Genomic DNA, 112,731 nt, shown 5'->3' with positions numbered 1-112,731 from the left:
CTTCCAGCAACTGGGCTTCATCGAGCGCCGCGCGTGGGCTACCGTCATGGTTGTGGCCGCCGGTAATAAACAACACCGGGTCGCCCGCCAAAGCGGCCCCCAGACCGGCGCGGTCGAGCATCTTCTCGTCTTGCCCGATCATGACCAGCGCCACCGGGAACCCGTGATTCTCAACGATGGCATTGGTGGCCAGGGTGGTCGAAAGCGCCACGAACCCGATGGCGCGATGCGTTCCGGGCTCCAGCTGAGCAAGAGCGGCATCGCTCGCCTCGGTTACGGAACGGGAGAGATTGTCCTTACGCGTGAGCGCCTTGGCGCTGGCAATCACCCGCTCGCGTTCATCGTCGAAGACGACGGCATCGGTGTAGGTTCCGCCCGTATCAATTCCCAGCAGCAGCGCCATGAAGCACGTCTCCCCTGGAGCGGTCCGTTCCGAGGCCGCCCTTAAATCCGGACAGAAGGTGTGCACCCAGGAATCGCCCCAGGCAAGGTCTTTGTTGCCGCAGAGTAAAGCCAATCCGCAGATCGGCAAAATGAGGGCTTCCAGTCCAGTGGGTTTCGGGATTATAGGAGCGCTTTAACCTCTGTGATTCCTCATTCTCGAAACGGTGACCCAACATGCAGTCCTTCACTTTGATCGGGATTCTAGCCGGGAGTTGCACCACCCTCGCCTTCTTACCCCAGGCGGTCAAAGCCTGGCGATCACGCTCCACCCGCGATCTTTCGCTATCCATGTTCCTAATATTCGTGACCGGCGTGCTTTTATGGCTGACGTACGGGCTCATGATCGGGGACTTGCCGATAATCCTTGCTAACAGCATGACCCTGCTGCTCGCCGGATCGATCCTGCTGTGCAAACTAATTTACCGTTGAAGTCCCGCGTTCAACTGATAGCCCTCAGCCATGACCCGCAACAGATCATAGTCCGCTTCAGCCCGGTAGATAGAGCCCTCGCCGCTCAGGAACGATTGGTACAGCGTGAAACGCTCGACCTGGAAAGGCGCGCTGCGGAACAGGGCGTTGCGGGTTATGAAATCCTGTATCTCCGGCATTGCCGAACCGCCGCCGCGAAAGCGCGCCAACGTGATGTGCGGTCGGAATTTGCGCGGTTCGGGGTGCAACCCCGCCCGGACCGACGCCGATTCAATCTTGTCGCGTAGGTGATTGAGGGCGCCGTTGGGTTCCACCCCCGCCCAAAGAGACCTGGTTTTGCTGCGGTCGCCGAAGGCACCGACACCACGTAGCGAAAGCTCAAAGCCTGGCGCAAAGATGCGGGTCAGCAGGCTGTGCAGGTCATCGGCCTGCCCGCCGTCGATCTCACCCAGAAAACGCAGGGTTATGTGGAAGTTCTCCGGGCGGACCCAACGCGCGCCGGGAATTCCGTTGCAGAGAATGGCAAGATCGTCACGCAGGTCTTCAGGTATATCCAGGGCGACGAAGAGGCGCATGACGAATCCCTCCTTGATGCTCCGATAAGCATGACATCTGGTGCCAGCGAATCAAGCATCTCGACGTCGCCCGGAAAAATACCCTCAGGGGCAGGGATAGGTATGATCTTTGTGGGCTTCTTCCAGCTCAGCCAGCAATTCCTTGGAAAGCTTGAGTGTTGCGGCCTTCAGGTCGTGCTCAAGCTGTTCAACGGAGGTTGCCCCGATGATGGAACTGGTGACGAAGGGGCGGCTGATTACCCAGGCGTGGGCCATATGAACGGGGTCTAAACCATGCCGTGCGGCGATTTCGCAATAGGTACGAACCGCCGAGTCGGCGCGCGCGCCCCTATAGCGCGTGTTGCCTGGGAACAGGGTGAAGCGAGCGCCCGCGGGCAGCTTCCCGTCGAGATACTTACCTGACAGCGCCCCCGCGGCCAGCGGCGCATAAGCCAACAACCCGCAGTCCTCGCGAATCGCCACCTCGGCCAACCCGACTTCGAAACTGCGGTTCAAAAGGCTGTAGGGGTTCTGGATAGAAGCCATACGCGGCCCCAAGCCCTGATCGGACAGCGCCAGATAGCGCATCAAGCCCCAAGCCGTTTCGTTTGAAACGCCAATGTGCCGTATTTTTCCGGCTTTTACCTGCTCGTCGAGAGCTTCCAGGGTTTCAGCCAACGGGGTCATAGTTTCATCGGGTTTGTGGACGAATCCCAGGCGGCCAAAGGCATTGGTCGCGCGGTCGGGCCAGTGAAGCTGGTAGAGGTCGATATAGTCCGTCTGCAAACGCTTCAGGCTCGCATCCACAGCGGCGCTGATATTCTTGCGATCAAGCCGTTGGTTGCCGTCGCGGATATAGGGAAAGCGAGGGCCGGGGCCCACGACCTTCGTCGCCAGGATCACCTTGTCCCGCTGCTTGCGAGCGGCAAACCAAGTGCCGATGATCTCCTCGGTACGCCCGTAAGTCGCGGCTCGAGGATCAACCGGGTACATCTCCGCAACGTCGAAAAAATTAATGCCGCGTTCGAGCGCCAGATCCATTTGCGCATGCCCTTCGGCCTCGCTGTTCTGTTCTCCCCAGGTCATGGTCCCCAGGCAAACCGCACTGACCTCAAGGCCGCTACGGCCGAGCTTTCTCATCTCCATTTGATAGCTACTCCCCGATCAGGAAATCCAACGGCCGCAAGCTTGTCAGAGCAAGAGCGTGAGCACGCCGGTATAGGCATAAAGTCGGTCATTAGAAATCTCCCCCCCGGCATAGAAACCAACCAGCGGGAAATCTCCCAAAACCTCTCGAACAAGTTTCAACTCTTCGGAATTAACGCCAAAAAGATGCGGACCCCGAGCCGAGCAGGAAACATAGATTCCGGCTTTTGGCACACCTTCGATACGGCTTTCAATTCCCTCCAGCATGCGGCACAGGTCGCGCACGGCCGATTGCGGGTCGCGGCGAGCGAAAAAGACCCGTTGCCCGACCGTCACTTCCTCGCCAACCGCCACGAGCCCCGAATTCGGGTCGAGCCCAACGAGATTGCGAACGAGGTAATCACCGGTGTCGCTGCCGGAAATCGGAAAGCCCACCGTTATGTATCCCGCAAGCCGCCGAGGGTCGCGCATCAAGAGTTCGCCAACCGTCTCGCGCAGCACCTCGTAGGCAGGCCGGCCATCCAACGTTTCGATGACATTCTGGTCTGCTGCTGTAATGACATGGCTATCGCCCAACGCCGTGCATCCCTGGCTCAACGCCGTCGCCGCCAAAACCCGCGAGCCAAAGAATACGCCGCTCAAACCACCTGTCACCGCCCCACCTGCGGCCTGCGGTTGGCTTGGGCTTCGGCTCGCAGTCAATCCGCCAACCAAAAAGCAGCCGCTGACCTGACTGAGCGCCGGAATCATGTCGGCAATGTGCGGATTTGTCGGATCGGCATGCACCAGCGCCAGTGTCGGGTGTTTATCCCCAAGCCACGCGCCATGCTTGGTTTCAAGTTCAGAAAGGCTGTCGACCAACGGCCCGAAAACGCGAAAATCCTCTTCCGGCAGGCGTCCGATCAGCAACACAAGAGCGGGCTGATCGTGAGCCTCCCATCCGCTTGCCGCCACCCCGACACCAACCGTGCCAAGCCAGTTGTCAACCGATGTTCTAGACCGCAAGGCAACCAGGATATCGTCCCAGTCCTTCGCCAGTTCGTCAGTCGCATAGATGAACCCGATGTTCGCTTGGTCAGGCAAGCGCCCGATCTCCGCCAGTGCAGCGCTTAGACAAGCGCTCCAGTCGGCACCTTGCCCCCGCCCTGCCACGAACACCGATTCGATTCCCGTTGGCCCATCCGTCATCAAGGCGCCTCTCGGAGTTGATCGAGCAAACCCGTCACACTGGGCAGGATTGCTTCGACAATCCGCGCCACGCCATCGGCGTTGGGATGCAAACCGTCGGATTGATTCAGCGGCGGCACCGCCGCCACGCCTTCAAGGAAAAAGGGATAGAGCGGCACTTGGTAGGTTTCGGCCAGCGCCGGGTAGAGCGCGTTGAACGCGTCGACGTAATCAGCTCCAAGCCCCGGCTGCGCGCGCATACCGGCGAGCAGTATCTCTATGTCGCGGGCCTGCAATGCCTCGATAATGGCGGAAAGATTGGCCTTTGCCTCGGCAGGATCGATGCCGCGAAGCATATCGTTGGCGCCCAACAGCAAAAGCACCGCATCTGGACTCTCCGCCAGACTCCAGTCCAGCCGTGCACGACCGCCCGCCGTCGTCTCGCCGGAATTGCCGGCGTTGATGACGGTCACGTCGTATCCGGCTTCATCCAGGGCATCCTGAAGCTGATCCGGAAAGGTTTCACCGGGACCCAAGCCATAGCCATGGATCAAGGAATCGCCGTACGCCATCAACCGCAACGGCTTCGCAGCAGCCTGGGGCAATGCCATTGCCAGGACCGTCAGTGCCAACAGCAATGCCGCAAACAGTCGGTCGGGAAAAAACTTGTGCGTACTAAAATTCATATTTCAGATCATTTGCTGGGCTATGGGCGCCCACAGATATCGGCGTTGAAGCCGCCAGGGTCAAGTCACTGCAAATCTTCGCGCGGCAGGGTGCCGTAGAAATCGCTCCGCATCAGCCAGCCGTCATAACCCGCAACCTCGGCCCTGCACCAGCCACCGTCACAGCCCTTGAGCTCACCGATGACGCCGCCTTCCAGCCAAGCCACCAGGGCCGCACTCTCCGAAGGCTCCCGTCGCAAGGCGACCTGGTCGCCCTGGACGCGAAGGGTGCGGCGGCCGCTCAGCATGGATTGGTGAACCCAGCCCAGCGTGCCCTCCCAATCGCGGACCCGCCGCCAGGTTTCAAATTCATCGACGATTTCAACGGGCAGCCCTTGCCGCCGGTAAACCCACTCGATCGGATAGCGCACACCGGGGCCGGTGCGCAGGTTGACTTCATCTGATCGAAAGGAGGCAAACCGGGGCAGTGGAAGACCGGTCCGGCCCGGCCGCTCGATTTCGCGGGTCTCGCTGCCCGCCTGCTGGGCCAGGCCCTCGGCGTAGGTGGAAAACAACAGACCGAAGCAGAAAAGCGCGTTTAAAACGACTTGCCTTCCTCTTCTGCCCGTCATACGTCAAACCCTCTCCACCCCGTCGGCAGGGATCGCTACTCAAGCCCGCACCGCGACTCGGACGACCTTCACGGCCAGCCGATCTTCTGCTGTCGCAGGGTTTGGTGCTCGCGTCAACACTATCGGCCACTTTGAAGAGACTGCTAGCCCCCTCATCATTCTGGACTTACACGAAGGCTGCTTGTGTTAATCTGGACAAAGGCCATAGGGTCTTGCTAAGGGACCGCCAGCGCCACGCAAGTTCGCTTTGTCGCCGTCCTATCCGTCGGCCGTCCTGAAGGGAGAAAAGAATGGCTCCATCGAAGAAGCCTCTGGTCATTGTCACTCGCCGTCTTCCAGACGTCATCGAGACGCGGATGATGGAGCTGTTCGACACGAAACTGAACCTGGACGACAAACCTTTGAGCCAGGCGCAACTCGTGGAGGCGGTGAAGACTGCCGAAATCCTGGTGCCGACCGTGACCGACCGCATTGACGCCGCCGTCCTGTCGCAGGCCGGGCCAAAGCTTCGGCTGATCGCCTCCTTCGGCACCGGCGTCGACCATATCGACATCAAAACGGCGCGCCAGCGTGGCATCACCGTGACCAATACCCCCGGTGTCCTGACGGAGGACACCGCAGATATGACCATGGCGCTGATCCTTGCCGTGCCGCGCCGCCTGACCGAAGGCGAGCGTCTGCTGCGCGACGGTGAATGGAGCGGCTGGGGACCCACCCACATGCTGGGCAACCGCATCTGGGGCAAACGTCTGGGGATCATCGGCATGGGCCGCATCGGCACCGCCGTGGCGCGCCGGGCCAAGGGCTTCGGGCTATCGATCCACTATCATAACCGCCGCCGGGTCCACCCGGACCTCGAGGCCGAGTTGGAGGCGACCTATTGGGACAGCCTGGACCAGATGCTGGCCCGCATGGACATTATCTCGATCAACTGCCCGCATACCCCCGCGACCTACCATCTGCTGTCGGCACGGCGCCTGAAGCTGCTGCAGCCGCAGGCCTACATCGTCAACACCAGCCGTGGCGAGGTCATGGACGAGAACGCCCTGACCCGCATGTTGGACCGGGGCGAACTGGCGGGCGCCGGGCTCGATGTCTTCGAGCACGAACCGGCGGTCAATCCCAAGCTCTTGAAGATGGACAATGTGATCCTGCTGCCGCACATGGGCTCGGCCACCATCGAGGGGCGTATCGCCATGGGCGAAAAGGTGATCATCAACATCAAGACCTTTGCCGACGGCCACACGCCGCCCGACCGGGTCCTGGAGACAATGTTCTAGGGAAAGAACTGTAGCTCGACCTTCGTGCCTGTCAGCTCTCGCAGACGGCGTCTTCGGGGCGGTAGCGGGCCGGGTCCAGGCTGGTGATGCGCGCCTGCGGGCCGCAGAGCAGGCAGGCCGGGTCGGGCTTGGCGCGGATCACCCGGAAGCTGGTCGAAAGGGCGTCGTAGAGCAGCAAGCGACCCGAAAGAGTGTCGCCCGCGCCGGTAATCTCCTTGATGACCTCGGTGGCTTGCAGGCTGCCCATCACGCCCGGCAGACTGGCCAGCACCCCGACATCGGCGCAGGACTGCTTGGGATCACGCTCCGGCTGCTCGCCAAAGAGACAGCGGTAGCAAGGATGCGCCTCCTCCCCTTCGTGACGCTGATGCGCTTTGAAGGTCGAAAGCTGTCCATCGAAGCGCATGATTGCAGCCGATACCAGAGTCTTCCCGGCCAGATAGCAGGCATCGTTAACCAGGAAGCGGGTGGCGAAGTTGTCCGATCCGTCGGCCACCAGATCATAGCCAGCGACAATCTCGCCCGCGTTCTCCGCCGTCAGGCGCGTCTTGTGCAGCGTCACCTCGATCTCCGGATTGATCGCGGCCAGGCGCTCACGGGCACTGTCGCCCTTGTGGCTGCCCACGGCGGGTGTGTCGTGCAGAACCTGGCGCTGCAGGTTCGACAGATCGACGCTATCGTCCTCGACGACGCCCAAACGGCCAACACCGGCGGCAGCCAGATAGAGCAGCAGCGGCGAGCCAAGACCACCCGCGCCGACGATCAGCACGCTGGCACTCAGCAAACGCGCCTGCCCCTCGTCACCGATCTCCGGCAACACCAGGTGGCGGGCATAGCGTTCGATCTGTGGGTCGGTAAAATCTTCGATCATGGTGCTAGATGTAGGATGCTTTTCCCGGTCGTGCAAAGTTTCTTCGCTGCTGGGTTTCCTCAGCGCTGGCTGGTCTGCCAATTCGGGTTGATCCAGGGTTCCTGATTGGCAGACGGCAAGGGCTCGCGGTCCAGAATATGATCGCTCGCCTTCTCGCCGACCATGATTGAGGGGCCATTCAGGTTGCCGTTCGTGATCCTTGGAAAGATCGAGGAATCGGCAACGTAGAGTCCTTCGACGCCTATGACCCTGCATTCCGGGTCAACCACGGCGTTCACATCGTCTGCAGCGCCCATGCGGCAGGTGCCACAGGGGTGATAGGCGCTCTCCACGGCCTCGCGGATGAAATCGTCCAGCGCGGCATCCTCCTGAACGGCAACGCCCGGTGTGATCTCGCGGCCCACATAAGGCGCGAAAGCGGGTTGTGAGAATATCTCCCGCGTCATGCGGATGGAGGTTCGGAAATCCTCCCAATCCTGCGGCGAGGACATGTAGTTGAACTGAATTCTCGGCGCATCGCGGTGATCGCCGGAGCGCAGACGCACCCAGCCGCGCGAGGGCGAACGCATGGGACCAACATGGGCCTGGAAGCCGTGCGCCTTGGCGGGCGCCTTGCCGTCGTAGCGAATGGCGACCGGCAGGAAATGATACTGAATATCAGGGTACTTGACCCCTGCCTTGGAGCGGACGAAGGCTGCCGACTCAAAATGGTTGGTCGCTCCCAGGCCGTTTTTGAACAGCAGCCAACGCAGACCGATCATACCCTTGGAAATCAGGTTCAGGTGCTTATACAGCGTGATGGGCTGCAGGCATTCCATCTGCAGGTAAAGTTCCAGGTGATCCTGCAGGTTTTCTCCAACGCCCGGGCGGTCGGCGATAACCTCGACCCCCTGTTCGCGGAGTTGCGCGGCCGGACCTATGCCCGACAGCATGAGAATCTTCGGCGAGTTGATCGAGGACGCCGCCAGTATGACGGCGCGCCGGGCGTGATAACGCTCGATGCGGCCACCCCGGTCGACCTCAACGCCAACGGCGCGTTTGCCATCGAAGAGAATGCGGCGAACCATCGTACGCGTACGCATTTCCAGATTGGCGCGCGCACGCACCGGTTTCAGGTAGGCGTTGGCCGCGGACCAGCGGCGCCCCTTCCAGATTGTCATCTCCATGGCGCCGAAGCCTTCCTGCTGGGCGCCGTTGTAATCTTCCGTGACAGGATACCCCGCCTGCCGGCCCGCCTCTATAAAGGCACTGTAAAGCGGATTTTTCTGCTTCCCGCGGCTGACATGCAAGGGGCCGTCGCTGCCGCGCCACCCCTCCTGGCCGCCGTGAGAATTCTCCAGACGTTTGAAATAGGGCAGCACATCTCGGTAACCCCATCCCTTGGCGCCCATCTCCTCCCAAGCATCGTAATCGCAGGCGTGACCGCGTACGTACACCATTCCGTTTATGGAGGAAGACCCACCAATCACCTTGCCGCGCGGGCAAGCCAAACTGCGCCCACCCAGATGAGGCTCCGGCTCCGACCAGTAACCCCAGTCGTAGGTGCGCATATTCATGGGATAGGAGAGCGCTGCCGGCATCTGGATGAAAGGACCGAAGTCGCTGCCGCCGTATTCCAGCACCAAGACGCTGTTGGCTCCATCTTCCGACAGGCGGTTGGCCATGGCCGAACCGGCGGACCCGGCGCCGACGATGATGAAGTCGCTCTCGTCGGTGTAGGATCTAGGCAATCTCATGTCTCCCGATCAGGCGAAAAATCAAACCTTCGGCCCAGGCAATGGCGTCCGCTGGATCGGGTATCCGTCCAGCGAGTGCGTAGCGCAGCCAGAGGCCGTCGATAATGGCTGCCGCCCCGATCGCGCAAGCGCGCGCTTCTTCGGGCGGCAGATAGGCACGAAAAGCATAGGCGAAGTTACGCGCCAAGCGTATCTGATAAATCTGCAACAGCCGGCGGGCATTAGGGCCGGTCTGGGCTTGCAGATAGAAGGCCAACCAAGCCGATATCAAGGTTTTTGTGAACTGGGTGTCGCCGAAATTGGCGGCAATGATGGCTCGGATTCGCTCATCGGGTGTGGTCGCCTTAGCCAGACGCTGGCGTAGCTCCAGCCCCAGCGAATCCAACAACTGGCGCATAGTGGCAGCCAGCAATTGCTCTTTGCTGCCGAAGTAGTGATGCGCCAGTCCGTAGGACAGCCCCGCACGCTTCGCGATCTCGCCAATGGTGACGCCGCAAAAGCCGCGATCGTGTATTGCCTCGATGGTTGCGGCGATCAGTTGCCGCCGACGGATCGGCTCCATTCCCACCTTTGGCATGATCGCACGGCCCCGCGGAAAGTTGAACAATTGATCAACAAAAATACCCGGCCCACCACAAAATGCAAGCCGCCCGCCGTGCTATACCTCAGGAATCAACGTCAGCCCGGACCCGTATTCCCACTGTCAGCGAACGATGACGTTCTTGAAGCGCCAGGGCTCGTCCCGGTCCACATCCTCCGGGAACAATGCTTCGCGGCCCTTGAGCGGCGTCCAGTCGCTGTACTGTCCGATCACCGGACCGAGGTAAGGCATTTGAATCTCCAAGACCCGGTCAAAGTCCATCTCGTCGGGCTCGACGACACCACGGCGCGGGTTCTCCAAAGCCCAGACCATGCCTGCAAGGACGGCCGAGGTCACTTGCAGCCCGGTTGCGTTTTGGTAGGGCGCCAGTTCACGCGCGTCCTCGATGGAAAGCTGCGAACCGTACCAGTAGGCATTCTTCGCATGGCCGTAGAGCAGCACGCCTAGCTCGTCCATACCCTGAATGATCTCGTCATTGAGCAAGCGGAAGCGGCTCTGAGGCTCCAGGCCATTGCCCTGCATCTCGTGCAGCGACAGGATTGCGTCGTCGCAGGGGTGATAGGCGTAGTGGCAAGTCGGGCGATAGCGCAGCGAGCCGTCGGCGTTCTTGATCGTGAAGTAATCGGCAATCGAGATCGCTTCCGAGTGGGTGATCAGATAGCCGATGATAGAGCCCGCGGCCGGCGTCCAGGTTCTGACGCGGGTGGTGCAGCCGGGACGATTCAGATAGATGGCGGCCTTCTCGCCGAACGCATGCTCTCCACCGTCGAAGGGAAGGTCGCCCTCGAAGCTACCCCAACCAAGCTCGGTCGGCTGCAAACCCTCGGAGATGAAACCGTCAATGGACCAGGTGTTATGGAACACGTCCTTTGGCTTGGGTTGCCCCGTGACCTGGGTATCGCGCTCCGCGATGTGTATGCCCTTCACGCCCAGGCGTTCCGCCAACGCGCCCCAGCCAGCGCGGGTTCTGGGGACGTCGGTGGCCACGTCGAGATCCTTGGCCAAATTGAGCAAGGCCTGCTTGACCAAATGGCTGACCATGCCCGGATTCGCGCCGTGGGTCAGAACGGCTGTCGGGCTGTCCGTCCCCAGTTCGGCGCGGAGCGCCAAGGCCGTCTCACGCAAGGCGTAGTTGGAACGCTCGGATGGTGATAGCGAGGGATCCGTATAGCCGCCCGGCCATGGTTCGATGCAGGTATCGATGTAAAGCGCGTCTTTCGTTGCGGCATAGCGGATCAAGTCGAGCGATGACACCTCGACCGAGAGATTGACGAGGAAACCACCGGGCTTGGTGAACAACGGATCGAGCGTTGCGGCCAAATTGTCCGGCGTGATGGCAGTCTTGACGAAAGTAACGCCAAGCGCCTCGGCCTCCGGGCGTCCGCTATCGTCCGGCGAAATCACGGTAACGCGTTTCGGGTCCACGGCGATATGACGTAGGATCAGCGGCAGGCTTCCCTTACCGATCGAGCCAAAACCGATCATCACCATGTCGCCATCGAAGCTGGCATGAATGGGCCAGTTAGCCATAGCAAAACTCCCTCTCGTCTCGATCAAGTCTCAAAATTCGATAAAACACGGAACCGGGCCGACAACCCGGCCCGGTTCACTCTAGCACTAAATTGATTGCGGATCAGGCGACCGCGCGCTGCTCGAAAAAGAGGGGCGCTGCGGGGCGCACCATCCCGGAAAGACCACGCAACCAGCCGGGCCGCAACTCCAGGCCCAAGAAGCGATTGCGCTCGACCGGCCCCGGCAGGGTCAACGAGCGTGTGGGCAGCGTGGAGAAGCCAAAGCGTCCGTAATAAGACGCGCAGCCGACCAGAAGGATCGCCCCGTGACCCTTGGCGCGCGCACGCCGCAAAGCCACCTCCATCAAGCCGATTCCAAAACCCTCACCCCGCCGCTCGGACCGAACGGCCAGCGGCCCCAGCAACAAGGCTGAGCGGTGCGGTTCACCGACCGCTATGTCCCACAAGGTGACGCTGCCAATCAAAGCGTCGTTCTCCCAGGCGGCCAATGCCAGGCCGTCAGCCGGGAGGCGACCGCTGCGCAGCCGATGAACGGTCTTGCGCGTATGACTGCCGTTGAACACGTCCTGCAGAAGTGCGGCGACAGCAATAGCGTCCTGGGGACGCTGTTCAATGATTCTCATCATAACAGGATCCTCCTTCCGGGAGTTAGATACAGACAGTTCTAAGCGGCTGAAAACCGTTAAAGGCCACGGATGAATAGGTTGAGGTATAAGCGCCCGTAGCACCGATCAGCAGCAGATCTCCGATCTCCAGGCTGACGGGCAGCGCATAGGGTCGCTTCTCATAGAGCACATCCGCCGAATCGCAGGTAGGACCGGCAAGAATGGCGCCCTCCGTTTCGGCACCGTCGCAGGGTGTCTCAATCGGATAGCGAATCGCCTCGTCCATCGTTTCGGCAAGCCCGCCGAACTTTCCGATGTCGAGATATATCCAACGCTGCGTCTCAGCATCGCTTTTACGGCTGATCAGGAGAATTTCGCTACGGATCATGCCAGCGTTTCCGACCATGCCACGGCCTGGCTCGATAATGGTCTCGGGCAACCGGTTGCCGAAATGACGGCTGAGCGCATCACGAATCGCAAAGCCGTAGCGTTCGGCATTCGGCACGTCCCTGGTGTAGCGGGTTGGGAAACCGCCGCCCAGGTTTACCATGCGCAGATTGACGCCCAGGCGCTCCAGGCGGCGGAAAATCTGACCGACCGTTGCCAAGGCGGCGTCCCAGGCCATGGTATTGGCCTGCTGGGAGCCGACATGAAAGGAAACGCCGTAAGGATCGAGGCCCAGTTCGGCGGCGCGGAGCATCAAACGCTCGGCCATCCGGGGCTCGCAACCGAACTTACGCGACAGCGGCCACTCGGCGCCCTCGCCGTCACAAAGAATGCGACAGAAGACCTTGGCGCCTGGTGCTTGACGCGCAAGCTTCTCCAGTTCGGCATCGCTGTCGAAGGCAAAAAGCCGAACACCCAACTGGTAGGCGCGGGCGATATCGCTTTCCCGCTTGATCGTATTGCCAAACGAGATGCGCTCGGCTGAAGCACCGGCGGCCTGAGCCATGCGGATCTCTTGCAGCGAAGCTGTATCGAAACAGCTTCCCAGGCTGGCCAGCAGAGACAGGATCTCGGGCGCTGGGTTGGCCTTCACGGCATAGAAAATCCGGCTATCCGGCAATGCACGCGCAAACCCGAGGTAGTTCTGGCGAACCACGTCGAGATCAATAACCAGGGTCGGCTCCTCATGCGGGAGAGCCTTGAAATAGTCACGGATACGATCCGTCATGACCCACACTCCTCCTTCAAGCGAACGAAAGGGAATGTTTGCGTCACGTGGCCGATATCCAGGTTCATAAGCATCCGCAAGCCGCTCAGGCAGGCAGATTATCATGACCCTTCATCGGTCTTACGGAATGTCTTTGAAAAGTGTCATTCCGCACGGCTATGGCAAACAGTAAGCGCCTCTTCAGTGACCCCGGCGGTTGGACTCGCCGGCAGAGACCAAAAAAGCCGTCTTACGTCGTTGCTTTAAGCTGGGGGGAACCGATGATCCGATCCCGCGACTAGGCCCAACCACAGGCACGTGCGATTGACGACAACGAATGCGGATATAAGACCAATGAATCCACGGTGCAAGAAAAATTTTGCACAAACTTCAAATCGCATGATCGACAGCGTTAACAGCAGGTTCGCCGGCGTCTTGCACAAGCCCGCAGGCCGGGGCGATTTGGTCGCGGTCCATGGGCGCATCCACGAGGTTCGGGGGCCACCCCGTCTCTAGACGCTGCGGTCAGGTCGCCAACGGACTCAAGGCCGCCGTTTCCCGGAGATGCAGAGGGGTTGTAGCTTTGCTATGCACTTGCATTGTCGAGTTGGGGCGCTAGGCTCACGCCCGATCCGCAAGCGGCGCGTGGGCAGGGTTGGCCCCGGCCGGACGCGAGAAAACAGGGGAACGACCGAAATGAAAAAAGCTATCGTTGCAGGCCTGATTGCTGGTTCGCTTTGGGGCATGGGGCAGCCGACGGACACGAGTGCTGCGGAGACAACGCTGCGCTACGCGCACTTCATGCCAGCCGGATCCTGGCAGAATCAAATTATCTTCGAGGACTGGGCACGAAGCGTGGAACAGGCGTCCGGCGGCGAACTGGAGGTGAAGGTTTTCCCGGCACAGACCCTGGGCAAAGCGCCCGCGGGCTACGACAACGCCAAGAACGGCATTGCCGAGATCGCCTGGACGGTACAGGGCTATACTGCGAATCGTTTTCCGCTGAGCCAAATCGTCGAGCTTCCTGGGCTGTTCAAGACAGCGGAGGAAGGCTCCTGCGCGTTCCAGAAGCTCTACGACAGCGGTGTGCTGGATTCGGAGTACGAGGACACCAAGGTGCTCTATGTGCATGTGCATGGCCCCGGCCATCTGCACACGCGCGATAAAGCGGTCACCAGCCTGGACGACCTGAAGGGCCTGAAGATTCGCCGCCCGACGACGGTGATCGGTAAACTGTTGGAGGAGCTGGGTGCGGAACCCGTAGGAATGCCCGCCCCCGGAATCTACGAGGCGACTCAACGCGGAACCATCGATGGCTTCATGCTGCCTTGGGAAGCAGTAAAGGGTTTTCGTGTAGACGAGGTTGCGCCCAATCACACGGAGATCGGCCTCTACTCCCTGGCTTTCGTTGCGACCATGAACAAGGCGGCCTACGACCGGCTTGGTGCCGCGGGCAAAGCGGCGATCGATGCCAATTCCGGGATGAAATGGGCGGTGATCGCCGGACGGGGTTATGATCAGGGCGATATTGTCGGGCGTGAGGCAGCTGCGGCAAGCGGCACGATTTACCAGCTCTCCGACACGCAAACCACCGCCTGGGAAGAGGCGGGTCAACGGGTTACGGAATCCTATCTGACCGAATTGGAGGCCCAAGGGCTTCCGGCACGCCAGACCTACGCGGATTTCAAAGGCTATGTCGCCGACTGCCGTGCCATGATCGCCAATTGAATACGGGACCGCGCCGGTGGCGCGGTAAAGGAAGGCCATGCCGCGCCTCGTTGCGATCAGTGTTGCTCTGTCCTCGGCAGCCCTTGGTTTCCTGCTGCTAGTGGTCGCTGCCAGCATTCTGGCGCGTATCCTTTACGATAGCAGTGGCGGCGCCATAGACCTGCTGATTCCTGGCGCGATCGAGGCCGCCAGCTATGCGCTTCTCGTTCTGATTTTCGCAGCACTGCCACTTGCTGCCGGTGAAGGCTTGATCAGGGTGGAGTTCCTGACGGCGCGTTTGCCCCTGGCGCTACGCCAGTTTATGGACCGGCTATGGCTGATCCTGGCCGGTTGTGTGGGTGGTCTGATGGCCTGGAATTTCGCCTGGGAGACCTTGACCGCGCTACAGCGGGGCGATGCGACTCAAGATATGCAGATACCGCTCTTCCTCTTCTATGGCTTCATAACCATCACCTCCGCCGCTTTTGCACTCGCTGCCGTGCTTCGCGCCGTGACACGCCACCATCAAGCGGAGTCGAGTTGATGAGCCCCGAGGCTATCGGATTCCTGGCAATCGGCATTTTACTTTTGCTGATCGTGCTGCGTTGTCCGGTGGCGCTGGCAATGATCCTGACCGGTGCGGGCGGGTTTGCCGCGATCGTCGGCTGGCAGCCAGCGGTCTCGCTCTTCATGACAGGTCCCTTCGAAGTGGCGAGCAACTACTCGTTCACCATGATTCCCTTGTTTCTCCTGATGGGGAATCTGGCCGCCCAGACTGGACTCTCCAAGGACCTTTTCGCAGCAGCCCGGCGCTTGATGGGCGGCTGGCGGGGCAGCCTCGCCTTGGCTTCGGTGACCGCCAGTGCGGGCTTTGCCGCGGTCTCCGGCTCATCCCTTGCCACCGCCGCCACGATGGGTCGGGTGGCGCTACCGGAGATGAAGCGCCAGGGCTACAGCAACCGCTTGGCAAGCGGCAGTCTGGCCGCCGGCGGCACACTGGGCATCATGATCCCACCCAGCATAGCGCTGTTGCTCTATGCCCTGATCACCGAGCAGTCGGTCGGCGCCTTGTTCCTGGCGGGCGTTCTGCCCGGACTACTCGCCTTCGCGCTCTACCTGCTGGTCATCGTCCTGCATTTAAAACTGCACCCTGAAGATGCGGGACGCCCGGAGGCGCTACAGGACGAACCTCTGTGGCCCTTGCTATGGCGCGCCTCCCCAGTGGCCTTACTCTTCGCAACCGTCATGGGCGGTCTTTACGGCGGCATTTTCACGCCGACCGAGGCCGCTGGCGCCGGCGCCATGCTGACCCTGTTGGTCGCTTTGGCGCGGGGGCTGAAACGGCAAGCTTTCGCGCAAGCTCTGCGCGATACCGTCGTCACCTCAGCCGCTCTTTTCCTGATCATCATCGGCGCGGAGATTTTCGGATTCCTGCTGTCGGTCTCCCAGTTGTCCTTCGGCATGGTCGAGCTGATCCGCGAATGGGGCCTGGCTCCCTGGCAGGTACTGATCGTCATTCTGGTCTTCTACGTGATATTCGGCTGCTTCATGGACAGCTTGGCCATGATCCTGCTGACCGTGCCGATCTTTTATCCCTTGATCCTGGAAAGCGGTTTCGATCCGGTCTGGTTCGGCATTGTCGCCGTGGTGACGGTTGAATTGGGGCTCATCACGCCGCCGGTGGGCATGAATCTCTTCGTCATCCGAAGCGTTGCGCCGGATATCGCCATGCAAGACATCATGCGCGGCGTCCTGCCCTTCGTCGGTATTGACCTCTTGCGGTTGGCGATCCTGGCCGCATTCCCGGCCATCTCGCTCTGGCTACCAAAGCTCCTGGGCGCTTACTAGTGCTCCTTGAGGTAATCCAGGAGTAAGGTCACTGCTTGTTCAGGCGAGAGGTCCGCGGTTTCCAGACGCATTTCCGGTTGTTCCGGCGGCTCGTAGCCGCTGTCTATGCCGGTGAAGTTCTTGATCTCGCCGCGTCTGGCCTTGGCGTAGAGGCCTTTGGGATCGCGCGCCTCGCAAAGCGCCAGCGGCGTATCCACGAAGACTTCCAGGAACTCGCCCTCATCAAAGAGCGAACGTGCCAAATCACGTTCCGACCGGTAGGGCGAGATAAAGGAAACCAGCACAATCAATCCCGCATCGACCATCAATCGAGATACTTCGGCAACCCGGCGTATGTTCTCAACACGGTCCGTCTCCGTGAAGCCTAGGTCTCGGTTGAGACCATGGCGCACATTGTCGCCGTCCAGCAGGTAGGTGTGTTTGCCCAGGGACTGCAATCGCTTTTCCAGAAGGTTTGCGATGGTCGACTTGCCCGACCCTGAAAGGCCCGTGAACCATAAGCAACGCGCCGTTTGATTCTTTAATGTAGCGCGGGATTCCTTCGATACGTCGAGCGCCTGCCAATGAATATTGGATGCACGGCGCAAGGCGAAGTCGATCATGCCCGCACCGACCGTGTCATTGGTCATACGATCGATCATGATGAACGCACCGAGCGTCCGGTTCTGCTGATACGGTTCGAAGACCACCGGGCGATCGAAGGAAATATTGACCACCGCGATCTCGTTCAACTCGACCGCCTTGCCCGCCAGGTGCGCGCCGGAATTGACGTCGATCAGATGCTTGATATCGGTCACCGTGCCGGTCACCTGTTTCGTGCCGATCTTCACCGTGTAGGCCCGCCCCGGCATCAAGTGATGCTCGGCCATCCATAGTAGTTTTACCTCGAACTGATCGGCGGCCTGCGGCGGTTGCGCGGCGGCCGCGATCACGTCGCCGCGGCTGACATCGACTTCGTCGGTCAAGGTCAGGGTCACGGATTGATCGGCGCCCGCCTCGTCCAGTTCACCGTCGAAGGTCACGATTGAGCGCACCCTGCTCTCCACCCCGGAAGGAAGCACGCGAATCGAGTCGCCGCAGCGAACGGTCCCTCCGGCGATACGCCCGGAAAACCCGCGAAAATCGAGGTTTGGTCGGTTGACCCACTGCACCGGCATGCAGAATTTCTGCGCTAGGGCCGCATCCGCGACCGGGACCGTTTCCAGGTAGCTGAGCAAGGTCGGCCCGTTGTACCAGGGCATCTTCTGGCTGGGCTGCACGACGTTTTCGCCGTCCAGCGCCGAGACCGGCACACAAAGGATATCCGCAAAGCCAAGATCTGCGACAGCAGTCCGGTACTCCTGCTCGATCTTCTCGAAGACCGAGACGTCGTAGCCGACCAAATCCATCTTGTTGATGGCCACGACCACATGGCGGATGCCGACCAACGAGACAATACGGCTGTGCCTGCGGGTTTGGGTCAGAACGCCCTTGCGAGCATCGATCAGAATGACGGCGACGGACGCCGTGGAAGCCCCGGTCGCCATGTTACGGGTGTACTGCTCGTGCCCCGGTGTGTCGGCGACGATGAACTTACGGGCATCGGTGGAAAAAAACCGGTAAGCCACGTCAATGGTTATACCCTGCTCGCGCTCGGCCTGCAGGCCATCGACCAGTAAGGCCAGATCGAGTTTTTCGCCCTGGGTGCCGACTTTCTTGGAATCCGCCTCCAGCGTGGCAAGCTGATCCTCGAAAATCAGCTTTGACTCATAGAGCAGACGCCCAATCAAGGTGGACTTCCCGTCGTCGACGCTGCCGCAGGTGATAAACCGCAGCAAATCCTTGTCGTCCTGAGCCTTCAGGTATTCTTCCACTGTTTCCGCGGTCAGCACCTCGGGGCTTGGGCTATCCGGCGCCGTCATCAGAAGTAGCCCTCCTGCTTTTTGCGTTCCATGGAGCCGGCGCCGTCATGATCGATCACCCGTCCGCTGCGCTCGGAGGTCTTGGCCGCCAGCGTTTCCGCCACGATCTCCGCCAAGGAGCGCGCGGGGCTTTCAATGGCACCGGTCAAGGGGTAGCACCCGAGCGTTCGGAAACGCACAAGCCGCATCTGCGGCGTTTCGCCTTCGGCCAAGGGCAGCCGCTCGTCATCAACCATGATGAGTGCGCCGTCGCGCTCGACCACCGGTCGTTCATCGGCGAAGTAAAGCGGCACGATGGGAATTTCTTCCCGGTAGATGTACTGCCAGATATCCAGTTCGGTCCAGTTCGACAGGGGAAAAACACGAATGCTCTCGCCCTTTTTGATGCGCGTGTTGTAGAGGTTCCAGAGCTCCGGCCGTTGACGCTTGGGGTCCCAACGGTGGCCGGGCGCACGGAAGGAGAAAATACGTTCCTTGGCACGCGACTTTTCCTCGTCGCGCCGTGCGCCGCCGAACGCGGCATCAAAGCCGTGCAGGTCAAGCGCCTGTTTCAGCGCTTCGGTTTTCATAATGTCCGTATAGACCGCCGAGCCGTGGGTGAAAGGTGTAACGCCCTGCTTGCGGCCCTCTTCGTTCGTGTAGGTGATCAACTTCATGCCTACCTCAGCCACCGTCCTGTCGCGAAAGGCGATCATTTCGCGGAACTTCCAAGTGGTATCGATGTGCATGAGCGGGAAGGGCGGCACCGACGGATGGAACGCCTTGCGGGCCAGATGAAGCATGACCGAGGAATCTTTCCCGATCGAATAGAGCATCACGGGATTGCGGCACTCCGCCACAACCTCACGCATGATTTCGATGCTTTCCGCCTCAAGGCGATCAAGATGGGTCAATCTAGGCATCGTCCTGCAGCCCCCGCAGCGTCGCGGCCCCCACTGGTTATTGTCTGTTCTGTCCGAATCCAGCCGAATTCGATCATTCGGTCTCGCGGGCTTACCTGCGGCTTCATATAAGAGATTGCCGCAGAGTTCAAACCTTAGCTGCGTTGAGGGTCAACAGGTGTTGATCGCAATAGCGGGGAGGATTCCCGGGACCGCTACGTAGAGTGTTACAATTGCGATCCTCTTCCAATGTGAATCCTGCGGGCCTATTTTGCAGTAGATGGAGATTCAGAAACGAATGAACATAACGAAGCTGCAGCGGTTCTTTTTTGCTCCAATCGCCGTCACCCTATCCCTATTGGTGACGCCGGTTATCGCTGCCGAACCCACGGGTTTCCGCCTGTCATACGATATCTACGTGGCAGGCATATACAGCATGAAAGCCGACCTTCTGGTCGCTATGGACCGCGAATCCTATAGCGTCGAATTGCATATGGAAAAGGATGGGTTGCCGGCCTTTTTCTCACCTATGTTCACTGTTGACGCCACCGCCCGCGGTTCGCGCGATGAAGAGCGCTTCAAACCACATTATTTCCGCACCGAGTACCGCAAAGAGAAGAAGTTCCGTTGGTCGGAGGTATCTCACGGCGAAGACGCGTCTGCGTTGATGGCTTCGCCGGACCCGGTCCAGGATGATGAGCGCGAGGCCATAGCGGAGGACTTGCGGCGCCAAAGTTTCGACCCGTTGAGTAGCTTTGCCTGGATGCTGGAACGCGCCGAAAACCGCAACGACTGCACCGCCAGAGAGCTGGTGTTCGACGGGCGCAGACTTTACGACATGACCATTGAACATTTGCCCGAGAAAGGTTCCGACGGCAGTTTCTTCTGTGAAATGCGGCTCGATTGGATGGCCGGGTTCACCGACAAGGAACGGCGCCAAGCCCCCTATCCGGACGGCTTGAAGTTCACATTGGTCCGTGCTTATGACGGCGGGCCCATCATTCCACGCCTGATCGAAGCGAAGATCGGTATGGGTGATGTGCGCGTCGAACTGGATAAGGTTTCCAGGCTTTCCCCCGAGCAGGTCGCCGAGCGCCTGCCAAGTCAGTAACTCCGCGTCTCAATAACCGTCCCGGGCATTTGCGAATGAACCGGTCCTGCGGCATGATGGCCGCCAGCAAACCGAACTCGCCCGATACCAAGGATACTCGCTTTTTATGCGCCACCTCCTGAAGGTTTTCTTCAAGTCTCCGGACGCCAATCCCTGGACGGTCTTGATCGCGCTGGTTCTGGCGTCCTTTGCCGAGGGACTCGGCATGGCGAGCTTCCTGCCCTTGCTGTCGGTGGCGATGAACCAGAGCGCCGAGGGATCGCTTGCCTATGATCTGATTTCGGGTCTACTTGGTTCCATCGGATTGAGCGTCAACCTGATGAACCTGTTGTCGCTCATTGTCGTGGCGGTCATCCTCAAGGCGACTCTGACAATTGTCGCCATGAATCATGTGGCGCATGCGGTGGCCCGTGTTTCGACCGGTCTGCGGGCGCGCTTGTTGAAGAACGTCATGGCCGCGCGTTGGTCCTATTTCACGTCACAGCCGGTTGGCCGGATGGCGAACGCCGTCAGCGTCGACGCAACGCAGGCGGGGCAGAGTTATTTCATGGCCGCGCGGGTCATGGCGGAGTCGATACGCGCGCTGGTGCTGATTATCGTCGCCCTTACGATTTCGTGGGAGGCCGCTCTTTACGCCATCATCGTCGGTGTCAGCATCGCTGGGTCCTTGAACTTCCTGGTACGCCTTTCAAAAAAGGCGGGTTACCGGCAGCAAAAGCGTACGGCCGAGCTTGTGATCCACCTCAGCGATGCGCTCAACAATATGAAACCCCTCAAAGCCATGGCCAAACACGAAGGCCTTGAGAGGTTGTTCACCGATCGCATCGCTCAGCTGCAAAAAGCCCTCCATCGACAAGTCATTTCCAACGTCGCCCGCACCTCTGCCGAGGAGGTCTTGATCGTCCTGGTCATGACGATCAGTTTCTTCATCGCCACGGACGTCATGGGTTCGCCGGTAACGCCCTTGTTGGTCGTCGGCGTCATCTTGATCCAGACCCTGGGCGCGGTCGGTAAAGTGCAGCAGTATTTCCAGAAGTCAGTTGTGTTCGAAGCGGCGCACGTTGCCGTGCAGAGCCTCATAAAAGAAGCGCGCAAAGAACAGGAAAGCAACCAAGGGCGCGGCGTCCCGTCGCTCAATCAGAGCATAGAGCTGGACAAGGTATCCTTCGGCCACAAGGACCTGCCGATCCTCAAGGATTTCTCGGCGCGCATCGTAGCCAACCGAATCTATGTGCTGACCGGCCCCTCAGGCGCCGGCAAGACCTCGATCATCGACCTGATCCTGGGGTTGCACCGGCCGCAAAGCGGTCAGGTTCTTCTCGATGGCCGGTCATTGGAAGATCTGGATCTGCACCAGTGGCGCGGCATGGTCGGGTACGTACCCCAGGAACTAGCTCTGTTCCATGACACCGTGCGCGCCAACGTCACGCTGGGCGACCCGCGCATCAGCGAGGTCGATGTGGAGGAGAGCCTGAAAGTCGCGGGGGCCTGGGACTACGTAACCAAGCTTCCGGAGGGCCTGGACACCGTGGTAGGCGAACGCGGCACCCGTCTATCGGGTGGCCAGCGTCAGCGGGTCGCGCTTGCCAGAGCCCTTGCGCTGAAGCCCAAGCTCCTGCTTCTCGACGAGGTGACCAGCGCGCTCGATCCGAAATCGGAACAGGATATCTGCAAGCGCATCCGCGCGTTGGCAGGACAGGTGACGATCATTGCCGTCACTCACCGACCCGCTCTGCTGGCGGTCGCCGACGAAGTCTGGCATCTGGACAGCGGCCGGATCACGTCCAGCACCTCTGAAACCGCCAAAAGTCCGGTCGATCAAAAGGCCTAACTGAGCAAATTATTGCTTAATGACCAGAGATTGGGCGGTCGGAAGAGAAAGTACCGCCTCTGGCTTGTCGGCGAAGAATTCATCCACCGCTTTCTTCGCGCCCGGACAGTTGGCGGACCCGTAATCGTCACAAAGAATCATGCCGCCAGGACTGGTCCGGGGATAGAAGAACGCCAGTGCGTCCAAAGTCGGCTCGTAAAGATCCACATCGACATGGACGAGGGAGAAACGCTTACCCTCTACATCGGGGAAACGCTCTGGAATCCAGCCCTTGTGAACCTCGATGTGTCCGGCGTAATCACGCAGATTGTCGCGGAAGGTGGCTTCGGCCACGGCCAATTCGCCGCTTTCCCAAACATGCTGGGATTCTTTGGCGACGTCGTGCTCTCCAGGTTCCGATAAACCCGCAAAAGAGTCGAACGCGTGAAGCGTCTTATCGCCGTCCCGGCCCATACCCGCGGCGATAAAAAGAGTCGAAGCGCCGAAACGCACACCGCACTCGGCGATGTCCCCGGGCAAATGCCTTGTTTTGCGGCTGGCTTCCAGCAGGACATAACAGCGGTCGTAGGGAATGTGTACGATCTCGCGTTCCTCGATGACTTTCTGCACCGCAAGAAACTCAGAATCCGTCTGCCAGATGATGTGACGGCGATAGATGTTGAAGCCGTACCGCCGCGCGATGCGCTTCAACCGGCTATAGGCGAAGCGTCTGCGCCGGTTCCAAAGGAAGCCGCCCTTCGGGTCCTTGACGAACCTGTTGCTCATGAATACCGGCTCCCTTTCCCCTGCGCCCATTCCGGCGCACGTGAGCCAGCCTTAACTGCTTTCAATGTTAATCGTCAAGGTTCGACGCAACTTATCCGGATCATCGCCAGTCATTGGCCAGACCGCATGCCAGGAAAAATCCGTTTTGATGAATACGAGGCACTGGTTTCTCTGGAAGGGGAAGGTTCTGACGCGCTCCACCTCGTCGAAATCCAGATAGTTGTTGACCCGATTGAAAGCCCGGCTGCGATCCTTTGGCCAAACCATCGAGGTGCCGCCGCCCCAGCTCTCGTCCCACTCACCCTCATCAAGCATTGGGATCACCATGGTGATCAACTTTTTCGCATGATCGCTGTGCGGCAGGATATTGCCGCCTGTAATGGGCATGGCGGAGAATTCAAACCGTGCCTTCAGGCGGGGAAAATGAGGCACCGGGTTGCCACGTTTGATGGCGCGGAGCTTGAGATAGAGTCGTTCGCGCAAAGCGGGCATGGGAAACCCCAGGTCGATGTTGTGCCGCAACAACATCGCCAGCGCCCCCTCGATGAACTTGGGTGATTTGATATAGGCATGAAACCGTCGCCAGGGCGGCGTTTCACGAATGAAACGGTTGTACTCGGCAGGATTGTTCACTTGCGACAGCGAGTACTTGCCACCCTTATCGGGCTTGAAGCGCATCTTGTCCGCGGAGGGAAAGCTCGCAACCAGCGCACGATACTCCGCCTCAGGCAACGCCGGTCGCGTCACGCCGATTGGATAAGGCTCGTATGCAAGCTCCATGTTGTCATAGTTCAGCATCGCCGTTTCTCTTGCGTCCTTGCGCTCAAGCTGCCTGACGCTGAGCGCCAGTACCGTCTTGCAGGCGACGCCGCTTGCCTATCCTGGTTTTCTCAATCGTGCAGAGCGTCCAATGAACCCCCGGTTTGCGACGCGCCGCGGTTTCAAGTTGGCCGGCCCACCATTCCGGACTAAGCAGCGTGCAGTGCGCGTTCTCGCCATTGGGCAGCGTTTTGCGGGCTGGATAGCAAGCGGCAACCACATAGACGAACTTGCGGGCCGCGCCGAATATCTCATCCAGCACCCAACCGATATCCTCTTCGGGAATGTGTTCCAGGACATCCGTGGAGATAACCCCGTCGAATGGACCCTCATAAGGATCGGAAAAGGGTTTGTACCCTGGGTCATAGCAAGTCACCGTCACGCCTGGAAGCTGCGCGTGTCGCCGCAGACGGCTGCTGTCGGGTTCACCTGGCAAGCGGTCGTAGAACAGCGCCTTGCCACAACCATAGTCAAGCAGGCTCGAAGCACCGTGCCTGCCGCAAAGCTTGCCGATATCGGCGAGATGCCGGGCCAGCGACTTGCCGCTGAAGGTCTGCTGCGGCTCCAACTCCAGAGTCTGTTCGCCCTGCTCGTGAAGGATACGGTACTGCTCCAGCATCTCCGTGAAACGACGGCTGGGGCGTTCCTTCGTGAAGGGCGTGTATCCGGCTTCATCGGCGGCGCGCTCAAGCGCGAACCAAACTTCACCGTCGGGGTGCGGTTTATAGAGCAATTGATCGGGAAACGGCTGCCAAGGCTGGGTCTGCAAGGTCGTGAAGTGGAAGCACTTCGACTTGCCCTGCTCGAACTCCTCATCGCGCGCATTCCATTCGCCGGGAAGCTGGCCCCAGAGGTTGTTGCCATGGGTGATATCGCGAAAGTAACGATGCTTACGGCCCGCCTTGGCTTCGTCAATCGACCAGAACGTCGCCATTTTCTCGCAATCGATCAGCAGAACCGATGTCTCACGCCCGGTAATGCCGAGAATCCCCGCGCCGTCCATCTCCAGATCGAACAGCTCGGCCGGGTCCGACAGATAGACCTGATCGACATCATTGTAGATCGCACGACCTTGACCGCCGGCCATCGCGGGAATCGCGTAACGGTAATTCGTGAAGCCGGTCTTCCAGCCGCGCCGGTCGTACCCCTTCAGATCCTTCATGATGTAAATTTCGTAGACCCGGGCCGGATCGCGGACTTGCTTGACCGACCAGATAAAGACTCGCTCGGCGCGGTATTGTGAAGGCTCGGTACCGAGAAAAATTCTAACGGGTGGTTTGCTGCTCGGGGGCACGCCTGGATCGACGTCGAAACGCACAACCTCGGGAAAATCGCGGATGCCCTCCGGGCGATCCCGATCCTTGCGAAACCAGAAGCCCGGCTTGCGGTGGTGCCAGTAGGTCTTGAACTGCGCTTCTTTCTTGAACTCGTCGGCCACGGCCAATTCACGTCTGCCTTATCGGCAGGCGGCTCCAATCTGAAATCCGTCTATCGGTTTTAGCTTATAGAATATGGAAGCGCCCGTCGCCAATGCTAGATGGTGCGTCCGGCTTGTGTCACATCAACTTGCGCCCGGTATTCTTCCCAAGCTTCCTTCAATACCTTGCTGACAATTGTCAGCTCACCCGGATAGCGGGCCAGCAGTTGCAGAATGAAGGCTTGCTCCTTCTCGCGGCTGTGCCCGGGCGAATAGGCGTTGGCTGTCGTTTTGTCCCCCGGATAGCTGCCTTCGGGATGCTGGAACAGGTCGACGCCTGCGACAATCAATCGCTGAGGGCGCAAGGCGACCGCTGTCGCCAGCATGCAAGCGCCATTCGTTGGGCGCAAATGTTCCCAATCGAAGTCCCAAAGCAATGGTGTCGTATCGCCAACATGGAAAAACCGGCTGGCGGGCAACAGTGGGTTGAACACGCGTTCGCGTACCAGACGCGATTCAGCACCTCGCGACTGCAAGCCGAAAATAGCCTGCCGAACAACCCTGAGACTTTGCTTGGCACCGGTGAAGACCACATCAGGCTGCGCGAGAAAGCCGCGTTCCAGCCACGAATGATTGACTCGGAACAGAGCATCGTAGGACATATCCTTCAACGATGGGTCTTCCGACGAAGGTCCGTTGCCCAGACAGAGGATCGTCTGCGGCGCGCCGAGAATTCCTGACAGTTCCTCCAACCCGCGATACCGCTTCATCCGCCATGCAAGGCGTTCATTCCATTGATCGCGTTCGGTCAGATTGAGCAGTTTCCCGGCCAGCCCCTTGCGCGATGCGGAGCCTGATGCTTTCAGATCGCGGGCCATGATGGCCTGTAATCGGGCGACGCAAGCCTCTGCATCCAACGGCTCCAGCGGCGGGCTCTGGTCCGATCGGGCTTGCGCAGGCGTCGCGCCAATCAGGAAAACCCGCTCCAGCAGTCTTTTCAGGCTATCTGGAAAGGCGTCACCCGGCGTCGTAGGTCCGGCTACGCCAACCAGCGAAATGCCCCGTGCGCGAAGCCCGTCTACCAAGCGGCCGTCGGGGCGACCGGGGCCTTCCAGAAAAACCGCGGCCCGCAGCCTCAAGCGCGGCAGAAAAAGCTTAAGTGATAGCGCATTGCCAAACGGCGCGGGGACTATCCGCGCTGACGGGAACCGTGTTTCAAGCCAATCAGCCAGGGTCGCGGCCTGCCCGCCATTCCCTCCCGGCGAAACGGTCAGGAGGACCGCCAACCGCGTGTCGCGCCCTGAGAGTCCCTCGATCAATGGCGCCGCGCGCTCGAAGTCATCCCGGCTTGCGCCGAAGAACCAAATTGCCCGTTCGTCCAGCGGTTTTGGGAACCCCAACCGAGAAGCAATGTCCTTGCAACCTTTATGCATCATCGGACCCTTCGCCGAATCGCACATCCTCGCCGAGTAATTTCCAGACCTGATCGGAAACATCCGCAAACGCGCTTGAAGGCCTTGGCGCCGCCAGATTGATCTTACCGGCGAACAACTCGCCCCGCCCTTCCGCCTTCAGCAGCCGGTGCATCAAGTCCAGATCGCGCAGCGGCGTCATCCAGCCGTGTCCGATCAGAAATCTGACACATGTGGCCAGCGGGCCGCGACCTTCGGCCCTGCGCGTCAGACTCGCAATCATTCGCTGTTTAGCCGTCAAGGGTCGCGGCTCCAATGGATAGATCGTCAGCGGCTTCTCGGTGGCAACCGCCTCGGCCAGCATCGACTCGCTCTCGCCCGTGACGACAAGGCAATCGGCCGCGGCGAGGTAGGCGAGATAGGGATTATCTGCGGCATCAGGTCGCCAAAGATGAAGGTGTGCGTCGGGCGCGGCCTCTCGAATCGCATGGATTGCGGATTCTGGCGTGCGGCGGCTCGTGACGATTGCCAGACTTAATTCGGCTTTCTTTGCGGCGGAAGTAACTGCGGCGGCCATCGTGCCCGCAAAGGTCGCCGTCAGGCGATGCTGTGCGGTCGGGCCGCCTATGAGGAACAGGGCGCGCGGCGACGGCAATTCACGGAGGGGGTCGCCAATCCGCGCCAATTCGGCCTCCAGCAAGGCCGCATGCACTTGCGTCGGCGGCGACACGATGGTGCGCCGATGCGCGTGGGGGGGAAGCTGAAAATGCGCGCAGACCAGGGCTAGGTCGACATCCGCCATGCCGTTGGCGGCCTTGCGCCCCAACAGAACGATTCGGGTGCGACCGCCGCTTTGCTTCTTGATCCACCGCGCCGGTGGCACCGACCGGCGTCCCATGGCGATCACCAAATCCGGCCAAGGTGCTTGCAATGGCGCGCTCTTGTCGGTGTCGACAGATAGCAAGCTGCCGCCCAATAAGGGGTTGGGCAGCTTGTTGAGCCAGGAAAAAACCATTGGCTTTTCCACGCCAGTCACGCCCAGCAGACGCGCCAGGCCGCGCACCTGGGTACGATGACCCGGGCGGTCGTCTAGTAACAGCCACACTTTTGGTTCGGATATCTTCGACCTTTGCGCGACTTTACCTCTTGGCGTCTCTGGTGCCGACATTTCGTTCCTACGGCCGTCCTTGCAAGCAACTAAGCGGGTGTCCAACCGATAGGCCCCGTGGTATGCCGCCCCCGACCTTTTTCCACAAGCAAATGGGCGGTATAAAAAGCGTCTTGGAGGCGATAAAACTCCAGAAGAAGGCCTCCGGGCCACACGACCCTTAGGCTCTTCATTGGGCCGCTAACATCACAGAATCGCTTTATTATGCCAACACTTGTTCTCATACGTCACGGCGCCACACGTTGGGGTCAGGAAAATCGCTTCGCGGGTTGGGGCGATACACCGCTCAGCGTGGCTGGGTGGACAGAGGCGCGGAAAGCCGCCCAAACCCTGCGGCGCGCGAACCTGGAGTTCGATGTCGCTTACTGTTCGCGGCTGCTACGGGCGCGGGAAACCCTGGAGGCGATTACCGAAACGATGGCGGCTGAATCGCTGCCGGTCGTTGTCGATTGGCGGCTCAACGAACGCCACTACGGACAACTACAAGAAGTGACGCGTCCCGCCGCAATTGCAGAGCACGGAAATGCGCAGGTCGTGGCTTGGCGGCGCGACTACCATGCGGTGCCGCCGCTACTGGAAGACGATGATCCGCGGTGGCTGGAGCAGGTCGCGCGTTTCGCCGACATCGACCCGACGCGCCTACCCAGGGGTGAGAGCCTGGGCGACGCCGCTGCGCGGGTGCGGCCAGTGTTCGAGGAGGAGATCGGCCCGGCTCTAAAGGCCGGGAAACGCGTACTGGTGGTGGCCCATACCAGTTCCATACGCGGGCTGGCCCGGGTGATCGAGAACCTAGACGATGAAGCCAGTGCGGCCTTTCGTATTGCCACCGCCATCCCCCGAATCTATCAACTGGACGACGACTTAACCCCCCAATCGTCGCAGGATCTAGCCGGCGGCGGGCGGGCGGGTGTCCGCTATTGGGCCAACAAGTTGAAACCACGCGGGCTCGGCCGTTTCTGACGTGGACGCCCTGGACTGCTTAGCGATGAACCAAGACCTGACCTAGCCTTGCTGAAAGGGCCCATGGAGACTATCTTTACGGCAGATTCTCAATACAGGAGAGCAGCAGAGTGGAAATCCGCTGGGGCGTCTGGTCGGCGCGCAAGTATTTTTTGGACAAGATGACGCTGGGCGACCTAGTGCGGGCCTACTTCACCTACTATGCCATCATGGCCTATCTGCTGCTGGCGGTCCTTTCAATCATTGCCGCCGTCGCCTGGAACCAAGATACCGTCATGTCGCTGTTCGCCGCGGCCCTGGTGGTGCCCGTCTACCCCTTCATCTGGTACCTGCTGCACCGCTTCGTGCTGCACGGCCGCTATCTTTACAAAAGCGCCGCGACCGCCAGCCTGTGGAAGCGCATTCATTTCGATCACCATCAGGACCCCAACGATTTAGGCATTCTGTTCGGTGCGCTCTACACGACGCTACCGACCATTTTGGTCGTGACCTTGCCGATCGGTTGGGTCTTGGCCGGACCGGGCGGCGCCGCGGCGGCCTTGGCGTCAGGGCTCATCACCACCTGCTTTTACGAGTTCTGCCATTGCATTCAGCACCTACCTTTCAAACCCGAATATGAATGGTTGAAGCAGATTAAGAAGTTGCACCTGGCTCACCACTTCCATAACGAGCAGGGCAATTTCGGCATCACGAATTTTGCCGCCGACAAGATGCTCGGCACCTATTACGCCCGTCCCAAGGACATCGCCCGAAGCGCAACCGTCTTCAACCTGGGCTATACCGCCCAAGAGGCGGAGCGTTATCCGTGGGTTGCGCGCCTCTCGCCGGAGCGACGGGACGAGGCGCCCCGCAAGACGGATACTCCAGAAGCGGCGTAGAGCACTTTTGATGCCACACAGCGAGATCAGCGTCGTTCCCGTCGCAAACCGCCGCGACCTGAAGCGCTTTGTTCGGTTGCCCGCACGCATCATGGCGTCGGACCCAAACTACATTCCCCAACTCACATTGGAGCGGTTGCTGAACCTCAGCCCGAAGCACAACCCCTATTTCGAGCACGCCGAAGCGGCCTTCTGGCTTGCTTATCGCGGGGAAGATTGCGTCGGTCGAATCAGCGCCCAGATCGATAGCATTTATCTGGAACGCTACCAAGACTGGACCGGACACTTCGGGTTTCTCGACGCTGTCGACGACCCGGCGGTATTTGCAGCGCTTTTCGAGACCGCGGAGTCCTGGCTTAAGCAACGCGGGATGAAACGGGCGCTAGGCCCCTTCAGCCTATCCATCAACGAGGAAACCGGTTTGTTGATCGACGGGTTCGACACGCCGCCATACGTCATGATGGGACACGCCCAGCCTTATTACGGCCCCCGGGTTGAAGAGCAAGGCTACGGTAAGGCCAAGGACATAGTGGCCTATGCCCATGGGTCTTTGAATTCGCGTCCCCCGCTCACCGACAAGCTGGTGAACAGAGCGCTGCGCGGGGTCGACGTGGAGTTCCGCGCCATTGATTGGAAGAACTTCGAACGCGATCTAAATCTCATCGTCGATATCTTCAACGACGCCTGGTCCGGCAACTGGGGATTCGTCCCCATGACCGAGTCCGAAATCAGCAACCTCGCTAAAACCATAAAGCCGATCATCACTCCCGAATTCGGCTGCATTGCCGAGATAGACGGAGAAGCAGCGGCCATGGTGGTGACGCTTCCCAACATTAACGAAGCAATTCGCGATTTCGGCGGACGGCTCTTCCCGTTCAACTGGGTAAAGCTGCTGTGGCGGCTGAAGGTTTCCGGTGTGGAATCCGTGCGCATGCCTTTGATGGGCGTGCGTCAAAAGTATCAATCTACAAATCTCGGCGCGGCTCTTGCGCTAGGTATCATCGAGAATGTCCGCATTTTCCATCAAGGTCGAGGCAACGTTAATGCCGAGCTTGGCTGGGTGCTGGAAGACAACCACGGGACTCATAAGATCATCGAGGCGATGGGTGCTGAAATCTACAAGACCTACCGGGTTTACGAGAAGGACTTGCTGTGACCAGCGCCACGGAGAAACTCGCGGCCATCGTCTTGGCCGGACGCCGCAGGAGCGGCGATCCACTCGCCAATGCTCTCGGATTACCCGACAAATGGATGGTGGAAATCGGCGGCAAGCAAATGCTGTCACGAGTCTTGAATGCGTTACACGAAAGTGAGCGCTTCAACCAAATTCTGGTGGTCAGCGATGCCCCGGAAGCGGTGCGCGAGAGCGAGACGGCCCAGCGGATCAATGCGCTCGGGCAACTCCGGATTCTGACGCCAGCGGGAAGCCCCGCCAGCAGCGTGCTGGAGGCTCTCGCAAAGCTCCCCGAGGAAACCGGGGTTCTGCTGACGACCGCCGACCACGCTTTGCTCCAGGCCGGTCAGATCAAGGCGTTCCTGGACGGCGCGCCTGAAGATGCCGATTTCGTGGCCGCGCTGGCCGATGTGGAAGCCTTGCAGCGCCGCTTCCCCGAGGTCAAGAGAACGGCTTGGCGTTTCAGTGACCAAAAGGTAGCAGGCTGCAATCTTTTCCTGATGCGCGGGAAGCCTGCTCGAAATCTGCTGACGCTTTGGCGGAGTGTCGAGGCAGACCGGAAGCGGCCCTTACGCATTCTGCGGCGCTTTGGGCTGGGCCTGTTGTTATCTTATCTGCTGGGAAGGCTCTCTTTGCAGCGGGCACTGGATCGTTTGAGCAAGCTCGCCGATTGCAAGATCGCTGCTTTTCACCACCCGGATCCCCTGGTCGGTATCGATGTCGATACGCTCGAGGATTTAAAGCTGGTGGAATCCATTCTGACTCAAGGCCAGGCCGACAACATCTCCTGAGCCCGCCGGTGATCCTGCGGATAATCCACCTCGCACCACTCGAGACCCGCAATAAGCCGGGTCTGGATATCGATTTCCGAGGAAAGCGCGTGGATCGCCGAGAGGTACCAGCGCCGCAGGCCTTCACCGTCGCGCATCCAGTCCTCTAGCATCTGCACGAAGCGATCGGAGCCGGATTTACGGAAGAAAAGAAACCCTATGGACTCGGCCTGGGTCTGCTCCGCAGTCAGCGTTTTACCGATGGCAATCAACCGGGTGCCGTCGAGCCCGACCTTCATGTCATCCTCGTCGTACTGAGCCTTCTGATCGATGGCCAAGGTAATCGGCGCGTCGGGGCTGGTGACCACCCGCGCGGCAAGATCGCGGTGGAACAATGTATCGCCGTTGATCAAGAATACGTCGCCCTGAAGCTCAGAGCGCGCCATCCAGCAACTCGCTAGATTGTCGGCCACTGAATAAAAGGGATTGAAAAGGCTACGCAGCTTGACCTGCGGGTAGCGCGGCGCCAAGTCTTCAAGAGACTTATCGAAAAGTTCGCTATTGTACCCCGTCACGAAAACAATTTCCGTTACGCCATTAGCCGCAAGAGAATCGACCTGCCACGCAAAAAGCGGACGGCCCTGGATATCAAGCAACGCTTTTGGGGTATTCTCGGTCAGAGGCAACAACCTCTTGCCCTGACCGGCGGACAGGATCACTGCTTTCAACGTCCGAAAACCTCTGTTCAGGATAAAAGTGGGATGGTCTTCAATGAGCACAAAGCCCTATCATCACAATGGCATATTTGAACGCAAACCGCCACGGCCCAATGTATCTTCTAGCACATCTGTCTGACCCACACGTCCCGCCTCTGCCACAGCCCGGTTGGCGCGAGCTCGCCAGCAAGCGGGTTCTCGGCTATCTATCGTGGCAACGGCGACGGCGGCACATACATCGGCGCGACGTTCTGGATCGGATCTGCGCGGACCTGGCGGCACAGAACCCCGACCACATTGCCGTCACCGGTGACATTACCAATATTTCCCTACCCGCCGAGTTCCGACAGGCCCGGCGTTGGCTCGATGGCCTGGGTCCGCCAGAGACGGTGTCTCTGGTTCCCGGCAATCATGACGCCTATATCGATCTTTCCTGGGCCGATGGCTGGGGCCATTGGGCCGGATACATGCAAAGTGACAAGGATCCGGGCTCTAAAACGCGCTCAAGCACGTTCCCCTTCATTCGAAAGCGGGGACCTCTTGCCTTGATTGGCCTCTCCAGCGCCGTCGCCACAGCGCCGGGTTTGGCGTCCGGGCGTCTGGGTCCGGAACAGCTTGCCGGCCTGGAACGGCTCCTTGCCGATGCCCGATCGGCCGGTCTGATCAGGGTGGTGTTACTCCATCATCCGCCCTTGGCGGAGGCGGCCTCGGGTCGCAAAGGCCTCGACGACCGACAGGCCTTTGCGGAGGTTGTTGCCCGCGCCGGGGCCGAACTCGTGCTGCACGGGCATAATCACCGTTTCGTCAATCTCACTTTGCCGGGCCCGGATCCGTCGTGCCCGGTTCCCGTTATTGGCGTACCCTCCGCTTCGGCTCTGCCCTATCGCGACCGCCCTGCAGCCCACTATAATCTCTACCGCTTCTACAGCGAGGGGGGACATTGGTACTTGGAAACACGCCAAAGGGGGCTGAATGAGGCGGGAGAAATCGTTGAAATGCCGCAACACTCGCCCAAAAGCATAATTCTGGGTTAAAAGACGCAACAGATCGATCACCTACCGCCTGGTGTAACCAGGGGACTCTGGCAGCCCGAACCTGCAACCAAAAAAGGTAATAGCCATATGAATCCGACAATCGAGAAGTTCGGCTACCCCGATAGCTTGGTTGCCGACTATGCCAACTGGGTGGTTCTGCTACGCCCGGCGCAGGCTACGCTTGGCGCGCTTGTGTTAGCCCACAAATCCAAGGCACAGGCCTTCTCCGACATCAATAAAGAGTCCTTCATGGAACTCGCCCGGGCCGTATCGGACATCGAGACCGCCTTGCGTGCCTTTCGCCCCTATCAGAAGATCAACTACCTGATGCTTATGATGGTGGATCGGGAGGTGCATTTTCACGTGCTGCCGCGCTACGATTCGCCGCAACAGTTTGGCGGCACGACCTTCGCCGATAGCGGTTGGCCCGCAGTGCCGAACCTTGGGAGTGCACCGGATATTGAACCGCACACGCGACAGGCGCTTCTCACAGCATTGAAAGATTGCTGGCCCGCTTGACGGGCAAGCGCGCAGGGCCCTCTATGAAACAGTTGGACTTTTATCTCTTCAGGCTCCTTGCCGCACCATTGGGTGCGACGATGGGCGTTGCCCTGCTCGCCTTGCTTGTCGAACGCATGCTGCGCGTGATGGACTTGGTGCTCGATGCGCATGGCTCGCTCGGATCGGTCCTCAAACTGTTGGCTTTCCTGGCGCCCCATTACATTGGCCTCGCCTTGCCGTTGGCGTTTTTTTTAGCCATCTACGTAGCCTTCAACAATCTTCACAGAAACAACGAGTTGGACGCGCTTTTCTCGGGCGGGGTTAGTCTTTCCAGGTTGACCCGTCCCATGCTGATGATCGCGGTGCTCGTATCTCTCTTAACGCTCACGGTCTTCAACTATCTGCAGCCATACGGTCGGTATGCTTACCGGGCAGCGGTCCACGCCATCACCTACACCTCGCAACTTGCCTATGTTCAAGAAGGCGTGTTCAGAACCTACAAGGGAACCACCTTCATCGCAGAACAGGTATCCAGCGACGGGCAATTTTTCAGGAAGGTCTTCATCTTCTCCGATCGCGACGATCAACCGGTGTCCTTGGTCACGGCGCGTGAAGGGCATCTGGTATCAAAGCGCGACGAGAATGTGCTGCTGCTCCGCCTTTTCGACGGTTTGAGGATCGAGCGAAAAATCTCCAACGGTCTGATTCAGCCTGGCCAAACCAGCAGCGCACTTCACTTTGATGAAACGCGCTGGGTCATACCTATGCAGGAGTATCTGGGATTCCGCGGACGCGGCGAAGACGAGCGGGAGATGACACTTCTTGAGCTGTGGAGGGGGCTCAGCTCCCCCGACACAACTGCGACAAAAGGTGAAATCATAGCCGAGCTTCATGAACGCTTTGTGCGGAGCCTGACCATCTTCATACTCCCTTTCCTGGCCATTCCCCTGGCCATGGGCGGACGCCGTGTGCGGCAGGGCCAAGGGTTGATCGTCGGCTTCGTGATCCTTGTCATCCAGCACGAGTTGTTGAGCCTTGGCGGTGACCTTGTGGAACAGGGGCTGGCCTCGCCCTGGGTGGCCCAATGGGGTTCTCTGGTGCTTCTCGTCACGGTCGCCGCGACTCTGTTTTACAGCGCAGCCTTCAAGGTTCGTCAATCGGAAGGCCGGTTCTTCGATTTGCCTAGCAGGAGGAGAACGCGGCGCATCATCGTTATGGAAGCCGGAGGACGGACACAGTGACCATATTGTCCGGCTACATCGGCCGCCTCCTGCTGATACGGTTCTTGGCGCTTTCCATTGGCCTTGTGCTCTTTGCCCTGGCTTTCGACCTTTTGGAAAATGCTGATGCCGTTGTCGCCAGCACCCGTGTGAATTCACCCCTTTTGAATTATGCACTCTACCGATCGGCAACCCTCGCCTCACGCCTGTTGCCGGTCGCGGCTCTGTTGGCTGCGATCCTTTCCTTCGTGACCATTATCCGGCACAGCGAGCTTGTGGCCCTGTGGAACTCTGGTTTGTCGCCTTTCAGGCAATTTGGAATTTTGCTGCCGGCCGCGGCCGTGCTCGCCATAGTCCAGTACGGCGTCGACAATCAGCTCATGCCGCCGGCTGCCGACGCACTTCGGAAGTGGGGTATCGCTGAGTTCCAACCGGCGCCGCTGCCGACTGACGACAAGGGGCGGCTGTGGGTGCGTAGCGGCAACGATATCGTCAGCTTGCGCTATGATCCCAAGCAGCCGGGCCTCATCACGGATTTGCATATTTTCCGACGGGACGATTCCGGGAAGTTGATCCTGGAAGTAGAATCCGCAATTGCCCGCAAGACCTTTGCCGGATGGCAGTTGAAGGACGCTATCGTTCGTCCTGTCGGCGAGGTGGGGGAAATGACGCGGGGCAGCACCTATGCGTGGCAAGCGGATATCCAGTTGCAAGATATCGAACTGCTGCGCCAGCCGGCTCCCGAGTTACCGCTGGAGGCGTTGCAGCGAATCTCCTCGGCGGATGGCTTTGGCGTCCGCCCCGGTTATATTTTCGAAACCTGGCGGCAGTTCCGCTTCGTGCAGATACTTAATCCGATCCTGTTGGTCTTGTTGGTTGCCGCGGTAGCCCAGCGCTTTCGACGCCGGGGGACCGCGGTATGGCTCATCGTGAACAGCGTATTGGTCGGGTTCTTTTATCAGATTCTAAGCGCGGCAGCGGTTTCCCTGGGGGAAGCAGGATTGCTGCCGGCGATGGCAGCCGCCTGGATTCCACCTTCGGCCCTGACTTGTGGCATTCTTGCCTATGCGATTCGGCTGGAGTGACAGCAAGACCCGCAGCCGATACTTCTATCCCCGCTTCCATAAACCGATGATGGATTACGCTTAGAGATATGACCGAGGGAACCCCAGAAACAACCGTTCTGTTCGTGGGTCGCAGCAATGTACCGCTCTGGACGCTGACGCCACGTGCCCATCTGGAGCGCGCCTTTCGCAAACTGGGCGCGGCAACCTTCGCCAACGCGAGCGAGGTCACGATGTCGAGCGACGCCGGGGATGGCCCCTATATCGCTCTTTGGGACGATTGTGCATTCGACCCGCCGGTTATTCGCGCCTTGTTGCAGGAACCCGGGCCCTTCCTGTTGATTGACGACAGCGGTGCCGGTTTGGCAGCGAAAAGCAACAAGGCAAATGAAGCCGCTGCGGCTCTCGATGACCCGGCGGTCGGCCTGCCCGCTTGGCGTGTCGCCGACCTCGGGAGCGATTACTGGCATGACCTGCGCAAACGGGCCGAACCCCTGGCGCTGCGTGTAACGGAAGCTAACCGACGCGCGGTGGAGTGGCGGCTTTTCATGGGGACATACAAAGGCGTTACCGATGTCGTTACCAAGCACGTCTGGCCCTGGCCTGCTTTCCATGTGACAAAATTCTGCGCCCGTATGGGACTGACGCCCAACATGGTGACGCTGGTTAGCTTGATCATGGTGCTGGCCGCGATGCTCCTTTTTGCGGAAGGTGCCTGGCTACTAGGGCTGCTGGCCGCCTGGATCATGACTTTCCTGGATACCGTCGACGGCAAACTGGCGCGAATCACTTACCAGTACAGCAAGTGGGGCAACGTCTTCGACCACAGTATCGACCTGATACACCCGCCCTTTTGGTACTTGGCATGGGCTTGGGGCGTGCAGGCGGGGCCCCATAGCCTGGAGCCCTCTGTCTACTACGCCAGCCTGGTCGTCATATTCGCCGGATACATCATCCAGCGCCTGATCGAAGGGCTGTTCATCGCGCTCTTCAAGCTGGAGGTTCATGTCTGGCGGCCATTCGACAGCTTCTTCCGTCTGATCACCGCGCGCCGCAACCCCAATCTCCTGCTGCTGACCGCCTCGGCGCTGGTCGGTCGCGAGGACCTTGGCTTGCTGGCCGTTGCGATTTGGACAGCACTGTCTCTCGCAGTGCACCTGCTGCAACTCGGGCAGGCCGCGGCCGCAACGGCCAAAGGTCAAGGTCTGACATCATGGCTGACCAAGCCGCAAAATCGATGAACCGCTTCGGGCTGGTCGTCAACCCACACAGCCAGCGCAACAAGCGCGGTCTTCCTGCGCTCAGGGAGGCCGTGCAGAGTTATGGCGATCTGATCGACTATGTGGAGTTAGACGGGATCGAGGCTCTGGGTCGCACGTTACGGCGTTTCGCCGACGCAGGCTTGCCGCTCGTTGCGATCGCCGGAGGTGACGGTACCGTCGTCGCCAGCATGACCGAGTACCTTGTTCGCCAGCCTGACCTACCGCGCCCGGCCATCGCCATTTTATCCGCCGGCATGACGAACATGACCGCTGCCGACATTGGCCTCAAAGGCAAGGCCGATAAAGCGCTTGCCCGCCTTGTGAAGCGGTTTCAGCGAGGTGAGGCGCTCTGGCGCAGCGAAACGTTGAGACGCAGCCCGATCGTAGTTTCCGGTGGTGGCATGGGCCCGCCCCAGGCGGGTTTCTTTCTCGGCGGCGCCGGAATCTATCAAGGCATAGAATATTGCCGAGACCGTGTGCACACCCTAGGCTTGGAGGCGGGTTGGGCCAATGCCGCCACCATGGCAAGCCTTTTGGTTCAGCAGATGATCGGCGGTCGCTTGCTAAAAGGCCAGAACGTCGACTGGCGTTGGGATGGAGGCGAGAAGCAAAGCGACTCGCTCTCGGTCGTGGTCGCGACTACTCTGGACAGGTTGGTGGTCGGAACCCGACCCTTTTGGAACCAGCCGCGCGATCCGAGCCAACGAAGCGGCTTCAGCGTGACCCTGGTCCAGAAACCCGGAGCGGCGTTTTGGTGGTCGTTGCCGCGGTTGCTTTTCGGGAAGGCCGACCGCAAGCTGAATCCCAAGGGGTGCCATAGCGGGGAAGCAAGAGTTTTGGAACTTTGGATGGACAGTCCCTTTACCATCGACGGACAGCTTTTCGATTGCCATGCGACCGAGCCTCTGAAGGTCGAGTTGGGGCATAGTTTCGAGTTTGTCAGGATCTGAGCGATGCCCCACGGTGAAGCTCGTACCAACCTCTTAAGGCCAATTCTGGAGCGCGAAGCCGAGGCTCCGGATTCTGAGGCCTTGCGGCTTCTTGTCGAGAAGGCCCGTAGCCGCCACCCCGGGGCCATGGCCGTGCTTTTCTACGGTAGCTGCCTGCGCGACGGAATCACCGAGGACCGCATGGCGGACCTTTATGTGGTCGTGCGGAGTTACCGTGAGGCTCACCGCAACCCCGTTTCAGCTCTTTTCAATGCCCTGCTGCCGCCTAATGTCTACTATCTGGAGGCAGGCAATGCCGCGCAAACGTTTCGCGCCAAGTACGCCGTCGTTTCGATGAATCAGCTTCACAGCCGCGTCAAGGGCAGCGCTTTGCATCCCTATTTCTGGGCGCGCTTTTCCCAACCGACCGCCATCGCCTGGCACGACAGCGACGACACGAGGGATACCTGTCTGAAGATTTTTGAGCGCGCGCAACAGACCATGTTGGCGGCCGCGCTGCCGACGGTTCTCGCAGAAACCAGCGACCAGATTTGGCTCCACGCGCTGAAGCAAACCTATGCGACGGAGCTACGGGCCGAGAATGCACTGCGGGGCGCCGATATTCTTGCAACCGACCCAGAGCGCTACCGACTGACCGGGGAACTGTTTCTCAAGTCGGTCGAAGGCTCGTGGCGCAAGCCAGTATGGTTCGGCAGAAGCCTCTGGTGGATGCGCCGCGCCATTGGCAAGCCGCTGTCTGTCCTGCGCCTTATGAAAGCAGCCTTCACCTTTGCCGGCGGCGCGACCTATCTGGCCTGGAAGGTAGAGCGGCATTCCGGCGTGCGGATACCGCTCACGGAATGGCAGAAGCGCCACCCGATCCTGGCCGGGATACCGCTTGCCATAAAACTCTACCGTCAGGGCGCTTTACGCTGATTGGCAACCCTGCCAATTACGAAGCCGTGGCGGCCATCTCTTCATCGCTGAACACTTCCGACCGGGTCCGCACGAAGGCGTCGATAGCCTCGTCGATCTGCCGGGCTTCATGGGCAGAAGAGACACTGCACCGCATCAAACAAACGCCCTTGGGCGTGCCGGGAGGCACGGCCAGGTTCACATAAATTCCGTTCTCTAGCAGGCGGTTCCAGAAAGCCACCGCCGTCGCTTCGTCGGGCATGCGGACCGCGACAATCGGGCTCAACTCCGAGATGACCTCGAAACCCGCGTCCTTCAAACCGTGGAAAAGGTGCCGCGCGTTTTCCCAGATTCTTGTCCTCAGGCTCGGATCCTTGCGCATGCAATCCAGTGCCGCATGAACCGAGGCAATGGAAGCCGGCGACGGCGAAGCCGTGAACATGTATGGACGGCTGGCAAAACGCAATACATCGAACATCGGATGATCCGACGCCCCAAATCCGCCGATCGCGCCAAGGCTCTTGGAGAAGGTTCCCGCGACGAAATCGACATCCTTTTCGACGCCGTAGTGTTCGGCAGCGCCACGGCCGTGGTCACCATACATGCCAAACGAATGGGCTTCGTCCACCAGCAGCCAGCCACCGTGCTTTTTCTTGACCTCGACGAATTCCTTCAAGGGAGCCGTGTCACCGAGCATCGAATAAAGTCCTTCCGTGACCACAAGCTTGCAGCCTTCGAAGTCGGCAAAGCGTGACATGCGCTTGTCGAGGTCTTCCGTGTCATTGTGGCGGAAGCGGATCAGCGTTGCACCGCTGAGCTTGCAACCGTCATAGATGCTGGCGTGAGAATCGGCATCAAGAAAGATCACATCCTTGGGTCCGGCGAGGCCGACGATGACACCGAAATTCGCCTGATATCCGGTGCTGAACACGATGGCCGACTTGCGATTCAGGTATTCGGCAATGGATTTCTCCAACGCCTCGTGCTCCGCATAACTGCCGTTGGCGATGCGCGAACCGGTGGTTCCGGTGCCATGGCTCTTCAGCATCTCGGTTGCTGCGGCAATGCAATCCTCGTTGAAGGTCAACCCAAGATAGTTGTTGGTGCCCAATAGGATGGTCCGGCGGCCGTCAACTTTGGCTTCGGTAGCCGAGTAGATATCCTCCAGACAGACCCCAAAAGGATTCTTGCCTCCTGAAGTCGCAGCCTGGAAACGCTCCAGCAGCGGTGCGTATTTATCGAAGATATCCATGATTATTTTCCCCCCGCCATACGGTCCTCAACCACAGCCACAAGGTCGGAAACCGTTTCCACCTCGCCGACCATGTTCATCGGAATATCGATCTCGAAGCGATCCTCGATCTCCATAACGAGATCCATAGCCGTCACGCTGTCGAGATTCAGGTCTTCATTTAGCTTCGTTCCTGGCGCGATGTCGCGCCCATCCGGATTGAACTCCGTCAGAATCTCCAGAATGATGCCAAAAATTTTCTTATCCAACGTTCGATCCATCCTGTTTAAAAAGCCAAGCCCCCAGATGGGTACACCTGGCCAAATTCATCCCTTAACGTTCTTCGACCCGCTGTTTCAACAGGCCCTGATCCTTGTACCAACGCCGGGCTTGCGCCAAGCCGTCCCGCAAGCCCACTGCAGGGCGCCAATCCAGTCCATCAAGCGAGGCTGGCGTGCTCACCCACTCTGGTTGCGCCATCTCGCACAGTTTGCCCGGAGAAAGAATCTCCGCCTGGCGGCGCAACTTCGCGAGGGCTTGCGCGACAACCGCCACCGGTCCAATCAACCAACCGGGCACCGGCAGAAAACGAACGCGGCGTCCAGCGGCGGCACCTGCGGCCTGGGCAAACTCCTCCCAGCTATATCCGCCCTTACGCCCGTCATCGCATTCAATCGGCGTCGCATCCCTGCGGTCCGATTCCAACACCAACGCTGCCAGCAGCTTCGCCAGATCAGTAACATAGATCACTGAAAAGCGCTGATCACGCGGCACGGGTAAGGCCAGAAAACCTCTTTCCGCCTGCCTGAAGAACGGCAGCGTCGCCGTGTCACCGGGACCGTAAACAGCCGGGGGACGGACGATACTGACATTCAGCGCGCTTTCACTGGCCCTCTGTTCACCCGCCCGCTTGCTGGCGGCATAAGGTGACACCTCGGGGCGGCGCGCCGCCAGCGACGACACAAGGACCAATCGCTTCACGGCCGCGTTGGTCGCTGCCGTCACAACGGCCTGCGTCCCCTCCGCATTGACCTTTTGAAACTCCGCATTGCTTAGAGCTTTAACCAGTCCGGCACAGTGAACCACACCATCCACCCCAGATAGGAAAGGAATCAATGCATCACTGCTGGAGATATCACCGGCCACGACGCTAAGATTCTCAAACTCCGCTAGCATTTCCGGCTTTCGGGCCAGTGCCCTCACCGCAACACCCTGACTCAGCAGCTCCGCCACAACCGCCCGGCCAACAAATCCCGTTGCTCCGGTAACAGCGATCACGGTCATGGGCTATCTCCCATGTCCGTCTTCCCTCCGGTCCGGTCAGCTAGCCAGCGCGGTCCGCTTCGCAGAACCGCCGGCGTCCTCGTCATCTCGGTTGAGAACGGCGATCTGCCCGCTAAGTAGTTTGGTCAGCGTGCCCGCGCGGCTGAGCTTGCCCGATGACGTTCGGACCAGACTGCGGGGCGTCGTAATAACGACCTCGCTTTTCAGCCCGGCGGCCTGATAGACCGTGCTATGGATCTGCTTCTCCAAGAGCGCAATCTCTTCGGCGGCCTTAACCCGCGCCTCAACCACCACCACAACGTTCTCGGAACCATCGCGTGACGGCATCGAGACAGCTGCCACGCCGCTACCCTTGACGCCTTCCAACTGCTCGACAGCCCACTCGATATCCTGCGGCCAGATGTTGCGGCCATTCTGGATAATCAAATCCTTGCCGCGGCCCGAGATCACAAGCTCTCCGTCGAGTAGATAACCGAGATCGCCGGTATCCAACCAACCATCATCGCCCAGGACTTCGGCAGACGCTTCCGCCTCGCCGAAGTAACCGGCCATGACGCTTGGACCCTTGGCGAAAACACGCCCTATCTCGCCTTCCACACAACGCGTTCCATCGTCGGCACGAACCTCGAGCTCGTGGCCAGGCATGGGCTTTCCGCAAATCGCGAACTCCCGGTGCAAGCCGGAATAATTGGCGTCTCGCTGGTCTGGAGCCAGCTCCGAGCGGCGATGGGTTCGTACGCCGCGGCCAAGGCCAGAAAAAGTGACAGCCAGAGTCGATTCCGCCAACCCATAGGATGGCAAGAAAGCCTTCTCGTCAAACCCGAAAGGCGCAAAGACCTCGGCGAACTTGGCCAGCACCGCCGGCCGGATCATTTCACCGCCGATACCGGCGATCCGCCAATGCGACAGGTCCGCTTCCTCGATACCGCGTCGCTCCATTTTGCGCACGCAGAGATCATACCCGAATGTCGGGCTGAAGGAGATAGTGCCACGGCGTTCCGACATGAGCGTAAGCCACACCAGTGGCCGCCGCGCGAAGCTGGAGGCCGAGAGGTAATCGAGCGAAAGCTGCGTCAGCATCGGCGTGATGCAGAAGCCGACCAACCCCATATCGTGGTAAAGCGGCAACCAGGAAACGGCATGGTCTCCGTCACGCACCTGAAGCGCATGACCGCCAATTCCACGCGCATTGCTGGTGACACTGAGCTGTGTCCCCAATACGCCCTTGGGAAAGGCCGTGCTGCCGGAAGAATATTGAATGTAGCAGGGGTCATCCTTGCCGAACGGTGCCAAGCTACCTTTCTTGCGGCTGAGCGCATAGAAATCCTCAGGCGGGCCGGCGAAGGGAATCTCGAGCATGCTCGCGGCCTCGCGAACCTGGGCAATCCAGTCGTCCGATGCCACGACACCGCGCACACCGGCGGCCTTCATCATGTTGCGTAGGCTGACAATGTAAGCGTCATGGGCGCCAAGATGGACATTCATCGGCAGGGGAACGGGAATGACGCCGGCGTACTGACAGCCAAAGAAAAACACCGGAAAATCCGGTGTGGTCTCGGCGACGATCGCCAACCGGTCACCGTGTCTGAAGCCGTTGGCATTGAGGCGCAGCGCCAAGTCCACGGCACGGTCACGCAGTTCACGGTAGCTGAGGATGCCCGTCAGACGACCCAGCGAGTCGAAGAAGCTGATGCCCTTCGCGCCCTGAGCCGCGTAGTCGAGGCCTTCCCACAAGGTTTCGAAATCTGCAAGCCGAAGCGGCAAACCATCCGAATCGCGCATCAAAGGAGTCATTGAGTTGCTCGAGTCCATCTTTGAAAGCCGTCACCTATATTGTTTGCGACGAGCGGCATTACTTATTCTGGCTAATTCCCACCAAGTCTTACGGCCGCCGGGTTCAAGTCATCCCGCTAGCCGGCGCTGCCATTTCCGTGGTTAACCGCAATTACCGGGGTTTGATCCGCGAACAACGAACGCACCCCCAAGTCACCGGATCAACAGGCACTTAAAGAGTCGCATGCGGCATGCCTCATATCAACAAGGCTACGTTCAGTTTTTGTTACAGACTGTATCAATCCGCCAAAGCATGTCTCGGATTGTTTCGGCTTTCATTTGGATCAATGCATCGCCTGCCAATCCGCGCAGCGCCCCAAGGGAACGCCCAGGGGAACGCCCAGGGGAACGCCCCAAGGAACGGCCCATTAGAAACGCTCAAGCCAGGGTCGCAGGGCGATTTCGTTGGCCCACGCACTTCGATCCTGCTTCAAGGTCTGCCAGTAGGTGAGCGCAATTGCATGTGGATCAAGCAAACTATCGGGCTTATCGGCCGGGTTCTCTCGTCCTGGATTTCGAATTGCGCCGTCGATGACGAAATGGGCGACGTGAATACCTTGCGGTTGCACTTCCCGCGCCAGGCTTTCGGCCAGGCCGCGAAGGGCGAACTTTCCCATGGCGAACGGCGCGGACTGCGGATAACCCTTCACACTGGCCGATGCCCCGGTGAACAGAATCGCTCCCTGGCCTTGCGGCAGCATGCGCCGCACGGCTTGCTGCGATACCAGAAAGCCGCCATAGGCTGTGATCTTCAATGCGGCTAAAACCGCATCGGCGTCCAACTCGGCAATCGGACCTCGCTGCCGGGCGCTAGGATTGTAGACCACAACGTCGGGAGCGCCGCCCGGTGTGTTGTCCAGCGCCTCGAAGAGAGCGTTCACCGACGACGCGTCAGAGGCATCGCAAGCGTAGGCCGTGGCGCCGATCTCGTCGCAAAGCGCGGTCAGCTTACTGGTATTCCGGGCAGCAAGAGAAAGCCGCAGTCCCTTGTCACGGAACAGACGCGCAAGTGAGGCCGACAGCCCCTCTCCCGCACCAATGATCAAAGCGTGATGGTATTCTGGAATCATGACAGGGGTCCTAGATGATCTGTTGAAGAGGTGGCTCTCACGAACGACCCTAGCGCAGCCTTCCCCTACCCGAAAAGTCTTCTCGCCATAGGCGACCCGTCAATTCTTAGTTAGGCTGCCCCTTCGACTCGAGCAGAAAAGGCTGGATATGGCGACGAAGAAACTACTGGTAGTTGCTCATGCACCATCACCGAATACGCAGCGCCTGCGCGACGCAGTGCTGGCCGGAGCGCGTCATCCTGATATCGAGGGGGTCGACGTTGCCTGCCTGGCACCCTTGGATGCGGGGCCCGAGGATGTGCTCAAAGCAAATGCCATCATACTGGGAACCACGGAGAACCTTGGTTACATGAGCGGCGCGATGAAGGATTTCTTTGATCGCAGCTATTATCCCTGCCTCGAAAAGACCCAAGGGTTACCCTATGCCCTTTTCATCCGCGCCGGACACGACGGCACCGGCACAAGGCGTGCGATCGAAAGTATCACAACAGGCCTGCGCTGGCGGCAGATAAGAGAACCCCTGCTTTGCCGCGGCGCTTACCAGGAGAGTTTCCAGACCGACTGCGAAGAGTTGGGAATGCTGGTGGCGGCGGGCCTGGAAGCCGGAATCTTCTAATCGACATTAGTCCCGAGGCGCGTGCCACAGCCCTTCGCGTTCCAGGTCGACCATCGTGTCCTCGATCCCCGCACGCAAGATTCCCACCATCGTGTCGATCTGCCGTTCGCGAATGACCAGCGGCGGCGACATCACGCACATATTGTAGACCGGTCGAACGATCAGACCCTTCTCCTGGCAGTGCGCATCAATCCTTCCCCCCACCTCGGAATCGAGCTTTAGGGGGTTCTTGGCCTTGCGGTCGGCGACACAATCCACGCAGCCGACCAACCCCGCACCACGCACGTCACCCACCAGCGCCAAGGCATCGAGTTCGGCGAGTTTATCCTGGAAGTAGGGCGTGATATCGCGCACATGCTCCAGAATTCCCTCCTTCTCGATGACGTCCATGTTGGCCATGGCCGCCGCGCAGGAAACCGGGTGCCCGGAATAGGTATAGCCGTTGGAATAGACCGCGCCCTTGGCGTCGCTGCCACTGACCTCGGCCATCACCTTCTGGGAAACCGCCATGCCGCCCAACGGCACGTAACCCGAAGTAATACCCTTGGCGAAGGTAATGATGTCCGGAGTGATGCCGAACACCTCCTCGGACGCAAACCAGTGCCCAAGGCGCCCAAACGCCGTTACCACCTCGTCGGCGATGTAGAGAATTTCGTGCTTGCGGCAGAGTTCGAGCGTGCGCTTGTGATAGCCCTCCGGCGGCACCACTACGCCGCCGGAAGCCAGGATCGGTTCGGCTATAAAGGCAGCAATCTTATCTGCGCCCTTCTCCAGAATCGTGGATTCCATCTCCGCAATCAGGAAGTCGCAAAACTGCGCTTCGGTCATCCCATCCGGCCGCCGGTAAACCAGCGGAGATGAAAGGTGATGCACGAGGTTACCGGCAAAATCGAGAAAAACCTTGTCACGTTCCTTGCCAGAGCACGACGCCGATAGATAGGTGCTTCCGTGATAGGCCGATTGCCGCGATAGGATTAGCTTCTTTTCCGGACGGCCCAGGTAATTGTTGTAGAACTGCACGAAACGCAGAGCAGAATCGACCGCCGTAGAACCGCCGGTCGTAAAGAAGATATGATTCAGGTCTCCCGGCGTCTTGTCAGCAATTCGCGCCGCCAGTTCGGCTGCCGGACCGGAGGTCGTGTACCAGGGTGAATTGTAGGCGAGCTGCATGGCCTGATTGGCCATGGCTTCGGCAATCTCGCGGCAACCGTAGCCGACCTGAACGCACCACATGCCCGCCGGCGCGTCGATCAGCTTGTTCCCTTCCGAATCATACAGGTAGATGTTCTCGGCCCGGTCGAGCACCGTGCGCGCGGATTGTCCCAGATGCTCCAGGGACTCCCACGGTTGCAAAAGGTGCCGCTTCGCAAGCGCCTCGATCTCATCGCCTGGCGCGGGTCCATTGTCTCCCGATCCGGGTTCCCGCGTCCAAACGCCCTTCGTCATGATCTGCTCCTCTTTTCCCGCAAAAGCGGGTCCTCAACCTCCTGGTATCCTGTCACAGAAGCCTTGTCCGGTCCAGCTTTAATTGATCAATCGTTCAGCCAATATAAGTTATGATCGCAGCGACTCCCTCAAGGATTTAGCCAAGCGATCGCAGGCTCCTGCCATAGTTTCTTCCGGAACGGCCGCATAACCCATTAGCAAACCTTGCCGGGCAGGAGCCTCGAGATAATACCGGCTAAGCGCGTCGACGGAGATTCCCGCTCGCGCAGCGGCGGCAACTGCTTGCTGATCATTCATGCGCCCGGTCAAGGCTGCACCAAGCCCGGCCACTAAATGCAAACCGGCCTCATCCGGTTTGATCTCCAGAAGGTCCGCCAATCGCTCCCCGGCGATCCGCAGCAAGGCCGCCTGCCGCTCACCGTAGAGCTTACGCATGCGCCGCAGGTGGGTCGCGAAGTGCCCCTCGCCTATGAACGCCGCCAGCGCCGGCTGCGTTATGGCGGAAGAGTGATCGTCGAGCGCATGGCGCGCGGCCACGAAGCGCTCGGCGAGATCGGCGGGCACGACGAGATAGCCCAGCCGCAGCGAAGGGAAGAGAGTTTTGGAAAAGCTACCGATGTAGAGCACCCGCCCAGCGCCCCCGCGCTGCGGGCTATCCAAAGATTGCAGTGCCGCCAGCGGCCGTCCTGCATAACGGTACTCACTGTCGTAGTCGTCCTCAATGATCCACGCCGTGTTCTGTCGCGCCCAGTCCAGAAGCTCCAGCCTGCGCGACAACGACATAACAACCGATAAAGGGTAGTGGTGGGACGGCGAAACCACCGCCATCCGCGCCTTGGGCGCACGCAGGCGGCCCGCCGCGACCGACAGACCCTCGGCATCGACGGCAACCGGACGGCCGACTGCGGCGGCGGCAGTCAAAGGCCCGCGCAAACCCGGATACCCAGGATCCTCGATCCAAACTTCGTCGCCTGGCGAAAGCAAGAGCTGAGCCGCCAGCGCCAAGGCCTGTTGTGCGCCCGTCGTGATGATGATTTGCTCCGCCGTGCAGTCAAGGTTGCGCGCCCGAATTAGATGCGCTGCCAGCGCTTCGCGCAGCGCGGGAAGCCCTGCGGGATGACCATGCATGAAAAGCGACGGCGGCGGGCGGCGCCAAGTACGCGTAAGAAGCTTACTCCAAAGATCAAAAGGGAAATGCTCAGGATCGGCCAAGCCGGGCAAAAAGGCGCGGTGGCGCGCCTGAGCAACCGCCGCGAGCGGGCGGCTGGCCGCCAGGACCGCTCCGCGCGGTGAAAGGGACCGCGGCGCCACCGCCTTCCGGGCATTGTTCGATGGCTGCGGCCGCGCGACCAGCAACTCTTCCGGCAAGATCTTCGAGACGAAACTGCCCGCGCCGACTTGACGGTCGAGGTATCCCTCCGCATGGAGTTGATCGAATGCCGTGACCACCGTGTTGCGCGAACAGGCCAATTCTTCGGCCAGTGCGCGGCTGGACGGCAGGCGGCTGCCGGGCGGCAAGCGCCCTTCTAATACAGCCTCCCGCAGCGCAAGATAAAGACGCTGATAAACGGGGCCGTCGTATCGACCAAGGTCGAACTGTAGTATTGGCGCCGCATTGACGCGCTTGGCCATCGATCCAACCCTCGCAAAATGGACCTGCTATAGGACCATATTTACGCCGATGGACCAATCCATTCGCTTACCCGCTCTGGTTTGAATTTGCGTCAGCCTTCGGGCCGCTCCAACCCGTTTGCCTTTCGCCGGGCACGGATTTCCTCGGGCCAAGTGGATTTGATGTAGTCCAAGATTGCCCATATCTCGTCGTCGCTCAGCTTATCGCCAAATCCGATCATGTCGGACTTGTAGCCGGACACCAGTGCCTCGATCCCCAGCTTGGTGATCTCAAAATTCTGCTGATCGCTATGGTGCCAAGTATGCCCGGAGACGTCATGCGGCGGTGCCGGGAGCTTGCCGTCCGGCTTCCGTTGTTTCCAGTTCGGCTGACCTTCCAGATTGCTTCCGTGACATGATGCACAATTCTGTTGGTAAAGCGTGGCGCCATCGCTCGCGGCAAAGGCACTTGTGCTGGTCAAAAGAACGGGGATAGCCGCCAAGAAAAGATTTCTCATGTGCAGAGGATTGTATCGACTTCGCACTTTGGTCAATGGTCAAAATGGCGCAGGATTTGGGTTCCGGCTTGGGCTTGGGAAAGCGCTAAAGCAACAGGTCAGAAGTCGTAGCAAATACCCTTCTTTTCCCAATCGCCGTAACGAGTTGGCTCCGGACCTTCGGGGCCCTGACGCTCGACAGGGCGTTCTTGTGCGGCGGCGTCTTGCTTCCGGCGGCGCGCTTCGGCCTCTTGTTTTGCACGCTCCGCCGCCTCAGCAATGCGGCGTTGACGCTGGTCGCGTGGCAGAGGACTCGACCCGACGGTCGCTGCCCTGCGGCCTTGCGGTTGATGAACTTTGTACGACTCGGTCATGACGCAAATATGGCGATTCCGGAGGCTTTCGCCAAGTCTTGAAGCAACCCGCGTTCTACCCAATCTCTAGGCTCTGTTTTTACTGTGTCAACCGCTAGGTGGTCTAAATTCGATGAGGTTGTTTCGCACGGGTATGCTGCTTGCGGCACTGACCGCAATTTTCATGCTGGCCGGTTTTCTGATCGGCGGCCAGGGCGGCATGATCATCGCTCTGTTGGTCGCCGCTGCAACCAATTTCTTCGCCTACTGGAACGCCGACAAAGTTGTGCTCCGGATGTACAAGGCGCGCGAGGTGACAGCCGCTGAATCACCGGCGCTCCATGCCATTGTCTCCCAGTTAGCCGCCAACGCGGGCTTGCCGATGCCCAAGGTTTATATCATCGACAACCCGCAGCCCAATGCCTTTGCCACCGGGCGCAATCCGCAGAATGCGGCCGTGGCGGCCACCACGGGCTTGCTCAATACGCTCAATCAGGAGGAAGTGGCCGGCGTCATGGCGCACGAACTGGCGCATGTCAAAAACCGCGACACCCTCACCATGACCCTGACGGCCACGGTGGCGGGCGCCATCTCCATGCTGGCCAACATGGGTTTGTGGTTTGGCGCATTCGGAGGCGGAAACCGTAACAACCCGCTGGGTATCGTCGGCGTCTTGCTGATGGCGTTCTTGGCGCCCATAGCCGCCATGCTCGTGCAGATGGCCATTTCGCGCACCCGCGAGTATGAAGCCGACCGCATCGGCGCGGAGATTTGCGGCCGGCCTCTATGGCTGGCCAGCGCATTGGAGAAGATGCAGGTGAGCGCCAGCCGAATCGACAACGTGACCGCAGAGCGCAATCCGGCAAGCGCCTCGCTGTTCATCATCAATCCGCTACACGCCCAGAAGGTCGATAGTCTGTTTTCCACCCATCCAAACACGGCAAACCGCATCACCAAGCTACGGGAGATGGCCGCGGGAATGGGTCAAGGGCAGACCCGCAGCCCCTGGCGCTGAGCATTTCTTCAAATGGAGAGGCTAAAAATCCAGATCGGCATAATGGGCGGGCGGTAACAGCCCGGGAATGCGGTCGGCCAGCAGCGGCTGCACGCTTGGCCGCGATTTGACGCGTGCATACCAGTCCTTGGCCGCCTCATGTTTCTCCCAAGGCACATCGCCCAGATAATCCAGGCAGGAAAGTTGCGAGGCCGCGGCGACATCGGCGAGGCTGAAGTGGTCCCCTGCCAGCCATTTCCGCCGCTCCGACAACCAGGCAATATAGTCCAAATGATAGTGTATGTTCGCGTGACCCGCGCGGATGGCCGCCGCTTCCGGCGCGCCCAGCCTCAGGAAGCGCTTCATCACCTTTTCCTCGACCAGGTTGTCCGTCACTTCCTGGCGAAACTTGACGTCAAACCACTGCGCCACGCGGCGCACTTCGGCCCGGTCCAGAGGGTCGCTGCCGCCAAGAAGAGACGGCTCCGGGAAGGCCTCCTCCAAATACTCCGTGATGACGTTTTGCCCGGGAAGGGAAATGCCGTTCTCTTCAATCAGAACCGGTAATTCGCCGGAGGGCGAGAGGCGCAGGAATTCTTCCCGTCGTTCCCAAAGCTTCTCGACCTTCATCTGAAAGTCGAGGCCCTTTTCCTTCAACAGGATACGGATTTTGCGGCTGCCTGAATCAAGCCAGAGGTGATAGAGCGTTCGCATGGGTCCAGACTATAACGTTCGGCGGCAGGACAGCCTATCGCCAGGGGGTTCGAACGTGTGACATTCGTCCACTGGTTTGCGTCAGCCGACCGCAAAGGTCAAGAGACCTGCCGGGCAAGCTGTTCATTGGCTTGAAATTGCCTCGGTTTCATGAATGTCTGCGGCCGCCCTAAAGCCACAGCTTCCTAATTCTGCCGCAATGCTCTAGATACTGCGGGTCATGGCGTTGGTGCGTTCCTTGGCGACGGTGGGGGGCTGGACGGCGGCGAGTCGCTTCCTGGGCTTTCTACGCGACGTTTTGCTGGCTGGTGTCCTGGGCGACGGCCCGGTCGCCGACGCCTTTTTTGTCGCCTTCAAGTTACCGAACTTCTTTCGCAGGCTCTTTGCCGAGGGCGCCTTCAACGCCGCGTTCGTACCGCTTTTCTCCCGCCGCCTGGAACAAGAGGGCGAAACCAGCGCCAAGGCCTTTGCCGAGGACAGCCTGTCCGCGCTGCTGATTTTGCTGCTGGCGGTGACGGTTCCCGCACTGATCTTCATGCCCGGATTGGTGACTGTGATCGCTCCGGGATTCCTGGACGACGCCGACAAATTCGAACAGACCGTGACACTGTCGCGGATCACTTTTTTCTATCTCCTGTTCATGAGTCTCGCCGCGCTGATCGGCGGGATACTAAACTCGCTGTATCGATTTACGGCCGCGGCCGCCGCGCCGGTCCTGTTAAACCTCTGTTTCCTGGTTACGCTGACCGGCGTTCTTCCTTTCCTAAGCCCTGAACAGACGGGACCCGCCCTTGCCTATACCGTGACCCTGGCAGGGCTTGCGCAGTTTCTGATGGTCTATGTGGTGGCCGCCAAGCACGGCATGGCGCTGCGCCTGCCGCGGCCACGTTTGACGCCCGGCGTCAAACGGCTCTTTAGCTTGATGGGACCGGGAATCCTCTCCGGTGGTGCGGTACAGATCAACATCATGGTCGGCACGATTGTTGCCTCACTGCAAGCCGGCGCCGTGTCCTGGCTCTACTACGCAGACCGGGTGTACCAGTTGCCGCTGGGGTTGATCGGCGTGGCGCTGGGCGTTGTCTTGCTGCCCGAGCTGTCGCGAAAACTGCGCGCGGGTAATAGAGACGCCGCGCTGCATTCTTTCAACCGGGGCCTGGAGATGGCGCTGCTGCTCACCCTGCCCGCCACCATTGCCTTGCTGATCGTACCTTTGCCGATCGTCGTGGCCTTGTTCGAGCGCGGCGCCTTCGACCGTCAGGCAAGCGATGCCGCCGCCGCCGCGCTTGCCGCCTATGCGAGCGGCCTTCCGGCATTCATCCTCGTCAAGCCCTTCCAGGCCGCCTTCTTTGCCCAGGAAGACACCGTAACGCCGTTGAAGATGGCGAGCGTCTCGGTGATCGCCAACATTGTGCTGTGCGTCGGTTTGTTTTTCTGGTTGGGGCATGTTGGCATCGCACTGGCGACTTCCCTGGCCGCCTGGCTGCATGTTGCCCTGTTGATCCTATCCCTCAAAGGCCGTGACTTCTTCCACCTTGATCTGCGCCTGAAGCAGCGGATGCCACGAATGATTGTCGCCAGCCTTGTCATGGGCGCGTTGCTCTACGGGCTGTCGATACCGCTCCTCCCCTGGTTGGACGACGGTATCGCCCTGCAGGCCGCATCCCTGGCGATTCTCGTTGCCTGCGGCATGATTTCCTATTTTGGGCTGGCGCTGGCGACCGGTGCGTTTTCGGCGAGGGATTTTAAGGTTTTGTTCCGGCGTAACCCTTGACCGGAGGTTGCCCTTGGGGCGATAACCCCAGCGCCCTGAATGCAGCAAACTTAGCCCTCTTCAGACAACCTCGAACCGACAGGCATCAGGGACCAGGAAACGATAATGAACCGTATTTTTTCCGGCGTGCAGCCGACTGGCAATCTTCATCTCGGCAACTACCTGGGCGCGATTCGTAATTTCGTGACTCTTCAGGACGACTACGAAAGCATTTTTTGTGTCGTCGATATGCACGCGATTACGGTTTGGCAAAACCCCGAAGAACTGCGCCGCCATACGCGCGAAGTGACCGCGGCTTATCTGGCCGCCGGGATCGACCCGACGCAGAGCATCATCTTCAACCAGAGCCAGGTTGCAGCACACGCGGAACTGGCTTGGATTTTCAACTGCGTCGCGCGCATCGGTTGGTTGAACCGTATGACCCAGTTCAAGGAAAAAGCCGGGAAACACAAGGAAAACGCCAGTGCGGGCCTCTATGTTTACCCAAACCTGATGGCGGCGGACATCCTGGTTTACAAAGCCACCCACGTTCCGGTCGGGGAAGACCAGAAGCAACACCTGGAACTTGCGCGCGATATTGCGCAGAAATTCAACAACGACTTCGGCCGCGATTTCTTTCCGTTAACCGAGCCTTTGATTCTGGGCAGTGCGACACGTGTCATGTCCCTGCGCGACGGTACTCGCAAGATGAGCAAGTCCGAGGCTTCGGACATGAGCCGCATCAATATGACCGACGATGCCGACGCCATTGCACAGAAGGTGCGCAAGGCGAAGACCGATACCGAAGCGATGCCTGGCCTGGAAGCCCTGGACGATAGCGGCCGCGTTTCCGAGGCGGCCCGCAAAGCCCGGCCCGAGGCTTTCAACCTGATCGGCATCTATGCGGCCCTGGCGGATCAATCGTTGCCGGACGTCCTGAGCGAATTCGCCGGACAACCGTTTTCCGGCTTCAAGAAAGCGCTCACCGACCTCGCCGTCGAAAAGCTCGGTCCGATCGGAGCAGAAATGAAGCGCCTGATGGCCAGCCCCGATCATGTGGATGCGGTTCTGCGGGACGGTGGCGAGCGCGCACGGGCGCTGGCTATGCCAATCTTGAAAGAGGTTTATGATTTAGTTGGGTTTTTGCGCCCCTAAGGCATTCTCTTTGGAAAACCTCGTAAAAACCTGGTGAATTTGGTCATGGCCCGTTGCTAGGCGCGGCGAAACGGCGTTAAGGTTTCTCAGAGATCATTGCGGGCCGCGGGGGGCGACTCGCGGGTCTCGCTAACCGCCAGCGCGGGCCCTGCCAGAAGACAATGCAGATATACCTACCCATTGCCGAGATCTCGCTGGATATCTTCCTGCTTCTTGGCCTGGGCGGGATTGTTGGTTTTTTATCCGGGTTGTTTGGCGTCGGCGGCGGGTTTCTCATGACTCCCCTGCTGCTTTTCATCGGCGTGCCGCCGGCAGTCGCCGTGGCGACGCAGGCCAATCAGGTCGTCGCTTCATCCGTCTCCGGCGTTCTGGCGCATTGGAAGCGCGGCAACGTCGATTTCAAGATGGGCATGGTCTTGCTGGTCGGCGGTTTTGCGGGCTCTACTTTGGGTGTCGCGCTGTTTAGCCTGCTCCGCCAGGTTGGTCAGATTGATCTCGTCATCAACCTCGTCTATGTCATCTTCCTGGGCACGATCGGCGGGTTGATGTTTTGGGAAAGCGTGCGTGCTCTGCTGCGCCGGCGACGCAGTCCCGGCCAACGCCGAAAGCTGCATCAACACACCTGGATTCATGGGCTGCCCTTGAAGATGCGATTCCGCAAATCGCGTCTTTACATCAGCGCGCTCCTGCCTCTGGCGGCTGGTTTCGTTGTCGGCGTGCTCGCTGCCATCATGGGCGTGGGCGGCGGTTTCGTCCTGGTCCCGGCAATGATCTACCTCCTTGGCATGCCGACGTCGGTCGTTATCGGAACCTCCCTGTTTCAGATTATCTTCGTCGCCGCCAACGTGACCTTGCTTCAGGCCACACAGAACCAGACCGTCGACATTGTAATGGCATTACTGCTATTGACCGGAAGCGTGATCGGCGCGCAGTTCGGCAGTCGTCTGGTATCGCGCATACCCGCTGACACGCTGCGCATTCTGCTTGCCGGAATGGTGCTTTTGGTGTGCGGCAAGCTCTTCGTTGATCTCTTTGCAAGGCCTTCTTCGATCTATGTGCTCGAGGTGCTGTCGTGAGGAGACAACATTTCCTGACAATCACAGCGATGCTGGCCTTGTTGATGATCGGCCCCTCCGCTTCGCGCTCGACGGCACCGTTGATTGTCGACCTCTCCAGCCACCTGGTCGCCATCACCACGGATTTCAGCGGTAGCGATACCCTGCTATTCGGCGCGGTCGAGGAAGAGGGAGATATAATCGTTGTGATCAAGGGCCCCCCAAACAACGTGGCGGTCTATCGGAAATCCAGAGTGTTGGGTGTATGGGCAAACACTGCGCGGCAGACCTTTGAGGGCGTGCCCAGCTTTCTTCACATTGCTTCCTCGGCACCGATTGAGGAAATCGCACCGCCTAGGTTGCAGGTGCGCCACCAACTAAACCTGAACGCACTGATACGCGATCTACCAACCGCCAAGGCGTCGCCCAACATCGCCGCCCAATGGAAAACCGCCTTGATCGAGGCCATGCAGAACGAGAAACTTTACCCCAAGACAGTGGGCAAGGTGCGCTTCGTCGGCGGCAAGCTATTCAGAACCAACGTCAGTTTTCCATCGACCGTCCCGACCGGAAGCTACCTGATTCAGATTTACCTGCTACGCGATGGCGAGATGATCAGCGCCCTTTCGACTCCCTTGATCGTCAGCCGGGTCGGTATGGAGGCCGACATCTATTTTCTGGCCAAGCAGCATTCGTTATTTTACGGCCTGGGCGCTATTTTGATTGCACTCTTTGCCGGATGGTTTGCCCAGGTTATCTTCCGACGCAACTAGTTGGGCGCAACAAACAAGAGCTACAAATTGCCCGGCCTTTGGGGAGGCCCTAACAAGAGGACCAAGTCATGAGCGAAACGGAACGCGATCCAGCGCTGCCGCCGCTTCCGCCAGCAACGGATCAACCGCGCATCTTCCTCGCGGTGGTCGACGAATCCGCCGAGATGAATTTAGCCCTATATTACGCTTGCCTTCGGGCACGGCGCACGGGTGGCCGGGTAGCCCTGCTACAGGTGATCGAACCCGGCGAATTCCAGCACTGGATGTCGGTCGGCAACCTGATGCGCGATGAAGCTCGGCAGGAGGCGGAAAAGCGCTTGCAGCGCTGGGCGGGAGAGGTACAGAAACTCACCAACCAAATGCCGATCCTGTACCTGCGCGACGGCAACCGCCGCGATGAACTGCTGGCCTTGCTAGACGAGGATCCCAGCATCTCGATTTTGGTTTTGGCGGCCAGCACGAGCGGCAGCGGCCCAGGGCCACTGGTCAGCGCCCTTACCGGCAAGTTCCTCAGCCGCCTCCGGGTTCCCTTGACGCTGGTTCCGGACAATCTGACCGAGGAGGAATTGGCGTCTATTACCTAGCCCGCTGTAACAGCCGCCGAGCGCGCCAAAAGACCCCAAACTCAGAAGTGTTGAAGTTGAGAACGTTTCATCCCATTTTAGGCATTCCAGCCAAGCAGTGACGCTTGACGCGGTTTTGCGCGGCCAGTTGATTTCTAGGAGTTTCCGAGACGATGTTCATCCAGACCGAACAGACCCCTAACCCAGCAACGCTGAAGTTCCTGCCCGGGCGAGCGGTCATGGTGGAAGGTACCGTTGATTTTCGCGACTTGGCTGCGGCCGAACGGTCACCCCTGGCCCAGCGCTTGTTTCAAGTCGAGGGTGTCGAGGGTGTTTTCCTGGGCGCGGATTTCATTTCTATCACCAAAGCCGATGATCGGGAGTGGTACCTGCTAAAGCCCGCTATCCTGGGAATCGTCATGGAGCACTTCACCGCGGGACGCCCAGTAATCCTAGAGACCGCCGCAGATGCCGACGCGGCTGACAGCGACGCGGGCGAAGATGATGAAGTGGTCGGACAGATCAAGGAACTGCTGAACACACGGGTCCGACCGGCTGTTGCACAGGATGGCGGCGATATCATCTTCCGCAGCTTCGAAAACGGGGTCGTTTCTTTGACCATGCAAGGCGCTTGCCAGGGTTGCCCCAGTTCTACAGCCACGCTGAAGATGGGAATTGAGAATATGCTTCGTCACTACATCCCAGAGGTGGTCGAAGTTCGCGCCGTTCCCTGAGCGCCCCCTCCCCGGCACCGGATCAAACAGCCTAATCGATTCCCAGCGTGTTAACATCGGCTCGCGGTTTGGCTTGTGATCCGATGTTCATTAACAAAGAGGGAGCCTCCACATGGCTGAAGCACTTACCGATACAGGGCTTGACCTGTTGTTCCGCAGTGCGCGGACCTACACGGCCTGGCTCGACAAGCCGGTCAGCGATGGGACGCTTCGAGATATCTATGATTTGCTCCGTTGGGGACCCACAAGCGCAAATTGCAGCCCGCTTCGAATCGTCTACATAAAGAGTTTGGAGGCCAAGGAGCGGTTGCGGCCACACCTTTCAGCGGGCAACGTGGACAAAACGATGGCGGCTCCGGCCACCGCGATTCTGGCACAGGACATGGCATTCTATGACCAGTTCCCCCGACTGTTTCCACATCGCGACCTCCGCTCCAGCTTTCTCGGCAAGGACGATCTTATTCGCGATACTGCGTTTCGAAACAGCTCGCTCCAAGGCGGGTATTTCATCTTGGCAGCACGCGCTTTGGGGCTGGATTGCGGCCCCATGTCGGGCTTCAACAACAAGACATTGGATGCAGAATTCTTTCCCAATCGCCCCTTCAAGTCGAACTTCATTTGCAACCTCGGTTATGGTGACAAAGACAAGCTGCGTCCGAGAGGCCCACGCCTGGAGTTCGACGAGGCTTGCAATGTTCTTTGACGCCTCTCCTTAGCGTTCTATCCCGCCCTTCAATGGATCATCCATGGCCGACAACCTCCGCATTCTAGCCTTTGACACTTCCGGCAACTCCTGTGCCGCGGCGGTCCTGGAGGGCGACCGGATTCTGGCGGCAGAGCAGCAGCTTATGGAACGCGGGCAAGCCGAACGCCTCGTGCCCATGATCGAGACCGTGTTGGAAACGGCAAAGCTTTCGCATGACCAGCTTGACGCTCTGGCGGTCACGACCGGCCCAGGAGCCTTTACCGGCGTACGCATCGGCCTTGCTACGGCGCGCGGCTACGGCCTTGCGCTTGGCCTGCCGCAGATCGGCGCATCCAGTCTTGAGGTGTTGGCTGCCGCCACCACGCCAGCCGAACGGCGCGACCGGGCGCTTTTGATTTTGATAGATGCCAAACGCCGGGATTTCTTCGCGCAGCTTTTCGACGAAAACCTGATACCTATGGGCAATCCCTTCTCGGCGTCCTCGGAAACGTTGGTCGCACAGCTTCCAGCCATGCCTCTATTGATCACAGGTAGTGGCTGCGACCAAGCAGAGCCCGCGCTCGACCGCCATCCCTTCGACATCCGAAGGTCAGCTGCGCCGTCCTACTGCCAGGCCGTGATCCTGGCGCGGTTGGCAGCAACCCGGTATTCGACAAACAATGGCAAGACACAACCAGCGCCGCTTTACCTGCGCTCCCCGGATGTGACGCTGCCGCCGAAAGACCCCCGGAAAACGGAAAAATGACCGCTGCAAGAGCACAAGCCGGGTTGCAGCGCCTTGACGGCCTTCACGCAGCCATCCTTTCCGACCTGCAACAGGCTGTCTTTCCGCAATCACCCTGGAGCGTGGCCGACTGTGTCAGCTTGATTTCTCACCCCGGCACCTTCGGATGGCTCCTACTCGACAACCAAACCCAACCCTGCGCGTTCTTGCTAGCGCGGCAAACGCTGAACGAAGTTGAGATTCTAACCTTCGGGGTTACGGCTGGCAGCCGCCGGTTAGGACACGGCTCAAGGCTCCTCGCGGCCTTGCTCGAAGATGCTCAACAACGAAAATTCAATACGGTCGTGCTTGAAGTTGCGGCAAGCAATGACGCGGCGATAGGACTATACAGGAAGATCGGATTTGTTCCCGTTGGAACGCGGCCACGTTACTACCGAACAGAAAACTCAAACGAAGACGCTTTGCTATTACGACTTCATATCGAAGAGGAACGTTTGTAGAATTACAGCTTGTAGTTTATTACAAAAACTACAGAAAAAAGCGCCTCTCCTCTAACTACTCCCAATTATCAAATAATATTTAAACAAAATGGTCTTGCGTATTAACAGTACGTCTCTATATATGCAGGCAATTCTATAAAACTGGGGACTGCATTCAAAATGAACGACAACGCAAAAAACACTGATATTCTGGCCCTGACCAGCAACATCGTAGCGGCCCACGTATCGAATAATTCGGTGGCGCTATCGGATTTGCCCCAAGTTATCAGGGAAGTTTATCAGACTCTTTCAGTTCTCGGCGGCGTTGCGCCGGCGCAAGAGGAAAGGCCGGCACCTGCGGTACCTGTCAAGCGCTCGATTACGCCGGATTACATCGTTTGCTTGGAAGATGGGAAGAAGCTGAAAATGCTTAAGCGCCATCTGAAAACGGCTTACAACATGTCACCCGAAGAGTACCGGGAAAAATGGGGTTTGCCGGCGGATTATCCGATGGTTGCCCCCAACTACGCCAAGCAGCGCAGTAAGCTGGCCAAGCAGATCGGTTTGGGAACACGCAATCGCCGCGGTTGACCCTGAGGTCATAAGCAAAGCGCTGCTTATAGGTATGCGGTCGCTGGCTCCTTCGGCTTGAGTTGATCACTATGGACGTGATCTGGCGGGCCGAAGACCTACTGCGCCGTTGATCGGCAGTAGGCTCGCCGCGCCCTATCGGTTATAGTGACCCAGGAAAAAAGTAGGCAATCAGGGAGTCGTCACAGCGCATGCCTTCGCGGCTAGAACGTCTTTGCGCAAAAAAGGGACTCAAGATGACCGAACAGCGGCGCATCATCGCGCGTGCGCTGTCGGAATCGGACGACCATCCGGACGTCGAGCTTCTTTATCAACGCGCCATCAAGATCGATCCGAAGATCTCTATCGCTACGGTCTATCGGACCGTGAAGCTATTCGAGGAAGCCAACATTCTCGACCGCCACGATTTTGGCGACGGTCGGGCGCGCTATGAAGAGCGGCCGGAAGAGCACCATGATCATTTGATCGATATGAATAGCGGTGAAGTCATAGAGTTCACCAACGAAGAGATTGAGAAATTGCAGGAAGCCGTCGCCCGGTCTCTGGGATACAGGCTGATCGGTCATCGGTTGGAACTTCTGGGTGTTAAGCTGAAGGATCCGAAGTGACGGACGTTGGCGTGCCGGGAATAGACATGCACCCACAGTCGCGAGCGCTTGGCGCAAGGCGGGCAAGCCGCAGGCGCGAGGTACCGGAGCGGGAAGCGGAAGCTTCGCAAAAGGACAGTTAGATGGTTGCTGTGGAAAGCAAAGGAACAAAACCCATCGACGTCAGGACTGGAGACCTGTCTATCCGTCTTGCTGAGACGCAAGAGGAGGTCGAGGCCGCCCAGGCGCTACGCTATCGTGTGTTTTGCGACGAAATGCATGCAAAACCGACGGAAGAAATGCGGCGGACGGGCCGAGAATTTGACCGATTTGACCCCTTTTGCGACCACGTGCTTGTCATGGACGCGGGACTAGGCAAGGGCGCGGAGGCCGTCGTCGGCACCTACCGGCTGATGCGGCGGGCGGGCGCGGCGCGGGCCGGCAGCTTTTACACCAGCGGCGAATACGATATCGCGCCGCTCCTCAAGTATCCGGGCGAGATCTTGGAGCTTGGACGTTCTTGCGTCGCCAAGGAGTATCGTACGGGACCAATCATGCAGATGTTGTGGCGAGGAATCGCCGAATATGTCCATTACTACGATATCGAGGTTATGTTCGGCTGTGCCAGCCTGCATGGCACCAACCCTGATGAGATGACCCAGCAGCTATCCTATCTCTATCACCATCATCTTGCGCCGCCGGCCCTGCGAACACGCGCCGTGAAGGACCGTTTTGTCGACATGAACCGTTTAGCCATAGGCGATCTGGACCGGCGCCGGGCGCTGGTTTCCCTGCCGCCCCTGATCAAAGGGTATCTCCGTCTCGGCGCTTTTGTCGGTGATGGAGCCGTGGTCGACCATGAATTCAATACCACTGACGTCTGCATTATCGTGAAAACCGATTTAGTAACAGAACGCTACTTGAAGCACTACTCGCCACGAGAAGAGACCGGCAAAGCCTGAACCCTCATGGAACGCACCCTTTTCTCGCCCTCGCTATCTTTTTTCCGGCTCTTGGTCTTCGCCTGCCTAACCTTGCCATTGATGGCGGTGCAACTCATCGCCGTGACCTTCAACCTTTCGCTGCAGCGCAACCTTCCTTTTTGGTACCACAAGCGGGTCTGCCGTCTGATCGGAATACGCATACAACGCAGAGGCCGCATCTCTCGGAGCCAGCCGACGCTCTTCGTTTGCAATCACATATCCTATTTCGACATCAACATACTTGGATCATTGGTCAAGGCCTCCTTCGTGGCCAAGGCGGAAGTCGCCCGCTGGCCCTTCTTCGGCTGGCTCGCAAAACTACAGCGTTCGGTTTTTGTCGAGCGCAAGCGAGGTCAAGCCGCCAACCATCGGGACTCCATCGGCGGTCGGCTGGAAAGCGGCGACAATCTGATTCTGTTTCCTGAAGGCACCAGTAGCGACGGCAACTGCGTTCTCCCCTTCAAGTCCGCACTTTTCGCCGTCGCCACGTTGAAACCGCGCGGCGAGCCTTTGACGGTGCAGCCCGTATCGATCGCCTACACCCATCTGGACGGTATGCCCATGGGGCGGGCGCTTCGCCCTTTTTACGCATGGTATGGCGACATGGAGCTCGGCAGTCACCTGTGGCAGGCACTGGGCCTTGGCCGAGTGACCGTCGTCGTACAGTTCCACCCGCCGGTCACGCTAGAAGCCTATGGCACACGCAAGGCCCTTGCGGATCATTGTTATCGGAAGGTAAGCGAAGGCGTTGCCAGCGCACTCGCCGGGCGCCCGCAACATCACCAGGATTTGGCGGCAGCGCCCGCGGGCGGCAGCGAAACGCCGGTGACCGAGGGCACCTGATTGAAATGCATCAGTAAAGTGGCGCCGGGGCCCGTGGAGTGCTAATCTTGTCATCAGAGTCACTTGAAAAGGAATCGGGACCAGCCTTGATCCGCAGCGCCTCGACTGCCAATAAAGCACCCCTGGAGCTTCGCCAGAGCCGAAGCCTGGAGGTAAAGAGGCAAACGTGACCAAAAAACTTTTCATCAAGACCTACGGCTGCCAAATGAACGTGTACGATTCCGTGCGTATGGCGGATGTATTGGCGCCACTCGGCTACCGGCCTACAGAACAAGCCGATGATGCCGACATGATCATCCTCAACACCTGCCATATTCGAGAGAAGGCCGCCGAAAAGGTGTACTCGGAATTGGGGCGCTTGAGGCAGCTACAGGAAAAACGAACACAAGAGGGCGGACGCCTGTTGCTGGGCGTCGCCGGGTGCGTCGCTCAAGCTGAAGGCGAGGAGATGCTTCGCCGCGCGCCACAAGTCGATCTAGTGTTCGGGCCGCAAACGTATCACCGCTTGCCCGAGATGGTGACCCGTGTGTTGGGGCGCGTATCCGGCGCGAGCGGCTTGGTGGACACCGATTTCCCGGCCGAAAGTAAGTTCGATGCGTTGCCCGAAGAGGCTGCGAGCCAGGGTGCTGCGGCCTTCCTGACCATTCAGGAAGGTTGCGATAAGTTTTGCACCTTTTGCGTCGTGCCCTACACCCGCGGGGCCGAGTTTTCCCGACCGGTAAGCAGCCTTTTGGACGAAGCGAAGAAAATGGTGGCGACCGGTGCGGCGGAGATCACGCTCCTGGGGCAGAATGTGAACGCATTCCATGGTGAGGGGCCGGACGGCAAGACATGGGGACTCGGCCGATTGCTGCGCGCCCTGGCCGAGATCGACGGATTGGCCCGACTGCGCTATACCACCTCGCATCCTCGCGACATGGACGATGAACTGATTGAGGCCCACCGCGACCTCGGTGTGCTGATGCCGTTCCTTCACCTGCCTGTCCAGTCTGGGTCGGATCGCATTTTGGACGCCATGAACCGACGTCATACTGCCGAGGACTATTTACGGATCATAGACCGCCTGCGCGGCGCTCGGCCGGATATCGCCCTTTCGTCGGATTTCATCGTTGGCTTCCCCGGCGAACGGGACCAGGATTTCGCCGACACGCTCAAACTTGTCACGGAAGTCGGTTACGCTCAGGCTTATTCGTTCAAGTACAGCCCGCGCCCGGGCACGCCGGCGGCGGCTGTCGAGGACCAGGTGGATGAGACTGTGAAAGCGGAACGCCTAGCCATGTTGCAACAGTTGCTTAACGCCCAACAGCTGGCGTTCAATCAGGGCAGCGTAGGCCGCGTAGTACCGCTTCTGCTTGAGCGGAAGGGAAAATTTCCAGGCCAATTGGTTGGGCGCAGCCCACATATGCAATCGGTCCATGTTCAGGCGCCCGATCGCCTGTTGGGGAAAATTGTCCAGGTTGAGATCGAAGGGGCACACGCCAATTCGCTCTCGGGACGGGTTCAGACGGATATCTTCACCAGCGACCATGATATGGCCGCGCCATCCAGGGAGATACGAACAGCGTGAGTCTTTCCGGCAGACGCGCTTCGGTCGACGCAGAACGGCCGCTCCTCCTCCAATTCGACGACAATCAGCTCGTCCCGATGCTATTCGGGCGCCACGACGAGAATCTGGCACGCTTGGAAGAACATCTGGGCGTGACCCTGGTCAGTCGGGGAAATCGCATCGCCGTATCCGGCGAGAGTGAAGCGGTCGAGCGGGCCGGGCGGGCATTGCGTTCACTGTGGGAGCGCCTACAACGCGGGCTGGAGGTGTCACCCGCCGAAGTGGATGCGGCCGCAAGATTATCCGCGGCAGCGGGAGGCGATCCTTCAAACGACATCGGAATCGCCGCCGTCCCGACAGCGGAAAGCGACGAGGCCGTCATCCGCACCCGCAAGCGCACCATCACCGCACGGTCACCCGGTCAACGCACCTATCTGGAAGCACTCCGCCGGCATGAGCTCGTGTTCGCCATAGGGCCTGCGGGCACAGGCAAGACCTACCTTGCCGTTGCCATGGCGGTTGATTGTCTGCTTCAGGGGTCGGTGGATCGCATCATTCTTTCCCGACCGGCCGTCGAGGCAGGAGAGCGTCTCGGCTTCCTTCCAGGCGACTTAAAGGAGAAGGTCGACCCTTACTTGCGGCCGCTTTACGACGCGCTTTTCGACCTACTGCCCGCCGAACAGGTTGAAAGACGAATGGCCGCACACGAAATTGAAATCGCACCGCTCGCGTTCATGCGGGGGCGCACTTTGTCGAACGCCTTCGTCATCCTTGATGAAGCGCAGAATACGACACCGGTGCAGATGAAGATGTTCTTGACCCGAATGGGTGAACATAGCCGTATGGCGGTCACGGGCGACATGACCCAGATCGACCTGCCAAGCGGCACGCCATCGGGGTTACGCGACGCCGCGGGTTTGCTGGCTGGGCTAAAAGGCGTGTCCTTCGTTCAGTTCACGGATCAAGACGTCGTGCGCCACAATCTGGTGACCCGCATCGTACAGGCCTATCAAGCCCGCGACGCGGGTGACCCACAGAATGAAGGCGATCTCTTCGATAGGGAATTGAAGCCCTGAAGAAGCGGTCTTTTGAAACGGTAATGAACGACGACCCTGATAGTAGTATCGACAGCCCCGTGCTCCTGGAACTGGACATCGTGTTCCATAGCGGTGACTGGCAGGCAAAGATTGGTTCTGTCGAAGAGGACGCCAAACAGGCGGTGACGGAGACGCTCTGGACCGAGCAACGGATATCGGACAGCCAGCAGGTCGCCGCGGAAATTTGCATCTGTTTGGCAGATGACCCCTTCCTGCAGGATCTCAACGCCCGTTACCGAGGCAAGGACCAACCCACGAACGTGCTGTCCTTTCCGCAATTCGACCTCCACGCCCAGGATGCACCACCGAGTATGCCACTGGGCGCGGGGCCGCTGCTGCTTGGCGACATCGTCCTTTCGCTGGATACATTGCAGCGCGAAGCCGCCGCCGATGGTAAGGCGTTGCGCGACCATTTCCTGCATCTCGTGGTGCACGGAACCTTGCACCTTCTGGGTCACGATCACGAAGCACCCGAACAAGCGACGGCAATGGAAAGCTTGGAGCGCCGCATACTGGCGCGACTGGGCGTGTCCGACCCCTACCTGGACGAGTCTGAGCCTGCGGCCCTGGCGGCAAGGAATGTGATGTGATGACTGACGGCAGCGATCCGGATTCGTTTAAGCGGTTTCGCGACTGTAGTCCGCGCAGCGCAGACTGCGGTCCCAGCTCCGGTCAACAGAACGGCAACTCGAACGGTCTCACGACTTGGCAGCGCCTGCGCGCAAAAATTCGCGGATTCCTGGGGCTACGCAACGGTGATTCGACACTGCGCGAATCCATCGAAACGATACTCGAGGAAAGCGAACTGCATAGCAGTGGCGAAGACGACACCCCCATAAGCGACCACGAAAGAGTCATGCTGCTGAACACGCTGAAGCTTCGGCATCTGACGGCCTACGACGTTATGGTTCCGCGGGCGGATATCGTCGCGGTCGAGGCCGGCACCAGCCTCGACTCGCTGTTGAAGCTGATGGCTGAAAAGGGCCACTCTCGCTTACCTGTTTATCGGGAGACCTTGGACGAGGTCATCGGCTTCGTACACATAAAGGATGTCCTGGCCAACCAGAGCAAACGCAAGCGCCTGACCGGAATTGCCCGGGAGGTGCTAATCATCGCGCCCTCTATGCGGGTTTTAGATCTATTGCTGGATATGCGACTCAGCCGTGTTCACATGGCAATGGTCGTGGACGAGTATGGCGGTATCGACGGCTTAGTGACGATCGAGGATCTGGTCGAGGAAATCGTCGGTGAGATCGAAGACGAGCACGACGTTGCAAGCGCACCGCGTCTGATCCGACGACCCGACGGCAATCTGGTGGTCGACGCACGCATGGATATCGAAGAGTTTGAAAGCCAGACTGGCCCGATCCTGACCGAAGAAGAGCGGGAGGAAGATATCGATACGTTGGGAGGGCTGGTCGTTTCCCTGGCGGGGCATGTTCCAGCGCGCGGCGAATTGGTTTCCCACCCGTCAGGAATCAGTTTCGAGGTTCTGGAAGCCGACCCCCGGCGTATCAAGCGGTTGCGCGTACACAACATTCTGCCCAAACCCACGACAAATGACGGCGATGCAAGGTAAGGCCGTATCTTCTTCGGCCCCGGTCGGCTTTTTGCAAACACTGTCGGCAAGAACGGCCGGTCTGGGGCGATGGCGGGCCCTTTGCCTCTCGTTCCTGCTGGGCCTGTTGGCTGTCGGTGCGCTGCCTCCGCTGTACGCCGTGCCATTGCTATTGCCCGCCTTTACCGGGCTTACGTGGCTGCTGGATGGTGCCGGACGCGGCTGGGCCGCCTTCTTGCGCGCTTGGGCTTTTGCTCTCGGATTCTTCCTGGCGGGCCTCTACTGGGTCACGATCGCATTCTTCGTCGAGGCGGATCGCTTCGGGGTGGTCGGCCCCTTCGCCGTCTTGGGCCTTTCCTTGGGTCTTGGCCTGTTCGTCGCTCTCACCCTTTGGATTGCCAGGCGGTATTTCTGGGGCGGACCACAAAGAGTCGCCGTGCTGGCTATTGCTTGGCTTGTTGCGGAACTGCTTCGCGCGTGGCTGCTGACCGGCTTTCCATGGAACCTAATAGGTAGCGTCTGGGCCTTTTCGGCTACGACGCTGCAACCGGCAGCACTAATCGGCGTTTGGGGCTTGTCGCTGTTTACCGTGTTTGCTGCCAGCGCGCCTGCGGCGATTGGTGACCGGGCCTCCCCACGGCAGCGCTTTGCCCCCGCTGTGCTGGCGATCCTTTTCCTAATGACGTCCGGTCTTTATGCCGGGATCAGAATTGCGGGCGCACCTGACACCGAGGACGACCTGGTGCCTTCGGTCCGCTTGCGTCTGGTGCAACCGGATATCCCGCAGGAAAGCAAGTGGGATCAGGCCTTGCGGGCCGAGCATGTGCGGCAACAGTTGAGGATGAGCCGAGGTCCAGGGTACGACACGGTCACGCACATAATATGGTCGGAAACAGCGGTGCCGTTCCTGCTAGACCGCGCGGAAGGGTTGCAGCAAGCCCTGTCCGATCTGGCGCCGCCGGGCGGTGCGGTCATTACCGGCGCACCGCGTGGTGAAGATGCCGATGACGGCAGCATCAGATTTTGGAACAGTCTGTTCGCATTCGATGGGAACGGGCGGCAAGTCAGCGCCTACGACAAGGCTCACCTCGTCCCCTTTGGCGAGTATGTTCCGTTCCGGAGCATCCTCGGAGCGACGAAGTTGACCGCCGGCCGGGCGGATTTCAATGCAGGCCCCGGGGTAAGTCTTGTAGAAACCCCCGGGTTGCCACCTTACTCAGCCTTGATCTGTTACGAGATCATTTTTCCCGGCGCCGTCACGCCAAATGCAAGCGCAACCCGGCCGCAATGGCTTTTGAACCTCACAAACGATAACTGGTTCGGACTCTCGTCCGGCCCCTATCAACACCTTGCCGCGGCCCGCCTGCGGGCGGTCGAAGAGGGCCTTCCCGTGGTGCGGGCCGCCAACGGAGGAATCTCCGCCTCCATCGACTCCTATGGTCGTTTTTTGGGAAAACTGCCGCTTGGACGCAGCGGCGTCTTGGATGTGGGTCTCGCCCGTCCCTTGCAGCACCCCACGTTGTTTTCAAAGATTAATCACTATACATCCATGTTTTTATTGGGGTTTTTCTACTTGCTTGTATTGCTGCTCCGACGCATCCTGTGAAGGAGTACAAAGTTAGTCCTACCCAATCATAGATTGTGTATGGATTTTCCCATCAATTGAGTGAATATTGGACTGTAGAACAACCGACAATCAGGAGGCGACCTAATGCCGCGAGGACGTAAACCGGGGAAAGCCATTGGACCGGGCGGCCCAAATCCAATCGATATGCATGTAGGTGCGCGGGTAAGACTGCGCCGCACTCTATTGGGAATGAGCCAGGAGAAACTGGGTGAGGCAATCGGCCTCACATTCCAGCAGGTACAAAAATATGAGCGAGGCGCAAATCGCATCGGATCCAGCCGGCTCTTTGATATCGCGCGCATTCTGGACGTACCCATCGGGTTTTTCTTCGACGATATGCCGGAAGACACGGCGCGGAAGTCGCCGAGCCAGTTGCTAACCAGCGACAACCCCGATGAGCCGCATCCCTATGAAAAGGATCCGATGGCCCGGCGGGAAACGCTTGAGCTGGTGCGGGCATACTACCGTATTACCGATCAGCAGGTTCGCAGGCGCTTGTTCGAGATGACAAAGGCGCTGGCCAAGGCGGAGGATGCCGAGTAACGGCTTTCGATTCTTTTTGACCCTTAGGTATTGAGAGGCGCCGGTAACCGGCGCCTCTTTCTTTTGGCAGGCCACACTGGTGTCCAATGCCCACAAGACTTCCCTTGCGTGCATATCATGATATGCTCCGCCTAGGTGCCGCCAAGACCAAACGAGCGGTACCGCTATAAGAAGCACCTTGGGGGCGAAATAGGGATATGACATCACGAAAGATGCGTGGATCCGCAATGGGTCCTTACGCGGCGACGGCCGATACCTTATGGCAAAGCCGCCGCAAGATGGGCCTTACACAAAAAGAAGCTGCCAACGCTTTGCAGATTTCTCTTCGAGACCTCCGGCGAATCGAAAACGGTCTGTATCTACCGGACGCAACACTCCAAAAGGCACTGGCCAACCTATTGGCCGTTCCAGAAGACGCGCTTTTCGCTGGAGTCCCGCAGAATGAGGCGGCGGCCGGAACCCGCCGCAAGGGATCACGCGTAGCCGGTAATCCTATCGACCGGCATGTCGGAAACCGTCTCTTTATGCGACGGGTAGAGCGCGGTTTCAGCCAGGAACGGCTTGCGGAAATCTTAGGCGTCAGTTTCCAGCAAGTTCAGAAATATGAAAGAGGTATCAACCGGATCAGCGCAAGCCGACTTTACGACATTTGTCTGGCTTTGAACGTCGAGCTCAACTTCTTCTTCGAGGATATGCCGGGACAAGTCAGCGCGCAGTCAGGCACGAGCCACCACGCTTGGCATGATGAGCCGGTGAGCTATGAAGCCGACCGAACGGAATCGAAGGAGCTGGCCGAACTTCTAGGCGCTTTCCGGCAAATTCCATCCACAGAACTGCGCCGCGGTCTAATCGACCTCGCAAGGGCGATCGCTAAGCTCAACAGCGCGGCATCCGATGCAAATACCGGCGAGGATTCTAAGAGGACTTGACGCCCCGCTCGTCAAACCACAGGATGCGGCGTTTTTCGCGCACGCCATTGTTTGCGTGCGCGCACGCGTGGCTCCGCAATCCAGGCAGAACCCGCTTCAGGAAATCGGCAAATCGCAATCGGGGGAATAACCGTGCGCAAGGGTATCTATCAGTTCACGAGCGAATCAGTTTCCGAAGGCCATCCCGATAAGGTTTCTGATCGAATCTCCGACGCCATCGTGGACACATACATTGGCCACGAGCCAGAAGCGCGTGTCGCCGTGGAAACGCTCTGCACGACAAACCGTATCGTTCTGGCAGGCGAGGTGCGCGGTCCTGCCAGCGTCACCCGCGACCTGATTGAGGATGTGGCGCGCAAGGCGGTCAAGGAAATCGGCTACGAACAGGATGGATTCCACTGGATGAACGCGGCGGTGGAAAACCACATCCACGAGCAGTCCAGGGACATTGCGATAGGCGTCGATGCCAAAGGCAACAAGGACGAAGGCGCCGGCGATCAGGGGATCATGTTTGGCTATGCCTGCGATGAAACCGAAGCGCTGATGCCCGCCCCCATTCACTTTTCCCACAATATACTGAAATCGCTCGCCGAAGCCCGGCATTCCGGCGCAGAACCGCATCTGGGCCCGGACGCCAAGAGCCAGGTCACGCTGGAATACCACGACGGCAAGCCGGTGCGCGCGACCAAGGTTGTGGTTTCCACCCAGCACGGCGAAAGCCTGACACAGGAAGAAGTGCGCGAGATCGTTCGCCCTCATGTCATGAACGTACTGCCCAACGGCTGGATGTGCGCCGAGGAAGACTTCTACGTCAATCCGACCGGTCGTTTCGTTATCGGTGGTCCCGATGGTGATGCCGGCCTGACCGGACGCAAGATCATTGTCGACACCTATGGTGGAGCCGCACCGCACGGCGGCGGCGCCTTCTCCGGGAAAGATCCGACCAAGGTGGACCGTTCGGCAGCCTATGCGGCTCGCTATCTGGCTAAGAACGTGGTGGCGGCCGGACTTTCTCAGCGCTGCCTGATCCAGCTCTCCTACGCAATCGGCGTTGCCGAGCCCTTGAGCCTTTTCGTTGAAACCCACGGCACGAATGAAGTGAATGAGGACAAGCTCGCGACGACATTGCGGGAGCTCGTCGATCTAAGGCCGCGCGGTATCCGCGAGCATCTCGGGCTAAACCGTCCGATCTATGCGCGTACCGCCGCCTATGGGCATTTTGGACGGTCACCCGACGTCGATGGCGGATTCTCCTGGGAGCGCACCGACCTCGTGGAGGCATTGAAGCAGGCCTTTAACGCCTGAGACCATGTGCGCCGCCCCCCCTGACGGAGAGAAAACCCAAAGGCCTCGGCGGTCCCTGCATGGACGCCGCAAGGGTAGGCCTATCCGCGCAGCGCGCCAAAGGCTGCTCGATACCCTGCTGCCGCGGCTTGAATTGAATCTTGAAGCCGCCGCCGGCGACCCTACAGGGCAATTCGTCCCCACCCCCGCGGCACTTTGGTTGGAAATCGGCTTCGGCGGCGGTGAGCACCTGGCTTGGCAAGCCGAACAAAATCCGAATGTCGGTATCATCGGCGCCGAGTTTTTCATCAACGGCGTGGGCAACCTTCTGAAGCTAGTGGAGGATGCCAACCTCAAGAATGTGCGTATCCATAAAGGCGATGCCCGCGATCTTCTGGACCGGCTACCGGAGCAAACCATTGATCGGGCATTCATCCTGTTCCCCGACCCCTGGCCAAAGGCTAAGCACAACAAACGTAGGATCGTGCAAAAACAAACGCTCGACCGTCTTGCGGAACTCCTCAAGACTGGGGCCGAGTTAAGGATCGCAACCGACGACCCCTCTTATCGTCGCTGGATTCTGGCAGCCGCAACAGACCACCCTTGGTTTGATTGGAATGTTGAGGTGCCAGGGGACTGGCGTCGGCGTAGTGACGATTGGCCGCCGACCCGTTACGAGGAAAAGGCGCTGGCTGCGGGACGCCAGCCTGTCTACCTGCGTTTTACCCGGCGCGCCAAAATGCGAGAAAGCACTTGAGAAAACTGCGCAGCGTCGCTATTTTTCGCTCCATGCCATAGAACTTGATGATCTAGGTCGTTGAGTTATTGAAAAATGGTGGGCCACCGGCCCGCTTTTTTTATTTCTGGAACCCGAAACCAGCGATGGCGACCGGAACGGAGTATTGTTAAGTGGCCGAAAGCAGCAGCGGCGATCGACAGGAAGACAACCTGCCCTCCAAGACGAGTGAGGGCCGGGCTCGTGTTGTCGAGAAGCTGATTGCCCCGACGCTGGAAGATATGGGCTACGAGATCGTCCGGGTGCTGCTATCCGGTCGGGGTTCGCCAACCCTGCAGATCATGGTCGACCGTAAGGACGGTGCCATGATTGATGTCGAGGACTGCGCTGCCGTAAGCCGCGCTACCAGCGCAATTCTGGATGTCGAGGATCCGGTCGACAGCGAGTTTACGCTGGAGGTTTCCTCCCCGGGACTGGACCGCCCTTTGACGCGGCTTGGTGATTTTGCGCGTTTCGCCGGGTTTGAAGCGCGCATCGAGATGGAACAGTCCATAGATGGACACAAGCGTGTGTCCGGCAGACTCATGGGCGTTGAAGGAACTGAGATTGTTGTGGAAACGGCCGAGGGCGTGGTGAAGCTCCCCTTTGCCGGTTTGAGGAAGGCCAAGCTTCTGCTTACCGACGCCTTGATCGAGGCCATGCAGAAAGAAGCCGAACAGTTTTCGCAGGATGCGGATTGAACCGCACCCTTGCATGAGAAAGAGGCGAGAGGATGGAAACGGCAACGGCATTTAAGACCGAGCTCCTGCAGGTGGCCGAGGCGGTCGCCCGGGAAAAAAGCATCGACCGAGAAGAAGTCTTGGAGGCCATGGAACAGGCCATCTCCAAGGCCGGGCGGGCCAAGTACGGGCATGAGCACGATGTGCGTGCGGAAATCGACCGCAAGTCCGGCGAGATTCGCCTGCGGCGGTTCCGCGAGGTCGTCGAAACGATCGAGAATGAGGTCACACAGATTCTGCTAGCCGACGCGAAGGTGCGGAATCCCGAGGTTCAGGTCGGTGAGTTCCTGACGGACGATCTGCCCCCCATCGACCTTGGCCGAATCGCCGCCCAGACCGCCAAACAGGTTATCGTCCAGAAGGTCCGGGAGGCTGAACGGGCACGCCAGTTCGAGGAATACAAGGACCGCGTCGGCGAAGTCGTCAACGGTATCGTCAAGCGGACCGAGTTCGGCAACGTCACTGTCGACCTTGGGCGCGCGGAGGCGGTTATGCGCCGCGACGAGTCGATCCCGCGCGAAGCCTTCCGCAACGGTGATCGCCTGCGCGCCTATATCTTCGACGTGCGCTCCGAGCAGCGGGGACCACAGATTCTCCTGTCTCGCGCCCGGCCCGAGTTTATGGCCAAGCTCTTTGCCCAGGAAGTGCCGGAGATTTACGACGGCATCATCGAGGTGAAGGCCGTGGCCCGCGACCCCGGTAGCCGCGCAAAGATTGCAGTCATCAGCAATGACACCTCAATCGACCCTGTCGGTGCCTGCGTGGGTATGCGCGGCAGCCGAGTCCAGGCCGTTGTCGGCGAACTCCAGGGCGAGAAGATCGATATCATTCCCTGGTCGCCCGACCCCGCTACCTTTGTTGTGAACGCACTTCAACCGGCCGAAGTCAGCAAGGTCGTGCTTGACGAAGATGCCGGGCAGATCGAAGTCGTGGTTCCCGATGAGCAGCTTTCCCTGGCGATCGGCCGGCGCGGGCAGAACGTCCGACTGGCGGCTCAGCTCACCGGGTGGGATATCGATATCCTGACCGAGGAGGAGGAAAGCAAACGCCGTCAAGAAGAGTTCCGGCAGCGCTCTCAACTCTTCATGGAAGCCTTGGACGTTGACGACGTCATTGCGCACCTCTTGGTCGCAGAGGGTTTCACATCGGTTGAGGAGGTTGCCTTTGTCGCTACCGACGATCTGGCAGGGATCGAGGGCTTCGACGAGGATATCTCCGAAGAACTGAGGCTGCGCGCCAACAATTATCTGGAAGAACAGAGCCGCAAGGCCGAGTCCCGCCGCAAGGAACTAGGCGTCAGCGACGAACTCGCCGCCTTTGAAGGTCTGACGGCGGCGATGCTGGTAAAGCTCGGTGACGAAGGCGTCAAAACGCTGGATGACCTCGGTGATCTCGCAAGCGACGAGTTGATTGAGATTCTTGGCGATCAGGCGCCGACACCGGAAGAGGCTGACGCCATGATCATGCAAGCACGGGCTCATTGGTTCGATGACGAGGATGCAGCCCCTGCGGAAGCGGCCGACGAAGACGTGGCCGACAAGGATGCCAGCGAGGAGGACAAAACCTGACCGCCAGTCCTAAGGATGATCGACAGGAAGACAAGACCGATGAGGTCCCACAAAGGGGCGTCGGGGAGTCGACGCGCGAATCAGAGCCGCGCCGCACGCCGCGCTCCGAGGCGATTCGGAGATGTTTGGCCAGCGGCAAACGTCGGCCCAAGGAAGCGCTGATCCGTCTGGTCGTCGACCCCGACGGCCTGTTGGTGCCGGACTTGAGTGAGCGTTTGCCTGGGCGCGGTTTGTGGATTGCGCCGCAACGCGATATGATTGCGCATGCGCAACGCAGGCGACTTTTTGCCAAGGCGGCAAAGAGTACCGTGCGTGTGCCTGAAGATTTGGCGGATCAGGTTGAAGCGCTGATGCGGCAACGCTGTTTGGACTCCATAGCGCTGGCGCGCCGCGCGGGCGAGGCAGTGGCCGGTCAGGAGAAGGTTCGGAGTTGGCTGGGAAGTGGTCGCGTTGCCGTCTTGTTGGAAGCGAGCGATGCTTCGGAAGGCGGGCGCAAACGGATGATTGGCCTAGCCAAGGCGATCGGCGAAGGACTGCGGATCTTTCAGATCTTCACCGCCGCCGAATTGGGTAAAGCCTTTGGCCGGGATACGTCAGTGCACGTTGCCCTGGCGCCAGGCGGTCTGGCAACGAAGTTGCGGCGGGAAGCCGCGAGATTTGAAGAATTTATGAGCACGACCAACGATGGGTCCGACGCTCTGATGGAAAGACACGGGAAGAGATGAGCGAAAGCAAAGAGAAGACGCCGAAAAAGCCTCTCAGCCTCAGCGGCAGTGGGCGGCTCGAACTGAAGAAAACTCTGGACGCCGGTCAGGTTCGCCAGAGCTTCAGTCATGGTCGCAGCAAGACCGTCCAGGTGGAAGTCAAGCGATCGCGCAGTGCTCAGCCAAATCCGGCAGAGGCGCGGGCCGCTGCGGCAAAGCCGAGCATCGAACTGCGCGGCCGCCGCACAAGCGAGGAAACCGAGGCTCCGACTGTAATTCCCGAAGACGACTCCCACTTGACTGGCCAGGAGCGCCAGGTGCGCATGCGCGTCGTCGAGGAAGCGAAGAAGCGGAGCGAGGAAGAGGCCAAGCGCAAGGCAGAAGAGGACGCGCGCCGCAGCATCGAAGAGAAGGAGCGTGCCAAGGAAGAAGCCAAGCGCAAGGCAGAAGAGGACGCGCGCAGGCTGGCTGAGGAAGAAGCACGCGCCGAGCTTGAAGCCGAAGCCGAGGCGCGCCGAAAGGAAAAGGAAGCCGAGGCGCGCGCCCGCGGCGAGGAGCCGCAAGCGGAACCCGTCGAGGACGCCACGCCGGCCGACGGCGCCGACGCCGCGCTTGAAGTCTTCCCTGGGGAAACCCACGAGGAAGCCACGGCACGCCGGCGGCGCGACAAGGAGCGCCCCGAAGGCGAAGACAGCATTGCCGATCTGGCGGAGGAAATGGGCGGGCGCGTCAAGCGCAAAGCCGCTCTTCCCAAGGCACCGACAACACGGCGGACGCCCGACGACCGTCGGCGTGGCAAGCTGACGATCAGCCGCGCCCTAGAAGGTGAAGGCGAACAGGAACGCCAACGCTCACTCGCCTCTTTGCGTCGTCAGCGCGAGCGCGAGAAGCAGCGTTTACGTGAGCAGATGGCTTCACAGCCCGCCCGCAAGGTTATTCGCGAGGTCGTGGTGCCGGAAACGATCACCGTTCAGGAACTGGCGAATCGTATGGCGGAACGGGGCGGCGAAGTCGTCAAAACGCTCATGAAATTGGGCGTGATGGTAACCATCAACCAGACCATTGATGCCGACACCGCCGAGTTGGTGGTCGAGGAGTTCGGCCATAAACTGCGCCGTGTTTCCGACTCCGACGTGGAAATCGGCATGCGCGGCGACCCAGATGACGATTCCAACCTGGAGCCCCGCGCACCGGTCGTGACCGTCATGGGCCACGTCGACCACGGTAAAACGTCGCTCTTGGACGCCTTGCGCGCCAGTGACGTGGTGGCCCAGGAAGCCGGTGGCATTACGCAGCATATCGGCGCCTATCAGGTGCACCTTGCGTCCGGACAGTCGATCACCTTTATCGATACGCCGGGCCACGCCGCCTTTACCGAGATGCGCGCACGCGGCGCCAACGTGACCGACATCGTGGTGTTGGTGGTGGCTGCCGATGACGGCATCATGGAGCAAACCGTGGAGGCCATTAATCACGCCAAGGCGGCACAGGTGCCGATCATTGTCGCCATCAACAAGATGGACAAACCCGAAGCAAACCCCGACCGCGTCAAACAAGAGCTCCTGAGCCATGATCTGGTGGTCGAGGAAATGGGCGGTGAGATCATCGCCATTCCGGTTTCGGCCAAAACCCGCGAAGGGCTGCCCGATCTGGAGGAAGCGATCCAGCTTCAGGCGGAAATTCTCGAACTGAAAGCCAACGCACAGCGCGCCGCTGAGGGCGTGGTGGTCGAGGCAAGGTTGGAGCAGGGGCGTGGCTCCGTTGCGACCGTCCTCGTCCAGCGCGGAACCCTGAGGATGGGCGACGTATTCGTCACGGGTAACGAATGGGGTCGCGTTCGCGCCCTGATCAACGACCGTGGCGAGCGTGTCGAAGAGGCGGGTCCGTCGATCCCGGTCGAGGTCACGGGTTTGCAGGGCACCCCCCATGCGGGCGACGACTTCGTGGTTGTCGAGGATGAAACCAAGGCACGCGAAATTTCGGAGTTCCGCTCGGAGGCAAAACGCCAATCCGACATGGCCCGTTCGGGTCGCGGCAGTCTGGAGCAGATGCTCTCGAAGATCAAAGAAGGTGAGATCAAGGAACTCTCGGTCGTCGTCAAATCCGACGTTCAGGGCTCCCAAGAAGCCATCGTTCAAGCACTCAACAAGGTTGGCACCGACGAGGCTCGCGTGCGGGTCCTTCATGCCGGTGTCGGTGGTGTCAATGAATCCGACATCACCTTGGCACGCGCTTCCGATGCGATCGTCATCGCCTTCAACGTTCGCGCGAATGCCCAGGCCCGTGATGCGGCCCGGCGCGATGGCGTGGACATCCGCTACTACTCCATCATTTACAACGTGGTGGACGAGATGAAGGCCGCGCTCAGTGGCCTACTCGATCCGGAACAGGCAGAGAAGTTCCTGGGTTATGCGGCAATCCGCGAGGTCTTCAACATTACCAAGGTCGGTAAGGTTGCAGGCTGCATGATCACCGACGGTGTCGTGAAGCGTGGCTGCAAGGTCAGACTGCTGCGTGACGACGTGGTCGTGCACGATGGCAACCTGAAGACGCTGCGTCGCTTCAAGGACGAGGTCAAGGAGGTCAAATCCGGTTACGAATGCGGCATGGCCTTCGAGAACTACAACGACATCCAGGTCGGCGATGTGATCGAGTGCTACGAGATCGAGGAGAAGCAGCGCGAACTTTAAGGCGCGCCGCTTTCTCCCGAACCTCGCGAGACCAGGCAGGAAACCGGACATTCGGTATGACAGTTAAACCGCCAAGTCAGCGCCAGCTTCGTGTTGGCGAGGAAATTCGCCACGCGCTGGCGCGCATTCTCATGAACGCGGACTTCCGCGACCCCGCACTTGTCGGGCGCGTTATTACCGTGAGCGAGGTGCGCCTCAGCCCCGATCTACGGGCCGCCACCGCCTTCGTCACCCCACTGGGCGGCGAGGAGTTGGATGACGTCGTTACGGCCTTGAAGCGAGCAGCGCCATACCTGCGTGGCTTGTTGGCCCGCGAGGTTACCCTGCGCACGGTTCCACGCCTTTCTTTCGAGGCGGACCGCTCCTTCGAGGAAGCCGCGCGCATCAACCGCCTCTTGAAAGGCGGAAAGGCCGCGCATGATCTGGCAAACCGGGAGGCCGGCGACGACGCACCTGACCCTGAGGAGAACCGGGATGATGGCGCGTAAGCGCAAAGGGGACCCGGTCAACGGCTGGCTCGTTTTGGACAAGCCCCTCGCTCTCACCTCGACCCAAGCAGTCAGCCGGATCAAACGGCTCTTCAACGCTCAGAAAGCCGGGCATGGCGGCACGCTGGATCCCCTGGCAACCGGCATCCTGCCCATCGCCCTCGGAGAGGCGACCAAAACCGTTCCCTATGCGATGGAATGCGGCAAACGATACCGGTTCAAGCTGCGTTGGGGACAGGCGACGACGAGCGACGATACCGAGGGCAGTGTCACGCAAGAAAGCGACAACCGCCCGACGAAAGCCGAGATAGAGGCGTTACTGCCCCGGTTCCTTGGCGAAATCGAGCAGACGCCGCCTCGCTTTTCCGCCATCAAGGTTGCCGGCGAGCGGGCATACGATCTGGCGCGCGAAGGCGAGGTCTTCGAACTGAAAGCACGTCGCGTGGAGATCTTTGAGCTGTCGCTTGTCGCCATGCCCGATGCCGACCACGCGGTTTTCGAGGTCGCTTGCGGCAAAGGCACCTATATGCGAGCGCTCGCGCGCGACATCGGGCTGGCTGCGGGCACCTTTGCCCACGTGACGGAATTGCGCCGCCTGGCTGTCGGCTCCTTCACTGAGGAACGTGCGATTTCCCTGGATTCCCTGGAGGCGATGGGGCATAGTCCCGCCGCCTTCGAGCAACTGCTTCCGATTGAGACCGCGCTGGACGACATCCCGGCTCTGGCCCTATCGGAAGGTGAGGCGCTTAGCCTCAGACGAGGGCAGCCGGTATCCCTCCTCTCTCGTCTTCATCGGGAGCGGATCGCGTCGCTGGAGTTGGATGAAGGCGAGGTGGTCTGTGCCCTGGCAGGAGGCAAACCGGTGGCTTTGGCACGGTATGAGGCGGGCGCTTTAAGTCCGGTCCGTGTCTTAAATCTTTAGCGATGTCGAAGGACGGATGAAGTATGTCTATTACCGCCGAACGTAAGCAGGAACTAATCAACGAGTTCGCCCAACAGGCCAACGACACCGGGTCACCCGAGGTCCAGGTCGCCATCCTGAGCGAGCGGATCAAGAACCTGACCGGACACTTGCAGTCGCATAACAAGGATTTCCATTCACGCCGCGGCCTTCTGATCATGGTTGGTCAGCGCCGCCGCCTGTTGGACTATCTGAAGCGCAAGGATCACGGCCGCTACGCGAGCCTGATCGAGCGTCTGGGACTGCGCCGCTAAGCGGCAAACATGATCGGGAGCGTGATCGTTTCGTCGACCAAGTGTGCAATCCCCGCAGGGAATTTGCGCAAGCGGACGGCTGCGGTCAGCTCCCTTTCTTTTTTCCTCGGGGACAAACCCGTTGCGGCGTCAAGGGACGTTGCCCGGATTATGACCCTGAGCCATGCATTGATGCAGGAATTCGCGCCAACGGCCGGAGTGCGGATTTCAACGACCGGGCCGACGCAAGCAGCGCCGCTTGAAAATAGCATTGGCAGCGCTTCTTTCGCGGGTCCGGTTTTCTTGTTCCGGCCGGAACCAGTAAGGATGAACCACTGATGTTCGAAATCTACCGTAAGGAAATTGAGTGGGGCGGACGCACCCTCAGTCTGGAAACCGGGCGCATTGCCCGTCAGGCAGACGGGGCAGTCTTGGCCCGCTACGGCGACACGGTTGTGCTCTGCACCGCCGTTGGCGCAAAAACACCGAAGGCCGGGATCGATTTCTTCCCGCTGACGGTCAACTACCAGGAGAAGTATTTCGCCACGGGCAAGATTCCCGGCGGCTTCTTCAAGCGTGAAGGGCGCCCGACGGAAAAAGATACCCTGGTATCGCGTCTGATCGACCGTCCGATCCGCCCATTGTTCGCCAAGGGTTACAAGAACGAGACCCAAGTCATCTGCACAGTGCTTAGCCACGACCTGGAGAACGACCCCGATGTGGTCGCCATGATCGGCGCCAGTGCTGCGCTAACCATCTCCGGTCTGCCTTTCCTCGGCCCGATCGCGGCCGCCCGCGTCGGTTACAAGGATGGTGAGTACATCCTCAACCCCCGCGTCGCCGAGATCGCTGAGAGCGACCTTGATCTCGTGGTCGCAGGCACCGCTGAAGGTGTGCTGATGGTGGAATCGGAGGCCAAGGAGCTTTCCGAGGAAATCATGCTGGGCGCCGTCAACTACGGCCACCAGGAAATGCAGGCGGTGATCAACGCCATCATTGAGTTGGCCGAACTGGCCGCCAAGGAGCCCCGCGACGTTCCGGAACAACCTGCCGAAGTCGAGGCTCTGCGCAAGGAGCTGGAAGGCGCTTTCGGCAAGAAATTGGCCGCGGCTTACAGCGAACCCGATAAGCAGGCCCGTCAGGACAAGGTTGCCGAAGTCAAGGCAGCCGCACTTGAGACCTTGGCTGAGCGAGAGGAAATGCTGGCCGTGTTCCCGGGGGTCTTCAAGTCCCTGGAAAGCGACATCGTTCGTGGCAATGTGCTTAAGACGAAGAAGCGCATCGACGGCCGAGGCCTTTCGGATGTCCGCCCGATCGTGTCGGAAGTTGGCATCCTGCCCCGCACCCACGGTTCCGCACTCTTTACCCGCGGCGAGACACAGGCACTGGTTGCCTCGACGCTTGGCACCGGCTCTGATGAGCAGATCATCGACGCGCTGGAAGGCGAATACCGCGAGAACTTCATGCTGCACTACAACTTCCCGCCCTACTCGGTCGGTGAAGCCGGTTTCATGCGCGGCCCGGGCCGCCGCGAGATCGGGCATGGAAAGCTCGCTTGGCGCGCCATTCATCCCTTGCTGCCAGCGAAGGAAGACTTCCCCTACACGCTTCGCGTGGTCTCCGAGATCACGGAATCGAACGGATCGTCTTCGATGGCAACCGTATGCGGTTCCTCCCTGGCTCTGATGGATGCGGGCGTACCGCTCAAGCGTCCTTGCGCCGGTATCGCCATGGGTCTGATCAAGGAAGGCGAAGAGTTCGCCGTCCTGTCCGATATCCTGGGTGACGAAGACCACCTTGGCGATATGGACTTCAAGGTTGCTGGATCCGAAGACGGCGTCACCGCCTTGCAGATGGATATCAAGATCACTTCCATCACACCGGAGATCATGAAGATTGCTCTGGAGCAGGCCCGTGCGGGTCGCGTGCATATCCTGGGTGAAATGTCCAAGGCCATGCAGTCCAGCCGCGAAGGCGTGTCCGACTATGCGCCGCGCATCACAGTGATCAACGTGCCGCGCGACAAGATCCGCGACATCATCGGCACCGGCGGTAAGGTCATCCGTGAGATCACGGAAGTGACCGGCGCCAAGATCGACATCGAGGATGACGGCACCGTTAAGGTCGCCGCCGTCGACGGCGTCAAGGGTCAGGCGGCCATCGACTGGATTCGTTCCATCGTGGCCGAGCCGGAAGTCGGCACGGTCTATCGTGGCAAGGTCGTGAAGACCGTCGATTTCGGTGCTTTCGTGAACTTCATGGGGCAGCGCGACGGTCTGGTGCATATCTCCGAATTGAAGCCGGAGCGCGTCAACCAGACGACCGACGTGGTCAAGGAAGGCGAGGAAGTGTACGTGAAGTGCATCGGCATCGATGACCGCGGTAAGGTCAAGTTGTCGATGAAGCGCGTCAACCAGGAAACCGGCGAGGACCTGGAGCCGAAGGAAGAAAGCGCCTCCTGAGGCCTTCCCCTAAGTAGCTAAGACGAAAGGGCGTGTCCTGTTCCGGGACGCGCCCTTTTTCTGTTGATGTGTCGAACCGCACTTCTAAGATTCATTTTACCATCTGCATTCCACATTCGATTCAAACGGGAGTTTCCCATGCTGACCCTGCCGCCCTTCATCGCCCACCGGGGGGCTTCCGCCGACGCACCGGAAAACAGCCTGGAGGCTTTCCGCAAAGCCGCAGAGTTGGGGGCGAGTTGGGTTGAGTTCGATGTCATGCTGACTGCCGACGGGGTGCCCGTTGTGCATCACGATGACAACCTCCGCCGTATCGCGGGCGTTGATCGCGACATGGCTGAAACAGACTTTGCTGAGCTCCAAGAAGTAAACGCCACGCTGGCTACTGCGATCCCATCGCTTGAGGAAACGCTGGCGGTCTTGGGCAAGGCCGGCTTGCTGGCCAACGTGGAGATCAAACCGACGCCGGGAACGGCTGCCGAAACCGCACGGCGCACCATCGACACGCTGCGTCGGCATTGGGGCCATGATACGCCGCCCTTGCTGTCCAGCTTTGATTGGCAAGCCCTGGCGGTCGCTGCTGACGTCATGCCCGCGTGGCCTCGCGGCGTTCTGATCGACTTCAGGGATACACCCGATGCGGACTGGCGCAGGGCCGCCGATCGTTTGGGTGCCTACTCGCTACACCTTGACCAGCGCTCGGCAACGCCCGCCCTGGTCGATGAGGCAAAGGCTCTCGGACTGCGCGTGCTGACCTATACGGTCAACGATCCCGACCGCGCCCGTGCGCTCTGGAATATGGAGGTGGACAGCGTTTTCACCGACCGCGTAACGGCCATCGGCGAAGCCGCAAAATCAAGCGAGTAATGCCGGTATCACTCTTTGCTGGAAGGACTGTCCATCCGTTTGGGGTTGGGTATGCCCACGGCATGGTAGCCACAGTCGACGTGATGAACCTCGCCGGTGACGCCTGCCGATAGACCGGACAACAGATAGAGACCGGAACGGCCGACCTCGGCAAGCTGTGGGTTACGATGCAGCGGCGCCTGATTTCCGGTCCAGCGGTAAACGAAGCGCGCCGCGCCGATGGCCGACCCCGCCAGCGTGCGCATCGGCCCCGCCGACAAGGCGTTGACACGTACGTTCTGGTCTCCCAGATCGACCGCGAGATACCGAACGCTGGCTTCCAAAGCCGCCTTTGCCACACCCATCACGTTGTAGTTAGGCGTTACCCTTTCCGCGCCCAAATAGGTCAGGGTCAGGAGACTGCCACCGGCCTTCATCAGGGGGGCGGCGGCGCGCGCGACCGCGGTGAAGGAATAGCAGGAGATCGCCATGGTGTGACGGAAGTTGTCACGCGTCGTATTGAGGTAGAGCCCGTTCAACTCGTTCTTATCGGAATAGGCCACCGCATGAAGTACGAAATCGATCTCGCCCCACGCCTCTTCAAGGCGCTTGAACACGCGGTCGATGTCTTCCTGACGGTCGACATCGCAAGGTTCCAGGATGGTCGCCCCAACACTCTCGGCCAACGGCTGAACGCGGCGCCCAAAGGATTCACCCTGATAGGTAAAGGCCAACTCCGCTCCCTGCGCCGCCAAGGCCTGCGCGATACCCCAGGCGATGGAGTGATCATTGGCGACCCCCATGATCAGCCCACGTTTGCCACTCATCAACTGACCCTTGGGGTAGGAAGGCGCTTCAGTCATGTTTCTCACTTCTCTTTTGCGTCTTGGTCTTGCCGCCCACTCGGGCCCTGGTCAATCAGCTATCGTAGCGGCTGAACACCAGGCAGGCATTGGTCCCACCGAACCCAAACGAGTTCGACAGCACGCAATCGAGCTTCGCGTTCTCTTCGGTGCTCGTCACTATTGGCATTCCCGCCGCGCCTTCATCAGGGGTTTCTATGTTGATCGAAGGGGCTATGAAGCCGCCTTCCATCATCAGCAGCGAGTAAATAGCTTCCGTAACACCGGCGGCCCCTTGGGCGTGTCCCGTGAGGGACTTCGTGGAGGACAGTTTTGGCTGATCCGTGCCGAACACCTCCCGAACCGCATTCAACTCGGTGATGTCGCCTGCCGGCGTGGAGGTGCCATGCGCATTGATGTAATCGACTCGCGTGTTGCCGATTGTGGAAATGGCCTGACGCATGCAACGCACGGCGCCCTCACCCGAGGGCGCGACCATGTCAACGCCGTCCGAGGTCGCGCCATAACCGGCCAATTCGCCGTAGATCTTCGCGCCGCGTGCCTTGGCATGCTCCAGTTCTTCCAAGATCACAATGCCGCCGCCGCCCGCTATGACGAAGCCGTCCCGATTGGCGTCATAGGGCCGGGAAGCTTTTTGGGGCGTGTCGTTGTATTTGCTGGATAGCGCGCCCATTGAATCGAACAGCATGGAAAGCGTCCAATGCAGTTCCTCGCCGCCGCCCGCCAACATGACGTCCTGTTTACCCCATTGAATCAACTCCGCAGCGTTGCCGATACAGTGGGCACTGGTAGAACAGGCAGAAGAAATGGAATAGCTCAGACCCTTGATCTTGAGCGCCGTGGAGAGATTCGCCGAATTTGTCGAGGACATGCAGCGCGGCACCATGTAGGGGCCCATGCGCTTAACACCCTTTTCGCGCGCGATATCGGCCGCGTCTACTTGATTGGAAGTCGAGGGTCCCCCCGAACCGGCAATCAAACCGGTTCGTTCGTTGCTGATCACGCTCTCGCTTAAACCTGAATCAGCGATTGCCTCAAGGGCCGCAACGTAGTTATAGGCTGCACCGTCACCCATGAACCGTCGGACCCGGCGATCCACATGGTCATCCAGATTTATCGTGGGTGCGCCATGAACATGGCTGCGAAAACCCCGCTCGGCGTATTCCTCGGCGAACACGATCCCCGAGCGCCCTTTGCGGAGCGATTCGGTGACTTCCTGCTTGTTGTTGCCGATGCTGGAGACAACTCCCAGCCCTGTGACGACCACGCGGCGCATGGCATTCCTCCGAAATCACTTCGTTCTAATTAGCACCTGATCAGGCACCCTGACCTGCGGTAAACAGACCGACGCGCAGATCCTTGGCCTCATAGACGGTTTTGCCATCCACTTCCAAAGCGCCGTCGGCAATACCCATCACCAACTTGCGGATGATCACGCGCTTCAAGTCCAAGCGGTAACGCACTAATTTTGCCGTCGGCAGTACTTCGCCGCTAAACTTCAATTCGCCAAGGCCCAACGCCCGCCCTTTGCCGGGCGCTCCCATCCAGCCCAGGAAAAATCCGACAAGCTGCCACAGTGCATCGAGCCCCAGGCATCCAGGCATCACCGGATCACTCTCAAAATGGCACTTGAAGAACCAGAGGTCCGGATTGACATCAAGTTCTGCCTCGATTTCGCCCTTGGCAAAAGCACCGCCCTGGTCAGAAATTCTGGTAATGCGATCAAACATCAGCATAGGCGGCAGGGGGAGCCTGGCATTCCCTGGCCCAAACAATTGACCGTGCCCGCAGGCGATCAAATCATCATAGCTGTAACTATTCTTGGCTCTCGGTTCCTGTGGGCTTGTCAAGGAATCCCCCAATTAGCGTCTTTTCATCCAGAACAAAGGCAATGAATATCAATCCACCGCCTCCGGCGCGAGTGTCCAAGCGCGGCTTTATAGTAAGGCTTGAAGCAAACAACGCAAAGGTGAACTTGGCTCTTAAGGCGTGCAAACGCAAGTCTTGCGACTTTCCTTTATAGACATTCTAGAAATCTTCTGAAGGCATTGGCATTGCCTCTTTAATTTATTCGCAATCTAGCCTATATGAAGGACATGTTACAGGCACGCCCCTATAGTCATCTGATTGAGCAACTCAAGAGCGCCGGTCTTCGACCGACCAAACAGCGCTTGGCGCTTGCTCGTCTGCTGTTCGCTCAAGGCGATCGCCACACCACCGCCGAACAACTGCATTGCCAAGCGATGGATGCGGGTGTGGGTGTGTCTTTGGCGACCGTATACAACACGCTCCATCAGTTCACGACTGCCGGTTTGTTGCGCGAAGTGATGGTTGATCCCGGTCGGTCCTATTTCGACACCAACACCAGCGACCATCACCACTTCTTTATCGAAGAACGTGGTGAACTCAAGGATATCCCGGGCGCCGCCATCGAGATTGCCAAATTGCCGGAAGCGCCTGAAGGTACGACCGTCCGTCAGGTCGATATCATCATTCGCGTCGGTCAGAGCAAGAGCGCCTGATTCGCCTCTGCAATTCCAAAAATTCGATTTATGACAGATCGCTAATTGATTGTTTTTAGTGATTCTAATCTATTGACTCTCCGGTGAAGCGGCTCTACCTATAAAGACGGTCGGCTTTTAATTGCGAGGCACGCTGCGCAAGGAGGGCCGCCCTACGGGAACGCGCTCCGGGGCACCAAACCGTGGGTCCCAATCAATGGGCCCGATTCGACGGGCTTTGGCCCAGGGGCGAATTGTCAGAACAGGTTTGAACAGAAAGGGAGAACCCATGTCTCTCAAGGGCACCAAGACAGAATCCAACCTTAAAGAGGCTTTTGCCGGTGAAAGCCAGGCCAACCGCCGCTACCTCTATTTTGCCCAGAAGGCAGACATCGAAGGTTTCAATGACGTTGCCGCGGTCTTCCGCTCCACGGCTGAAGGCGAAACCGGACATGCGCACGGGCACCTGCAGTTCTTGGAAGAGGTCGGTGATCCGGCCACGGGCGAGCCGATCGGCCCAACTCAGGCCAACCTGAAGGCGGCGATCGCCGGCGAGACCCACGAGTACACCGATATGTACCCTGGCATGGCCCGCGCCGCGCGTGAGGAAGGCTTCGACGAGATCGCTGATTGGTTCGAGACCTTGGCGAAGGCTGAGAAAAGCCACGCCGGCCGTTTCCAAAAGGCACTGGAAACCCTCTAAAGGCGCGACCTTTGGTAGGTTCTGCGAGCGGCGCTTGGTTCTGAAAAGAAATCAGATTGAGCCCGCTGGCAGTGCAACAGAACGGGCACCCCGGAGCAAACAGGGCCCAGGCACGAAAGTCCCTGTGAGACCCGCTTCGGGGACGCCCGCCCGGCTGCACCTCCTTCTACGGGCGGTGCACTACGGCAGCCCACGCCTGCAGCCGGTAAATCGCACTCACCGCTGATGATCGCGACACATACGGCTCCGGTACGCTTGAGTCCGATCAAGAGGGAGATAGGGAATCATGAGTGAAGGCAGTCTCAATGCGCCGACGCGCTATCCGTTGAACTGGGAAGATCCGGCTTTTACAGATTGGGAAGCGCTCAACGACGAGATGGAGCGTGTTTTCGATATTTGCCATGGCTGTCGCCGCTGTTTCAATCTTTGTGATTCCTTCCCCAAGCTGTTCGACCTGATAGACGAATCGGAAAGCGGTGAACTCGATAGCGTCGATCGCGCAGCTTATAAGCCGGTGGTGGATGCCTGCACGCTCTGTGACATGTGCTTCATGGTGTCTTGCCCCTACGTGCCGCCGCACGAGTTCAACATCGACTTCCCTCACCTGATGCTGCGCTACCGCTATGCGGAGCGAAAGCTTGGCAAACACAAGGACGGCTTGGAAGCGGAGATCTCCAAGACGGACCGTAACGGAAAGCTGGCTGCGAAGGTGCCGGGACTCGCCAATTGGGCAAGTCGTACAGAGAACAAGCTGACAAGGCCGTTAATCGAAAAGGTGGCCGGGGTTCATCGGGAAGCGGCCCTGCCTAAGTTCCACGGTAAGACACTCACCTTACGCGCCAAAAGCGAGGTGCCCAAGGTCAACAAGGAAGCGCCTGCGTATGGTCGCAAGGCTGTGATTTATGCGACTTGTTTTGCCAACTATAACAACCCGGAAATTGGTATCGCGGCACGTAAAGTCCTGGCGCACAACGGCGTCGAAACCGAGGTGGTCTATCCTGGATGCTGCGGCATGCCGCAACTCGAGCAAGGCGACTTTCCGAAAGTCAGCGAGAAAGCCAGGCATGTATCGGCTGAATTGGGCTCCTGGATTGCCAAGGGCTACGACGTGATTGCACTGATCCCTTCATGCGCGTTGATGTTGAAGTTCGAGTGGCCGCTGATCCTGCCTGACGACGAGGGCGTAGCAACCTTGTCCCGCGCCACGCGCGACCTCTCAGAATACATCGTGGAGATTGCCGGAAAGGAAGGCCTTGCCGAGGGTCTGAAGCCCCTGCCGGGCGGTGTGGCGCTTCATCTGGCCTGCCATGCTCGGGCGCAGAACATGGGTGCTAAGGCCGCTGAAATGATGCGACTCATTCCCGAGGCAGATGTGGGTGTGATTGCACGCTGCTCGGGACACGGCGGCTCCTGGGGCGTCATGAAGCAGAATTTCGAAACCGCTCTGAAAGTTGGTAAACCCGCCGCGCGCCAAGCCGCCAAGGAAAACAAGACCTTTTTGGCCAGCGAATGCCCCCTTGCCGGAGAGCATCTGCAGCAGGGAATAGACCGCCTGGGGTTGACCGAGAAGCCAAAGATCGAGCTGGCCAGTCACCCGATTGAACTCTTTGCCCGGGCATACGGGCTGTGAAGGCACAGCGCGGCCGAGTGCCGCGCTCAAGATCAAGGAGTACTGATACCAATGGCCCGCCAGAATCGTGAGATATCGCGCCAGGACATCCTGCCGATGGACATCTATGAAAGTCAGCGCAAAGAGCGCCGCCGCGACCTCGTTGCCCTGAAACGCAACCGCCGCGTGGAAGTTGGCCCCGTCGCGACCTGGTACTTCGAAAACTACGAGACGATGTGGAATCAGATTCACGAAATGCTCTATATCGAGCGTGGCGGTGAGGCGCAGATTGCGGACGAGCTGTCCGCCTACAACCCCTTGATACCACAAGGCCGTGAACTTGTTGCAACCGTCATGTTCGAGATTGACGACGCCGAGCGCCGCAAGCGTTTGCTCGGCAAACTGGGCGGCATTGAGCTGAAAGCCTTCCTGCGTGTGAACGGCGAGGAAGTGACCGCCCGTCCGGAGGAAGACGTGGAGCGAACGACCGCTGATGGCAAAGCGTCTTCCGTTCACTTTCTGCATTTCGATCTAACCGACACACAGGCAACGGCCTTCAAGCAACCCGGTGCCGAAGTAGTCATCGGTTTTAGCCATCCGAACTACCATCACATGACTCAAATCTCCGAGGAGGTCCGCAGCGCGCTTGCCCAGGACCTTGACTGATACGCTTTGTCGGAGAGAATGCAGCACCTCTGGGTTGCTGCCCCCTAGCGGCACAGGCAACTCGCCCCCGACACCCGCACGAAGGGACCGAGAATTTGGCGAAGGCTAACAGCAGAGCGCTCGCATTACGCCTGCTCATCGATTGTCTGGAGCGTGGGCAACCTTTGGATCGCCTGCTCGCTGGAAACGTTGCCCTCGGTCAGCTTGAGACCCGCGACCGCGGCTTCGTGCGCCAGATGGTCGCGACGACCTTGCGGCGGCTCGGCCAGATCGACAACGCCCTAGGGGCTTGCCTGGACAAACCATTGAAACCCCGTCAAGCCGACTTACGAGCCCTGTTGCGCCTGGGTGCGGCACAAATTCTCTTCATGGCCGTGCCCGCCCATGCGGCGGTTAGCGAAACCGTCGCCCTGGCTGACGGAAAGCTGAGCCCGTTTCGGGGCCTAGCCAATGCAGTGCTCCGCCGTCTCGAACGAGAGAAAGAGAGACTGTTGGCCGACCAGGACGCCGCCCGTCTCAACCTGCCGTCCTGGCTCTGGTCGTCGTGGGCATCGGCTTATGGCGAAGCCATGACCCGGAACATCATGGCCGTTCAAATGGAAGATCCCCCCTTGGACATCAGTGTCAAGGAGGACCCCGAGGCCTGGGCCAACCGACTTGGCGCCACCATTCTGCCCGGCGGCAGTCTGCGCTTGACCGGCGGCAGCGGCGAGATTTCCGCCTTGCCCGGCTTCGCCGAAGGTGCTTGGTGGATCCAGGATGCGGCGGCGGCGCTTCCCGCTCGTTTGCTGGGCGACCTGAGCGGCCAGCGGGTGTTCGATCTCTGCGCGGCGCCTGGCGGCAAGACAGCTCAACTCATCCTGGCCGGCGCTGTGGTCACCGCTCTCGATCAAGATGCAAAGCGTCTGGCGGTCCTCAGGGAGAACCTCGGTCGCTTGTCCTTGACGGCTACTGTCGTGCAAGCGGACGCAAGTGCGTGGACGCCTGTGGAACAGGCCGATGCCATCCTGCTAGACGCACCCTGCTCGGCCACCGGCACCTTGAGGCGGCACCCGGATATTGCCTGGCTACGCAGGCCGAGTGATATCGCCAAGATCGTAACGTTGCAGCAAAAGCTGCTCGTACGAGCCGCCAAGCTCCTCGCCCCCGGCGGTACGCTGGTTTATGCGGTCTGTTCGCTGCAACCGGAGGAAGGACCGCAGCTCGTAGACTCGTTTCTGGCTGAAAGGAGCGATTTCGCGCGCAAGTCGATCCAACCTGAAGAACTTCCGGGATTGGAGAACTTGATCACCGCCGCTGGCGATCTGCAAAGCCTGCCTGGCCACCTTCAAGAGTTGGGGGGACTAGATGGTTTTTATGCCTGCCGGCTCGTTAATCGGGGCTGATTTTTAGGGCTGTAGCAGGTGCGAAAAGGCCGCAAGCACGCGCTTATAAAGGTCCTGCTTGAACGGCACGATCAGGTCCGGGAGTTGAACGTGATTGACCCAGCGCCAATCGTTGAACTCCGGGTCACCGGTCTCCAAATTGATCTCTGCGTCGCTCCCGGTAAAACGCATGGCAAACCATTTCTGTTTTTGCCCGCGATAGCGGCCTTTCCAAAGCTTGGGTATCAGATCAACAGGTAAATCATAGGTGATCCACTCGTGACTTTCAGCGAGTGGCTCGGCGCTGGCTGTGCCGATCTCCTCCTCCAGTTCACGAAACGCGGCCTGCAAGGGATCTTCGTCCTTGTCGATCCCACCTTGGGGCATTTGCCAGGCTTCACTCTTCATATCGCAACGCTGGGCCACGAACACCTTGCCTTCGGCGTTAAGCAGCATGACGCCCACACCCAGACGATATTCCAGCCGCTCGATCTCTTCGTCCGTGAGTCTTCGTGTTGCTTCAGGGTCGTAGCTCATGGTTGACGCTGATATCTCCCGCCTTCTCTTATCAATCACCGTCGGGAGAGGGTCTGGATTGACCTACCCTCTCCCGAATGTGTCGGAACAATCGGCTTAATTCGCCGCCCGCTCCTTGAACAAAGCCAAGCCCCGCAGAAGGTCAAGGGCACGAGAAAGCTGGTAATCGCTGCTAGAGGCTGCTGCCGGTGCGGCCTCTTCGCCCTCGCTCGGAGCTTCCTGCGCTTCCGGAGCGGGTGCTCCTTCCTCTTCAGTCGCCGGCGCCCCTGCCTCATCTCCGTTGGTTAGCGCACCGCGCAGATCAGCCTCGCGGCGACGGCTGCCAGCATCGATCTCCTCGAGCCTGGCTTGCTTCACCTCTATGTCCGGCACGATGCCGGTCGCCTGTATCGACTGGCCCGACGGTGTGTAGTAACGCGAGGTCGTCAGACGCATAGCCCCGTGCCCGGGCAGCGGTATGATCGTTTGCACCGAGCCCTTGCCGAATGACTGAGTGCCCATGATAATCGCGCGGCCGTGGTCCTGGAGCGCGCCCGCGACAATCTCCGAGGCCGATGCGGAGCCGCCGTTGATAAGCACGATCAGCGGCTGTCCGTTCACCATGTCCCCGGGCTCTGCATTGAAGCGATAGGTTTCCTCTGGATCGCGCGCGCGCGTCGACACGATCTCACCCTTATCCAAGAACGCATCGGTGACCGCGATGGCCTGATTCAGCAAACCTCCGGGATTGTTTCGAAGATCCAGGACCCAACCGATCACCTTGTCGCCCAGCTCTTTCTTCAAATCGGCAATGGCCTTATCGAGGCCGGGGGACGTCTGTTCGTTGAACGCCGTCACGCGGATATAGCCGATGTTGCCTTCGACGCGGCTGCGGACCGACTGAATACGGATCACATCACGGGTGATGGTAATGTCGAAGGGTTCCTGGTCGCCGCGGCGGATCGTCAGGACGATGTCACTTCCGACTTCGCCCCGCATCCGGTCAACCGCATCGGAGAGGTTCAATCCCAAAACCGGTTCGCTGTCCAGGTGAGTAATCAAGTCGCCGGCTTCAACACCTGCCCGAAAGGCTGGCGTATCGTCGATGGGCGAGACCACCTTGACGAAGCCGTTTTCCATCGTGACCTCGATCCCTAGACCCCCAAATGCCCCCTTCGTCTGCACCTGCATGTCGCCGAAGGAATCGGCGTCGAGATAACTCGAGTGCGGGTCGAGCGATGACAGCATGCCGTTGATCGCGGCTTCGACGAGTTCCTTGTCGGTGACTTCCTCGACATATGAGGAACGAACCCGCTCGAATACGTCGCCGAACAGCTTCAGCTGTTCATAAGTATCCGACTTGGAGCTCTGCGCGTGGAGGACGCCCGGTGCCAAGAGCAACAGCAGCAAGAGGGCGGGGAGAAGCTTCCTTAGCATCAGCTTTTTACCTTTTCTTTTTCCTGGGCCAGCCAGGGTAAGGGATCGATCGGCCGCCCGTCACGCCGCAACTCCAGATAAAGCTCCGGATTGCCGGTACCGGGATCGCCCATCACGCCAACCGGCTCTCCGGCCAAGACCCACTGTCCTTCAATGGCATCGATCCGCTCGAAGCCCGACAGCAAGCTATGATATTGCCCGGAATGCTCGATGATCAAGATAAGCCCATAGCCCCTGAAATTCTGGGCGTAGACTACTTTACCGTCATAGGGTGCGACAACCTGCGCGCTAGGTCGTGTCTCCAGATAGAGCCCCTTGGCATTACCGCCTGCTTTGGATTGCGGCAAGGCGGCGCCAAACCGGTAACGCAGGTGTCCGCGTGCAGGAATGACGAGACTGCCAGGGTTGTCGGGAAAGGGACGCACATCCTCGGGCATTGCAGAGGGCGCCAACAGCGCTGTCTGTGCGGGCTCTTCCACAGCCGGGGCCATGTTTTCCGCCGTTCCGTCGGCAGTCTGGCTGGACTCCGTCGGCGTGACAGAGGCCGGTGTCGTCGCAGGTGAAGGCGGCGGCGGCAAATCCGGTTTGATCGCTGGTAGGGTGATGCTGGCCAACAACCGCTCTCTCTCAAGGCGGGCAATCAAGTCACGAAGGTCGGCGGCTTTTTGCGACAGAGCCTGCGCATGAGCCCGCGAAGCCGCGAGTTCCTCGCCCGTCGCTGCTTCCAACGCAACCTTTCGTTCAAGCAATTGTGAAAGACCATCACGTTCTTTCGCCAGTGCAACCTCGGTCGCCAGCAGGTCTCGTTTTTGTGTTTCGATCTGGCCGCGCAACACCGCTAGATCGGAAAGGTCGGTCCGAAGGTCGCGCGCTTCCTCCTCAATCCGGGGGAGTGCGGCCTGAAGCACCAGATTTCCGCGCGCCAAGTCAACCGGCGATCCGGGGCCCAGCAACAAACTTTCCTTTGGCAGCAGCGACATACGCTGTAGTCCCTGGATGATGCGGGCCATCTGCTGACGGCGCTGCCTGAGATTCACCCTCGCGCGCGCTTCCTCGACCTCGAGAACGGTCAAAGTTTGCTCGATCCGAGACAACTCCGACTCCAACTCTTGCGCCTTGTGAGCACCATCAACCAACTTGGCGCGGATAGCCTGCATCTCGGATTGCAATTCCTTTGCTTTAAGACTCAAAGCCTCAGATTTCTCGCGGTCCGCTTCCAAGGCCTTTTCGACCTCCATCAGCGCTGTCGGCGCCTGGTCGCCATTCAGCGCGGCCTGCTGCCCTGCAGCCGGGCTACCGACCAACAGGGTTGCAAGCAGAATAACCGGACAGTAAGGCCTCATTGCGGCATGGCTCTCAGCATATCTCTCGACGCGGCCTCCTTGGGCGCAGCAATTGTGCGTGGGATTCCGGTCAATATTATATGGGATTGCATGCCGTCTGTCGCAGCCTTAGACGCCACGGTGATAAGGGTGGCCCGCCAATATCGATTGAGCGCGAAACAACTGCTCCACCAAAAGCGTGCGCGCCAGCATGTGGGGCAAAACCATCGCGCCGAAGGACAGTTTGAAGTCGGACCTCTCGATGACTTCTGCCGACAGGCCATCGGCACCGCCGATCACAAAGGCCACCTCCCGGCGGCCCTCGTCCTGCAGGCCTTGCAATAACGCCGCGAAGGCCTCACTCGAGATGTTCTTGCCGCTGCGCTCCAGTGCGATGACGTAAGCGTCGGTAGGCAAGCTCGACAACAGGGCAGCGCCTTCCGCCACCATCAATTGCTCGGCGGGCAAGGGCCGTTTTTCTTCGACTTCCTTGAGGATAAGCGGCCAGGAAAGACGCTTGGCGTAGTCATCGTAGGCCGGCGCCAGTTCACTGCGCTTCATCCGCCCAACAGCGGCCAATGTGATGCGCACGTCGCCCTCCCGAGACCTCGGCCCAATTTCAAGATTCTCACCGCCTGCTCCAGCACTCGTCTACCCAGCGCCAGTCAGGTCCGTCCAGCCCCGGCCCGGTTTTGGGCCAATCTCAGGATCGTTCAGGCCTGGCCCGCGGTTTCCAGTACGTCACTGCCCCACATCTTCTCAAGATTGTAGAACGCACGTACTTCCGGTCGGAACAGATGAACGATGATATCGCCAGCATCAATCAGGACCCAATCGCTGCGTCCCGCGCCTTCCACTGCCACTGAGAGTTTGCGCTTCTTCAACTTCTCGCGCAGATGCTCAGCCATGGCACCGACCTGGACCGTGGAGCGGCCCGATGCGATCACCATGTAGTCGGCAATGCTGGTTTTTCCGGAGAGATCGATAACAATGAGGTCTTCGGCCTTATCGTCATCCAGGGAGCCCTCCACAAGCTGGAGGATTTCTTCACTGCTCGGAAGCGCGGCGACCTGCGCCTGACCTCCGTTCGTTTCACTCTTTGCGCCTATGACTGCACCTCCGTCGTTTGCGCTCTTTTGCACCTTCATCCCGGCCAGTCGGGATGGATAGCGCGAATGCGCGTCGCCGAGAGCGGATTCTTCCGGCCATGAACATAAACCCAGGCCGGAGGCTGGGTGGTCACCAATAGCCCGGCCGATTTCTCGGGCAGACGAAACTTGGCAAACCGCTGAGCCGCCTTGGCTAACGTCGCTCTTATAGAATAGGGCGGACGGTCGAAAACCGCAACGGGAAGCGACTGAAAGATTGCTTCCCAATCCTGCCATCGATCAATCTGGCAGAGGTTGTCGGCACCCATCAGCCAAACAAACCGAACACGCGGAAACAAGGCCTTAAGCACCGCCAGCGTCTCGGCGGTATAAATGGTTCCAAGCTGACTTTCCAAGGTCGTCACCCGGATGGCCGGATGACTGGCCTTCCGTTCGGCCGAGGCTCGGCGACGCGCCAACTGGGCCATGCCCTGTTGGGGTTTTAGTGGGTTTTGCGGACTCACCAGCCACCAGACCTCATCCAAACCCAGGCGTCGCAGTGCAGCCATGGACAGTTCGCGGTGTGCTTCATGGGCCGGGTTGAACGAGCCGCCCAAAAGCCCAATCCGGGCGCCCGGCGGCGGGAGTCGTCCGCCAAGCGCCTCTGCGAGATGGCGAGGGGTCAAGCGCCACGCTGTTGGGTGGTGCGTCATTGACTAGGGGCGAACCTGGCCACTGCCATGCACGCGGTATTTCGTACTGGTGAGCTGTTGGGCTCCGACCGGCCCACGGGCATGCAGCTTGCCCGTCGATATGCCAATCTCGGCCCCCATGCCAAACTCACCGCCATCGGCAAACTGGGTCGAGGCGTTGTGCAGGACGATACCGGCGTCGACCTCGGCCATGAAGCGCTGTGCCGCTGCTGCATCCTCGGTCACGATACATTCGGTGTGATGTGACCCATGGCGATTGATGTGTGCAACGGCCTCGACCAGATCATCGACAACCCTGACCGAGAGGATTGGTGCGAGGTACTCAGTATCCCAATCGGCGTCAGTGGCCGCCTTCACATCAGGCACCAACGCGCGCACCGATTCATCACCCCGCAGCTCGCAACCGGCCTCGGCCAAATCGCGGAGAACCGGCTGCAAGTGGCTGGCAACGGCGGCACGATCGACAAGCAGCGTCTCGGTTGCGCCGCAAATACCCGTGCGCCGCATTTTTGCGTTAAGGGCGATGGCGCGGGCCTTGTCCAGATCAGCGGCGGCATGGATATAGGTGTGACAAAGACCATCCAGATGGGCCAGCACCGGAACCCGGCTTTCATTCATCACCCTCTCGATCAAACCGCGCCCACCACGCGGTATGATCACATCGACGCTGTCGCTCATCTTCAGCAGGATACCGACGGCCTCCCGGTCGCTGGTCGGCGGGCGCTGGATCGCCGATTCGGGCAAGCCAGCGGCTACTAGGCCATTCTGCAAAGCCTCCAGAATTGCGGCGGATGATCGCGCGGACTCGGAGCCGCCACGCAGAATCGCCGCGTTACCGGCCTTCAGGCAGAGTGCACCGGCATCGGCTGTTACGTTCGGGCGGCTCTCGTAGATAATTCCAATGACGCCCAAAGGAACCGACACTTTCTCGATTCGCAGGCCGTTGGGACGTGTCGTCGATTCCAGAACACGGTTGAGCGGATCGGGGAGCTTGGCAATTTCCTCCAAACCAACCGCCATCGCCTCCACGCGCTGGGGATTGAGCTCAAGGCGATCCAAAAGCGCCTCGGTCAAACCTTTCTCGCGGGCATCGGCCATATCTGCGCCGTTTGCAGCCAGAATCTCGTTCTGGCGCGCGCGCAGTGCGGCTGCAGCGGCCAACAGGCCGGCATTGCGCTGAGCGTCACTGGATTGCGCCAGAATGCCCGCCGCCGATTTCGCTGCCTTGCCGAGCGCCATCATTGACCGGCGCAGATCATCCTGGTCAGGAAACACTTCCGCTTTCATCGCCATCACTCCTCAGCTCACCACCAAGTCGTCACGGTGGATCAGCTCTTCGCGCCCACGGTAGCCGAGCAGGCTTTCGATTTCACGGCTCTTGTGACCTTTGAGGCGTGCTGCGTCTTCCGAGCCATAGGCGACCAAGCCGCGCGCCAGTTCCTGCCCCTGCGCATCGTAGACCAGCACCGCGTCACCTCGTTGGAACGCGCCCTCAACGGCAATCACACCAGCGGGTAGTAGGCTCTTGCCGCGTCGCAGTGCGCCGGCCGCGCCCGCATCTACGATTATGCGCCCCGATGCATTCAGGCTTCCGGCTATCCAACGTTTGCGCGCCGTCAAGGGCTCCACGGCGGAGAGGAACCAGCTACAACGAGCGCCGTCACGGAGCTTGCGCAAAGGATTTTCGTGCCGACCATCGGCAATGACCATACGGCACCCAGCCGCGGTCGCGATGCGCGCTGCCGCCAATTTGGTGATCATACCGCCGGAGGAATAACCCACGGGGGCAGCGCCCGCCATCGCTTCAATCTCAGGCGAAATTTCCGCAATTTCAGGTAGGTGCCTGGCGTCCTGATTGCTGCGTGGATCGGAGTCGTATAGACCATCGATATCGGAGAGCAACACCAGTGTGTCGGCGTTCATCATAGCCGCGACTCTTGCCGCCAGACGGTCATTGTCGCCGAAGCGTATCTCCGCCGTCGCCACGGTATCGTTCTCGTTGATAACCGGCACCGCGCCTAGGCGCAACAAGGTGCCCAGAGTGTTGCGCGCATTGAGATGACGGCGGCGCTCTTCCGTATCGCCCAAGGTCAGAAGAACTTGAGCGACAGTGATTGCATGGCGGGCCAATGCCTCTTGATAGGCGTGCGCCAGGCGCACCTGCCCGGTCGCCGCCGCCGCCTGCTTTTCTTCAAGCTTGGGTGGCCGGGCGGTCAAACCCAAGTGCCTCCGTCCGACCGCAATGGCTCCGGAGGAAACCAACAGAACCTCGGCGCCTTGAGACCGCAAATCCGCAACGTCGTCGGCCAATGCTTCCAGCCAGCCACGTCGGATGGCGCCGCTCTTCTCCTCGACCAACAAGGACGAGCCGATCTTGATCACTACCCGTCTGGAGTCCGACAGGCGCTGGCTCATGGTTGCCAGTCTCCAACCTCGCCACCGAAAGTTTTGCCTTTCGCACCGGCTTCATCGGCTGCGCCCAGCGCCGCCTCCCGCCGCTCCCGGCGATCGACTTCGATGATTTTCCAGAGCGCGCCGAGTACGTCCTTGACGCCCTTGTGGCTAACACCGGAACAAAGCCGGACTTGCGCCCCATTGGCTGCCCTGCTCAGGGCAGCTTGACGTTCCTTGATGGCCGCGCCGTCCAATGCATCGACCTTGTTCAAAACCAACACTTCCGGCTTGTCGGCCAATTCCGCCGCATAGGCGCCCAATTCACCGCGGACCGTGTGATAAGCCTCTGCAATGGCGTCGGGCTCGGCCGTACCATCCACGAGATGCAGCAGGACGCCACAGCGCTCGATGTGGCCTAGAAACCGGTCGCCCAGGCCCTGGCCTTCATGCGCACCTTCAATCAGGCCGGGAATATCGGCAAGAATGATCCGCTGCACGCCATCCAAATCCACCACGCCCAGGTTCGGGTGAAGCGTGGTGAAGGGATAATCGGCGATTTTGGGTTTGGCCGCGCTGACAACCGAAAGGAAAGTCGACTTGCCGGCATTGGGCAACCCGATCAGTCCAGCATCGGCAATCAGCTTCAGACGCAACCAGACCCAACGCTCCTCACCAGGATAACCCGGATCGTGCCGACGCGGCGCGCGGTTGGTCGCCGACTTGAAATGGGCGTTACCGAAGCCACCGTCACCGCCGCGACAGATCGTCACCCGCTGACCAATCTCGGTCAGGTCGGCAATCAAGGTTTCCTTATCCTCGTCAAGAATTTGGGTGCCGACGGGAACTGCGATCAACATCTCCTTGCCGTCGGCGCCTGTCATATCCTTGCCGCGGCCGTGATGCCCGCGTTCGGCTTTGAAGTGCTGGCGGTAACGAAAGTCGATCAGGGTGTTGAGTCCTTCCACCGCCTCAAAAACCACGTCGCCCCCGCGGCCGCCGTTGCCGCCGTTAGGTCCGCCGAACTCGACAAACTTCTCGCGCCGGAACGCCACACAGCCGTTTCCGCCGTCGCCGGACTTCAGGTAAATCTTGGCTTGATCGAGGAACTTCATAATCATCCATAACAAAAAGGGGGGAACGGCAAGCCGTTCCCCCCGAAACTTTCACCTGCGGTGGGGTCCGCTTAAGCCTGCGGCTCCACCGAGATCGTGGTGCGGTCGCGCGTCTTGTGGAAGGACACCTTGCCTTCGATCAGCGCAAACAGCGTGTGATCACGACCCATGCCGACGTTGGTGCCGGGATGATACTTGGTGCCGCGCTGCCGTATCAGGATGTTGCCCGCCAGGACCGCTTCGCCGCCAAACTTCTTGACGCCAAGACGGCGACCTTCTGAGTCACGACCGTTCCGTGAGCTACCACCAGCTTTTTTATGTGCCATGGCTGCTTACTCCTTTGTCTTGTCCGCCGCCTTCTTGGCGGCAGTGGTCTTCTTCGGCGCAGCGGCTTTCTTGGCCGGAGCCTTAGCGGCAGCCGCCTTCTTAGGGGCCTCCGCCTTGGGTGCGGCCTTCTTGGGAGCCTCAGCTTTCGCGGGGGCCTCGGCCTTTTCCGCAGTCTTTGCTTCAGCCTTCTTGGGAGCCGCGGCCTTCTTGGCCGGCTTTGCGCCGTCGGTCAGGATGTCGGTCACACGCAGCACCGTCAGGTCCTGGCGGTGACCCGCCGTGCGCTGATAGTGCTTGCGGCGCTTCTTCTTGAAGATCGTGATCTTCGGGCCGCGTGTCTGCTCCACCACCTCGGCGGTCACAAGCGCACCGGCGACAGTCGGCGCACCGACCGTGGCTTTACCGCCGTCACCCAACATCAAAACCTGGTCGAGTTCGACCGTGGCACCGGCGTCACCCGCCAGCTTCTCCACGACCACGATATCATTCTTGGCGACCTTATATTGCTTGCCGCCCGTTTTAACTACAGCGAACATGGCGTTCATCATTCTTCAATTAGTGCAGAAAACCGTTTTCGCGGGCATCACCAGGAAATCCAAATCCCCAGTGCCCGTGAGGCCGTCGCACTATAGCCATGGACCCGAGGCTGTCAACGGATTTTGGCGAAGAATCTTCATGATGTCCGATGACCCTTTCAACGGCTTGCAGCCGGTGAAGGCTTGGGGTAGTGTCCGCGGCGCTTCGGCCAGGGCATGATGATTACCTGGTATCGCTCTTCGAATGCAACCTATCTCAGCGGAGGGGTGCCGGAGCGGTTGAACGGGGCGGTCTCGAAAACCGTTGTGCGCGAAAGCGTACCGAGGGTTCGAATCCCTCCCCCTCCGCCAAAAACCGCAGAAATCCTAGATTCTTGATTAAGCCTGCCGGGTGCCAGGCGCAAAAGTGGGTGCACAATGGGTGCACATCGGTTCACGACTTGTCCTCCTTTAGTGCTTCCATGAACGCGCTAGCGATACCTGCAGCCTCCTTGTCGCGCTGCTCATCGACATGGACATAAAGGGCCATGGTGATTGAAGGCGTCGAATGCCCGAGGCGCGCCTGCACTGATTTAACATCGCGCTGGGCCGCGTAGAGAAATGACGCGTGCGCGTGCCGTAGGCCATGGAAAGGAGCTACGTCGCGCGGAAACCCCACCAGGTCGCCGACCTGGCGCGCGAGCCCAGATACATGCGCCGGCCGCCAAATCACTCCACCATGGTTTGGGAAGACAAGGTCCAGATTCTGCCAAAGGTCGCCCAGCGCCAGGCGCTCACGTGCCTGCTCTGCGCGGTGACGCTTCAACAACTCGCAAAGGTCTTGCCCGATCGCCAATGAGCGCTGGCTGTTCTCAGTTTTTGGAGCCTGCAGAAAGGTTTCGCGGTTTACCGTTTGAGCGGTTTGATTCACGTATAGGCGGCCGGCCTTAAGGTCGAGGTCGCACCATCGCAGACCCAGTATTTCCCCAAGCCGGAGACCGGTCGCTAGTGCCAGGTAAAGCGGCCCATAGATTCTGGAGCCTTCAGCCGCAGTCAGCAGCTGGCGCGCCTGCTCAATCGTGGGAGCCTTGGCGCGAACGCGCCTTCCTTTGGGCTTTTCGACCGCCAAGCAGGGATTTGAGGGTATTAGCTTCCAGCGCACTGCGTCGCTTAGAGCTTTGCTCAATACCCTGAAGTGGTTCCGAATGGTGTTGGCGGCCATCGGCCGCGAACCCCTGCCGCCCTTGCGGGCCAGCACTGCCAGTGCCTCTTCGAGTGTGAAGGGATCCAATGTATCAATCTTAGCATCCCCCACCACCGCGCAGAACGAATTACAAACCGTCCAGTAACTCGAAATAGTCTTTGGCTTCAGTTCGCCGTGCGCTTCCAGGCGCCTACACCAGCGCTCAAGGAAGCGCCCGAGGGTCATGCCGCGCTCTGGCGTCATGCCGCGCCCTTCGAGCGTTAGCTCAACTTCAGCCTTCCAGCGCTGCGCGTCGCGGTATCGCTTGAAGTACCTGCTGCGCTGGATCCTCTGATCACCATGGTCAGAACCAGCGGTCCAACGAACAATCCAACCGGCCCGCTCATCGCCTCCTGTTGTTCTCGGGGATTGTCGCTGGATACTCGCCATGATCAGTTCCTCGGCACCATCCGACCGTGCGCGACATAACGGCATCGATTGGAGCAATATTTATTTGGTCGCCGCGACGCTGGTTGAAACAGGTTGCCGCATACTGTGCATGCCATGATTGGAAGTTTTTTCCAGGCCGCCTGCCGGATCCAAAGGAAGCTCTCGGCCTCGGGCGTCTTCCCTGAGTGCAACCAATCAAAATTGTGGTGGAGTTCGATCTCTAGAGCACCGGAATAAGCCAACCGATTCACGTGCGCTTCCAAGGCCCTGCGCGCCTTGTTCAGCTCAAGCCACAATGCCCAGTCGTTTTCAGCCAGCGTCAGCGCCGATTTTTTCTCTGGGACGATAAAATGGTGCAGGCCTTTGGCATCTGGGCTCTTCTGCCATAACGCCCAAACGATTGCCGCCCGATCATCGTAGAGCGGGCCAGCCCTAACTGAATCCTCCAAAACGCATTCAATCTTCACAATCACCTCATAACTGCATCCGTGCAGTGTATCACAGATAAAAGCGTTGACAATTGTGAGTTTGATAAACAAAACTCACAGTTATCCGCTATGTTTACTGTGAGGTCATGATGAACGCGTTAGAAAGAGAAAAGCCGCACTACAGGGTGAGAGAGGTTGCCGCCCATTTCGACGTGACAGCGTCCTTTCTTTACAAACAAATCGCCGCTGGCGACATCAAAGCCGTCCACATCGGCAACACTATTAGAATCCCAGCGACAGAGGTCCGAAGGCTCGAATCGACAGACGAGCCTGCAACACAATAAGGTTTTCAGAACCGGGGGCGTTCATGTCCGAACATCGCAATCAAGCGCCCGCTCTGGTCGGGTCCTTCAATGTTTGGCCGGACCGCTGGGCCTTGGAAACGGAACGTCTATCGTTTGAAGAGCAGGGGGTTTATTTCGCGCTTTGCCTGATTGCCTGGCGCCACCCAGATACGATCGTTCCGATTGATGATGGTAGGGTGAGTTCTGGTCTTCGAGGGTGCAAAAACGTGCGCACCTATCGACGAATCCGATCCCGACTTATCGAAGAGGGAAAAATATTCGAGAGCGGAATTGGTTGGGAGATTCCGTATGTTTCTGAACGAAAAAGGGAAAGTTTTTCGGCAAAAAATGCCAGAAAAAATAGATATAAGTCCCTGAAAAATAAGGAAACCAGTTCTGACGCTCTTACTCATACTCAAGAATCCCCCAAAACCCCCTTGAAGGTAAAGTGTGAGACCCTAGCCCAACTTCCGCAGGAAGTCCGAACCTGCGAGCGGTTCTGGCGCTCCATCCAGCCACATCACCGCAGCGAGGTCGTCCAGGAGCTAGCGCGCCTGCAGGCCACTCATGGGGCGGCGGCCATGGCAACCCTTGTGACTGCCGCCGCCTCAAGCATCGATGCCAGCTCGCCGGCACTATGGCTTCGCAAAAATGCACCAAAACATCAGTGAGCGATTCAATGGGTAGCGCCAGGCAATCAGGCAAAGCACCTAAATGTTGTGCCACGTTCTTGCACAATTGGCCGATTTTGATATGTTGGACAGGTCAAGGCGTCACCTTGGCCAGCCGAGAGAAGCGTGGAGAACGCGGGAGACTCGGCACTGCGAAAGGCAGCCACCGGCCGGAGAGGCGGCGGCGAAACTTCTGCAAAGAGCGGGCCGTAGAGCCCTGTTTTAACGCCTGCTCGGCGATGAGGTGACGCACGTGAAAGACGAACTTCAATTCCGTAGTTTCCGAATAGATCGCGCTGGCGCTTCCCGCGAAAAGCGCACGGTGCCTCTCGTGCTTTCAACCGATTTTCCGGTCGACGTGCGCGGATTCAAGGAAGTCCTCGTGCACAGTCGTGAAGCCGTCGACCTTTCCCGCGCCGCACCCGCGCTTCCCTTGCTACTAAACCACGACGCCACGGAGCAGGTTGGTGTTGTGGAAAATGTACACCTCGACGGTGGCAAGCTCCGTGGCACTGCCCGCGTCAGCCGATCGCCAAAGGGTGAAGAAGTCCTGCAGGACATCTTAGACGGGATCCGCATATCCGCTTCCGTTGGCTACCGAATTTTGCTCGCCGAGCAAGACGGTGAAACGGTGCGAGTCACTCGCTGGCAGCTTTTTGAGGCATCCCTCGTGGCAATCCCAGCCGACACGAACGCCGGCGCATTCAGAAACGGAGTTTTGAAGATGGAACCGAACGAGAACAAGCCCACGGAGACCGCGCAGCGCGGCGCACCTGGTGGGGGTGATAGAGAGAAAGAAATCACTGAGATTCTGGCGCTCGGCGACCGGATGAAAAATCCGGAGCTGGCACGCCAGGCAATTCGGGAGCAATGGCCGCTGGACAAGTTCCGGCATCAGCTGCTGGAAAAGATTGGCCGCTCACAGAATATTGGCGGGCCGGTCAGCTTCTCTGACCCGCTCGACGGGCTGTCCCGTGGCGATCGACGCGACATAGCCACTCGGTTTGATCTGGGCAACCTGATCCGGGCAGCGATCACCGGCGATCATAGCTCGGCCGCGCTGGAGCTTGAAACCGCTCGCGAAATCCAGCGGCGATCGGGCCTTTCGCCGGAAGGCCTTTTGGTGCCAGCGGCGGCGCTGGCGCCGCAGCGCGCGCTCTCGACGCGCGCGACCCTCACCAGCGGAAACACCGGGGCCAACCTTATCGGAACGGAGCACCGATTTGATGCGTTCATCGAAGCCCTCACAAACGAAGCTGTGGTAATCGCGGCGGGCGCGACCGTGCTTGACGGCCTGATCCAAGATGTTTCCATACCGAAAAAGACCACCACCACCTCGGCACAGTGGGTTGCCGAACAATCGGCCCCCACGGATTCCACGCCAACTCTCGGAGCCGTTGCCTTGGCACCCAAGCAACTGGCGGCTCTTGCTTCGCATTCCCGCAAAACACTCGTGCAGGCGTTGCCGGGGGTCACCGAGCTGATTAGGGCCGACATGGTCGAGCAAATCGGCATAGCGCTCGATGCGGCGGCGTTGAACGGCGGTGGCGCGAATGAGCCGGTGGGGGTACTTCAAACCTCCGGAATCGGCGCCGTTGCCATCGGCACCAACGGTGGGGCGATAACCTGGCCGGCGGTGGTTGACCTTGTGGCGGCCATTCACGCCGCAAACGCACTCAGCGGATCCCGGCGCTGGGTCACCACGCCTGAGGTGGTAGCTGCCATGCAAAAAACGGAGCGCGCCAGCGGGACTGCCAAGTTTATCTTGGACGAGCTCGCTGGTGGCAAGCTTCTGACCTATGAAACCATGGCGACAAACGGGCTCCCGAAAGACCTAACCAAGGGCACCGGAACAAACCTTCATCCGCTAATTTTCGGGAATTGGGCTAGCCTCCTGGTCGGTATCTGGTCGGCTGTTGATCTAATCGTGGATCCCTACACGAACGCGGATACGGGCCAAGTCCGGATCGCGGCGCACGCTTTTTTCGACGTTGGCGTGCGGCATGCGGAAAGCTTCGCTGCAATCACTGATATCGACCCAACCGCGTAACCGTCTCGGGGCGGGGGCATGGCAACGGGCCTCCAGTGAGCCGCCTCGATCGTCTCTTCCGCTGGGGGCCCACTTCGAGCCCGGCGTGCTTTTCCTCCACGCCGGGCCCACACTGAGGGCTAGCGATGGCTGACGCCAATCTGCGCTTTAATATAATTGGAAAAAACCGCGCCGGGAGCGCTTTCGCCGGCATCAACCGCGCGCTCGGCAAGCTCCGTGGCGCCTTCTCCGGCGTACAAGGGGCGGTTCTGGGTTTGGTTGGCGTCGGTGGGCTGGGTTTGCTGGTCAGCCGATCGTTGGAAACGGCCGATCGCTTGGACAAGGTATCGAAGGCCACCGGCGTTTCCGTCCAGGCGCTGCAGGAATATCAGTTCGCGGCTCGTCAGAGCGGCCTCGATACCGAAAAGATGAATAAGGGTTTCCAGACGCTGGGCAAGCGCTTGGGAGAGCTCCGGCAAGGCACTGGCGCCCTGAAGACCTTCCTTGATAAGCTCGATCCGGCCTTTGCTGACCTGGTAGCGAACGCCGGTTCAACTGAAGAAGCAATGGACCTCATCTTAAGGAAGATGGCCGAAATGCCAGATGAGGCCGATCGCGCTGCCCTATCGGCCGCCGCTTTTTCCAAGTCGGTTGGTGTCGACATGGTTAACCTGGTTAACGGCGGCGTTGAAGCGCTCGAGGCCCTGCGCGCCAAAGCCCGCGAGCTACTGCCTATTACCACCGAGCAGGCCGGCCGCATCGCCTCGCTCAACGATGCTTTTGATCGCTTCGGCACCCTGCTTTCCAACTTGGTCACCCGATCGCTAGCGGCGCTGGCGCCAGCATTGGAGAACATGACGAATGGCTCCCTCGCGACCCTTCCGGGACTCTTCGAAGGGGCGGCGCGCGCCGTGCTGCTAGTAAAAGATAACCTCGATCTGCTCTTGAACGGCCTTCTGATCTTTGCCTCGATCTCGATCGCTGGCGTGGTTATCAATCAAGCAATCGCGTTTGTGAAGTTCGCCAAGGCGATCGCAGCCGTTCGCACGGCCACAATGGCCTTGGCAGTCGCACAGAAGATCAGCAGGGCGGGCTGGCTGCTTATCGCCGCCGTGTTGGCGGTCACAACCGACCAACTCGACGTACTTAAACGGGCGATTACTGATGTAGCCGATGTGGTCGAGCGGAACTTTGGCGGGGCGATGGAGGGCCTCAAGGGGCTAGCCGAAACCCTGGGCTTGGATCTTTCGGCGCTGACAGCCGAACTTGAGATTTTCAAGGTCGAAACGGGCGTCACCGCAGACGTGGCCACAGGCGCGCTGGGCCGTGTTCGAGCGCAGCTCGGCGGCCTTGGCGGAGACCTGGCGAATCTGAGCGACACCGGGCAAGAGGCTCTGGGTACATTGGGCACGGCCGCCAAGGACCTTGGTGATGGCCTAGAGACCGCGATAGGAAACGCGATCCAGCAGCTTGAAGGGATCTTCCTGAATTTCGTGAACACCGGGAAACTCGAGTTCAAAGGTCTTATCAATTCGATTCTGCAGCAGCTGGCGCACCTCGCGGTCCAGGCGGCAATCATCAACCCTTTGAAAGGGATTTTTGGCGGCGGGCTCGGTGGCGGCGGCGGCGGGCTGATTGGCAACCTCATTGGCGGGCTTGGGAGCCTTTTCGGCGGCTTCTTCGCGAAGGGCGGGCCGGTCAGTGGCGGAAAGCCAATCGTGGTCGGGGAAGAAGGCCCGGAACTCTTCGTACCAGGGCGATCCGGCGCGATCGTGCCGAACGGCGCGCTGGGCAGAGGGGCTCAAAGCGCCGGCAACACGATCAATGTGACTGTTGCACCAAATTTCGCGCTGGGCGTCCAATCGACTGTTAAAGCCGAGGTAATGGGTCTCATGCCGCAGATTGCCAGCGTGACCAAGGCGGCCGTCGCCGAGGCGACTCAGCGCGGCGGCACATTCGCACAAGCGGTGCGGGCCCGATGATCTAGGAGGATGAAATGCGACAACACCCCCAACAAATTGACATCGAGGATGCAGTCCTGGTGCGCCAAGCGCTGGACCGGCGCCGTGAGGAACTGAAGCTGCATTACGCTCGCCTTTTCGCTGGCGTGTTAACTGCAGCTGCAAAGCGAAAGGCAAGCGAGGAACGAACCCAGCGCGCCCTGACTTACCTGGCTGAGCGCTTCCGCCGCGCAACGCTCGATGCGCTCGGCGAGGCGAAGGCAGCCGTCGAGACGCTCAGCATTCCAATGGTAGGCCGGGCATGAGTCGGCGTGACAAGCTCTTGGGCGGGGTGTCCTTTGTCCCAACACTTTGCGAGCGCTGCGATCAGCTCGACTTTAAGCACGAACGCTGGATAAAAGAAGTCGAACGGATTGGCAGGGCCAGGGGGCTCTACCGAACTTTCACAGGTCAAAAGAGAATCTTGCGGGCGTCAGCGTACTTGAGGGCTCGGAACCTCAGGGAACAAGACCGCCTGTTGGACCAGAGCTCACGCGAGGGGGCGGGGTAAGAAAAACGATGGCCAAAAATGAAACGGCTGGGTCCTTCCCGCGCGATCGATCAGGGGTAACGCACGACCCCGACCTGTTCGCAGAGCTGGAAAATTTTTCGTGCTCCACCACAGGTCGAAACATGGCTATGCAGCGAAACACCTACTCGATTTCTGGGCTCGCAACAGAGCTCGGCATGGACCGGCGAACCGTCGCCAGCAGGCTGTCAGGCGTTCCGGCCGATCATGTAGACGCCCGCGGCAAGCGCTGGACACTAGTACGGGCGCTTCCACACCTACAGCTGAGCCATGCGCCAGCGCCTAGCGGCCCTGCAGGGCATTTCCGCCCGCTGGGCGAGCCGTGGAAGCTCCTGGAGGCCGCGCCAACTCCGTTCGACAAGGGGGCATCGCTAGCCTTCCTGCTTATGTTGTATAACGTCGGTGACCTCGTGAAGGCGGCCGCCAAGGAAAAAGAGATTGGCCTGACATATGCGCGGGCGGAAAAACTGGCCGGTCTTCTTTTCATGCTCCTATGGCACACTGTGGCGACCGAGCTCGGACGCGTGGGTTTGGAGCCCTTCGCCAGCGATCCAGAAAGCATCGAAGTGGACTTGGCCACCGCAGGCCTTGAGGAAAAATGAAAAGCCGCCCGGCATCGAGGGGAAAACCGGGCGGCTGGAGCGTGTTGCATGTCCGGGCAACACGCCTATTCTACAGAAAGCGCATGTGTTTTTCTACAATCATCTCCGTTTCTCAAGGCCTTTAAGATTGGAGCCTCCGCACCTGGGGTCATGTAATGCTCGCGTAGGCGATTGATCAGGAAACATTCCAGTTCGGTAAATATTTCCTTAAGGAAGTCCTCACCCATTAGCTCCGGAGAACACCAGCTTTGATATGCGCGAAGCTTAACATAAAGGTCTCCATCTGTTTCTGCCCTTAAGGCCTTTAGTGCGAACAGCGCACGGTTCTCGGCCTCCACAGCTTCTTCATGCCCCTTATCTCCAGGGTGAAACAGCTCATCAAGCGGCGGTTTGATCTGCGCCGAGTAAAAATCATCGCAGGCTTTTCTAATTGGGGCGCTCAAAAGCAGGTCGTAAAGGTTTTTGGAGGAGTTCATCGTAGTATCTCCCTTGGTTTAAGAAATCGGCCCCTCGCTGGGCCAGGAAATGCTGCCAGCGGGTGCACAAGTGGGTGCACAGCAGGGCAGCGCACTCAGTCACCGGCATTGAAGCAGATGACTGAGAATCGCAGTTTTCTGGGAAATTTTGTCTAACAGGTTGATGGAGAATCACGCCGTCTACAGGCTGCACCAACTCGAAAACCGTTGTGCGCGAAAGCGTACCGAGGGTTCGAATCCCTCCCCCTCCGCCACTCACCCCCGTCTCATTCAAACGCTTCGATTTCGCGCCGATTTCCCGGGCCTTTTCCGCAGGTTACCTCGGGGCTGGCCTATCAGAGACGCACCGCAGCTCCAGATCTACGGGCAATAAGGCCCCGCGTCTCAGTTGGCTCTTTGAGGCGGTTCGGTTTTAGGGGGCTTCCCTGCTTTACAGGGAATTAACAGGGAATTTTCGTTTTTTGAGGGCCTTTTGGCCGGAATCAGCGATTTTTGGCCGTGAATATGGACGTGATTCCAGCGGGTTATAGGGCATTTCCCTGTTCTGTCAGGAACAGGGAATTTAAATCCGGGGAACAGGGAAAGTTTTTAGCCGATCAGGGAAACCGTTCCGGAAAAACAGGGAACGGGATTTATGCCTGCCTCTAGCGAAAACCAGGTAGGTCGCGCTCGCGTTGAGAGGAGTCGTCCTCAGCATCGTCCTCATGGTCCGGCATCTCCGCCCAAAGCAAGGTGACGGCATGACCTGATGGCGAGCGCCAGCTTTGCTCGTAGAGTTCGATATCGGATTCGTTGGTCCAGGCAATCGAGGGTGTTTCACACCAGCCCGTGATGCCGGTCTTGCCATTGAGGTGCACGCAGTGGGCCGCCGTCGCCTGGGGCAAGCTTTGTCCGCTCCGAGAGGTGACGTAGGGAAAGCCTTGCCCCCTGATGGCATATCTGATGCGGCCATCCTTCGACCAGACGGCCGCCAGGCAGTCATCGCGCGTCTCGACCAGGTGCCGGACCGCCGCCTCGCGGCTGATGTCGAGGGCAGTGCGCAGGCGTCTGGCGTCGTCGAGGTCGGGATCTGGTGAGAGCAAGGGCATCACCAGGGACCGCGGCGCCAGCAAGCCAATGGCAAAGCGGTTGGCCTCGGCTTCCTGACGGAGATGCCGCCGGCCTTCCCGGGTCGCACGCAGATCGGCGGCCTGGCAGGTAAAACCGGCCGGGCTGGAGAGTTTATGATGCTCCATCAGGAAGTGGCCGAGCTCGTGGGCGATGGTAAAACGCAGCCGACGCCGTCCGCCCCTGTTGTTCGCCAGGATTGCGCCAAGACTACGCCGCTCATCCGTCAGCAGCATGCCTTCGACACCCTCGAGCGGCGCCTCCCGCACTTCGGATATCCCCAAGGCGAGAGCGATCTCTCCCACCGGGACGGGTCCCTGGGTCAATGCCAATTGCCCGTGCAGGGTATCAGCCAGGCGCTCCGGCTCGTGGATATCAGCCAGGTCTATCCGGTCAAGTTGCACGGGATCACGATGTCTCCCGGGCACGGTCCTTCAAGGCCTCGATCATCTGCTCCACCACCTTGCGGTCGCCGGCGGTCAGTTCCTCGAGCCCGCGGTGCAGGCGTGCGACCTGCAGCGCGTCGGCATCGGGCTCCACCCCGCCTCCAACCAGGACATCGATCGCCACGCCAAAGTGTCGCGCCAGCCTCTGAACCAGTTCAAAGGAGGGGTTTTGCGAGCGCCCCTTCTCGAGTTCCCAGACATGCGCCTTGGAGACACCGACCGCGTCTGCGACCTGCTGCAGGGACTGGCCACTTTTCTGGCGCAGGCTGAACAGGGTTTTTCCAATACTCATGGGGCCTCCGTATGATGCGATAAACGCAACGATACACATATAATTGACGACTCGGCAAGAGTTTGATACATCTTACTACCGTGGCCGATGGGACGACTCCGCCGGCCGGGCAACAGAACAGGAGGCTCTCTTGGCCCGCCAGAACATCGAACAGATCGCTCTTAGTGACCTCATCCCCTGGACGCGCAACGCCCGCACCCATTCCAAGAAGCAGATCCGCCAGCTTGCCGGCAGCATCGAGACCTTCGGCTTTACCAATCCGGTGCTGATCGACGAGCAGCGCAGGATCCTGGCCGGGCACGGCCGGGTCGAGGCGGCAAGGCTCCTGGGCTGGGAGAGTGTGCCCTGTCTCAGACTCGACCATATGAGCGAGACTGAGAAGCGCGCCTATGTGCTGGCCGACAACAAGCTGGCGCTCAATGCCGGTTGGGACGAGGAGCTGCTGGCGGCCGAACTGGGGGTGCTGCTATCCGCCGACCTCGACTTTGATCTCTCCATCACCGGCTTTTCCCTGCCCGAGATCGATGGGTTGCTGGAAAGTGTGGCCCCGGAGGAGCCGGGCGATCCGGCCGACGATGCCCTGCCGGGGGAGGCGCCCGCGCGGGTGCGGCCGGGGGACATCTGGCAACTGGGGCCGCACCGGCTGATCTGCGGCGATGCGCTTAATGCGCAGCTGGTGGCGGATCTGATGGCCGGCCAGAAGGCGCGGATGGTCTTCAGCGATCCGCCCTACAACGTCAAGATCGATGGTCACGTGGGCAATTCCGGCAAGATCCAGCACCGCGAGTTCGCCATGGCCTCGGGCGAGATGACCAGGAGCGAGTTCACGCGCTTCCTTGAGAGCGCCTTTCGCAATCTGGCCGATCACAGCCTCGAGGGATCGATCCACTTCCTCTGCATGGACTGGCGCCATATGCAGGAAATGCTGACGGCCGGACAGGCGGTCTACGATGAACTGAAGAACCTGATCGTCTGGGCCAAGGACAATGGCGGAATGGGCACCTTCTACCGCTCCCGCCATGAATTGATCTTTGCCTTCAAGAAGGGTACCGAGCCCCACGTCAATACCTTCGAGCTTGGCCAGCACGGCCGCTACCGCACCAATGTCTGGGAGTATCGCGGCGCCAACAGCCGCCATGCCGGCCGCATGGAGGAACTGGCCCTGCATCCGACGGTCAAGCCGGTGCAGATGATCGCCGATGCGATCCGCGACGTCTCGGGCCGCGGCGAGATCGTGCTCGATCTCTTTGGCGGTTCGGGATCGACGCTGATCGCCGCCCAGAAGACCGGCCGGCGCGGCTATCTCTGCGAACTGGACCCGGTCTACTGTGACCGCATCCTGGCGCGCTGGGAGGCCTATGCCAAGGATGAGGCCGAGCAATTGCTCTGCGGCTGGTCGCCCAAAGCCCGCGCCAGCCAGGCCGCGGAATGAAGGACCGCAAGCGCACACTGCCAGGCCATAAGCCCGGCGCGGATTACGCGGTGGGCTATGGCAAGCCGCCGCCCGCGCAGCGTTTCCAGCCTGGCCAATCAGGCAACCCCAAGGGCCGGCCAAGGGGCGCCAAGAACAAGCGCCCGCCTTTGAACGAGGAACGCCTGAAGGACATCATCCTGGACGAAGCCTATCGCTCGATCACGGTGCGCGACGGCGAGCGCAATGTTTCGGTGCCGATGGCCCAGGCCGTTGTCCGCGCCCTGGCGGTCAATGCGGCCAAGGGTCAACACCGCGCGCAGCGGCTCTTTGCGGAGTTGCTCTCGAACACCGAACGGCAGAACAAGGCACTGGCCGACGAATGGCTGCAAGCCGCGATCGGCTATAAGGCCGAGTGGGAACAGGAACTTTTCCGGCGCGAACGCCTGGGCATCACGGATCTGCCCGAGCCCCTGCCGCATCCCGATCAGGTCAAGATCGATATGAACAAAGGCATTGCCTGGATCCAGGGGCCAGCCACCAAGGAAGAAAAGGCCGAGCTGGAAAAATGGCAGGAGCGCCAGGAGATGCTTGAAGAAGAGCGGGCCGCACTTCTGAAGAGCTTGAAAAAGCAGAAGAACCCTAGGATACGCCAGCTCATAGAAGAGGATCTCGAACGGATGGGCCGCATGCATGCGCTCATCGCTGACCTCTTGACGAAGATTGGCTACTGAAGGTCCCTTGATGGCATGGCAACCCGCAATCTTTCAGGGCGCACCGAACCCCAGCAGGCGCTCCTGCGCAGGCCAGGCCAGCGGGAGCCGCAGGCGCACCAGACGTTCCAGTGTCAGATCCACCGGCTGGCGTCCTTCCAGAATGGCGCTCTGGATGCGGGGCGACAGGAAGGCGAGCCTGACCCGCGGCCTGATGTAAGCCTCGGTGACGCGCTCTTGTCTGGCGACCTCGGAAAGGGATCTGCCACTTTGCAGCGCCGCTGCCCATCGATGCCCCTTTGCCAGGCCGCGCAGCAAGGTCAGGTCCGCGGCCGGATGCGTCTTACCGGCCACAATCCGGGCTTCCACGCCGCGCCGCCGGATCTCCAAAGTGGCCGTGACCTGAGAAAGCGCCGGCGCCAGCAGGCTGGCCTCCAGGCCCAGCGCCTCTGCCAGCTGCTTAACCTCAAGATCGATCGTGATCAAGCCCGTCTCCAGTTGCCCCTCGGCGACCAGGGATGCCAGAAGCTCTGCCTCCCCTCCGCGCAAACGGGCAGCTAAGGCCCTCGCCTGTGCTCCGGGCTCTGCCCCAGCGCCCGCGTCCGGTACCGCCAGCAGCGCATGGCAGCGGGCCGCCTGTTCGAGGTGATCGGCGATAACGGCTGCCACGGCACCCTCAAAGCGTCCCGCCGGCAGGCGCCAACCACTGGGATCGCTGCCCGCGAGAAGGCGGTTCGAGACATAATAGCGAAAGCGGCGGGTGCCCTTCCTGGCATGCGAGGGGGTCAGGCGATCGCCTGAGGGGTCGCGGAACTTTCCGGTGAGCGGCGCCAGAGTTCCTCTGCCTGGTTTATCCTCAGCCTTCCCCCCACGCGATCGCGGTCGGGCGCTGGCCCCCTGCAACCTGGCCTGCACGCGCTCCCAGAGCGCCTCCTCGATGAGGCCGGCATGCTGACCGTCAAAGACCTCACCCTTGTGCCGGATGCGGCCAAGGTAGACCGGGTTGCGCAGGATATGATGGATCTGCCCGCGCGAGAGCGGTCCACCGCCCTGCGCCCGGCCGCTGGAGAAAACATGCCGCTTGGAGCGCAGGCCCCGGCGGGCGGCCTCCTGCTCGACCGCCCGCAGGCTGCCAAGCTCAGCATAGAGGGTAAAGAGCGTCTCAATCGTTTGGCGTTC

At 59.7% G+C, this 112,731-nt stretch carries 113 protein-coding genes, 1 tRNA gene and 1 pseudogene (1 of these 115 only partly in view); 65 read left to right on the top strand and 50 right to left on the bottom strand.

Going from position 1 to position 112,731, the window contains the following annotated elements; genetic code table 11:
• On the bottom strand, positions 1–403 hold the start of the coding sequence (locus tag ABIE63_RS10215) for a hydantoinase/oxoprolinase family protein (RefSeq protein WP_354504379.1). 1,640 nt of this gene lie to the left of the window's left edge; only the first 403 of its 2,043 coding nucleotides appear in the window; its start codon is at positions 401–403; the stop codon falls past the left edge of the window.
• Between the two features lie 215 nt (positions 404–618).
• On the opposite strand from ABIE63_RS10215, the gene ABIE63_RS10210 reads away from it, so the two are divergent.
• Positions 619–873, top strand: a complete 255-nt coding sequence (locus ABIE63_RS10210; RefSeq protein ID WP_354504378.1) for a SemiSWEET transporter — start codon at positions 619–621, stop codon at positions 871–873.
• Here the strand turns inward: ABIE63_RS10210 and thpR are convergent.
• The 5 genes from thpR to ABIE63_RS10185 all read right to left on the bottom strand — a co-directional run bounded on the left by thpR (position 864) and on the right by ABIE63_RS10185 (position 5,037).
• The gene (gene thpR / locus ABIE63_RS10205; protein WP_354504377.1) at positions 864–1,448 is read right to left on the bottom strand and encodes an RNA 2',3'-cyclic phosphodiesterase; all 585 of its coding nucleotides are present in this window, start codon (positions 1,446–1,448) and stop codon (positions 864–866) included. The two genes, ABIE63_RS10210 and thpR, sit on opposite strands and share 10 nt — an antisense overlap.
• An 84-nt stretch (positions 1,449–1,532) precedes the next feature.
• The gene (locus ABIE63_RS10200; protein WP_354504376.1) at positions 1,533–2,573 is read right to left on the bottom strand and encodes an NADP(H)-dependent aldo-keto reductase; all 1,041 of its coding nucleotides are present in this window, start codon (positions 2,571–2,573) and stop codon (positions 1,533–1,535) included.
• A gap of 45 nt (positions 2,574–2,618) precedes the next feature.
• Positions 2,619–3,761: an FIST C-terminal domain-containing protein gene (locus ABIE63_RS10195; protein WP_354504375.1), complete on the bottom strand. Its 1,143-nt coding sequence runs from the start codon at positions 3,759–3,761 to the stop codon at positions 2,619–2,621.
• Positions 3,761–4,426: an arylesterase gene (locus ABIE63_RS10190; protein WP_354504374.1), complete on the bottom strand. Its 666-nt coding sequence runs from the start codon at positions 4,424–4,426 to the stop codon at positions 3,761–3,763. Before ABIE63_RS10190 ends, ABIE63_RS10195 begins: the two co-directional genes overlap by 1 nt.
• Before the next feature lie 65 nt (positions 4,427–4,491).
• Complete coding sequence (locus ABIE63_RS10185; RefSeq protein ID WP_183417436.1) at positions 4,492–5,037, bottom strand: SH3 domain-containing protein; 546 nt, start codon at positions 5,035–5,037, stop codon at positions 4,492–4,494.
• Positions 5,038–5,327: 290 nt separating this feature from the next.
• On the opposite strand from ABIE63_RS10185, the gene ABIE63_RS10180 reads away from it, so the two are divergent.
• Complete coding sequence (locus ABIE63_RS10180; RefSeq protein WP_183417435.1) at positions 5,328–6,317, top strand: D-glycerate dehydrogenase; 990 nt, start codon at positions 5,328–5,330, stop codon at positions 6,315–6,317.
• 31 nt (positions 6,318–6,348) lie between these two features.
• On the opposite strand, the gene moeB is transcribed toward ABIE63_RS10180, so the two are convergent.
• From moeB to ABIE63_RS10150, 6 genes are all read right to left on the bottom strand, one after another.
• The gene (moeB, locus tag ABIE63_RS10175) at positions 6,349–7,188 is read right to left on the bottom strand and encodes a molybdopterin-synthase adenylyltransferase MoeB (protein ID WP_354504574.1); all 840 of its coding nucleotides are present in this window, start codon (positions 7,186–7,188) and stop codon (positions 6,349–6,351) included.
• 59 nt (positions 7,189–7,247) lie between these two features.
• Positions 7,248–8,924, bottom strand: coding sequence for a choline dehydrogenase (gene betA, locus ABIE63_RS10170; RefSeq protein ID WP_354504373.1), 1,677 nt, complete (start codon positions 8,922–8,924; stop codon positions 7,248–7,250).
• On the bottom strand, positions 8,911–9,501 hold the full coding sequence (gene betI, locus ABIE63_RS10165; protein WP_354504372.1) for a transcriptional regulator BetI: 591 nt from the start codon (positions 9,499–9,501) through the stop codon (positions 8,911–8,913). The genes betA and betI overlap by 14 nt, the downstream gene beginning before the upstream one ends.
• Before the next feature lie 126 nt (positions 9,502–9,627).
• Positions 9,628–11,055, bottom strand: a complete 1,428-nt coding sequence (locus ABIE63_RS10160) for a saccharopine dehydrogenase C-terminal domain-containing protein (RefSeq protein ID WP_354504370.1) — start codon at positions 11,053–11,055, stop codon at positions 9,628–9,630.
• Between the two features lie 103 nt (positions 11,056–11,158).
• On the bottom strand, positions 11,159–11,683 hold the full coding sequence (locus tag ABIE63_RS10155) for an N-acetyltransferase (RefSeq protein ID WP_354504369.1): 525 nt from the start codon (positions 11,681–11,683) through the stop codon (positions 11,159–11,161).
• A 22-nt stretch (positions 11,684–11,705) separates the two neighbouring features.
• Positions 11,706–12,836, bottom strand: coding sequence for a type III PLP-dependent enzyme (locus tag ABIE63_RS10150; protein WP_183417429.1), 1,131 nt, complete (start codon positions 12,834–12,836; stop codon positions 11,706–11,708).
• 675 nt (positions 12,837–13,511) lie between these two features.
• On the opposite strand from ABIE63_RS10150, the gene ABIE63_RS10145 reads away from it, so the two are divergent.
• From ABIE63_RS10145 to ABIE63_RS10135, 3 genes are read left to right on the top strand one after another with little or no spacing between them, the layout of a single operon-like run.
• Positions 13,512–14,543, top strand: coding sequence for a TRAP transporter substrate-binding protein (locus tag ABIE63_RS10145; RefSeq protein ID WP_354504367.1), 1,032 nt, complete (start codon positions 13,512–13,514; stop codon positions 14,541–14,543).
• Positions 14,544–14,580: 37 nt separating this feature from the next.
• Entirely contained in the window at positions 14,581–15,066 is a 486-nt protein-coding gene (locus tag ABIE63_RS10140) for a TRAP transporter small permease (RefSeq protein WP_354504366.1), read from the top strand.
• Entirely contained in the window at positions 15,066–16,370 is a 1,305-nt protein-coding gene (locus ABIE63_RS10135; protein ID WP_354504365.1) for a TRAP transporter large permease, read from the top strand. The genes ABIE63_RS10140 and ABIE63_RS10135 overlap by 1 nt, the downstream gene beginning before the upstream one ends.
• On the opposite strand, the gene cysN is transcribed toward ABIE63_RS10135, so the two are convergent.
• On the bottom strand, positions 16,367–18,271 hold the full coding sequence (gene cysN, locus ABIE63_RS10130; RefSeq protein ID WP_354504364.1) for a sulfate adenylyltransferase subunit CysN: 1,905 nt from the start codon (positions 18,269–18,271) through the stop codon (positions 16,367–16,369). The two genes, ABIE63_RS10135 and cysN, sit on opposite strands and share 4 nt — an antisense overlap.
• Positions 18,271–19,173, bottom strand: coding sequence for a sulfate adenylyltransferase subunit CysD (gene cysD / locus ABIE63_RS10125; protein WP_183417424.1), 903 nt, complete (start codon positions 19,171–19,173; stop codon positions 18,271–18,273). Before cysD ends, cysN begins: the two co-directional genes overlap by 1 nt.
• 277 nt (positions 19,174–19,450) lie before the next feature.
• Between cysD and ABIE63_RS10120 the strand changes: the two genes are divergently transcribed.
• Both ABIE63_RS10120 and ABIE63_RS10115 read left to right on the top strand, forming a co-directional pair.
• Positions 19,451–20,263: a DUF3108 domain-containing protein gene (locus ABIE63_RS10120; protein ID WP_354504362.1), complete on the top strand. Its 813-nt coding sequence runs from the start codon at positions 19,451–19,453 to the stop codon at positions 20,261–20,263.
• A 106-nt stretch (positions 20,264–20,369) separates the two neighbouring features.
• A complete protein-coding gene (locus ABIE63_RS10115) occupies positions 20,370–22,094 on the top strand; it encodes an ABC transporter ATP-binding protein (RefSeq protein WP_354504360.1) in 1,725 nt (574 codons plus the stop codon).
• Positions 22,095–22,103: 9 nt separating this feature from the next.
• On the opposite strand, the gene ABIE63_RS10110 is transcribed toward ABIE63_RS10115, so the two are convergent.
• From ABIE63_RS10110 to ABIE63_RS10090, 5 genes are all read right to left on the bottom strand, one after another.
• Entirely contained in the window at positions 22,104–22,859 is a 756-nt protein-coding gene (locus tag ABIE63_RS10110) for a TylF/MycF/NovP-related O-methyltransferase (protein ID WP_183417421.1), read from the bottom strand.
• Positions 22,860–22,910: 51 nt separating this feature from the next.
• On the bottom strand, positions 22,911–23,657 hold the full coding sequence (locus ABIE63_RS10105) for a hypothetical protein (protein ID WP_183417420.1): 747 nt from the start codon (positions 23,655–23,657) through the stop codon (positions 22,911–22,913).
• Positions 23,658–23,682: 25 nt separating this feature from the next.
• On the bottom strand, positions 23,683–25,122 hold the full coding sequence (locus ABIE63_RS10100; RefSeq protein ID WP_354504358.1) for a class I SAM-dependent methyltransferase: 1,440 nt from the start codon (positions 25,120–25,122) through the stop codon (positions 23,683–23,685).
• 89 nt (positions 25,123–25,211) lie between these two features.
• Positions 25,212–26,531, bottom strand: a complete 1,320-nt coding sequence (locus ABIE63_RS10095) for a glycosyltransferase N-terminal domain-containing protein (RefSeq protein WP_354504355.1) — start codon at positions 26,529–26,531, stop codon at positions 25,212–25,214.
• Entirely contained in the window at positions 26,521–27,675 is a 1,155-nt protein-coding gene (locus tag ABIE63_RS10090) for an ELM1/GtrOC1 family putative glycosyltransferase (RefSeq protein WP_354504353.1), read from the bottom strand. Before ABIE63_RS10090 ends, ABIE63_RS10095 begins: the two co-directional genes overlap by 11 nt.
• Before the next feature lie 204 nt (positions 27,676–27,879).
• Between ABIE63_RS10090 and ABIE63_RS10085 the strand changes: the two genes are divergently transcribed.
• The 4 genes from ABIE63_RS10085 (at position 27,880) to ABIE63_RS10070 (ending at position 31,478) form a co-directional block, all read left to right on the top strand.
• The gene (locus ABIE63_RS10085) at positions 27,880–28,635 is read left to right on the top strand and encodes a 2,3-diphosphoglycerate-dependent phosphoglycerate mutase (RefSeq protein WP_354504351.1); all 756 of its coding nucleotides are present in this window, start codon (positions 27,880–27,882) and stop codon (positions 28,633–28,635) included.
• A gap of 110 nt (positions 28,636–28,745) precedes the next feature.
• A complete protein-coding gene (locus tag ABIE63_RS10080) occupies positions 28,746–29,513 on the top strand; it encodes a sterol desaturase family protein (protein WP_221205916.1) in 768 nt (255 codons plus the stop codon).
• 10 nt (positions 29,514–29,523) lie between these two features.
• Positions 29,524–30,669, top strand: a complete 1,146-nt coding sequence (locus ABIE63_RS10075) for a dATP pyrophosphohydrolase (protein ID WP_354504349.1) — start codon at positions 29,524–29,526, stop codon at positions 30,667–30,669.
• Positions 30,666–31,478 (top strand): nucleotidyltransferase family protein, encoded by an 813-nt coding sequence (locus tag ABIE63_RS10070; RefSeq protein ID WP_354504347.1) that lies wholly within the window; start codon positions 30,666–30,668, stop codon positions 31,476–31,478. The genes ABIE63_RS10075 and ABIE63_RS10070 overlap by 4 nt, the downstream gene beginning before the upstream one ends.
• Here ABIE63_RS10070 and ABIE63_RS10065 read toward each other — a convergent pair.
• Positions 31,451–32,176: a phosphocholine cytidylyltransferase family protein gene (locus ABIE63_RS10065; protein ID WP_354504573.1), complete on the bottom strand. Its 726-nt coding sequence runs from the start codon at positions 32,174–32,176 to the stop codon at positions 31,451–31,453. The genes ABIE63_RS10070 and ABIE63_RS10065 overlap by 28 nt on opposite strands.
• Before the next feature lie 110 nt (positions 32,177–32,286).
• Here ABIE63_RS10065 and ABIE63_RS10060 point away from each other — a divergent pair, with 110 nt between their 5' ends.
• From ABIE63_RS10060 to ABIE63_RS10030, 7 genes are all read left to right on the top strand, one after another.
• Positions 32,287–33,207, top strand: coding sequence for a metallophosphoesterase (locus ABIE63_RS10060; protein WP_354504345.1), 921 nt, complete (start codon positions 32,287–32,289; stop codon positions 33,205–33,207).
• A gap of 87 nt (positions 33,208–33,294) precedes the next feature.
• Entirely contained in the window at positions 33,295–33,726 is a 432-nt protein-coding gene (locus ABIE63_RS10055; RefSeq protein ID WP_354504343.1) for an HIT family protein, read from the top strand.
• A gap of 23 nt (positions 33,727–33,749) precedes the next feature.
• The gene (locus ABIE63_RS10050; protein ID WP_183417410.1) at positions 33,750–34,949 is read left to right on the top strand and encodes an LptF/LptG family permease; all 1,200 of its coding nucleotides are present in this window, start codon (positions 33,750–33,752) and stop codon (positions 34,947–34,949) included.
• The gene (locus tag ABIE63_RS10045) at positions 34,946–36,013 is read left to right on the top strand and encodes an LptF/LptG family permease (protein ID WP_183417409.1); all 1,068 of its coding nucleotides are present in this window, start codon (positions 34,946–34,948) and stop codon (positions 36,011–36,013) included. Before ABIE63_RS10050 ends, ABIE63_RS10045 begins: the two co-directional genes overlap by 4 nt.
• Before the next feature lie 68 nt (positions 36,014–36,081).
• Positions 36,082–37,233 carry a CDP-alcohol phosphatidyltransferase family protein gene (locus ABIE63_RS10040; RefSeq protein ID WP_354504340.1) on the top strand — a complete coding sequence of 384 codons (1,152 nt, stop codon included), beginning with the start codon at positions 36,082–36,084 and terminating at the stop codon, positions 37,231–37,233.
• Positions 37,206–38,204 (top strand): diacylglycerol kinase family protein, encoded by a 999-nt coding sequence (locus ABIE63_RS10035; RefSeq protein WP_354504337.1) that lies wholly within the window; start codon positions 37,206–37,208, stop codon positions 38,202–38,204. Before ABIE63_RS10040 ends, ABIE63_RS10035 begins: the two co-directional genes overlap by 28 nt.
• 3 nt (positions 38,205–38,207) lie before the next feature.
• A complete protein-coding gene (locus tag ABIE63_RS10030) occupies positions 38,208–39,119 on the top strand; it encodes a hypothetical protein (protein WP_354504335.1) in 912 nt (303 codons plus the stop codon).
• A gap of 16 nt (positions 39,120–39,135) precedes the next feature.
• Here ABIE63_RS10030 and ABIE63_RS10025 read toward each other — a convergent pair whose 3' ends face one another.
• From ABIE63_RS10025 to ABIE63_RS10005, 5 genes are all read right to left on the bottom strand, one after another.
• Positions 39,136–40,350, bottom strand: a complete 1,215-nt coding sequence (locus tag ABIE63_RS10025; RefSeq protein WP_354504333.1) for an aminotransferase class I/II-fold pyridoxal phosphate-dependent enzyme — start codon at positions 40,348–40,350, stop codon at positions 39,136–39,138.
• Positions 40,351–40,352: 2 nt separating this feature from the next.
• Positions 40,353–40,598 (bottom strand): acyl carrier protein, encoded by a 246-nt coding sequence (locus tag ABIE63_RS10020; RefSeq protein WP_183417404.1) that lies wholly within the window; start codon positions 40,596–40,598, stop codon positions 40,353–40,355.
• Between the two features lie 64 nt (positions 40,599–40,662).
• Entirely contained in the window at positions 40,663–41,613 is a 951-nt protein-coding gene (locus ABIE63_RS10015) for an SDR family NAD(P)-dependent oxidoreductase (protein ID WP_354504330.1), read from the bottom strand.
• Positions 41,614–41,649: 36 nt separating this feature from the next.
• Entirely contained in the window at positions 41,650–43,425 is a 1,776-nt protein-coding gene (locus tag ABIE63_RS10010; RefSeq protein WP_183417402.1) for a fatty acyl-AMP ligase, read from the bottom strand.
• Positions 43,426–43,814: 389 nt separating this feature from the next.
• Positions 43,815–44,516: an SDR family NAD(P)-dependent oxidoreductase gene (locus tag ABIE63_RS10005; RefSeq protein ID WP_354504328.1), complete on the bottom strand. Its 702-nt coding sequence runs from the start codon at positions 44,514–44,516 to the stop codon at positions 43,815–43,817.
• 148 nt (positions 44,517–44,664) lie between these two features.
• Between ABIE63_RS10005 and ABIE63_RS10000 the strand changes: the two genes are divergently transcribed.
• Positions 44,665–45,132 carry a flavodoxin family protein gene (locus ABIE63_RS10000; protein ID WP_354504325.1) on the top strand — a complete coding sequence of 156 codons (468 nt, stop codon included), beginning with the start codon at positions 44,665–44,667 and terminating at the stop codon, positions 45,130–45,132.
• Between the two features lie 6 nt (positions 45,133–45,138).
• On the opposite strand, the gene ABIE63_RS09995 is transcribed toward ABIE63_RS10000, so the two are convergent.
• From ABIE63_RS09995 to ABIE63_RS09980, 4 genes are all read right to left on the bottom strand, one after another.
• Positions 45,139–46,578, bottom strand: coding sequence for an aminotransferase (locus tag ABIE63_RS09995; protein WP_183417399.1), 1,440 nt, complete (start codon positions 46,576–46,578; stop codon positions 45,139–45,141).
• A 108-nt stretch (positions 46,579–46,686) separates the two neighbouring features.
• Positions 46,687–48,210, bottom strand: coding sequence for a PLP-dependent aminotransferase family protein (locus ABIE63_RS09990; RefSeq protein ID WP_354504323.1), 1,524 nt, complete (start codon positions 48,208–48,210; stop codon positions 46,687–46,689).
• 92 nt (positions 48,211–48,302) lie between these two features.
• Complete coding sequence (locus ABIE63_RS09985) at positions 48,303–48,707, bottom strand: cytochrome c (RefSeq protein WP_183417397.1); 405 nt, start codon at positions 48,705–48,707, stop codon at positions 48,303–48,305.
• 98 nt (positions 48,708–48,805) lie between these two features.
• A complete protein-coding gene (locus ABIE63_RS09980) occupies positions 48,806–49,060 on the bottom strand; it encodes a DUF1674 domain-containing protein (RefSeq protein WP_354504321.1) in 255 nt (84 codons plus the stop codon).
• Between the two features lie 112 nt (positions 49,061–49,172).
• Between ABIE63_RS09980 and htpX the strand changes: the two genes are divergently transcribed.
• The gene (gene htpX / locus ABIE63_RS09975; RefSeq protein WP_354504319.1) at positions 49,173–50,054 is read left to right on the top strand and encodes a zinc metalloprotease HtpX; all 882 of its coding nucleotides are present in this window, start codon (positions 49,173–49,175) and stop codon (positions 50,052–50,054) included.
• Positions 50,055–50,075: 21 nt separating this feature from the next.
• Here htpX and ABIE63_RS09970 read toward each other — a convergent pair whose 3' ends face one another.
• Positions 50,076–50,747: a glutathione S-transferase family protein gene (locus ABIE63_RS09970; protein ID WP_183417394.1), complete on the bottom strand. Its 672-nt coding sequence runs from the start codon at positions 50,745–50,747 to the stop codon at positions 50,076–50,078.
• Between the two features lie 220 nt (positions 50,748–50,967).
• Between ABIE63_RS09970 and murJ the strand changes: the two genes are divergently transcribed.
• The 31 genes from murJ (at position 50,968) to ABIE63_RS09815 (ending at position 81,762) form a co-directional block, all read left to right on the top strand.
• Positions 50,968–52,518 (top strand): murein biosynthesis integral membrane protein MurJ, encoded by a 1,551-nt coding sequence (gene murJ / locus ABIE63_RS09965; RefSeq protein WP_354504316.1) that lies wholly within the window; start codon positions 50,968–50,970, stop codon positions 52,516–52,518.
• 105 nt (positions 52,519–52,623) lie between these two features.
• Positions 52,624–53,652 (top strand): tryptophan--tRNA ligase, encoded by a 1,029-nt coding sequence (trpS, locus tag ABIE63_RS09960; protein WP_354504314.1) that lies wholly within the window; start codon positions 52,624–52,626, stop codon positions 53,650–53,652.
• Between the two features lie 161 nt (positions 53,653–53,813).
• On the top strand, positions 53,814–54,728 hold the full coding sequence (locus ABIE63_RS09955; RefSeq protein ID WP_354504313.1) for a sulfite exporter TauE/SafE family protein: 915 nt from the start codon (positions 53,814–53,816) through the stop codon (positions 54,726–54,728).
• Positions 54,725–55,480 carry a TIGR02186 family protein gene (locus ABIE63_RS09950; protein ID WP_354504311.1) on the top strand — a complete coding sequence of 252 codons (756 nt, stop codon included), beginning with the start codon at positions 54,725–54,727 and terminating at the stop codon, positions 55,478–55,480. The genes ABIE63_RS09955 and ABIE63_RS09950 overlap by 4 nt, the downstream gene beginning before the upstream one ends.
• A gap of 68 nt (positions 55,481–55,548) precedes the next feature.
• On the top strand, positions 55,549–56,064 hold the full coding sequence (locus ABIE63_RS09945; protein WP_183417389.1) for a universal stress protein: 516 nt from the start codon (positions 55,549–55,551) through the stop codon (positions 56,062–56,064).
• A 152-nt stretch (positions 56,065–56,216) separates the two neighbouring features.
• Entirely contained in the window at positions 56,217–56,777 is a 561-nt protein-coding gene (locus ABIE63_RS09940) for a NifU family protein (protein ID WP_183417388.1), read from the top strand.
• A 112-nt stretch (positions 56,778–56,889) separates the two neighbouring features.
• Positions 56,890–57,480, top strand: coding sequence for a malonic semialdehyde reductase (locus tag ABIE63_RS09935; protein ID WP_354504309.1), 591 nt, complete (start codon positions 56,890–56,892; stop codon positions 57,478–57,480).
• A 43-nt stretch (positions 57,481–57,523) separates the two neighbouring features.
• Positions 57,524–58,228, top strand: coding sequence for a tRNA (adenosine(37)-N6)-threonylcarbamoyltransferase complex dimerization subunit type 1 TsaB (gene tsaB, locus ABIE63_RS09930; RefSeq protein ID WP_354504307.1), 705 nt, complete (start codon positions 57,524–57,526; stop codon positions 58,226–58,228).
• A complete protein-coding gene (locus tag ABIE63_RS09925; protein ID WP_183417385.1) occupies positions 58,225–58,707 on the top strand; it encodes a GNAT family N-acetyltransferase in 483 nt (160 codons plus the stop codon). The genes tsaB and ABIE63_RS09925 overlap by 4 nt, the downstream gene beginning before the upstream one ends.
• Before the next feature lie 159 nt (positions 58,708–58,866).
• Positions 58,867–59,277, top strand: coding sequence for a MucR family transcriptional regulator (locus ABIE63_RS09920; RefSeq protein ID WP_183417384.1), 411 nt, complete (start codon positions 58,867–58,869; stop codon positions 59,275–59,277).
• A 191-nt stretch (positions 59,278–59,468) separates the two neighbouring features.
• The gene (locus ABIE63_RS09915; protein ID WP_183417383.1) at positions 59,469–59,885 is read left to right on the top strand and encodes a Fur family transcriptional regulator; all 417 of its coding nucleotides are present in this window, start codon (positions 59,469–59,471) and stop codon (positions 59,883–59,885) included.
• A gap of 122 nt (positions 59,886–60,007) precedes the next feature.
• Positions 60,008–60,826 (top strand): GNAT family N-acyltransferase, encoded by an 819-nt coding sequence (locus tag ABIE63_RS09910; RefSeq protein ID WP_354504305.1) that lies wholly within the window; start codon positions 60,008–60,010, stop codon positions 60,824–60,826.
• Between the two features lie 6 nt (positions 60,827–60,832).
• The gene (locus tag ABIE63_RS09905) at positions 60,833–61,690 is read left to right on the top strand and encodes a lysophospholipid acyltransferase family protein (RefSeq protein ID WP_354504304.1); all 858 of its coding nucleotides are present in this window, start codon (positions 60,833–60,835) and stop codon (positions 61,688–61,690) included.
• A gap of 166 nt (positions 61,691–61,856) precedes the next feature.
• Positions 61,857–63,257, top strand: a complete 1,401-nt coding sequence (miaB, locus tag ABIE63_RS09900; RefSeq protein WP_354504301.1) for a tRNA (N6-isopentenyl adenosine(37)-C2)-methylthiotransferase MiaB — start codon at positions 61,857–61,859, stop codon at positions 63,255–63,257.
• A gap of 77 nt (positions 63,258–63,334) precedes the next feature.
• Positions 63,335–64,312 carry a PhoH family protein gene (locus tag ABIE63_RS09895; protein ID WP_354504572.1) on the top strand — a complete coding sequence of 326 codons (978 nt, stop codon included), beginning with the start codon at positions 63,335–63,337 and terminating at the stop codon, positions 64,310–64,312.
• 23 nt (positions 64,313–64,335) lie between these two features.
• The gene (gene ybeY, locus ABIE63_RS09890; RefSeq protein WP_354504300.1) at positions 64,336–64,923 is read left to right on the top strand and encodes an rRNA maturation RNase YbeY; all 588 of its coding nucleotides are present in this window, start codon (positions 64,336–64,338) and stop codon (positions 64,921–64,923) included.
• The gene (locus tag ABIE63_RS09885) at positions 64,923–65,912 is read left to right on the top strand and encodes a hemolysin family protein (RefSeq protein ID WP_183417378.1); all 990 of its coding nucleotides are present in this window, start codon (positions 64,923–64,925) and stop codon (positions 65,910–65,912) included. Before ybeY ends, ABIE63_RS09885 begins: the two co-directional genes overlap by 1 nt.
• The gene (lnt, locus tag ABIE63_RS09880) at positions 65,902–67,497 is read left to right on the top strand and encodes an apolipoprotein N-acyltransferase (protein ID WP_354504298.1); all 1,596 of its coding nucleotides are present in this window, start codon (positions 65,902–65,904) and stop codon (positions 67,495–67,497) included. Before ABIE63_RS09885 ends, lnt begins: the two co-directional genes overlap by 11 nt.
• 105 nt (positions 67,498–67,602) lie before the next feature.
• Positions 67,603–68,061 carry a helix-turn-helix domain-containing protein gene (locus ABIE63_RS09875; RefSeq protein ID WP_183417376.1) on the top strand — a complete coding sequence of 153 codons (459 nt, stop codon included), beginning with the start codon at positions 67,603–67,605 and terminating at the stop codon, positions 68,059–68,061.
• Between the two features lie 197 nt (positions 68,062–68,258).
• Positions 68,259–68,990: a helix-turn-helix domain-containing protein gene (locus tag ABIE63_RS09870; protein WP_354504296.1), complete on the top strand. Its 732-nt coding sequence runs from the start codon at positions 68,259–68,261 to the stop codon at positions 68,988–68,990.
• A 132-nt stretch (positions 68,991–69,122) separates the two neighbouring features.
• Positions 69,123–70,295 carry a methionine adenosyltransferase gene (gene metK / locus ABIE63_RS09865; RefSeq protein WP_354504295.1) on the top strand — a complete coding sequence of 391 codons (1,173 nt, stop codon included), beginning with the start codon at positions 69,123–69,125 and terminating at the stop codon, positions 70,293–70,295.
• A gap of 4 nt (positions 70,296–70,299) precedes the next feature.
• Entirely contained in the window at positions 70,300–71,031 is a 732-nt protein-coding gene (trmB, locus tag ABIE63_RS09860; RefSeq protein ID WP_354504293.1) for a tRNA (guanosine(46)-N7)-methyltransferase TrmB, read from the top strand.
• A 152-nt stretch (positions 71,032–71,183) separates the two neighbouring features.
• A complete protein-coding gene (gene rimP / locus ABIE63_RS09855; RefSeq protein ID WP_354504291.1) occupies positions 71,184–71,750 on the top strand; it encodes a ribosome maturation factor RimP in 567 nt (188 codons plus the stop codon).
• 32 nt (positions 71,751–71,782) lie between these two features.
• Complete coding sequence (nusA, locus tag ABIE63_RS09850; RefSeq protein WP_354504289.1) at positions 71,783–73,357, top strand: transcription termination factor NusA; 1,575 nt, start codon at positions 71,783–71,785, stop codon at positions 73,355–73,357.
• A gap of 125 nt (positions 73,358–73,482) precedes the next feature.
• A complete protein-coding gene (locus tag ABIE63_RS09845) occupies positions 73,483–74,082 on the top strand; it encodes an RNA-binding protein (RefSeq protein WP_354504287.1) in 600 nt (199 codons plus the stop codon).
• Positions 74,079–76,751, top strand: a complete 2,673-nt coding sequence (gene infB, locus ABIE63_RS09840) for a translation initiation factor IF-2 (protein ID WP_354504285.1) — start codon at positions 74,079–74,081, stop codon at positions 76,749–76,751. Before ABIE63_RS09845 ends, infB begins: the two co-directional genes overlap by 4 nt.
• Before the next feature lie 56 nt (positions 76,752–76,807).
• Entirely contained in the window at positions 76,808–77,239 is a 432-nt protein-coding gene (gene rbfA / locus ABIE63_RS09835) for a 30S ribosome-binding factor RbfA (protein WP_183417369.1), read from the top strand.
• Complete coding sequence (truB, locus tag ABIE63_RS09830; protein ID WP_183417489.1) at positions 77,229–78,161, top strand: tRNA pseudouridine(55) synthase TruB; 933 nt, start codon at positions 77,229–77,231, stop codon at positions 78,159–78,161. The genes rbfA and truB overlap by 11 nt, the downstream gene beginning before the upstream one ends.
• A 23-nt stretch (positions 78,162–78,184) precedes the next feature.
• Entirely contained in the window at positions 78,185–78,454 is a 270-nt protein-coding gene (gene rpsO, locus ABIE63_RS09825; protein ID WP_183417368.1) for a 30S ribosomal protein S15, read from the top strand.
• A 317-nt stretch (positions 78,455–78,771) separates the two neighbouring features.
• The gene (gene pnp, locus ABIE63_RS09820; RefSeq protein WP_354504282.1) at positions 78,772–80,895 is read left to right on the top strand and encodes a polyribonucleotide nucleotidyltransferase; all 2,124 of its coding nucleotides are present in this window, start codon (positions 78,772–78,774) and stop codon (positions 80,893–80,895) included.
• Positions 80,896–81,033: 138 nt separating this feature from the next.
• Positions 81,034–81,762, top strand: a complete 729-nt coding sequence (locus ABIE63_RS09815) for a glycerophosphodiester phosphodiesterase family protein (RefSeq protein WP_354504280.1) — start codon at positions 81,034–81,036, stop codon at positions 81,760–81,762.
• 8 nt (positions 81,763–81,770) lie between these two features.
• On the opposite strand, the gene ABIE63_RS09810 is transcribed toward ABIE63_RS09815, so the two are convergent.
• From ABIE63_RS09810 to fabA, 3 genes are read right to left on the bottom strand one after another with little or no spacing between them, the layout of a single operon-like run.
• Positions 81,771–82,604, bottom strand: a complete 834-nt coding sequence (locus ABIE63_RS09810; protein WP_221205914.1) for an enoyl-ACP reductase — start codon at positions 82,602–82,604, stop codon at positions 81,771–81,773.
• 55 nt (positions 82,605–82,659) lie between these two features.
• A complete protein-coding gene (fabB, locus tag ABIE63_RS09805; RefSeq protein WP_354504279.1) occupies positions 82,660–83,880 on the bottom strand; it encodes a beta-ketoacyl-ACP synthase I in 1,221 nt (406 codons plus the stop codon).
• Positions 83,881–83,920: 40 nt separating this feature from the next.
• Positions 83,921–84,454 (bottom strand): 3-hydroxyacyl-[acyl-carrier-protein] dehydratase FabA, encoded by a 534-nt coding sequence (gene fabA, locus ABIE63_RS09800; RefSeq protein WP_183417364.1) that lies wholly within the window; start codon positions 84,452–84,454, stop codon positions 83,921–83,923.
• Between the two features lie 246 nt (positions 84,455–84,700).
• On the opposite strand from fabA, the gene irrA reads away from it, so the two are divergent.
• The 5 genes from irrA to rsmB all read left to right on the top strand — a co-directional run bounded on the left by irrA (position 84,701) and on the right by rsmB (position 89,468).
• Positions 84,701–85,126: an iron response transcriptional regulator IrrA gene (gene irrA, locus ABIE63_RS09795; RefSeq protein WP_354504277.1), complete on the top strand. Its 426-nt coding sequence runs from the start codon at positions 84,701–84,703 to the stop codon at positions 85,124–85,126.
• 268 nt (positions 85,127–85,394) lie between these two features.
• Positions 85,395–85,808 carry a rubrerythrin family protein gene (locus tag ABIE63_RS09790; protein ID WP_183417362.1) on the top strand — a complete coding sequence of 138 codons (414 nt, stop codon included), beginning with the start codon at positions 85,395–85,397 and terminating at the stop codon, positions 85,806–85,808.
• A gap of 286 nt (positions 85,809–86,094) precedes the next feature.
• A complete protein-coding gene (locus ABIE63_RS09785) occupies positions 86,095–87,438 on the top strand; it encodes a heterodisulfide reductase-related iron-sulfur binding cluster (protein ID WP_354504275.1) in 1,344 nt (447 codons plus the stop codon).
• Positions 87,439–87,489: 51 nt separating this feature from the next.
• Complete coding sequence (locus ABIE63_RS09780) at positions 87,490–88,083, top strand: DUF3501 family protein (protein ID WP_354504273.1); 594 nt, start codon at positions 87,490–87,492, stop codon at positions 88,081–88,083.
• Between the two features lie 95 nt (positions 88,084–88,178).
• Entirely contained in the window at positions 88,179–89,468 is a 1,290-nt protein-coding gene (rsmB, locus tag ABIE63_RS09775) for a 16S rRNA (cytosine(967)-C(5))-methyltransferase RsmB (RefSeq protein ID WP_354504272.1), read from the top strand.
• 3 nt (positions 89,469–89,471) lie between these two features.
• On the opposite strand, the gene ABIE63_RS09770 is transcribed toward rsmB, so the two are convergent.
• The 11 genes and pseudogenes from ABIE63_RS09770 to rplU all read right to left on the bottom strand — a co-directional run.
• Positions 89,472–89,984 carry an RNA pyrophosphohydrolase gene (locus tag ABIE63_RS09770; RefSeq protein ID WP_183417358.1) on the bottom strand — a complete coding sequence of 171 codons (513 nt, stop codon included), beginning with the start codon at positions 89,982–89,984 and terminating at the stop codon, positions 89,472–89,474.
• A 96-nt stretch (positions 89,985–90,080) separates the two neighbouring features.
• Positions 90,081–91,400, bottom strand: coding sequence for a S41 family peptidase (locus ABIE63_RS09765; protein WP_354504271.1), 1,320 nt, complete (start codon positions 91,398–91,400; stop codon positions 90,081–90,083).
• The gene (locus ABIE63_RS09760; RefSeq protein ID WP_354504270.1) at positions 91,400–92,743 is read right to left on the bottom strand and encodes a peptidoglycan DD-metalloendopeptidase family protein; all 1,344 of its coding nucleotides are present in this window, start codon (positions 92,741–92,743) and stop codon (positions 91,400–91,402) included. The genes ABIE63_RS09765 and ABIE63_RS09760 overlap by 1 nt, the downstream gene beginning before the upstream one ends.
• Before the next feature lie 108 nt (positions 92,744–92,851).
• Positions 92,852–93,313, bottom strand: coding sequence for a 23S rRNA (pseudouridine(1915)-N(3))-methyltransferase RlmH (locus ABIE63_RS09755; protein WP_354504268.1), 462 nt, complete (start codon positions 93,311–93,313; stop codon positions 92,852–92,854).
• Positions 93,314–93,435: 122 nt separating this feature from the next.
• Positions 93,436–93,864 (bottom strand): ribosome silencing factor, encoded by a 429-nt coding sequence (rsfS, locus tag ABIE63_RS09750; protein WP_322091264.1) that lies wholly within the window; start codon positions 93,862–93,864, stop codon positions 93,436–93,438.
• Between the two features lie 2 nt (positions 93,865–93,866).
• Entirely contained in the window at positions 93,867–94,523 is a 657-nt protein-coding gene (locus ABIE63_RS09745; protein ID WP_354504267.1) for a nicotinate-nucleotide adenylyltransferase, read from the bottom strand.
• A 3-nt stretch (positions 94,524–94,526) separates the two neighbouring features.
• Positions 94,527–95,810, bottom strand: a complete 1,284-nt coding sequence (locus tag ABIE63_RS09740) for a glutamate-5-semialdehyde dehydrogenase (protein WP_354504265.1) — start codon at positions 95,808–95,810, stop codon at positions 94,527–94,529.
• Positions 95,811–95,822: 12 nt separating this feature from the next.
• Positions 95,823–96,938 carry a glutamate 5-kinase gene (gene proB / locus ABIE63_RS09735; protein ID WP_354504264.1) on the bottom strand — a complete coding sequence of 372 codons (1,116 nt, stop codon included), beginning with the start codon at positions 96,936–96,938 and terminating at the stop codon, positions 95,823–95,825.
• Positions 96,935–98,029, bottom strand: coding sequence for a GTPase ObgE (gene obgE / locus ABIE63_RS09730; RefSeq protein ID WP_354504262.1), 1,095 nt, complete (start codon positions 98,027–98,029; stop codon positions 96,935–96,937). The genes proB and obgE overlap by 4 nt, the downstream gene beginning before the upstream one ends.
• Positions 98,030–98,100: 71 nt before the next feature.
• The gene (gene rpmA / locus ABIE63_RS09725; RefSeq protein WP_354504261.1) at positions 98,101–98,355 is read right to left on the bottom strand and encodes a 50S ribosomal protein L27; all 255 of its coding nucleotides are present in this window, start codon (positions 98,353–98,355) and stop codon (positions 98,101–98,103) included.
• Between the two features lie 234 nt (positions 98,356–98,589).
• Positions 98,590–98,892: pseudogene (rplU, locus tag ABIE63_RS09720) on the bottom strand (50S ribosomal protein L21); the annotation flags it as partial.
• Positions 98,893–99,153: 261 nt separating this feature from the next.
• Here rplU and ABIE63_RS09715 point away from each other — a divergent pair.
• Positions 99,154–99,243, top strand: a tRNA-Ser gene (locus ABIE63_RS09715).
• Between the two features lie 82 nt (positions 99,244–99,325).
• On the opposite strand, the gene ABIE63_RS09710 is transcribed toward ABIE63_RS09715, so the two are convergent.
• Positions 99,326–100,504, bottom strand: a complete 1,179-nt coding sequence (locus ABIE63_RS09710) for a tyrosine-type recombinase/integrase (protein ID WP_354504259.1) — start codon at positions 100,502–100,504, stop codon at positions 99,326–99,328.
• Between the two features lie 2 nt (positions 100,505–100,506).
• Positions 100,507–101,043 carry a hypothetical protein gene (locus tag ABIE63_RS09705; protein WP_354504258.1) on the bottom strand — a complete coding sequence of 179 codons (537 nt, stop codon included), beginning with the start codon at positions 101,041–101,043 and terminating at the stop codon, positions 100,507–100,509.
• Between the two features lie 35 nt (positions 101,044–101,078).
• On the opposite strand from ABIE63_RS09705, the gene ABIE63_RS09700 reads away from it, so the two are divergent.
• The 6 genes from ABIE63_RS09700 to ABIE63_RS09675 all read left to right on the top strand — a co-directional run bounded on the left by ABIE63_RS09700 (position 101,079) and on the right by ABIE63_RS09675 (position 107,107).
• Complete coding sequence (locus ABIE63_RS09700; protein ID WP_354504257.1) at positions 101,079–101,276, top strand: helix-turn-helix domain-containing protein; 198 nt, start codon at positions 101,079–101,081, stop codon at positions 101,274–101,276.
• 23 nt (positions 101,277–101,299) lie between these two features.
• Complete coding sequence (locus ABIE63_RS09695) at positions 101,300–101,947, top strand: hypothetical protein (RefSeq protein ID WP_354504254.1); 648 nt, start codon at positions 101,300–101,302, stop codon at positions 101,945–101,947.
• A 253-nt stretch (positions 101,948–102,200) separates the two neighbouring features.
• Positions 102,201–103,997, top strand: coding sequence for a phage major capsid protein (locus tag ABIE63_RS09690; protein ID WP_354504253.1), 1,797 nt, complete (start codon positions 102,201–102,203; stop codon positions 103,995–103,997).
• Between the two features lie 125 nt (positions 103,998–104,122).
• The gene (locus tag ABIE63_RS09685; protein ID WP_354504252.1) at positions 104,123–105,958 is read left to right on the top strand and encodes a phage tail tape measure C-terminal domain-containing protein; all 1,836 of its coding nucleotides are present in this window, start codon (positions 104,123–104,125) and stop codon (positions 105,956–105,958) included.
• A 14-nt stretch (positions 105,959–105,972) separates the two neighbouring features.
• Positions 105,973–106,242 (top strand): hypothetical protein, encoded by a 270-nt coding sequence (locus tag ABIE63_RS09680; RefSeq protein WP_354504250.1) that lies wholly within the window; start codon positions 105,973–105,975, stop codon positions 106,240–106,242.
• A 253-nt stretch (positions 106,243–106,495) separates the two neighbouring features.
• Entirely contained in the window at positions 106,496–107,107 is a 612-nt protein-coding gene (locus ABIE63_RS09675; RefSeq protein WP_354504249.1) for a hypothetical protein, read from the top strand.
• Between the two features lie 65 nt (positions 107,108–107,172).
• On the opposite strand, the gene ABIE63_RS09670 is transcribed toward ABIE63_RS09675, so the two are convergent.
• The 3 genes from ABIE63_RS09670 to ABIE63_RS09660 form a co-directional block, all read right to left on the bottom strand.
• A complete protein-coding gene (locus ABIE63_RS09670) occupies positions 107,173–107,583 on the bottom strand; it encodes a hypothetical protein (protein ID WP_354504248.1) in 411 nt (136 codons plus the stop codon).
• Between the two features lie 644 nt (positions 107,584–108,227).
• Positions 108,228–109,094, bottom strand: a complete 867-nt coding sequence (locus tag ABIE63_RS09665) for an ImmA/IrrE family metallo-endopeptidase (protein WP_354504246.1) — start codon at positions 109,092–109,094, stop codon at positions 108,228–108,230.
• A 4-nt stretch (positions 109,095–109,098) separates the two neighbouring features.
• Complete coding sequence (locus ABIE63_RS09660; RefSeq protein WP_354504244.1) at positions 109,099–109,428, bottom strand: helix-turn-helix transcriptional regulator; 330 nt, start codon at positions 109,426–109,428, stop codon at positions 109,099–109,101.
• 130 nt (positions 109,429–109,558) lie between these two features.
• Between ABIE63_RS09660 and ABIE63_RS09655 the strand changes: the two genes are divergently transcribed.
• A complete protein-coding gene (locus ABIE63_RS09655) occupies positions 109,559–110,860 on the top strand; it encodes a DNA methyltransferase (protein WP_354504243.1) in 1,302 nt (433 codons plus the stop codon).
• Positions 110,857–111,573, top strand: coding sequence for a DUF5681 domain-containing protein (locus ABIE63_RS09650; RefSeq protein ID WP_354504242.1), 717 nt, complete (start codon positions 110,857–110,859; stop codon positions 111,571–111,573). The genes ABIE63_RS09655 and ABIE63_RS09650 overlap by 4 nt, the downstream gene beginning before the upstream one ends.
• A 33-nt stretch (positions 111,574–111,606) precedes the next feature.
• On the opposite strand, the gene ABIE63_RS09645 is transcribed toward ABIE63_RS09650, so the two are convergent.
• On the bottom strand, positions 111,607–112,731 hold a 1,125-nt coding region (locus tag ABIE63_RS09645), incomplete at its 5' end, for a recombinase family protein (RefSeq protein ID WP_354504240.1).

Source organism: Limibacillus sp. MBR-115 (genome assembly GCF_040549425.1).
Taxonomy (GTDB): Bacteria; Pseudomonadota; Alphaproteobacteria; order Kiloniellales; family CECT-8803; genus Limibacillus; species Limibacillus halophilus.
Note: the sequence above shows the minus strand (reverse complement) of the source record. Positions and strands in the feature narration are given on the sequence as shown.

Bases quoted from the DNA above. Each gene is read 5' to 3' on its own strand.
- ABIE63_RS10200 (WP_354504376.1), bottom strand. From the start codon at position 2,573: ATGGAGATGAGAAAGCTCGGCCGTAGCGGCCTTGAGGTCAGTGCGGTT.
- ABIE63_RS09925 (WP_183417385.1), top strand. From the start codon at position 58,225: ATGACCGCTGCAAGAGCACAAGCCGGGTTGCAGCGCCTTGACGGCCTT.
- ABIE63_RS09675 (WP_354504249.1), top strand. From the start codon at position 106,496: ATGGCCAAAAATGAAACGGCTGGGTCCTTCCCGCGCGATCGATCAGGG.
- ABIE63_RS09770 (WP_183417358.1), bottom strand. From the start codon at position 89,984: ATGAGCTACGACCCTGAAGCAACACGAAGACTCACGGACGAAGAGATC.
- betA (WP_354504373.1), bottom strand. From the start codon at position 8,924: ATGAGATTGCCTAGATCCTACACCGACGAGAGCGACTTCATCATCGTC.
- ABIE63_RS10035 (WP_354504337.1), top strand. From the start codon at position 37,206: ATGGCTGACCAAGCCGCAAAATCGATGAACCGCTTCGGGCTGGTCGTC.
- ABIE63_RS09810 (WP_221205914.1), bottom strand. From the start codon at position 82,604: ATGACTGAAGCGCCTTCCTACCCCAAGGGTCAGTTGATGAGTGGCAAA.
- ABIE63_RS09660 (WP_354504244.1), bottom strand. From the start codon at position 109,428: ATGAGTATTGGAAAAACCCTGTTCAGCCTGCGCCAGAAAAGTGGCCAG.
- ABIE63_RS10010 (WP_183417402.1), bottom strand. From the start codon at position 43,425: ATGGACTCGAGCAACTCAATGACTCCTTTGATGCGCGATTCGGATGGT.
- ABIE63_RS09765 (WP_354504271.1), bottom strand. From the start codon at position 91,400: ATGCTAAGGAAGCTTCTCCCCGCCCTCTTGCTGCTGTTGCTCTTGGCA.
- fabB (WP_354504279.1), bottom strand. From the start codon at position 83,880: ATGCGCCGCGTGGTCGTCACAGGGCTGGGAGTTGTCTCCAGCATCGGC.
- truB (WP_183417489.1), top strand. From the start codon at position 77,229: ATGGCGCGTAAGCGCAAAGGGGACCCGGTCAACGGCTGGCTCGTTTTG.
- infB (WP_354504285.1), top strand. From the start codon at position 74,079: ATGAGCGAAAGCAAAGAGAAGACGCCGAAAAAGCCTCTCAGCCTCAGC.
- ABIE63_RS10135 (WP_354504365.1), top strand. From the start codon at position 15,066: ATGAGCCCCGAGGCTATCGGATTCCTGGCAATCGGCATTTTACTTTTG.
- ABIE63_RS10030 (WP_354504335.1), top strand. From the start codon at position 38,208: ATGCCCCACGGTGAAGCTCGTACCAACCTCTTAAGGCCAATTCTGGAG.
- rpmA (WP_354504261.1), bottom strand. From the start codon at position 98,355: ATGGCACATAAAAAAGCTGGTGGTAGCTCACGGAACGGTCGTGACTCA.
- ABIE63_RS10155 (WP_354504369.1), bottom strand. From the start codon at position 11,683: ATGATGAGAATCATTGAACAGCGTCCCCAGGACGCTATTGCTGTCGCC.
- trpS (WP_354504314.1), top strand. From the start codon at position 52,624: ATGAACCGTATTTTTTCCGGCGTGCAGCCGACTGGCAATCTTCATCTC.
- ABIE63_RS09870 (WP_354504296.1), top strand. From the start codon at position 68,259: ATGACATCACGAAAGATGCGTGGATCCGCAATGGGTCCTTACGCGGCG.
- ABIE63_RS09780 (WP_354504273.1), top strand. From the start codon at position 87,490: ATGGCCCGCCAGAATCGTGAGATATCGCGCCAGGACATCCTGCCGATG.
- ABIE63_RS10000 (WP_354504325.1), top strand. From the start codon at position 44,665: ATGGCGACGAAGAAACTACTGGTAGTTGCTCATGCACCATCACCGAAT.
- ABIE63_RS09895 (WP_354504572.1), top strand. From the start codon at position 63,335: ATGCTATTCGGGCGCCACGACGAGAATCTGGCACGCTTGGAAGAACAT.
- ABIE63_RS10060 (WP_354504345.1), top strand. From the start codon at position 32,287: ATGTATCTTCTAGCACATCTGTCTGACCCACACGTCCCGCCTCTGCCA.
- ABIE63_RS10195 (WP_354504375.1), bottom strand. From the start codon at position 3,761: ATGACGGATGGGCCAACGGGAATCGAATCGGTGTTCGTGGCAGGGCGG.
- lnt (WP_354504298.1), top strand. From the start codon at position 65,902: ATGCAAGGTAAGGCCGTATCTTCTTCGGCCCCGGTCGGCTTTTTGCAA.
- ABIE63_RS09785 (WP_354504275.1), top strand. From the start codon at position 86,095: ATGAGTGAAGGCAGTCTCAATGCGCCGACGCGCTATCCGTTGAACTGG.
- ABIE63_RS09915 (WP_183417383.1), top strand. From the start codon at position 59,469: ATGCCTTCGCGGCTAGAACGTCTTTGCGCAAAAAAGGGACTCAAGATG.
- rbfA (WP_183417369.1), top strand. From the start codon at position 76,808: ATGACAGTTAAACCGCCAAGTCAGCGCCAGCTTCGTGTTGGCGAGGAA.
- ABIE63_RS09875 (WP_183417376.1), top strand. From the start codon at position 67,603: ATGCCGCGAGGACGTAAACCGGGGAAAGCCATTGGACCGGGCGGCCCA.
- ABIE63_RS09685 (WP_354504252.1), top strand. From the start codon at position 104,123: ATGGCTGACGCCAATCTGCGCTTTAATATAATTGGAAAAAACCGCGCC.
- ABIE63_RS09760 (WP_354504270.1), bottom strand. From the start codon at position 92,743: ATGAGGCCTTACTGTCCGGTTATTCTGCTTGCAACCCTGTTGGTCGGT.
- ABIE63_RS10040 (WP_354504340.1), top strand. From the start codon at position 36,082: ATGACCGAGGGAACCCCAGAAACAACCGTTCTGTTCGTGGGTCGCAGC.
- cysN (WP_354504364.1), bottom strand. From the start codon at position 18,271: ATGACGGCGCCGGATAGCCCAAGCCCCGAGGTGCTGACCGCGGAAACA.
- ABIE63_RS10075 (WP_354504349.1), top strand. From the start codon at position 29,524: ATGCCACACAGCGAGATCAGCGTCGTTCCCGTCGCAAACCGCCGCGAC.
- ABIE63_RS09955 (WP_354504313.1), top strand. From the start codon at position 53,814: ATGCAGATATACCTACCCATTGCCGAGATCTCGCTGGATATCTTCCTG.
- thpR (WP_354504377.1), bottom strand. From the start codon at position 1,448: ATGCGCCTCTTCGTCGCCCTGGATATACCTGAAGACCTGCGTGACGAT.
- ABIE63_RS10115 (WP_354504360.1), top strand. From the start codon at position 20,370: ATGCGCCACCTCCTGAAGGTTTTCTTCAAGTCTCCGGACGCCAATCCC.
- tsaB (WP_354504307.1), top strand. From the start codon at position 57,524: ATGGCCGACAACCTCCGCATTCTAGCCTTTGACACTTCCGGCAACTCC.
- ABIE63_RS10185 (WP_183417436.1), bottom strand. From the start codon at position 5,037: ATGACGGGCAGAAGAGGAAGGCAAGTCGTTTTAAACGCGCTTTTCTGC.
- betI (WP_354504372.1), bottom strand. From the start codon at position 9,501: ATGCCAAAGGTGGGAATGGAGCCGATCCGTCGGCGGCAACTGATCGCC.
- cysD (WP_183417424.1), bottom strand. From the start codon at position 19,173: ATGCCTAGATTGACCCATCTTGATCGCCTTGAGGCGGAAAGCATCGAA.
- ABIE63_RS10140 (WP_354504366.1), top strand. From the start codon at position 14,581: ATGCCGCGCCTCGTTGCGATCAGTGTTGCTCTGTCCTCGGCAGCCCTT.
- ABIE63_RS09885 (WP_183417378.1), top strand. From the start codon at position 64,923: ATGACTGACGGCAGCGATCCGGATTCGTTTAAGCGGTTTCGCGACTGT.
- ABIE63_RS09670 (WP_354504248.1), bottom strand. From the start codon at position 107,583: ATGAACTCCTCCAAAAACCTTTACGACCTGCTTTTGAGCGCCCCAATT.
- ABIE63_RS10005 (WP_354504328.1), bottom strand. From the start codon at position 44,516: ATGATTCCAGAATACCATCACGCTTTGATCATTGGTGCGGGAGAGGGG.
- murJ (WP_354504316.1), top strand. From the start codon at position 50,968: ATGGCGTTGGTGCGTTCCTTGGCGACGGTGGGGGGCTGGACGGCGGCG.
- htpX (WP_354504319.1), top strand. From the start codon at position 49,173: ATGAGGTTGTTTCGCACGGGTATGCTGCTTGCGGCACTGACCGCAATT.
- pnp (WP_354504282.1), top strand. From the start codon at position 78,772: ATGTTCGAAATCTACCGTAAGGAAATTGAGTGGGGCGGACGCACCCTC.
- ABIE63_RS09990 (WP_354504323.1), bottom strand. From the start codon at position 48,210: ATGGCCAAGCGCGTCAATGCGGCGCCAATACTACAGTTCGACCTTGGT.
- ABIE63_RS10095 (WP_354504355.1), bottom strand. From the start codon at position 26,531: ATGATGCATAAAGGTTGCAAGGACATTGCTTCTCGGTTGGGGTTCCCA.
- ABIE63_RS09940 (WP_183417388.1), top strand. From the start codon at position 56,217: ATGTTCATCCAGACCGAACAGACCCCTAACCCAGCAACGCTGAAGTTC.
- ABIE63_RS10050 (WP_183417410.1), top strand. From the start codon at position 33,750: ATGAAACAGTTGGACTTTTATCTCTTCAGGCTCCTTGCCGCACCATTG.
- ybeY (WP_354504300.1), top strand. From the start codon at position 64,336: ATGAACGACGACCCTGATAGTAGTATCGACAGCCCCGTGCTCCTGGAA.
- nusA (WP_354504289.1), top strand. From the start codon at position 71,783: ATGGAAACGGCAACGGCATTTAAGACCGAGCTCCTGCAGGTGGCCGAG.
- ABIE63_RS10160 (WP_354504370.1), bottom strand. From the start codon at position 11,055: ATGGCTAACTGGCCCATTCATGCCAGCTTCGATGGCGACATGGTGATG.
- ABIE63_RS10110 (WP_183417421.1), bottom strand. From the start codon at position 22,859: ATGAGCAACAGGTTCGTCAAGGACCCGAAGGGCGGCTTCCTTTGGAAC.
- ABIE63_RS09985 (WP_183417397.1), bottom strand. From the start codon at position 48,707: ATGAGAAATCTTTTCTTGGCGGCTATCCCCGTTCTTTTGACCAGCACA.
- ABIE63_RS09920 (WP_183417384.1), top strand. From the start codon at position 58,867: ATGAACGACAACGCAAAAAACACTGATATTCTGGCCCTGACCAGCAAC.
- ABIE63_RS09790 (WP_183417362.1), top strand. From the start codon at position 85,395: ATGTCTCTCAAGGGCACCAAGACAGAATCCAACCTTAAAGAGGCTTTT.
- ABIE63_RS09945 (WP_183417389.1), top strand. From the start codon at position 55,549: ATGAGCGAAACGGAACGCGATCCAGCGCTGCCGCCGCTTCCGCCAGCA.
- irrA (WP_354504277.1), top strand. From the start codon at position 84,701: ATGTTACAGGCACGCCCCTATAGTCATCTGATTGAGCAACTCAAGAGC.
- ABIE63_RS09910 (WP_354504305.1), top strand. From the start codon at position 60,008: ATGGTTGCTGTGGAAAGCAAAGGAACAAAACCCATCGACGTCAGGACT.
- trmB (WP_354504293.1), top strand. From the start codon at position 70,300: ATGTGCGCCGCCCCCCCTGACGGAGAGAAAACCCAAAGGCCTCGGCGG.
- ABIE63_RS10120 (WP_354504362.1), top strand. From the start codon at position 19,451: ATGAACATAACGAAGCTGCAGCGGTTCTTTTTTGCTCCAATCGCCGTC.
- ABIE63_RS10085 (WP_354504351.1), top strand. From the start codon at position 27,880: ATGCCAACACTTGTTCTCATACGTCACGGCGCCACACGTTGGGGTCAG.
- ABIE63_RS09815 (WP_354504280.1), top strand. From the start codon at position 81,034: ATGCTGACCCTGCCGCCCTTCATCGCCCACCGGGGGGCTTCCGCCGAC.
- ABIE63_RS09680 (WP_354504250.1), top strand. From the start codon at position 105,973: ATGCGACAACACCCCCAACAAATTGACATCGAGGATGCAGTCCTGGTG.
- ABIE63_RS09995 (WP_183417399.1), bottom strand. From the start codon at position 46,578: ATGACGAAGGGCGTTTGGACGCGGGAACCCGGATCGGGAGACAATGGA.
- ABIE63_RS09695 (WP_354504254.1), top strand. From the start codon at position 101,300: ATGTCCGAACATCGCAATCAAGCGCCCGCTCTGGTCGGGTCCTTCAAT.
- ABIE63_RS09905 (WP_354504304.1), top strand. From the start codon at position 60,833: ATGGAACGCACCCTTTTCTCGCCCTCGCTATCTTTTTTCCGGCTCTTG.
- ABIE63_RS10210 (WP_354504378.1), top strand. From the start codon at position 619: ATGCAGTCCTTCACTTTGATCGGGATTCTAGCCGGGAGTTGCACCACC.
- ABIE63_RS09700 (WP_354504257.1), top strand. From the start codon at position 101,079: ATGATGAACGCGTTAGAAAGAGAAAAGCCGCACTACAGGGTGAGAGAG.
- proB (WP_354504264.1), bottom strand. From the start codon at position 96,938: ATGAGCCAGCGCCTGTCGGACTCCAGACGGGTAGTGATCAAGATCGGC.
- ABIE63_RS09935 (WP_354504309.1), top strand. From the start codon at position 56,890: ATGGCTGAAGCACTTACCGATACAGGGCTTGACCTGTTGTTCCGCAGT.
- obgE (WP_354504262.1), bottom strand. From the start codon at position 98,029: ATGAAGTTCCTCGATCAAGCCAAGATTTACCTGAAGTCCGGCGACGGC.
- ABIE63_RS10145 (WP_354504367.1), top strand. From the start codon at position 13,512: ATGAAAAAAGCTATCGTTGCAGGCCTGATTGCTGGTTCGCTTTGGGGC.
- ABIE63_RS09740 (WP_354504265.1), bottom strand. From the start codon at position 95,810: ATGAAAGCGGAAGTGTTTCCTGACCAGGATGATCTGCGCCGGTCAATG.
- rpsO (WP_183417368.1), top strand. From the start codon at position 78,185: ATGTCTATTACCGCCGAACGTAAGCAGGAACTAATCAACGAGTTCGCC.
- ABIE63_RS09745 (WP_354504267.1), bottom strand. From the start codon at position 94,523: ATGACGCACCACCCAACAGCGTGGCGCTTGACCCCTCGCCATCTCGCA.
- ABIE63_RS10105 (WP_183417420.1), bottom strand. From the start codon at position 23,657: ATGCTGAACTATGACAACATGGAGCTTGCATACGAGCCTTATCCAATC.
- ABIE63_RS09710 (WP_354504259.1), bottom strand. From the start codon at position 100,504: ATGGCGAGTATCCAGCGACAATCCCCGAGAACAACAGGAGGCGATGAG.
- ABIE63_RS10025 (WP_354504333.1), bottom strand. From the start codon at position 40,350: ATGGATATCTTCGATAAATACGCACCGCTGCTGGAGCGTTTCCAGGCT.
- ABIE63_RS10190 (WP_354504374.1), bottom strand. From the start codon at position 4,426: ATGAATTTTAGTACGCACAAGTTTTTTCCCGACCGACTGTTTGCGGCA.
- ABIE63_RS10055 (WP_354504343.1), top strand. From the start codon at position 33,295: ATGAATCCGACAATCGAGAAGTTCGGCTACCCCGATAGCTTGGTTGCC.
- ABIE63_RS09970 (WP_183417394.1), bottom strand. From the start codon at position 50,747: ATGCGAACGCTCTATCACCTCTGGCTTGATTCAGGCAGCCGCAAAATC.
- ABIE63_RS10150 (WP_183417429.1), bottom strand. From the start codon at position 12,836: ATGACGGATCGTATCCGTGACTATTTCAAGGCTCTCCCGCATGAGGAG.
- moeB (WP_354504574.1), bottom strand. From the start codon at position 7,188: ATGATCGAAGATTTTACCGACCCACAGATCGAACGCTATGCCCGCCAC.
- ABIE63_RS10015 (WP_354504330.1), bottom strand. From the start codon at position 41,613: ATGACCGTGATCGCTGTTACCGGAGCAACGGGATTTGTTGGCCGGGCG.
- ABIE63_RS09650 (WP_354504242.1), top strand. From the start codon at position 110,857: ATGAAGGACCGCAAGCGCACACTGCCAGGCCATAAGCCCGGCGCGGAT.
- ABIE63_RS10090 (WP_354504353.1), bottom strand. From the start codon at position 27,675: ATGTCGGCACCAGAGACGCCAAGAGGTAAAGTCGCGCAAAGGTCGAAG.
- ABIE63_RS09980 (WP_354504321.1), bottom strand. From the start codon at position 49,060: ATGACCGAGTCGTACAAAGTTCATCAACCGCAAGGCCGCAGGGCAGCG.
- ABIE63_RS10180 (WP_183417435.1), top strand. From the start codon at position 5,328: ATGGCTCCATCGAAGAAGCCTCTGGTCATTGTCACTCGCCGTCTTCCA.